General features: G+C 67.0%; 109 protein-coding genes, 2 tRNA genes and 1 pseudogene (1 of these 112 cut by a window edge). 60 read left to right on the top strand and 52 right to left on the bottom strand.

Annotation, left to right across the window (positions count from 1 at the left end; translation table 11 throughout):
- The 7 genes in view from ACIA12_RS31270 to ACIA12_RS31240 are tightly spaced (at most 53 nt apart) and all read left to right on the top strand, a layout consistent with a single transcriptional unit that may run on beyond the window.
- Positions 1–972 carry the 3' portion of a GspE/PulE family protein gene (locus ACIA12_RS31270; protein WP_396370780.1) on the top strand. It extends 354 nt beyond the left edge of the window, so the window shows 972 of its 1,326 coding nt (coding positions 355–1,326); its start codon lies off the left edge, out of view; it ends in the stop codon at positions 970–972.
- Positions 969–2,174: a type II secretion system F family protein gene (locus tag ACIA12_RS31265; RefSeq protein ID WP_396370779.1), complete on the top strand. Its 1,206-nt coding sequence runs from the start codon at positions 969–971 to the stop codon at positions 2,172–2,174. The genes ACIA12_RS31270 and ACIA12_RS31265 overlap by 4 nt, the downstream gene beginning before the upstream one ends.
- Positions 2,174–2,611 (top strand): type II secretion system protein, encoded by a 438-nt coding sequence (locus ACIA12_RS31260; RefSeq protein WP_396370778.1) that lies wholly within the window; start codon positions 2,174–2,176, stop codon positions 2,609–2,611. The genes ACIA12_RS31265 and ACIA12_RS31260 overlap by 1 nt, the downstream gene beginning before the upstream one ends.
- On the top strand, positions 2,602–3,234 hold the full coding sequence (locus ACIA12_RS31255; RefSeq protein ID WP_396370777.1) for a type II secretion system protein J: 633 nt from the start codon (positions 2,602–2,604) through the stop codon (positions 3,232–3,234). The genes ACIA12_RS31260 and ACIA12_RS31255 overlap by 10 nt, the downstream gene beginning before the upstream one ends.
- Positions 3,235–3,266: 32 nt before the next feature.
- Complete coding sequence (locus tag ACIA12_RS31250; RefSeq protein ID WP_396370776.1) at positions 3,267–5,216, top strand: hypothetical protein; 1,950 nt, start codon at positions 3,267–3,269, stop codon at positions 5,214–5,216.
- A 53-nt stretch (positions 5,217–5,269) separates the two neighbouring features.
- Complete coding sequence (locus ACIA12_RS31245) at positions 5,270–5,908, top strand: response regulator (protein ID WP_396370775.1); 639 nt, start codon at positions 5,270–5,272, stop codon at positions 5,906–5,908.
- A 23-nt stretch (positions 5,909–5,931) separates the two neighbouring features.
- Positions 5,932–6,543, top strand: a complete 612-nt coding sequence (locus ACIA12_RS31240; RefSeq protein WP_396370774.1) for a DUF2064 domain-containing protein — start codon at positions 5,932–5,934, stop codon at positions 6,541–6,543.
- Between the two features lie 164 nt (positions 6,544–6,707).
- Here the strand turns inward: ACIA12_RS31240 and ACIA12_RS31235 are convergent, their stop codons facing one another.
- Positions 6,708–7,241 carry an NUDIX hydrolase gene (locus tag ACIA12_RS31235; protein WP_396370773.1) on the bottom strand — a complete coding sequence of 178 codons (534 nt, stop codon included), beginning with the start codon at positions 7,239–7,241 and terminating at the stop codon, positions 6,708–6,710.
- Positions 7,238–8,545 (bottom strand): zinc-dependent metalloprotease, encoded by a 1,308-nt coding sequence (locus ACIA12_RS31230; protein WP_396370772.1) that lies wholly within the window; start codon positions 8,543–8,545, stop codon positions 7,238–7,240. The genes ACIA12_RS31235 and ACIA12_RS31230 overlap by 4 nt, the downstream gene beginning before the upstream one ends.
- Positions 8,546–8,704: 159 nt before the next feature.
- Between ACIA12_RS31230 and ACIA12_RS31225 the strand changes: the two genes are divergently transcribed.
- The 6 genes from ACIA12_RS31225 (at position 8,705) to ACIA12_RS31200 (ending at position 14,738) form a co-directional block, all read left to right on the top strand.
- A complete protein-coding gene (locus ACIA12_RS31225) occupies positions 8,705–9,130 on the top strand; it encodes a molybdenum cofactor biosynthesis protein MoaE (protein WP_396370771.1) in 426 nt (141 codons plus the stop codon).
- Between the two features lie 30 nt (positions 9,131–9,160).
- The gene (locus ACIA12_RS31220; protein WP_396370770.1) at positions 9,161–9,400 is read left to right on the top strand and encodes a hypothetical protein; all 240 of its coding nucleotides are present in this window, start codon (positions 9,161–9,163) and stop codon (positions 9,398–9,400) included.
- The gene (locus ACIA12_RS31215; RefSeq protein WP_396370769.1) at positions 9,397–10,434 is read left to right on the top strand and encodes a PDZ domain-containing protein; all 1,038 of its coding nucleotides are present in this window, start codon (positions 9,397–9,399) and stop codon (positions 10,432–10,434) included. Before ACIA12_RS31220 ends, ACIA12_RS31215 begins: the two co-directional genes overlap by 4 nt.
- A complete protein-coding gene (locus ACIA12_RS31210; protein ID WP_396370768.1) occupies positions 10,422–11,030 on the top strand; it encodes a PPA1309 family protein in 609 nt (202 codons plus the stop codon). Before ACIA12_RS31215 ends, ACIA12_RS31210 begins: the two co-directional genes overlap by 13 nt.
- Positions 11,027–13,996 carry a UPF0182 family protein gene (locus tag ACIA12_RS31205; protein WP_396370766.1) on the top strand — a complete coding sequence of 990 codons (2,970 nt, stop codon included), beginning with the start codon at positions 11,027–11,029 and terminating at the stop codon, positions 13,994–13,996. The genes ACIA12_RS31210 and ACIA12_RS31205 overlap by 4 nt, the downstream gene beginning before the upstream one ends.
- Before the next feature lie 160 nt (positions 13,997–14,156).
- Positions 14,157–14,738 carry a hypothetical protein gene (locus ACIA12_RS31200; RefSeq protein ID WP_396370765.1) on the top strand — a complete coding sequence of 194 codons (582 nt, stop codon included), beginning with the start codon at positions 14,157–14,159 and terminating at the stop codon, positions 14,736–14,738.
- A 77-nt stretch (positions 14,739–14,815) separates the two neighbouring features.
- Here ACIA12_RS31200 and ACIA12_RS31195 read toward each other — a convergent pair whose 3' ends face one another.
- The gene (locus ACIA12_RS31195) at positions 14,816–15,835 is read right to left on the bottom strand and encodes a hypothetical protein (RefSeq protein WP_396370764.1); all 1,020 of its coding nucleotides are present in this window, start codon (positions 15,833–15,835) and stop codon (positions 14,816–14,818) included.
- 199 nt (positions 15,836–16,034) lie between these two features.
- Positions 16,035–17,000, bottom strand: a complete 966-nt coding sequence (locus ACIA12_RS31190; protein WP_396370763.1) for a GNAT family N-acetyltransferase — start codon at positions 16,998–17,000, stop codon at positions 16,035–16,037.
- A gap of 101 nt (positions 17,001–17,101) precedes the next feature.
- Here ACIA12_RS31190 and ACIA12_RS31185 point away from each other — a divergent pair.
- From ACIA12_RS31185 to ACIA12_RS31165, 5 genes are all read left to right on the top strand, one after another.
- A tRNA-Met gene (locus ACIA12_RS31185) sits at positions 17,102–17,178 on the top strand.
- A gap of 138 nt (positions 17,179–17,316) precedes the next feature.
- Positions 17,317–18,372 carry an expansin EXLX1 family cellulose-binding protein gene (locus ACIA12_RS31180; RefSeq protein WP_396370762.1) on the top strand — a complete coding sequence of 352 codons (1,056 nt, stop codon included), beginning with the start codon at positions 17,317–17,319 and terminating at the stop codon, positions 18,370–18,372.
- 96 nt (positions 18,373–18,468) lie between these two features.
- Positions 18,469–18,999 (top strand): SigE family RNA polymerase sigma factor, encoded by a 531-nt coding sequence (locus ACIA12_RS31175; protein ID WP_396370761.1) that lies wholly within the window; start codon positions 18,469–18,471, stop codon positions 18,997–18,999.
- Positions 18,996–19,781 carry a hypothetical protein gene (locus ACIA12_RS31170; protein ID WP_396370760.1) on the top strand — a complete coding sequence of 262 codons (786 nt, stop codon included), beginning with the start codon at positions 18,996–18,998 and terminating at the stop codon, positions 19,779–19,781. Before ACIA12_RS31175 ends, ACIA12_RS31170 begins: the two co-directional genes overlap by 4 nt.
- Positions 19,782–19,879: 98 nt before the next feature.
- Positions 19,880–19,953 (top strand) — tRNA-Met (locus ACIA12_RS31165).
- A 77-nt stretch (positions 19,954–20,030) separates the two neighbouring features.
- Here the strand turns inward: ACIA12_RS31165 and ACIA12_RS31160 are convergent.
- On the bottom strand, positions 20,031–20,678 hold the full coding sequence (locus ACIA12_RS31160; protein WP_396370759.1) for a hypothetical protein: 648 nt from the start codon (positions 20,676–20,678) through the stop codon (positions 20,031–20,033).
- 183 nt (positions 20,679–20,861) lie between these two features.
- Here ACIA12_RS31160 and ACIA12_RS31155 point away from each other — a divergent pair, with 183 nt between their 5' ends.
- The 7 genes from ACIA12_RS31155 (at position 20,862) to ACIA12_RS31125 (ending at position 29,495) form a co-directional block, all read left to right on the top strand.
- A complete protein-coding gene (locus tag ACIA12_RS31155; RefSeq protein ID WP_396370758.1) occupies positions 20,862–21,809 on the top strand; it encodes an alpha/beta fold hydrolase in 948 nt (315 codons plus the stop codon).
- A 50-nt stretch (positions 21,810–21,859) separates the two neighbouring features.
- A complete protein-coding gene (locus ACIA12_RS31150) occupies positions 21,860–22,609 on the top strand; it encodes an amidohydrolase family protein (protein WP_396370757.1) in 750 nt (249 codons plus the stop codon).
- A gap of 88 nt (positions 22,610–22,697) precedes the next feature.
- The gene (locus tag ACIA12_RS31145) at positions 22,698–22,973 is read left to right on the top strand and encodes a YggT family protein (RefSeq protein WP_396370756.1); all 276 of its coding nucleotides are present in this window, start codon (positions 22,698–22,700) and stop codon (positions 22,971–22,973) included.
- A 170-nt stretch (positions 22,974–23,143) separates the two neighbouring features.
- The gene (locus tag ACIA12_RS31140) at positions 23,144–23,776 is read left to right on the top strand and encodes a hypothetical protein (RefSeq protein ID WP_396370755.1); all 633 of its coding nucleotides are present in this window, start codon (positions 23,144–23,146) and stop codon (positions 23,774–23,776) included.
- Between the two features lie 126 nt (positions 23,777–23,902).
- Positions 23,903–24,655, top strand: coding sequence for a cobalt transporter (locus tag ACIA12_RS31135; RefSeq protein WP_396370754.1), 753 nt, complete (start codon positions 23,903–23,905; stop codon positions 24,653–24,655).
- A 17-nt stretch (positions 24,656–24,672) separates the two neighbouring features.
- Entirely contained in the window at positions 24,673–28,989 is a 4,317-nt protein-coding gene (locus ACIA12_RS31130) for a hypothetical protein (RefSeq protein ID WP_396370753.1), read from the top strand.
- Positions 28,962–29,495, top strand: coding sequence for an Ig-like domain repeat protein (locus ACIA12_RS31125; RefSeq protein WP_396370752.1), 534 nt, complete (start codon positions 28,962–28,964; stop codon positions 29,493–29,495). Before ACIA12_RS31130 ends, ACIA12_RS31125 begins: the two co-directional genes overlap by 28 nt.
- Here ACIA12_RS31125 and ACIA12_RS31120 read toward each other — a convergent pair.
- Positions 29,467–30,228, bottom strand: a complete 762-nt coding sequence (locus tag ACIA12_RS31120; protein WP_396370751.1) for an endonuclease/exonuclease/phosphatase family protein — start codon at positions 30,226–30,228, stop codon at positions 29,467–29,469. The two genes, ACIA12_RS31125 and ACIA12_RS31120, sit on opposite strands and share 29 nt — an antisense overlap.
- A gap of 76 nt (positions 30,229–30,304) precedes the next feature.
- On the opposite strand from ACIA12_RS31120, the gene ACIA12_RS31115 reads away from it, so the two are divergent.
- Positions 30,305–30,475 carry a hypothetical protein gene (locus tag ACIA12_RS31115; protein ID WP_396370750.1) on the top strand — a complete coding sequence of 57 codons (171 nt, stop codon included), beginning with the start codon at positions 30,305–30,307 and terminating at the stop codon, positions 30,473–30,475.
- Between the two features lie 4 nt (positions 30,476–30,479).
- Here the strand turns inward: ACIA12_RS31115 and ACIA12_RS31110 are convergent, their stop codons facing one another.
- From ACIA12_RS31110 to ACIA12_RS31100, 3 genes are all read right to left on the bottom strand, one after another.
- A complete protein-coding gene (locus tag ACIA12_RS31110) occupies positions 30,480–30,857 on the bottom strand; it encodes a DUF1304 family protein (protein WP_396370749.1) in 378 nt (125 codons plus the stop codon).
- Between the two features lie 46 nt (positions 30,858–30,903).
- On the bottom strand, positions 30,904–33,153 hold the full coding sequence (locus tag ACIA12_RS31105) for an FUSC family protein (protein WP_396370748.1): 2,250 nt from the start codon (positions 33,151–33,153) through the stop codon (positions 30,904–30,906).
- Between the two features lie 117 nt (positions 33,154–33,270).
- Entirely contained in the window at positions 33,271–34,161 is an 891-nt protein-coding gene (locus ACIA12_RS31100; protein ID WP_396370747.1) for a LysR family transcriptional regulator, read from the bottom strand.
- 57 nt (positions 34,162–34,218) lie between these two features.
- Here ACIA12_RS31100 and ACIA12_RS31095 point away from each other — a divergent pair, with 57 nt between their 5' ends.
- Both ACIA12_RS31095 and ACIA12_RS31090 read left to right on the top strand, forming a co-directional pair.
- Complete coding sequence (locus ACIA12_RS31095) at positions 34,219–35,085, top strand: NAD(P)-dependent oxidoreductase (RefSeq protein ID WP_396370746.1); 867 nt, start codon at positions 34,219–34,221, stop codon at positions 35,083–35,085.
- A gap of 146 nt (positions 35,086–35,231) precedes the next feature.
- On the top strand, positions 35,232–35,663 hold the full coding sequence (locus tag ACIA12_RS31090) for an excalibur calcium-binding domain-containing protein (RefSeq protein ID WP_396370745.1): 432 nt from the start codon (positions 35,232–35,234) through the stop codon (positions 35,661–35,663).
- A gap of 95 nt (positions 35,664–35,758) precedes the next feature.
- Here the strand turns inward: ACIA12_RS31090 and ACIA12_RS31085 are convergent, their stop codons facing one another.
- Complete coding sequence (locus ACIA12_RS31085; protein WP_396370744.1) at positions 35,759–36,085, bottom strand: putative quinol monooxygenase; 327 nt, start codon at positions 36,083–36,085, stop codon at positions 35,759–35,761.
- Positions 36,086–36,283: 198 nt separating this feature from the next.
- Here ACIA12_RS31085 and ACIA12_RS31080 point away from each other — a divergent pair, with 198 nt between their 5' ends.
- Positions 36,284–36,736, top strand: a complete 453-nt coding sequence (locus ACIA12_RS31080; RefSeq protein WP_396370743.1) for a substrate-binding domain-containing protein — start codon at positions 36,284–36,286, stop codon at positions 36,734–36,736.
- 33 nt (positions 36,737–36,769) lie between these two features.
- Here the strand turns inward: ACIA12_RS31080 and ACIA12_RS31075 are convergent, their stop codons facing one another.
- The gene (locus ACIA12_RS31075) at positions 36,770–36,964 is read right to left on the bottom strand and encodes a hypothetical protein (RefSeq protein WP_396370742.1); all 195 of its coding nucleotides are present in this window, start codon (positions 36,962–36,964) and stop codon (positions 36,770–36,772) included.
- Between the two features lie 308 nt (positions 36,965–37,272).
- Here ACIA12_RS31075 and ACIA12_RS31070 point away from each other — a divergent pair, with 308 nt between their 5' ends.
- Complete coding sequence (locus tag ACIA12_RS31070) at positions 37,273–37,440, top strand: hypothetical protein (protein ID WP_396370741.1); 168 nt, start codon at positions 37,273–37,275, stop codon at positions 37,438–37,440.
- Here ACIA12_RS31070 and ACIA12_RS31065 read toward each other — a convergent pair.
- The 9 genes and pseudogenes from ACIA12_RS31065 to ACIA12_RS31025 all read right to left on the bottom strand — a co-directional run bounded on the left by ACIA12_RS31065 (position 37,424) and on the right by ACIA12_RS31025 (position 45,346).
- Positions 37,424–38,056 (bottom strand): nucleoside/nucleotide kinase family protein, encoded by a 633-nt coding sequence (locus ACIA12_RS31065; RefSeq protein ID WP_396370740.1) that lies wholly within the window; start codon positions 38,054–38,056, stop codon positions 37,424–37,426. The two genes, ACIA12_RS31070 and ACIA12_RS31065, sit on opposite strands and share 17 nt — an antisense overlap.
- A complete protein-coding gene (locus ACIA12_RS31060; protein WP_396370739.1) occupies positions 38,047–38,736 on the bottom strand; it encodes an urease accessory protein UreD in 690 nt (229 codons plus the stop codon). Before ACIA12_RS31060 ends, ACIA12_RS31065 begins: the two co-directional genes overlap by 10 nt.
- 175 nt (positions 38,737–38,911) lie before the next feature.
- Positions 38,912–39,628 (bottom strand): urease accessory protein UreG, encoded by a 717-nt coding sequence (gene ureG, locus ACIA12_RS31055; protein WP_396370738.1) that lies wholly within the window; start codon positions 39,626–39,628, stop codon positions 38,912–38,914.
- Positions 39,621–40,307, bottom strand: a complete 687-nt coding sequence (locus ACIA12_RS31050) for an urease accessory protein UreF (protein WP_396370737.1) — start codon at positions 40,305–40,307, stop codon at positions 39,621–39,623. The genes ureG and ACIA12_RS31050 overlap by 8 nt, the downstream gene beginning before the upstream one ends.
- A complete protein-coding gene (locus ACIA12_RS31045) occupies positions 40,307–42,010 on the bottom strand; it encodes an urease subunit alpha (RefSeq protein ID WP_396370736.1) in 1,704 nt (567 codons plus the stop codon). The genes ACIA12_RS31050 and ACIA12_RS31045 overlap by 1 nt, the downstream gene beginning before the upstream one ends.
- A 55-nt stretch (positions 42,011–42,065) precedes the next feature.
- Positions 42,066–42,419: pseudogene (ureB, locus tag ACIA12_RS31040) on the bottom strand (urease subunit beta); the annotation flags it as partial.
- Between the two features lie 11 nt (positions 42,420–42,430).
- The gene (locus ACIA12_RS31035) at positions 42,431–42,733 is read right to left on the bottom strand and encodes an urease subunit gamma (RefSeq protein WP_396370735.1); all 303 of its coding nucleotides are present in this window, start codon (positions 42,731–42,733) and stop codon (positions 42,431–42,433) included.
- Entirely contained in the window at positions 42,730–44,382 is a 1,653-nt protein-coding gene (locus tag ACIA12_RS31030; protein WP_396370734.1) for a purine-cytosine permease family protein, read from the bottom strand. Before ACIA12_RS31030 ends, ACIA12_RS31035 begins: the two co-directional genes overlap by 4 nt.
- Positions 44,383–44,935: 553 nt before the next feature.
- The gene (locus ACIA12_RS31025) at positions 44,936–45,346 is read right to left on the bottom strand and encodes a MarR family winged helix-turn-helix transcriptional regulator (RefSeq protein WP_396370733.1); all 411 of its coding nucleotides are present in this window, start codon (positions 45,344–45,346) and stop codon (positions 44,936–44,938) included.
- Between the two features lie 100 nt (positions 45,347–45,446).
- On the opposite strand from ACIA12_RS31025, the gene ACIA12_RS31020 reads away from it, so the two are divergent.
- Entirely contained in the window at positions 45,447–46,508 is a 1,062-nt protein-coding gene (locus ACIA12_RS31020) for a substrate-binding domain-containing protein (RefSeq protein WP_396370732.1), read from the top strand.
- 40 nt (positions 46,509–46,548) lie between these two features.
- Positions 46,549–46,923, top strand: a complete 375-nt coding sequence (locus ACIA12_RS31015) for a hypothetical protein (RefSeq protein WP_396370731.1) — start codon at positions 46,549–46,551, stop codon at positions 46,921–46,923.
- On the opposite strand, the gene ACIA12_RS31010 is transcribed toward ACIA12_RS31015, so the two are convergent.
- From ACIA12_RS31010 to ACIA12_RS31000, 3 genes are all read right to left on the bottom strand, one after another.
- Positions 46,920–48,215, bottom strand: a complete 1,296-nt coding sequence (locus ACIA12_RS31010; RefSeq protein WP_396370730.1) for a hypothetical protein — start codon at positions 48,213–48,215, stop codon at positions 46,920–46,922. The two genes, ACIA12_RS31015 and ACIA12_RS31010, sit on opposite strands and share 4 nt — an antisense overlap.
- A gap of 63 nt (positions 48,216–48,278) precedes the next feature.
- On the bottom strand, positions 48,279–49,505 hold the full coding sequence (locus ACIA12_RS31005) for a hypothetical protein (protein WP_396370728.1): 1,227 nt from the start codon (positions 49,503–49,505) through the stop codon (positions 48,279–48,281).
- A 101-nt stretch (positions 49,506–49,606) separates the two neighbouring features.
- Positions 49,607–50,980: an FAD-dependent monooxygenase gene (locus ACIA12_RS31000; RefSeq protein WP_396370726.1), complete on the bottom strand. Its 1,374-nt coding sequence runs from the start codon at positions 50,978–50,980 to the stop codon at positions 49,607–49,609.
- Between the two features lie 92 nt (positions 50,981–51,072).
- On the opposite strand from ACIA12_RS31000, the gene ACIA12_RS30995 reads away from it, so the two are divergent.
- Together ACIA12_RS30995 and ACIA12_RS30990 are read left to right on the top strand one after the other, a co-directional pair.
- On the top strand, positions 51,073–51,675 hold the full coding sequence (locus ACIA12_RS30995) for a TetR/AcrR family transcriptional regulator (protein ID WP_396370725.1): 603 nt from the start codon (positions 51,073–51,075) through the stop codon (positions 51,673–51,675).
- Positions 51,672–52,283 (top strand): hypothetical protein, encoded by a 612-nt coding sequence (locus tag ACIA12_RS30990; RefSeq protein ID WP_396370724.1) that lies wholly within the window; start codon positions 51,672–51,674, stop codon positions 52,281–52,283. The genes ACIA12_RS30995 and ACIA12_RS30990 overlap by 4 nt, the downstream gene beginning before the upstream one ends.
- A 60-nt stretch (positions 52,284–52,343) precedes the next feature.
- On the opposite strand, the gene ligD is transcribed toward ACIA12_RS30990, so the two are convergent.
- Positions 52,344–53,324: a non-homologous end-joining DNA ligase gene (gene ligD, locus ACIA12_RS30985; protein WP_396370723.1), complete on the bottom strand. Its 981-nt coding sequence runs from the start codon at positions 53,322–53,324 to the stop codon at positions 52,344–52,346.
- Between the two features lie 86 nt (positions 53,325–53,410).
- Here ligD and ACIA12_RS30980 point away from each other — a divergent pair, with 86 nt between their 5' ends.
- Positions 53,411–53,776 carry a hypothetical protein gene (locus ACIA12_RS30980; RefSeq protein WP_396370722.1) on the top strand — a complete coding sequence of 122 codons (366 nt, stop codon included), beginning with the start codon at positions 53,411–53,413 and terminating at the stop codon, positions 53,774–53,776.
- 28 nt (positions 53,777–53,804) lie between these two features.
- Here the strand turns inward: ACIA12_RS30980 and ACIA12_RS30975 are convergent, their stop codons facing one another.
- From ACIA12_RS30975 to ACIA12_RS30965, 3 genes are all read right to left on the bottom strand, one after another.
- The gene (locus ACIA12_RS30975; RefSeq protein ID WP_396370721.1) at positions 53,805–54,950 is read right to left on the bottom strand and encodes a branched-chain amino acid aminotransferase; all 1,146 of its coding nucleotides are present in this window, start codon (positions 54,948–54,950) and stop codon (positions 53,805–53,807) included.
- A gap of 1 nt (position 54,951) precedes the next feature.
- Positions 54,952–56,265, bottom strand: coding sequence for a helix-turn-helix domain-containing protein (locus ACIA12_RS30970; RefSeq protein ID WP_396370719.1), 1,314 nt, complete (start codon positions 56,263–56,265; stop codon positions 54,952–54,954).
- A gap of 200 nt (positions 56,266–56,465) precedes the next feature.
- Complete coding sequence (locus ACIA12_RS30965; RefSeq protein WP_396370718.1) at positions 56,466–56,912, bottom strand: hypothetical protein; 447 nt, start codon at positions 56,910–56,912, stop codon at positions 56,466–56,468.
- Between the two features lie 174 nt (positions 56,913–57,086).
- On the opposite strand from ACIA12_RS30965, the gene ACIA12_RS30960 reads away from it, so the two are divergent.
- A complete protein-coding gene (locus ACIA12_RS30960; RefSeq protein ID WP_396370717.1) occupies positions 57,087–57,881 on the top strand; it encodes a hypothetical protein in 795 nt (264 codons plus the stop codon).
- A gap of 4 nt (positions 57,882–57,885) precedes the next feature.
- Here the strand turns inward: ACIA12_RS30960 and ACIA12_RS30955 are convergent, their stop codons facing one another.
- The gene (locus ACIA12_RS30955; protein ID WP_396370716.1) at positions 57,886–60,885 is read right to left on the bottom strand and encodes a S8 family peptidase; all 3,000 of its coding nucleotides are present in this window, start codon (positions 60,883–60,885) and stop codon (positions 57,886–57,888) included.
- Between the two features lie 421 nt (positions 60,886–61,306).
- Here ACIA12_RS30955 and ACIA12_RS30950 point away from each other — a divergent pair, with 421 nt between their 5' ends.
- The 4 genes from ACIA12_RS30950 (at position 61,307) to ACIA12_RS30935 (ending at position 64,363) form a co-directional block, all read left to right on the top strand.
- Positions 61,307–61,921 carry a hypothetical protein gene (locus ACIA12_RS30950; RefSeq protein WP_396370715.1) on the top strand — a complete coding sequence of 205 codons (615 nt, stop codon included), beginning with the start codon at positions 61,307–61,309 and terminating at the stop codon, positions 61,919–61,921.
- A gap of 3 nt (positions 61,922–61,924) precedes the next feature.
- Complete coding sequence (locus ACIA12_RS30945; protein WP_396370714.1) at positions 61,925–62,518, top strand: SMI1/KNR4 family protein; 594 nt, start codon at positions 61,925–61,927, stop codon at positions 62,516–62,518.
- 991 nt (positions 62,519–63,509) lie between these two features.
- The gene (locus ACIA12_RS30940) at positions 63,510–63,857 is read left to right on the top strand and encodes a hypothetical protein (RefSeq protein ID WP_396370713.1); all 348 of its coding nucleotides are present in this window, start codon (positions 63,510–63,512) and stop codon (positions 63,855–63,857) included.
- A gap of 245 nt (positions 63,858–64,102) precedes the next feature.
- Positions 64,103–64,363 carry a hypothetical protein gene (locus ACIA12_RS30935; protein WP_396370712.1) on the top strand — a complete coding sequence of 87 codons (261 nt, stop codon included), beginning with the start codon at positions 64,103–64,105 and terminating at the stop codon, positions 64,361–64,363.
- Positions 64,364–64,870: 507 nt separating this feature from the next.
- Here the strand turns inward: ACIA12_RS30935 and ACIA12_RS30930 are convergent.
- Positions 64,871–66,874, bottom strand: coding sequence for a N,N-dimethylformamidase beta subunit family domain-containing protein (locus ACIA12_RS30930; protein ID WP_396370711.1), 2,004 nt, complete (start codon positions 66,872–66,874; stop codon positions 64,871–64,873).
- A gap of 36 nt (positions 66,875–66,910) precedes the next feature.
- Here ACIA12_RS30930 and ACIA12_RS30925 point away from each other — a divergent pair, with 36 nt between their 5' ends.
- The 4 genes from ACIA12_RS30925 (at position 66,911) to ACIA12_RS30910 (ending at position 72,410) form a co-directional block, all read left to right on the top strand.
- Entirely contained in the window at positions 66,911–67,186 is a 276-nt protein-coding gene (locus ACIA12_RS30925; RefSeq protein ID WP_396370710.1) for a hypothetical protein, read from the top strand.
- A gap of 211 nt (positions 67,187–67,397) precedes the next feature.
- Positions 67,398–69,179: a chitinase gene (locus tag ACIA12_RS30920; protein ID WP_396370709.1), complete on the top strand. Its 1,782-nt coding sequence runs from the start codon at positions 67,398–67,400 to the stop codon at positions 69,177–69,179.
- 55 nt (positions 69,180–69,234) lie between these two features.
- Positions 69,235–70,896 (top strand): FAD-dependent oxidoreductase, encoded by a 1,662-nt coding sequence (locus ACIA12_RS30915; protein WP_396370708.1) that lies wholly within the window; start codon positions 69,235–69,237, stop codon positions 70,894–70,896.
- Positions 70,896–72,410, top strand: coding sequence for an ATP-binding protein (locus ACIA12_RS30910; RefSeq protein WP_396370707.1), 1,515 nt, complete (start codon positions 70,896–70,898; stop codon positions 72,408–72,410). The genes ACIA12_RS30915 and ACIA12_RS30910 overlap by 1 nt, the downstream gene beginning before the upstream one ends.
- Here the strand turns inward: ACIA12_RS30910 and ACIA12_RS30905 are convergent.
- On the bottom strand, positions 72,407–72,826 hold the full coding sequence (locus ACIA12_RS30905) for a hypothetical protein (RefSeq protein ID WP_396370706.1): 420 nt from the start codon (positions 72,824–72,826) through the stop codon (positions 72,407–72,409). The two genes, ACIA12_RS30910 and ACIA12_RS30905, sit on opposite strands and share 4 nt — an antisense overlap.
- Positions 72,827–72,955: 129 nt before the next feature.
- On the opposite strand from ACIA12_RS30905, the gene ACIA12_RS30900 reads away from it, so the two are divergent.
- Positions 72,956–73,414 carry a hypothetical protein gene (locus tag ACIA12_RS30900; protein WP_396370705.1) on the top strand — a complete coding sequence of 153 codons (459 nt, stop codon included), beginning with the start codon at positions 72,956–72,958 and terminating at the stop codon, positions 73,412–73,414.
- Positions 73,415–73,507: 93 nt separating this feature from the next.
- On the opposite strand, the gene ACIA12_RS30895 is transcribed toward ACIA12_RS30900, so the two are convergent.
- The 10 genes from ACIA12_RS30895 to ACIA12_RS30850 form a co-directional block, all read right to left on the bottom strand.
- Positions 73,508–73,819 carry a hypothetical protein gene (locus ACIA12_RS30895; RefSeq protein WP_396370704.1) on the bottom strand — a complete coding sequence of 104 codons (312 nt, stop codon included), beginning with the start codon at positions 73,817–73,819 and terminating at the stop codon, positions 73,508–73,510.
- Between the two features lie 7 nt (positions 73,820–73,826).
- Positions 73,827–74,138 (bottom strand): hypothetical protein, encoded by a 312-nt coding sequence (locus ACIA12_RS30890; RefSeq protein ID WP_396370703.1) that lies wholly within the window; start codon positions 74,136–74,138, stop codon positions 73,827–73,829.
- Positions 74,135–74,542, bottom strand: a complete 408-nt coding sequence (locus ACIA12_RS30885) for a hypothetical protein (RefSeq protein ID WP_396370702.1) — start codon at positions 74,540–74,542, stop codon at positions 74,135–74,137. Before ACIA12_RS30885 ends, ACIA12_RS30890 begins: the two co-directional genes overlap by 4 nt.
- A gap of 27 nt (positions 74,543–74,569) precedes the next feature.
- Positions 74,570–74,806 carry a hypothetical protein gene (locus ACIA12_RS30880; protein ID WP_396370701.1) on the bottom strand — a complete coding sequence of 79 codons (237 nt, stop codon included), beginning with the start codon at positions 74,804–74,806 and terminating at the stop codon, positions 74,570–74,572.
- A gap of 67 nt (positions 74,807–74,873) precedes the next feature.
- On the bottom strand, positions 74,874–75,830 hold the full coding sequence (locus ACIA12_RS30875) for a sugar kinase (protein WP_396370700.1): 957 nt from the start codon (positions 75,828–75,830) through the stop codon (positions 74,874–74,876).
- Positions 75,823–76,452 (bottom strand): bifunctional 4-hydroxy-2-oxoglutarate aldolase/2-dehydro-3-deoxy-phosphogluconate aldolase, encoded by a 630-nt coding sequence (locus ACIA12_RS30870; RefSeq protein ID WP_396370699.1) that lies wholly within the window; start codon positions 76,450–76,452, stop codon positions 75,823–75,825. Before ACIA12_RS30870 ends, ACIA12_RS30875 begins: the two co-directional genes overlap by 8 nt.
- A 5-nt stretch (positions 76,453–76,457) precedes the next feature.
- Positions 76,458–77,291: a hypothetical protein gene (locus tag ACIA12_RS30865; RefSeq protein ID WP_396370697.1), complete on the bottom strand. Its 834-nt coding sequence runs from the start codon at positions 77,289–77,291 to the stop codon at positions 76,458–76,460.
- Positions 77,285–78,430 carry a galactonate dehydratase gene (dgoD, locus tag ACIA12_RS30860; RefSeq protein WP_396370696.1) on the bottom strand — a complete coding sequence of 382 codons (1,146 nt, stop codon included), beginning with the start codon at positions 78,428–78,430 and terminating at the stop codon, positions 77,285–77,287. The genes ACIA12_RS30865 and dgoD overlap by 7 nt, the downstream gene beginning before the upstream one ends.
- Positions 78,427–79,152: a FadR/GntR family transcriptional regulator gene (locus tag ACIA12_RS30855; protein ID WP_396370695.1), complete on the bottom strand. Its 726-nt coding sequence runs from the start codon at positions 79,150–79,152 to the stop codon at positions 78,427–78,429. Before ACIA12_RS30855 ends, dgoD begins: the two co-directional genes overlap by 4 nt.
- Positions 79,153–79,252: 100 nt before the next feature.
- The gene (locus ACIA12_RS30850) at positions 79,253–80,011 is read right to left on the bottom strand and encodes an SDR family NAD(P)-dependent oxidoreductase (protein ID WP_396370694.1); all 759 of its coding nucleotides are present in this window, start codon (positions 80,009–80,011) and stop codon (positions 79,253–79,255) included.
- Between the two features lie 127 nt (positions 80,012–80,138).
- Here ACIA12_RS30850 and ACIA12_RS30845 point away from each other — a divergent pair, with 127 nt between their 5' ends.
- The 5 genes from ACIA12_RS30845 (at position 80,139) to ACIA12_RS30825 (ending at position 87,382) form a co-directional block, all read left to right on the top strand.
- Entirely contained in the window at positions 80,139–81,428 is a 1,290-nt protein-coding gene (locus ACIA12_RS30845; protein WP_396370693.1) for an extracellular solute-binding protein, read from the top strand.
- Positions 81,429–81,517: 89 nt separating this feature from the next.
- Positions 81,518–82,372 carry a carbohydrate ABC transporter permease gene (locus ACIA12_RS30840; RefSeq protein ID WP_396370691.1) on the top strand — a complete coding sequence of 285 codons (855 nt, stop codon included), beginning with the start codon at positions 81,518–81,520 and terminating at the stop codon, positions 82,370–82,372.
- Complete coding sequence (locus ACIA12_RS30835) at positions 82,369–83,193, top strand: carbohydrate ABC transporter permease (RefSeq protein ID WP_328327524.1); 825 nt, start codon at positions 82,369–82,371, stop codon at positions 83,191–83,193. Before ACIA12_RS30840 ends, ACIA12_RS30835 begins: the two co-directional genes overlap by 4 nt.
- On the top strand, positions 83,190–85,283 hold the full coding sequence (locus tag ACIA12_RS30830) for an alpha-galactosidase (RefSeq protein ID WP_396370690.1): 2,094 nt from the start codon (positions 83,190–83,192) through the stop codon (positions 85,281–85,283). Before ACIA12_RS30835 ends, ACIA12_RS30830 begins: the two co-directional genes overlap by 4 nt.
- 11 nt (positions 85,284–85,294) lie before the next feature.
- Positions 85,295–87,382: an NPCBM/NEW2 domain-containing protein gene (locus ACIA12_RS30825; protein WP_396370689.1), complete on the top strand. Its 2,088-nt coding sequence runs from the start codon at positions 85,295–85,297 to the stop codon at positions 87,380–87,382.
- 170 nt (positions 87,383–87,552) lie between these two features.
- On the opposite strand, the gene ACIA12_RS30820 is transcribed toward ACIA12_RS30825, so the two are convergent.
- Complete coding sequence (locus ACIA12_RS30820) at positions 87,553–87,924, bottom strand: VOC family protein (RefSeq protein ID WP_396370688.1); 372 nt, start codon at positions 87,922–87,924, stop codon at positions 87,553–87,555.
- Between the two features lie 53 nt (positions 87,925–87,977).
- Between ACIA12_RS30820 and ACIA12_RS30815 the strand changes: the two genes are divergently transcribed.
- Entirely contained in the window at positions 87,978–88,934 is a 957-nt protein-coding gene (locus ACIA12_RS30815; protein ID WP_396370687.1) for a helix-turn-helix transcriptional regulator, read from the top strand.
- A gap of 14 nt (positions 88,935–88,948) precedes the next feature.
- On the opposite strand, the gene ACIA12_RS30810 is transcribed toward ACIA12_RS30815, so the two are convergent.
- Complete coding sequence (locus ACIA12_RS30810) at positions 88,949–89,518, bottom strand: TetR/AcrR family transcriptional regulator (RefSeq protein ID WP_396370686.1); 570 nt, start codon at positions 89,516–89,518, stop codon at positions 88,949–88,951.
- A gap of 69 nt (positions 89,519–89,587) precedes the next feature.
- On the opposite strand from ACIA12_RS30810, the gene ACIA12_RS30805 reads away from it, so the two are divergent.
- Positions 89,588–90,388, top strand: a complete 801-nt coding sequence (locus ACIA12_RS30805) for an SDR family NAD(P)-dependent oxidoreductase (RefSeq protein WP_396370684.1) — start codon at positions 89,588–89,590, stop codon at positions 90,386–90,388.
- A gap of 12 nt (positions 90,389–90,400) precedes the next feature.
- Here ACIA12_RS30805 and ACIA12_RS30800 read toward each other — a convergent pair whose 3' ends face one another.
- Positions 90,401–91,174, bottom strand: coding sequence for an alpha/beta fold hydrolase (locus ACIA12_RS30800; RefSeq protein WP_396370683.1), 774 nt, complete (start codon positions 91,172–91,174; stop codon positions 90,401–90,403).
- A gap of 86 nt (positions 91,175–91,260) precedes the next feature.
- Between ACIA12_RS30800 and ACIA12_RS30795 the strand changes: the two genes are divergently transcribed.
- Positions 91,261–92,862 carry a beta-N-acetylhexosaminidase gene (locus ACIA12_RS30795; RefSeq protein WP_396370682.1) on the top strand — a complete coding sequence of 534 codons (1,602 nt, stop codon included), beginning with the start codon at positions 91,261–91,263 and terminating at the stop codon, positions 92,860–92,862.
- Positions 92,863–92,912: 50 nt separating this feature from the next.
- On the opposite strand, the gene ACIA12_RS30790 is transcribed toward ACIA12_RS30795, so the two are convergent.
- The 7 genes from ACIA12_RS30790 to ACIA12_RS30760 form a co-directional block, all read right to left on the bottom strand.
- Positions 92,913–94,337, bottom strand: a complete 1,425-nt coding sequence (locus ACIA12_RS30790; protein WP_396370681.1) for a GH1 family beta-glucosidase — start codon at positions 94,335–94,337, stop codon at positions 92,913–92,915.
- Between the two features lie 68 nt (positions 94,338–94,405).
- On the bottom strand, positions 94,406–95,410 hold the full coding sequence (locus tag ACIA12_RS30785) for an ABC transporter ATP-binding protein (protein ID WP_396370680.1): 1,005 nt from the start codon (positions 95,408–95,410) through the stop codon (positions 94,406–94,408).
- Positions 95,407–96,453 carry an ABC transporter permease gene (locus ACIA12_RS30780; protein WP_343964468.1) on the bottom strand — a complete coding sequence of 349 codons (1,047 nt, stop codon included), beginning with the start codon at positions 96,451–96,453 and terminating at the stop codon, positions 95,407–95,409. The genes ACIA12_RS30785 and ACIA12_RS30780 overlap by 4 nt, the downstream gene beginning before the upstream one ends.
- Positions 96,454–96,456: 3 nt before the next feature.
- The gene (locus tag ACIA12_RS30775; RefSeq protein WP_396370679.1) at positions 96,457–97,437 is read right to left on the bottom strand and encodes an ABC transporter permease; all 981 of its coding nucleotides are present in this window, start codon (positions 97,435–97,437) and stop codon (positions 96,457–96,459) included.
- The gene (locus ACIA12_RS30770) at positions 97,434–98,501 is read right to left on the bottom strand and encodes an ABC transporter ATP-binding protein (RefSeq protein ID WP_396370678.1); all 1,068 of its coding nucleotides are present in this window, start codon (positions 98,499–98,501) and stop codon (positions 97,434–97,436) included. The genes ACIA12_RS30775 and ACIA12_RS30770 overlap by 4 nt, the downstream gene beginning before the upstream one ends.
- Positions 98,502–98,579: 78 nt before the next feature.
- Positions 98,580–100,262, bottom strand: a complete 1,683-nt coding sequence (locus ACIA12_RS30765) for an ABC transporter substrate-binding protein (RefSeq protein ID WP_396370677.1) — start codon at positions 100,260–100,262, stop codon at positions 98,580–98,582.
- Positions 100,263–100,475: 213 nt separating this feature from the next.
- Positions 100,476–101,501, bottom strand: a complete 1,026-nt coding sequence (locus ACIA12_RS30760) for a LacI family DNA-binding transcriptional regulator (protein ID WP_396370676.1) — start codon at positions 101,499–101,501, stop codon at positions 100,476–100,478.
- A gap of 289 nt (positions 101,502–101,790) precedes the next feature.
- On the opposite strand from ACIA12_RS30760, the gene ACIA12_RS30755 reads away from it, so the two are divergent.
- Positions 101,791–103,026 (top strand): ROK family transcriptional regulator, encoded by a 1,236-nt coding sequence (locus tag ACIA12_RS30755; protein ID WP_396370675.1) that lies wholly within the window; start codon positions 101,791–101,793, stop codon positions 103,024–103,026.
- Between the two features lie 107 nt (positions 103,027–103,133).
- Positions 103,134–104,477: a GH1 family beta-glucosidase gene (locus ACIA12_RS30750; protein WP_396370674.1), complete on the top strand. Its 1,344-nt coding sequence runs from the start codon at positions 103,134–103,136 to the stop codon at positions 104,475–104,477.
- 445 nt (positions 104,478–104,922) lie between these two features.
- On the opposite strand, the gene ACIA12_RS30745 is transcribed toward ACIA12_RS30750, so the two are convergent.
- A complete protein-coding gene (locus ACIA12_RS30745; RefSeq protein WP_396370673.1) occupies positions 104,923–106,194 on the bottom strand; it encodes a family 16 glycosylhydrolase in 1,272 nt (423 codons plus the stop codon).
- A 285-nt stretch (positions 106,195–106,479) separates the two neighbouring features.
- On the opposite strand from ACIA12_RS30745, the gene ACIA12_RS30740 reads away from it, so the two are divergent.
- From ACIA12_RS30740 to ACIA12_RS30730, 3 genes are all read left to right on the top strand, one after another.
- Positions 106,480–108,378 (top strand): ricin-type beta-trefoil lectin domain protein, encoded by a 1,899-nt coding sequence (locus ACIA12_RS30740; protein ID WP_396370672.1) that lies wholly within the window; start codon positions 106,480–106,482, stop codon positions 108,376–108,378.
- A 203-nt stretch (positions 108,379–108,581) separates the two neighbouring features.
- Positions 108,582–109,403, top strand: coding sequence for a MerR family transcriptional regulator (locus tag ACIA12_RS30735; protein WP_396370671.1), 822 nt, complete (start codon positions 108,582–108,584; stop codon positions 109,401–109,403).
- Positions 109,404–109,409: 6 nt separating this feature from the next.
- A complete protein-coding gene (locus tag ACIA12_RS30730) occupies positions 109,410–109,760 on the top strand; it encodes a VOC family protein (protein ID WP_396370669.1) in 351 nt (116 codons plus the stop codon).
- A gap of 36 nt (positions 109,761–109,796) precedes the next feature.
- On the opposite strand, the gene ACIA12_RS30725 is transcribed toward ACIA12_RS30730, so the two are convergent.
- Positions 109,797–110,591, bottom strand: a complete 795-nt coding sequence (locus ACIA12_RS30725; protein ID WP_396370668.1) for a hypothetical protein — start codon at positions 110,589–110,591, stop codon at positions 109,797–109,799.
- 164 nt (positions 110,592–110,755) lie between these two features.
- Between ACIA12_RS30725 and ACIA12_RS30720 the strand changes: the two genes are divergently transcribed.
- Positions 110,756–111,352: a putative quinol monooxygenase gene (locus tag ACIA12_RS30720; protein WP_396371175.1), complete on the top strand. Its 597-nt coding sequence runs from the start codon at positions 110,756–110,758 to the stop codon at positions 111,350–111,352.
- A 132-nt stretch (positions 111,353–111,484) separates the two neighbouring features.
- Positions 111,485–112,780 carry an extracellular solute-binding protein gene (locus ACIA12_RS30715; protein ID WP_396370667.1) on the top strand — a complete coding sequence of 432 codons (1,296 nt, stop codon included), beginning with the start codon at positions 111,485–111,487 and terminating at the stop codon, positions 112,778–112,780.
- Positions 112,781–112,922 lie beyond the last annotated feature (142 nt).

Genomic DNA, 112,922 nt, shown 5'->3' with positions numbered 1-112,922 from the left:
ATCATCGAGCGCCGCCGCTCACAGGACGGCCAGATCCGGATGCGGATCGAGGAGCGCGACGTCGACATCCGCGTCTCCACCACGGCCGTGGTCGGCGGCGAGAAGGTGGTACTGCGCTTGCTCGACAAGAGCCGGCCGCTGTTCCGGTTGGAGCAACTGGGGATGCCGCCGGAGTTGGCCGAGCGGTACTCGACGCTGCTGCGTACGCCGTACGGGATGGTCATCTGCGCCGGGCCGACCGGGAGCGGCAAGACGACCACGCTCTACGGCTCGCTGAGCGAGATCGACACCCCCGAGCGCAACATCATGACGATCGAGGATCCAGTCGAGTACTCGTACGCCTCGATCAACCAGATCCAGATCAATGAGGCCGCCGGGATCACCTTCGCCACCGGGTTGAAGTCGATCCTGCGGCAGGACCCCGACGTGATCCTGGTCGGCGAGATGCGCGACGCCGAGACGGCCCGGATCGCCGTACAGTCCGCGCTCACCGGGCATTTCGTGCTGTCGTCGGTGCACGCGACCGACACCGCGACGGCGCTGCATCGCCTGCTGGACATGGGAATCGAGACGTTCCTGGTCGCCTCGTCGGTGAGTGCGGTGATCTCGCAGCGGTTGATCCGGCGGATCTGCGTCAACTGCCGCTCGTACTACGAACCGCCCGCGCCGGAGGTCGCGTTTCTGCGAAGTACCGGCGTGGCCGTCCCGTTGGGTGGGCTGGTCCGTGGCGCCGGCTGCGAGCAATGTGCCGGGACCGGCTACCTGGAACGGACCGGCGTGTACGAGTTGATGCCGGTCACCGACGCAATCCGCGAGCTGGTGGTCGAACGTGCGCCGCTCGCCGAGATCCGCAAGACCGCAAGCTACGAAGGGATGCGGACCCTGCAGGAGGAAGGCGCGCGGCTGGTCCAGGCCGGCGTCACGACCGTCGCCGAAGTGGTCCGCTCGATCTACACGGTGGGGATGCAATGACGCGGTACTCGTATGTCGCGGTCGAACCCGGCGGCAGGACCAAGCACGGTACGACGCGCGCCGACACCCGCGAGGACGCCGAACTGGCCCTCTACGAGCGCGAACTGCGCAACATCCGGCTGACCGAGAAGCCTGGGCTGCTGAAGATCGAGCTCACCGCCAAGCGGGTCAAACGCGAGGAGGTGATGCACCTGACCAGGCAGCTCGGCGCGTTCGTGTCGGCCGGGATGCCGTTGACCGAGTCGGTGCACAGCCTTGGGCGCGAGTCGGACAACCTGACCGTGCGGCGGATGATGTACGAGGTCGAGGACGGGCTGCGCGACGGGGAGAAGCTGTCGGACTGTTTCGACCGGCATCCGCGGATCTTTCCGGAGTACTACCGCGGGATCCTGCGGTCGGCCGAGCTGAGTGGCCGGCTCGACACCGTGCTGGCGCAGCTCGCGCGGTATCTGGAGCGCGATCTGGAGGCGCGCCGGCGGATCAAACAGGCGTTGATCTATCCGTCGGTGGTTGCCGGGATGTCGCTGGTGACGATGGTGGTGCTGGCCGGGTTCGTGCTGCCCCGGTTCAAGGAGTTCTTCAACAGCCTGGGCGCCGAGTTGCCGCTGCCGACGCGGATCCTGATGGGGATCACGGACTTCCTCACCCAGTACTGGTGGTTGCTGATGATCGGCGCGGGGCTGGTGATCCTGACCTTGGTTTATGTGCTGAGCACACCGCCTGGCCGTTACCTGCGGGATCGGGTGTTCCTGGCGTTGCCCGTGATCGGGGCGACGGTTCGCTTCGCTTTGGTGGAGCGGTTCTGCCGGATCCTTTCGTCGATGGTGGCTGCGGGGGTGCAGCTGCCGCAGGCTTTGCGGATCGCTACCGGGTCGTTGCCGAACCGGGTGTTTCGGCGGGCGCTGGCCGGGGTGATGGCGTCGATGCTTGCTGGGGAGGGGTTGGCACGGCCGTTGGCTTCGACGGGGTTGTTCCCTGGTACCGCTGCGCAGATGCTGCGGGTAGGGGAGGAGACGGGGACGCTGGATCGGCAGTTGGAGGTGACGGCGCAGTACTACGAAGGCGAGCTCGACCACAAGCTGAAGAAGCTCATCGGGCTGTTCGAGCCGGCGGTCATCATTGTGATGGGCGTCATCGTCGGCTTCGTCGCGATCGCGTTGGTATCGGCGATGTACGGCGTCTTCCGGCAGGTGCAGGGCTGATGCGCGGACAACGGGGCGAGAGTCTGCTCGAGTTGGTGGTGGCGATCGCGCTGATGGGGGTGGCGATCGTGGCGGTGATGTCCGGGCTGACGACGACGGTGTTGCTGTCCGACGTCCAGCGCAAGGAGGCGACGGCGGCTTCGACGGTGCGCAACTACGCCGAGGCGCTTCAGCAATATGTTGCTGACGGCCACTATGTTGCCTGTGCCGGGACCTACGCAGTACCGGGCTTCGTGCCGCCCACCGGCTTCACCGCCCGGATCGTCCCCGGCTCCGTCCTGTACTGGACGGGCGCGCTGTGGCTGCCGCTCTGTCTCCCCGACCGTGGCGTCCAGAAGTTGCGGGTCAGGGTGGACAGTACGGACGGCCGGGCATCGGAGTACCTGGATGTCGTACTCCGGAAGCCTTGTGGGGTGGATGATCCGCCGTGCGCCTGAGGCATGATGAGCAGGGCTTCACCTTGATCGAGTTGTTGATCACGATCGCGTTGATGGGTGTGGTCGGACTCGCCCTGTCCGACCTGGTCATCAGTGCGCTCAAGGAGATGAGCGCGACCTCCGATCGGCTCGACGTGTCGCAGGACGAGCAACTGGGCGCTGTCTACTTCGCGCGAGACGTTGCGGCGTTCGGGGTGCGGGACTACGGCGCGGCGATCGGTGGGGGATCCCTGCCGTTCAAGCCGTCGCTCCAGCTGGAGGCGGCCGATGACGCCGGCGGCACGACCTGCGGCCCGGTACCCGTCTCGGCCCTTCGCCTGCTCTCGGATAGCTGGGATTTGTCAGTTGTCCCACCTGTACGCCGTACCGCCGTGGTCGCGTACTACCTCAAGCCCGTCGACGGGTTGCTCGAGCTGCATCGAGCGAGGTGTGTCGGTTCAAGCACTCCGTCGTCAGATGTCCGGCTGTCCGGCAGCGTCAAACCCGGGAGCGTGTCCGTGAGCTGCTCGACACCGTGTACCGCGGTAATCGCGCCTCTGTCGGTGACACTGCGGTACACCGCGACCAAACCGTCCAGCGGCGACCAGGTCGTTGTCCTGAGCGGCCTGCGGAGACAGTCATGAGGCGCCGCGACGAGCGCGGGTCCTCTCTGCTCATGGTGCTCGTAGTGATCACTGTGGTGGCTCTGGCGTTGTCTGCACTCCTGACGAGGTCCGACGCGGCGCAGAAGGTGACAGCGAGCCTGCGGAAGGACGCAGCCTCGTCGTACACGGCAGACGGCGCCATGCAGGCGGCGATCAACAACCTCCGGAACAGCACCTACAACGGTAACCCCGGCCAGCACTGCTTCGGTCTCTCGGACACCCTGTCGCTACTGGCCTTCGACGGCCTCAATCCGGTCGCAGTGAAGTGCCAACCGGATCCCAAGCAGGCCGTAGTCCAGTGCCAGACCACCTCCGACTGCAACCGCCCGGACAACGCCATCCTCGCCCTCAGCACCATCCCCGGCGAGACAGCGATCTCCGTAGCTCAGCCGGCAGCCTCCACCTTCCGCATCCACGGCAAGGTCTTCTCCAACTCCAGCATCGACGTCACCGCCGGCACCCTGTCAGCCAGCGGCACCCTCTCAGCCCGAGGCCTCTGCTCCACCGGCGTCCTAGCCCCCCTCTGCGGCCTAGGCGGCACCACCCAGTCGGCCCCTGCCTACGACCCCGCAGTGGTGGCTGTCCCCGCCCACCGCTCCCCACCGCCCTGCACCACCCCCGACTCCTTGGTCACCTTCACCCCCGGCTACTACGACGACGCAAACGCCCTAACCCAGATGATGGCCACCACTAGCCCCTGCCACCACAGCACCTGGTGGTTCAAACCAGGCACCTACTACTTCGACTTCCACAACACCACCAACCCGCTGCTAACCGGCACCAACACCTGGACCATGGCAGCAGGAACCCTCGTAGCCGGCACCCCTGTGAACCCGGCCGGAGCCGCCCTCCCCGCCCCGCCGGTGCCAGCCTCAATCCCCGGCGCCTGCGCGTCCCCCACTTCCTCCGGCGGCGCAGCCGCCGGAGTGCAGTTCATCTTCGGTGGGAATAGCCGACTGGCTGTTGACGGTGGGAAGGCCGAGCTCTGCGGCACCTACTCCGCCAGCGAGCCGCCTATCGCGGTCTACGGGCTCACCAGTGGGTCGGAGGCTGTCAGCAGCGATGTCCTCAAGCCGACTGCGGTCAGCTTGCTCAGCAACTTCGGGTTGTCGGCGACACCGGGGCGCCTAGGTGTGGCGGATGGAGTTGCGGCTACCTGGAAGAGCACGGTGGTGAGTGAGAGCGCCGGACTCACCTTGAGCGGCTACAACCCGGCCGGGGCGATCCCAATCGGCTCCGTGCTCGAATCTGCCGACTTGAAGATCACCCACCGGCACAGCGACCCGCTGACGACCGACAAGCTCGACCTCTCGGTCGACGTCGGCCCGGGCACCCCGATCACCGCATCGGCGACCGGCCGGCCAGGCGGATCGGCGTACGGAGTGACAACGATTCCACTCGACGCCTCGCGAACCGGCCAACTGGCCCGCGCGATCTACGGCGGCACGTTCACCAACGCCTCGATCGCGCTCACCGCCGGCCTCACCGCCAAGGACGACACCGAAGACATCGATGCAATCCAGATCGAGCTCAGCTACCGGGAACCCTCGTTCCGCAAGGGAAACGGCTGCGTGACCGACGGCCCGTATCCGACGACCGGCTGCGCGCTGATCTCCGGCAACGTTGCCGTCAACGGCACGATCTACGCCCCCGAGGCCGCGCTCGACCTCACCTCGACCGGCGGAAATCACCCGCTGGTCGAAGCCGGTGTGGTGATTCGTGCTTTGCGGGTTTCGATAACGGGAAGTCTCACTGGTGTGGCGATCGATTTGCCGGACGTTTCACCCGGGTTCACCTTCGGGCTGCACCTGTCCGTCTATCTGTGCCCGGGCGCGCTGCTCTGCGTGCCGAGCGGGCGACCGGCACTGCAAGCCAAGATCGGGCTCGTCGACGCCGATCCCTCGTCGCCCGATGCCGGGCGGCGGAAGGTGACCGTGCTCGGCTGGTGGCGGCCCGGCTGATGGGGGTTCTGACGAAGTCGTGGGCGCATTCGGTGGCCGGGGGAGAAGAAGCAATGAGTGAGCAGGTCAAGGTCGTCGTCGTGGACGGCCACACGCTGGTCAGGTTCGGCCTGACCGGACTGGCCGGGCAGGAGCCGGACCTGGAGATCGTCGGCGCGACCGGCCTCGGCGCGGAGGCGATGGCGATCGTGGCGACCACCAGGCCCGACGTACTGGTCCTCGACTCCGTACTGCCGGACGTCGACGGCCTCAAGGTCGCCCGCGAGATCCGTGACCAGTACTCCGAGCTCGGCATCGTCCTGCTCGCCTCCGACGGTCAGGACGCCGTCCTCTTCCAAGCGCTCGAGTCAGGAGTCTCCGCCTTCGTCACCAACACGGCACCCATCGAGGAAGTGCTCGCAGCAATCCGCCACGCAGCAGTGGCCGCCACCAGCTTCACCGCGACCGGGCTTGCTCCAGCGATGGCCAGGCGCGACCAACCCCAGGCCCCGCCTCTCCTGAGCCCCCGAGAGGCCGAGGTGCTCACGCTGCTCGGCCAGGGGCTCTCAGTACGGGCGATCGCAGCCTCGCTCTGCGTCAGCCTCTCGACGGCGAAGACCTACGTAGCGCGGCTCTACGAGAAGCTCGGCGCCTCCAACCGGGCGCAGGCGATCATGAACGCCCTCAAGCGCGGCCTGCTCGAGTCGTCCTAGCCCCGGAGAGCTACTCTCAGCCGGTGGATGACCGGCGCGTAGTCGTACTAGTCGTTCCGGCAGCCGGTACCTGGGCACCGCCGGGGCGCACGGCCGACGCTTGGCGGTTGGCGCTGGCGGAGGACACGTACGAAGTACTGGCCTCCCTCGATCGCGTAGACGTCGCAGTAGCCGTGGTGGGCGGAGATGACGCTGCACTAGCTGGGGTAGCAGCGCTCACTTGGCCTGGTACTCCCGTGTACTCCGTCGACCCCACGCGGCCCGTGCTGGACGCAGTGGAGCAGGCCGGCCCCGCAGCGGCGGTGGTAGCGGTCAGTTTCGACGTACCGGATCTCCCCGGGCTCCTGATCGGCAAGCTGTTCCGCGCGCTCGGCTCGGCCGACCTGGCCGTGACTCCTGCAGAGGATGGCTCGCTCGCCGCGATCGGAGTCAAGCTCCCGACGGCCTCCTGGGTCATGGACGCCGCACCGACCTTCGACACTCCGCTGGCTGAGCTGGAGAGCCTCAAGCCCCGCCGCCACGCGATCGGCATCGGCCCGGGTTGGCACCGTCTGCGGTCGAATGCTGACCTAGCGCGACTGGATCCGGGCCTCGAAGGCTGGGACGCCACCAGATCTCTACTCCGAGGTGCTTGAGCCGTCACCTTCTGGCGGTTGGCTCGTTTCTCCAAGCAGCGGGGACATGGGGGATTTCCACGGGGACCTAGTGGCCGTCGTCGCAACCGACTGTCGGTGCCGTTCAGGGGCGGTGCTACCGGCAGCCGGGGGAGGGGGGAGCGACGACGGCCCACGCCCTGAACTCAGGCGTGGGCCCGGCGCACCAGGTCGGAAACAGCCTGGTCGAGGTCCGCGGGGAGCTCCTCGACACCGAACCACGCCAGATCGTGCGACTCCTCACTCACCACGTAGGTCGTTCCCGCCGCAGCCGTCACCCGGAACTGGACATCAAGGTGGAAGGTGCCCTTGCAACCACCCGCCGTGATCTCATGCCGGGACAGCTGCAGCGGCACCGGATCGATCCGCAACCCGGTCAGTCCCGACTCCTCGGTCGCCTCCCGTAGCGCGGCACCCGACAATGTCGTGTCACCCGGTTCGCAGTGCCCACCGAGCTGCAGCCAGCGGTTGACCACCCCGTGCAGGGTCAGCAACACCCTCGGCGCGGACGGATCCACCACCAAGGCGCTGGCTGTCAGATGTTCCGGACGCGAGGACCGCCACATCCCGTCCTCATGCCCGGCCAGGTACTTCAGATAGTGCTCCCGCAGCTCCGCCTGCTCGGCATCCGGTGGATCCCAGCCGGTCAGTACTGCGGTCGCATCAGCATGCAAGCTCACTTGTCGTCGGGACCCGAGCCGCCCTTGTCCGGGGAAGCTCCGCCGTCGTCCTCACCCAGGAAGTCGGAGATGTCGATGTCGGCCAGCTCGCCCGCGTGCTGGGCGAACCCGATCGGGTCGTCCAGGTCGGACGCGCTCGGCAGCAGATCCGGGTGCGACCACAGCTCGTCGCGCCCATCGACCCCACGGGCATCGCGTACTGCGGCCCACAGGTTCGCCGCGTCCCGCAGTCGCCGGGGCCGGAGCTGCAGCCCGACCAGGGTGGCGAAGGTCTGCTCCGCCGGACCCCCAGCCGCGCGACGCCGGCGTACGGTCTCAGCAAGCTGTACTGCGGAAGGCATCCGGTCCTTCGTCGCCTCGCGGACGACATCGTCGACCCAGCCCTCGACCAGCGCCAGTGCCGTCTCGAGCCGGACCAGTGCCGCCTTCTGCGCCTCGGAGTCCTCTGGCTCGAACAGGCCGCCCTGCAGAGCTTCCTGGATCGCCTCAGGGTTCTGCGGGTCGATCTCGGACATCGCGCGCTCGATCTTGCCGCTGTCGACCTCGATCCCCGACGCGTAGTCGGCCACCGCGGCGAACAGGTGCTGGCGCAGCCACGGCACCCCGGCGAACAGCCGCTGGTGCGCACACTCGCGCAGGGCCAGGTACAGGCGGACGTCCTCGTCCGTGAGGCCCAGACCCTCGGCGAACTTCGCCACGTTGTCCGGAATCAGCACTGCCTGTCCGGCCGGGCCGAGCGGCAGACCGATGTCGGAGGAGCTGACCACCTCGCCGGCGAGCTCGCCCAGGGCCTGTCCGACCTGGGCGCCGAAGATCGAGCCACCCAGTTGCCGGAGCATGCCGCCCATCGGCCCGGCCAACTGCGCAGCCTCGGCTGGTAGAGCGCCACCCATCGCACCGGCGACGTGCTCGGCGACTGGGTCGACGACCGTCTGCCAGACCGGCAGGGTGTTCTCGACCCACTCAGCCCGGCTCCAGGCCGCTGACGTGGCCGATGCCTCGGGCAGCGTGGTCGCGGGGTCGAGCCAGTGCTCGGCCAGCCGGACCGCGTCGGCGACCCGCTCGCTGTCGCTGGGCGTGATGGACCGGTCCCCGGCCGCGGAGACGGTCTTGCGGGCGATGTCCTTGGCCAGGTCCCAGTTCACCGGCTTGCCGTCGCCCGAACCGCTGAGCAACTGCTGGACCTGCGCGAAGATCGCGTTCAGGTCCATGCCAGCGCCACCCGGGCCGGCCGCGCCGGAGAACTGCTGGAACATGGCCTCGAACGGAGTTCCCTTGAACGGGTTGTCCGGTTCGTCGCTCATCGGAGTGGGCCTTCCTGTGCAGGTGGGGCGTACTACTCCAACGTACTGGTTCCCCGGTTCCGTTCCTCCAGAGGCGAACGGATTACCGTAGTTACACACTGCACGCGCTGGGTGCGACCGTGTAGACAGTATGGTGCGCGCAGAGAGTGAGGACCGATCATGACCGAGACCATCAGGCTGCTGGACATCCGCGAGACGCCCTTGTCCAGCGACGAGGTGCTGGCCGCGATCGCCGACCCCACCGCCGGCGGTACGGCGCTGTTCCTCGGTACCGTCCGCAACCACGACCACGACCTCGCGGTCGACGAGCTGACCTACGAGGCCCACCCGGACGCGCTCAAACATCTTCGCGTGGTCGCCGACCGGGTCTGCGAGAACCCGGCTGTGACCGCGCTGGCGGCCGTGCACCGTACCGGCCGGCTGGCCGTCGGAGACATCGCCGTCATCGTCGCGGTGGCCGCCGCGCACCGCGATGTCGCCTTCGCCGCCTGCCGTCAGCTGATCGACGAGCTGAAGGCGGAGGTCCCGATTTGGAAACAGCAACGCTTCGCCGACGGTGCGAGCGAGTGGGTCGGCGCTTGCTGACCCGTACGCTGGGCGCATGAAGGTGGCCGGATGAAGGTCTTGGCGTGGCTGGCGTTCCCGCTGGTCGCCACCGCGCTGGCGATGTGCTGGGCGGCTTGGCGCGGACGGAGTCGCGGTCCCCGCCGGTCTGCGGGCGCCTTCGCGTCCGTGGAGGACTTCCGCCGCTTCACCGAGGCGGTGGCCGCACCGAGTCCTCGATCCACCCCAGAGCCGCGCCGCGGGCTGCGCGGTCTCTTCCGGAAACTCAAGATCGCAGGGCAGGGTTCGTGACACGTCGTACCGCCACGCTGGTCACCTCGATCGTCGTGCTCCTCCTCACGCTCGGACTGGTCACCGTCTTCCCGGTGCCGTTCGTCTCCTTCAGCCCCGGGCCGGTGAAGAACACGCTGGGCGAGGCGAAGGGCAAGCCGGTGATCGAGATCACCGGCCACGAGACCTTCCCGACCACCGGCGAGCTGGACCTCACCACCGTGAGCGTCACCTCGCCGGACCGTGAGCTGACCCTGCCGCAGGCGATGCGCAACTGGCTCGACCCGCACCACGACCTGTTCCCGCGCGACATCATCTATCCGCCGGAGCAGAGCGCCGACGAGGTCGAGCAGCAGAACACCGCCGAGATGACCGGCTCGCAGGACAGCGCCGTCGCGGCCGCGCTGCAAGAGGCCGGCGTGCCGTTCAAGCCGAAGGTCTCGACGGTCTCGGACAAGAGCCCGGCCGACGGCAAGCTGAAGCCCGGCGACATCGTGCTGAAGGTCGACGGCACCACGCCGACACAGGTCCCGCAGGTCGGCGAGCTGGTCCGCAAGCACAAGGTCGGCCAGGACGTCAGCTTCCTGATCAGCCGCGGCGGCAAGGAGCAGACCGTCGTGGTGAAGACTGCCGCCACCCCGGGCGAGAAGACCCGGCCGATGGTCGGCATCACGATCGGTGTCGACTCGCCGGTCAAGGTGACGGTGAACCTCGGCCAGGACATCGGCGGACCCAGCGCCGGTACGGCGTTCGCGCTGGCCATCTACGACAAGCTGACCGACGGGGACCTGCTGGCCGGCAAGCACATCGCCGGTACCGGCACCATCGACGCACTCGGCCAGGTCGGCGCGATCGGCGGCATCCAGCAGAAGATCGCCGGCGCCAAGAACGACGGCGCGACCGTCTTCCTGGTCCCGGAACCGAACTGCGAAGCCGCCCTGCACGCCGATGTGGACGGCATCCGCCTGGTGAAGATCACCACCCTGCACGAGGCGATCGGCGCATTGAAAGCACTGGCCAGTGGAACTGGAGACGTCCCGGCATGCACGAAGTAGGTCCTGACAGCACCATCCCCTCGGACGCGCTCGGCCGGGCGGTGATCGAGATCGAGCGGCATGTCAGCAGCGGGGGCTGGGATCAGCCGGCGCAGCTGTTCGCGCTGGTCCCGACCGCTGAGCTGCTCGCCGCTGAGCCGCAGCTGGCTGCCGAGCTGGGCGCCGACGACGCGTCCCAGCCGTTCACTCCGGTCGCTCAGGGCGAGCTGCCGGGTGGGGACGACGAGCACCTGGCCGACGCGCTGGCCCGGATCGAATGGCCGGACGGCGTGAGCGGTTGTGCCGTCGCAGTCGAGCGGATTGTGTTGCCGGCGTCGACCGAGTCGGGCGCTGACTCCGATGCCGAACTGGCCCGCCTGGCGGGGTCTGATCCGCGGCGTCACGAAGTACGGATGGTGGCCGCGGTCCTGCGGGACGGGGACCGGTTCGGCGCCGTCCGGTTGCGCACCCACGACGAGGACAGCGCGGTACTCACCGGCGTCGACTTGGTCCCTACGCTTTGCCAAGTACTGTCATTGACATTCGAGCCGACGACCGCGGGTAGTCCTGGCTCTGTGCTCGGCGGTACGAGTGACAACGAGGAGAAGCTGCCATGAGTGACGGCGTCTACGACATGCCGGAGGAGCCGAGGCGGCGGCGCGCGCCCGGCCAGCGCCCGCGGGCTCTGCTGCCCACGATCGCCACCCTGATCGTGCTGCTCATCCTGTTCAGCGTCTTCACCGACGTCTGGACCCAGCGACTCTGGTTCCGCTCCCTCGACCTCGGCTCGGTGTTCAGCACCGTCCTCGGTACCAGGGTGCTGCTGTTCTTCGTGGTCGGCCTGCTGATGGCCGGCGCCGTCGTGGCGAACGTGATCGTCGCCTTCCGGACCCGGCCACGGGTCGCCCTCGCGCCCTCGCCCAGCCCGGGCTTCGAGCGGTACGGCGACCTGCTGCAGCAGCGCGGCAAGATCGCCATCGGCGTGCTCGCCACGCTGATGCTGGTCTTCGGCGGCTCGGCCGCGTCGGGGGAGTGGAAGGTCTTCCTGGCCTGGCGGAACCGGACCTCGTTCGGTGTCACCGACAAGCACTTCGGCAAGGACATCTCGTTCTTCGTCTTCGACTACCCGTGGCTGCGCGTCCTGCTCGGCTTCGGCTACTCGATCGTCCTGCTCTCGCTCGTCGCCGCGATCATCACGCACTACCTGTACGGCGGCTTCCGCCCGTCGGCGAAGGGGCAGAAGGCCTCCGGTGCTGCGCAGGTGCAGTTCTCGGTCCTGCTCGGCCTGCTGGTGCTGCTGAAGGCGTTCAGCTACTGGCTCGACCGCTTCGGGCTGGCCACCTCCGACAGCAGGCTCTTCACCGGTATCTCCTACACAGGTGACAACGCGGTCCTGCCCAGCAAAGAGATCCTGGCCGTCATCGCGGTGCTCTGTGCCGGGCTCTTCTTCGCGAACGTGGTGCGCAAGACCTGGCTGCTGCCGGGCGTCGGCACCGTAGTACTGGTCCTGTCGGCGATCCTGCTCGGCGCCCTGTGGCCGGCTGCACTGCAGCAGTTGCGGGTCCGCCCGAGCGAGCCGGTGAAGGAAGCTTCGTACATCACCAAGAACATCGAGGCGACCCGCCAGGCCTATGGCCTGGAGAAGACCAAGATCATCAACTACGAGGCGAAGACGCAGGCCACGTCCGAGCAGCTCGTCGCCGACGCCGGTGTCCTGCCGGGCATCCGGCTGATCGACCCGAGCGTCGTCGGGCCGACCTTCGAGCAACTGCAGCAGGTCCGCGGCTTCTACGCCTTCCCGACGGACCTGGACGTCGACCGGTACAAGATCGGCAAGGAGACCCGCGACACCGTGATCGCGGTCCGCGAGGTCGAGATCGACCGGCTGCCGGCCGGCCAGCGCAACTGGAACAACGACCACACCGTCTACACCCACGGCTACGGCGTCGTCGCCGCGAACGGCAACCAGCGCAAGTCGGACGGTACGCCGGTCTGGTCGGAGCAGGACCTGCCCCCGGTGGGGTCGCTGGGTGACTACGAGCCGCGGATCTACTTCGGCGAGCAGTCCCCAAACTACTCGATCGTCGGTGGCGCCAAGGGCTCCTCGGCGGTCGAGCTGGACACTCCGGAGGGCAAGGACGGCGGCCCGCCCACCCTGAACACGTACGAGGGCAAGGGCGGCGTCTCGCTCGGCTCATTCGGCAACAAGTTGCTCTACGCCACCAAGTTCCGGGACGCGAACATCCTGCTGTCCAGCCGGGTGAACAGCGACTCCAAGATCCTGTACGACCGCAGCCCGCGCGAGCGGGTCCAGAAGGCCGCACCGTGGCTGACCCTGGACGGTGACCCGTACCCGGCCATCGTCGACGGCCAGGTGGTATGGATCGTCGACGGCTACACGACGTCGGGCAACTACCCGTACTCGCAGAAGGTCGCGCTGGACGACAGCACCCGCGACACCACCACGGGCCGCGGCACGGTCGCCTCGCAGCCGAGCGAGGAGATCAATTACATCCGCAACTCGGTCAAGGCCGTCGTGAACGCGTACGACGGTTCGGTCGACCTGTACGCCTGGGACGAGAGCGACCCGCTGCTGAAGACCTGGATGAAGGCCTTCCCGAACACGGTCAAGCCGCGCTCGGACATCTCGCCCGCGCTGATGTCGCACCTGCGCTACCCCGAGGACATGTTCAAGGTGCAGCGCGACCTGCTCGCGAAGTACCACGTCACGGACTCCACCACCTGGTACCAGAACAGCGACCTGTGGCGGGTGCCGGCCGACCCGACCGTCAGCCCCAGCGGTTCGGACTCGCCGACGCCGGACCAGCCGCCGTTCTACCTGTCGCTGCGGATGCCGGACCAGACCGAGACGAAGTTCTCGCTGACCTCGGTCTACGTGCCGAACGCCAACCGGGAGAACCTGACCGGCTTCCTGGCTGTCGACGCGGAGGCATCCTCACCGGACTACGGCCAGTTCCGGATCCTCAAACTGCCCGGCAACGTGCAGATCCCGGGCCCGGGTCAGGTCGCGAACAAGTTCCAGACCGACGAAACGATCAGACAGGCGTTGCTGCCGTTCACCCAGGGCACCAGCGGGGCCAGAGCCCAGTTCGGCAACCTGCTGACCCTGCCACTGGGTGGTGGTCTGCTCTATGTGCAGCCGGTCTACTCGACCCGGACCAGCGGTCAGGGCAGCTATCCGGTACTGCGGTACGTGCTGGTCGGATTCGGGGATCGCGTTGCCTTCGGCACGACTCTGAAGGAAGCCCTGGACAAGGTCTTCAACGCCGACGTCGACACCGGCGAGCAGCCACCGGGTGAGAACCCGACGACCCCACCGGCCAACCAGACGCTGAAGCAGGCCCTGGCAGAGGCGCAGACCGCCTGGGCCGCGGCCCAGACAGCCCTCAAGGCCGGAAACCTGGGCGAGTACCAGAAGCAGCTCGACCTCGTGAAGACAGCCCTCGACCGAGCAGTAGCAGCCGGCAACGCCGCCCCGACCACCCCACCGACGACCAAGCCCTCCGGCACACCGTCCACCCCAACAACTCCAACCAGCCCCCCAACCTCCCCAACAGGCTGACAAAGCACTTCTGATCCGGGCGGCGACACCTCAGGTGTCGCCGCCCGGATCTGCTTTGTCCACAGGCAACCAACTCACTCCGGGATCCGCGCAAACCTGCGGCACCTTCTCTGACAAGGAACCCCGCACCCGCACGGGTGCTTCGTCTGAGGAGGCAGCAATGTCGTTTTCGTCGTCCTGGTCCGCCGTCCGCCCCGCCACCCGCCGTATCGTGATCGGCGGCGCCACCGCATTGGGTGTTCTGCTACCGACCGCCGCAGTGGCCAACGCGGTGGAACCAGCGTCATCGTCCGGACAGCACCGGACGTCCCCATCGACCCAGCAGAGGGCGTGCATCTTGGACGGATTCGCCATCGACCACCTGCCCGGCGGCATCGGCACGTCGAGCGACTTCGAGTACGAGTGGGAGGACGTCACCTTCCACAGCCGGGTCTGGGAGACCGGCCCCGACCCCGAGGGCGCGACCAAGGTCGACCTCACTGTGAAGACCATCCGCGGCGAGAAGGTCATCGACCTCGAGGCACTGCGCACCTTCCTGGCCGAGTACCACGAGCACGACCCGGCGACCTGGGAGCTGACCGCCATCGACGTCGCCGGCTACGGCGGCTACCGAGCCGACGACCAGATCTTCTTCTTCATCTCACCGGGAGTCGCCGCCGAGGTCTCGATCGACCGCACTCGTTTCACCGACGACGACCTGCTCAGCACAGCAATGGGCTTCCACCCGGAGGACACCGCCTGACCGAATGCGCCGTGGGCCCCACACCGAGCAATGTCGGTGTAGGGCCCCCGGCTCTCGCGTCAGCAGCTCTTGTCAGCTCAGAGGATCGAGTTCGCGCTGACCGTGAAGCCGGTGTTGACCAGCGCGCCGGCGTTGGTGAAGCAGTTGACATCGCGCACGATCAGATCCGGACCCGAACTGCTGTTGGTCCAGAACGTGTTGAGCCCGCAGAAGTGCGAGTTCGATCCGTGCGCGGTCACCTGGACCGTGTTCTGGGTGAAGGCGATCCGCGGGAAGGTCACCATCGACAACCCCACACCGGCCGGCAGGATCGTGTTCGCTCCGAGCCCGAGCACCGAGTTCATGTTGGTGCTCGGCGGTCCGGCCGGCGGCTGGTTCAGGAAGAAGCCGAAATACTTCGGCGGGAAGGCAGCTCCGTACAGGGAGGCCTTGTACTGGTAGGTGAGCGTGAAACGCGTGTTCAGCAAGGCGCCGCCCGCGTCGAAGCAGAGCACCCTCACGTCCTGGCCGGCACCGCTCGAGCTCCAGACGCGAACCTTGCAGCGCGCTCCTTGCTGTGGGTTGACGGCCGTGGCTTGCAGACTGCCGTCAAGAGTCCCGCCAGCCACCAACCCGGGGAACTTCACCTGCCACTGCCCGACACCGAGCGGCGTGGAGGTGTTCGGAGCGCCGGACGAGTTGTACTGGCTGACCAGCAGGCCGTTCGGCTGCGAATCGACATACCCGAACAGACCTGGCGCCGGACCGCCGGACGCACTGACGAAGAACGCGCTGAAGCTCGTCACGTCGAGCGCACCGCCGGCGCGGTAGCAGCGAATGTTGACGATCTCGTCCGGCCCGGACTGGAACCAGTTCTCGGCCTGGCACCAGTGCGGCGCGTTGTTGATGGCCGTGACGTGTACGACCCCACCGGACGCACCCTGTCCGGGGAACTTGAGCTGGTACCGGCCGGGCGCCAGCGGGATGACGCTGCTCGGCGCCGGCCAGGTGCCGGTCGGGATGATGGTGCCCGCGGTCTGGTTCCACAGCACCCAGGCCTTGTGGTCCGGGACGGCGGCATCAGCGGGCTGGATGATCGTGAGGGCCCCCGCCAGCATCAACACACATGCTAGGAGGCGGGCAAGCAAAGACGGACGTGGCATCGGATTCCCCCCTTTAAGGAAATGATCCTTAGGAACGATTACTGAGGGAATGCAAGCATGCGCATTGTGCGCATGGCAATAGCTCACCGTGATGCCTTGTATACAGAGCGTTTGATTGATGAGCTGTCGTTGCGCGATGCAAACGATGGCTTGATCAGTGGCCGATCATCCGGTGCAGACGATGGAATGTCTGCACGAATCCGAGCCGCGGCCAGGCTCTTGAAGACAGCAGATTCGTCACCCGCCAGTCCGTCACCACGGAGGTGTATCCGACTCCCGCTGCCCAGTTCAGCACCGCCTCACCGAGCGCGCGCCCGGCTCCTGCGCCACGCGCCTCGGGAAACACCGCCGCATAAGCAAGGAAGCCGGCATTGTCAGGCTGCGCCAACCCGCTGTGTGCACTCGACTTCTCCAGCGAGCACCCGATCGCCGAGCCGATCACCTTTCCGTTGCGCTCAGCAACAAAGGTGGCATAGTCCTGGTCGTCGATCGACTCCTCCCAGTCCGCGAGCGCCTCCTCGATCGTCGGCAGCTCCCCGGAGCTGAACGTCGGCGCCAATGCCTGGTGCTGCGGCAGTACGAGATCGAGCTCGGCCAGCGCCTGGATGTCCGCACGCCCAGCTCGACGTACCGTCAACCCCGGTCGCGACGGCAACGGCTCGGCGGGAGCCGGCATCACCGCATGTGCATGCTGCCCCCCGAATCCCAACCGGAACCAGGCATCCAGCAACTCCGGATCATCAGGCACCAACGCGTACTGTGCCGTCTTCCCGTCCGCCACCCACTTCGTTGCCGCGACAGCATAAAGATCCCGGATCGTCTCCGGCTCCCGCACCGCATGCCCTGCCCGCTCCACCCAGACGTTCTCGCCCCACACCGGCGAACTCTTAGGGGCCCCCAGCAAGTATCCGGTGACCTCCCCGCCCTCCACCAGCACAGCCCCCGACGCTCCCTCGGTCTCCCAGGCGGCAGTCACCTCGACCAGCGCAACCTTCGGATCCTCATACTCTGCAGGCAACAACGGATGCCTACCCCGATGCCGCTCCTGCCGCTCCGCCAGCAACCGCGCGGCCGCCCACAGATCCCCACCCCGGAACTCCCGAACCACCCCATCGCCCATACCCAGAAGCTACGCCGCCCGCCCCACCCGCGAAACGTCTTTTCTTCCCGGCGGCCAATTTGGACTCCAGCCCGACATCCCCTAAGCTGAACACACAACGACGCGGGGTGGAGCAGCTCGGTAGCTCGCTGGGCTCATAACCCAGAGGTCATAGGTTCAAATCCTATCCCCGCTACCACGGAAGACCCCCGACCAGGCAACAGCTTGGTCGGGGGTCTTCGTCGTTCGTGCTGTTCTTCGGCTGGCTGGCGGCAACCTTTTCCTCTTCGGTGGCAACTGCGGGGTGGACGTCGACTCGGTCAACCGAAGGATGGGCATGAGGACAACGAAGCACGGTACGGCGCAGCCACCGAAGAAGCACCGGCGGACCGCCGGCATTCCGCTGGCACTGCTGGCCGCCGGCGGGGTGGTCTGTCTGGCCGCCGCGCTCGTCACCAGGGGTGGCGCTGATCCCCGCCGTACCGCCGACGTGTCCGCCCCGGCTGCCCAGGCGAGCGTCTCTCCCGATTCCGCTCCTCCGGGCGGGACGGCCGACGCCACGACCGCACCGACGCAGCCGCCGGTCACGAGCCCGCCCTCACCCCGTACTCCGAAGTCCTCGGCCGTCGGCCGTGCGCGGGCAGCTTCCAGGACCCCGCGCGTCGCGTCCGCGGGGACTGCGAAGCCCACGGCGACGAAGCCTGCGGAGACCGCGAAGCCCGAGGCGACCGCGAAGCCCGCGGGTACTGCAGAGAGCGCGGGTACCGCAGGGTCCTTGGCGGGACGGATCAAGCCTGCTGTCCGGTACCGCGGCGTCGCCACCGCCTACGAGGCAGGTGACGGCAACGGTGCCTGCCTCTACGGTCCGTCCGGCGACCTGATGGTCGCGGCGATGAACCACACCGACTACGAGTCGGCCAAGGCATGCGGGGCGTACGTGCTGGTCCGCGCCGCCAACGGCGCCTCCATCACGGTACGGATCGTCAACGACTGCCCTTTGCCCTGCGCACCCGGGCAGCTCGACCTCAGCCAACAAGCCTTCGCCAAGCTCGCCAAACTCTCCGTCGGCAGGCTGCCGATCACCTGGACGCTGCTGAGCCCCGCTGCGGCCGGCACGATCTCCATCCGCTACAAGGATGGGTCGAGTCAGTACTGGTGTGGCATTCAGGCGATAGGTCACCGCAACCCGTTGGCCGCCCTCGAAGTCCAGACCGCCAGAGGCTGGCGAAAGCTGGAGCGCACCGGCTACAACTACTTCCTCTCCACCGATGGCAGCGGATGCGGCAAGGCGATCAGGATCACCGACATCTACGGTGAGCGCCTGACCATCAAGGGGATCGCACTCAAACCGGACGTCGCGCAGGCGACCCGGGTCCAGTTCGCCCGGCATTGACCGTGCCACCCGGCCATCCGGCAGCAGGTGAGGGGCGCTGTTACCCTCAGGCCGATTGTTAGCGCGCACATCACAGGGAGAGGGCGACCGCGGGAGATGCTTCTCGACGACACGTCCGCGGAGTTCCACGACTTCTTCGAACGCCATTACGGCGAACTGGCTCGTCTCGCCCACCTCCTGACCGGCGAGAAGGACGCGGCCGACGACCTCGCCGCCGACGCGCTGGTCGCGCTGTGGCAGCGATGGGACCGGTTGCGGGCAGCGCAACATCCGGTCGCCTACGCTCGGGGCGTAGTGGCCAATCTGGCGCGGGAACGGATCCGCAGTACGGTCCGCGAGCGACGGCGAGTAGCGCTGTTCTGGTCGCGCGATACGGCGGTGGTGGACGGGCCGGACGTCGCGGGCGTGCTGGATGTCCGGGCCGCACTCGGACGGCTGCCGTTCCGCAAGCGGGCTTGCGTGATCCTGCGCCACGCCTTCGACCTGTCGGAGAAGGACACCGCAGCCGCGTTGGGCATATCGGTCGGTACGGTGAAAAGCCAGACCTCGAAGGGGATGGCCGAGCTGGAACGGCTGCTCGGCGCGGCAGCAGTCGGCAAGCTGGCAGTAGGAAGGAGGAACCGGTGAACGAGGAGATCAGCCGACAGCTGCGAGAGGCCGCCGAGGCGCACGAGCCCAACCGGGCAAGGATTCTGGCGCGGGTCGAGCGCGGCATGGCCGACCCTACTGTCCGGCGTCGAACACCTGCCATCGTGAGGTCAGGGCACCGGGCAGCGATCGCCGCTCTCATCGCCGCCGCCACTCTGGCGACCGGTGGTCTTGCCGTCGCCGCCATCGGCGGAGTCCCGTCGATGCCGTCCACCGGCCCCGCACCTGCCGTCTCATCCCCAGTCGTCACTTCCACGCCGACGCCGTCGGTCCGCGCCACCAGCACCCCCACCAGGTCGGCCCCGGCCACCACTCCAGCCACCACCCCGGCCAGTCCGCGCCCAACTCCGACGGCGAGCAGCCGGTTCCAGAACGGGCCGTTGTGGTCCCAAGGCTCGCTGGACCCGGACAGCAGCATCTACTGGGCCCAGAGCAACCTGATCCTCAAAACCACCCAGCCGCTCACCTCGCTCACCGTGGAACTGCGCATCGTCCAGACCGGCGGCGTGCGGACGACCGGCAACTGGCGGACCCTGCCGCCGGAGGACTTCACCGTCACCGTTCACGAGTCCGGCGGTTCGCTGCTCTACCGCTGGGTCCTCAAGCCCGGCCGCACCGTGCCGGCCGGACAGCACGAGTTCGCCGCCCAGTACAACCACGCCACCGGCAACCGCAAGACCGGGCGAGACAAGTACTACGCCCACGCCCAGACCCCCACCGGCCCCACCACAGTCTGGGGAGGATTCCCCCCACCCCGGTGATGCTCCCGCGCCAGCGCCAGCGCCAGGATCTTCCCCTTGCCAGCCCCGATTTGGATGCTCACCGGCCATCACCTAGACTGAACCTCGTAAGAAAGCGGCGCGGGGTGGAGCAGCTCGGTAGCTCGCTGGGCTCATAACCCAGAGGTCGCAGGTTCAAATCCTGCCCCCGCTACTTCAGAAGGCCCGGACCATCGGTCCGGGCCTTCGTCTTTCCCCAGGCAGCACGCCCGCTCCTCCGTCGCGCTCTGGTCAGCTGCGGGTGATTCCGAATGGCACGACGGCGATGACCAGGATGAAGCCGGCGACTGGCCACAGCCACTGAGGGTTGTGGGGCCAGGCCAGGAGCAGGGCTGGAATGGTGAGGGCGATGGCGAGGCCGGCGGCGGCCACGATGTCGGCAACGCGCCGCCTGGTCAGGCTCTCCCGGGTCGCCGGGTAAGAACTCTCGGGGGGACTAACCGATGGCGGGGTCTGCGCCCAGTAGGTGATCAGGCCGGCCGCGCGTTCCTCGGCGATGATGGGCTTCCGCAAGGCCAGCGCGGTGCAAGGGCGGCCATCTCGCCGAATGATGGAAACTCCGAAGGAGCCGGGCTTGGCCGAGACGACGGTGTCTCTGGGGATTCGGTGAGTCCCCAGCGGATTGCGCACAACCAGCTCGTCGGGTGAGAGCCAGACCGCGGGTCGTACCAAGGCAAACCACCACAGCGCCGCGTAGATCGCGATCGCCGTGAGCGGGTCGCTGATCGGAAGGTCTGTCGTCGCGGTGGAGATCAGGCCGATCGTGCCGGTAGCGAGGAGCGCCGCGCCCGTGCCGAGCCGAACGGCCAGCGCTACCCGCCAACAGCGACCGGCCGCGCCGTCCGCCAATCGCGATTCCACCCGACGGTCTGTACTCACTCACGAAGCATGACAGGCACCCACCCGGAGCGGAACCGTCACTCGCATGTGGGGGTGAAGCAGGGGGCTGGGCTGGTGGAGGAGTTGCCGGTGCGTGGGGAAGCAGGCAACTGCGTGGCTGTCGGTCAATCGGCGGCGGGTGCGTGGGGGTTTTGTTGCCCTGTTGGCGGTTAGAGTCGCCGGGTGGCTGAGCGAGTGGAGTTTCGGGGGCGGGTGGTGCTCGGTGGGTTTGGGCAGGAGGTTTCTGTACGGGGGGACGACGCGGGCAATCCGCTGTTGCTCGTCTTGCATGGTGGGCCTGGGTTGGCCGAGATGCCGTTGTTCGCGGCGTACAACTCCGAGCTTGAGCAGCACTTTCTGGTGGCGCACTGGGATCAACGGGGTGCCGGGCGGTCGTACGATGCCGGGATCCCGGCTGAGTCGATGACGTTGCGGCAGTTCGTCGCCGACGCGGTCGAGTTGATCGACGTTCTGACCGAACAGTTCGCGCAGAAGAAGGTCTACCTGGTCGCGCACTCGTGGGGCACCATGCTCGGCGCGATGATCGCGAGCGAGTACCCGGAGCGGCTGCACGCGTACGTCGGAGCCGGCCAGCTCGTCTCCGGACGGCGGGCCGCGCGGACGGCGTACGAGTTCGCCCTGCGGAAGGCGACCGAGCAGCAGCACGACGAAGCGATCGCCGCTCTCCGCCGGATGCAGCAGTCGGCCGCCGACGGAGGACCGACGTTCGCCGACGCGTTGGTCCATCGTGCCTGGGTCCAGTACTTCGGCGGCACGGTCAACGGCAGCCAAGAGGCGTTGTTCGCGCGGATGGATCCTGCCCTGCTGCGAGAGTACTTCGGCGAGCTGCGGCAGGTCACCCAGGAGTTCTCGTTCCGGTACCTGATGCCGGAGACCCTCGAGACGGACCTGCTGCACACCGCCCGCCGGTTCGAGATCCCCATCCACCTCTTCGTCGGCCGGTACGACCAGGTCACTCCAGCCGAGCAGGCGGCGGAGTACTTCGAGGCGATCGAAGCGCCGTCCAAACAGCTGCACTGGTTCGAGAACTCGGCCCACTTCATGCCGTTCGAAGAAGCCGGGAAGTTCAACACCCTGCTGACCACCATCGCGCTGGAGAATAGACCGTGATCATCGACGCTTGGGCTCAGCATTCGACCACAAGGCATCTGGCTGATCCGATGCTTGATTCGCTGCGGCGGTGGCAGCCGGAGATTCCGCGCGAGGAGCAGCCGGTTGCCAAGACGGTCGAGGCGATGGACGAGGCGGGTGTGGACAAGTCGCTGATCTCGGCCTGGGTCGCGCCGGGAAACGTGATGATCTCCAACGATGAGGTCGCCGGATTCGTGGAGCAGGCGGCCGATCGGTTGGTGGGGGTCGGATCGGTCGACATCAGGAAGCCGATGGACGCGGTGCGCGAGGTGAGGCGATGCGTCGACGAGCTTGGTTTCAAGGGGATCCGGGTGCTGCCCTGGCTATGGGAGGTGCCGCCGACGGATCGCAGGTTCTATCCGGTGTACGTCGCTTGCTGCGAAGCTGATGTCCCGTTCTGTACCCAGATCGGCCACACCGGTCCGCTGATGCCGTCCGAGGTCGGGCGGCCGATCTATCTCGACCAGGTGGCACTCGACTTCCCGGAGCTCAAGATCGTCGGCGGCCATATCGGCTACCCGTGGACGGACGAGGCGATCGCCGTCGCGACCAAGCACGAGAACGTCTACATCGACACCTCGGCGTACACCACTAAGCGCTACCCGCCCGCCCTGGTCGAGTACCTGCGCGCCCATGGCCGCCGCAAGATCCTCTTCGGCTCGAACTACCCGATGATCACGCCGGCCAAGGCGCTGCGGGATCTCCAGAGCCTCGACCTCGACGAAGAGGCGACCGGTCTGTTCCTCGGCGGCAACGCCCAGCGGGTCTTCGGGCTGTAACTGATAGTCAGCTAAGAAGTCGGGTTGGGGGACATTTCAGGGTTGGTTGCCTCGTTGTTCCTGGCAAGATGGAACAAAGGAGTTGGTCATGAGCTTGCTTGGAGCGCTTGTCGGGTACGCGTTGTCGGCGTTCCTGTTGGTACTGATCGCCCGGATGGTGCTGGACTGGGGCGGCGTGGTCGGACGCGGACCGGCCTGGGCCGTGAAGGCGCGGACGCTGACGCATACCTGGACCGAGCCAGTGCTCGAGCCGGTACGCCGCCGGGTGAGGCCGGTCCGTGCTGGTGGGATCGCCTTCGATCTGGCATTCACGATTGTGTTCGTGGCAGCGCTGATCGTCCGCTCGATCGCCTTCAGCCTCTAGCGTCGTCACCCTGCGGGGTTTGTTGCTCACCAGTCCTTAAAGGCTGCCGTTAACCGTTCACCAATGCGTCTCTTGGGGATTACCAAGAGGCGCATTGGTGTTCTCGGGGCGGCGGGAAAGTCCGGGAGTTGCGTTGATCGACGCGCTCGGGGCTGAGGGGTGGGGCGTTGGTGCTTGATTCGCTGCGCCCGGTGTCGCTGTCGATGCGGGGCGTCCGGCCGGTACTACGTATGCTCGCCGTCGTCGGCGCGCTCACCGCGATCGGCCTGGGCGCGCTCGTCACGGCTGAGCCGGCTGAGGCGCATCCGTTCGGGGATCCGCAGACTGTCGCCATCCGGCTCGATCCGGCGCGGGCGGACGTGGTGCGGGTGCGCTGGAAGGTCGGTGGGCTTGACGATCTGACGCTGCTCGGCGTCGCGCTCGGAGTACTGCCGCAGAGCCGGGTCATGCTCGACGGCGCCGCCTTCTTCGAGCCGGCGGATGCGTCGGCGATCGGTCCGTCGGCGAAGTTCAGCGCCTACTTGTTGCAGCAGATCAAAGTACGTACCAACGGGCGAGGGTGCGCCGGGATCGTCGAGCCGCCGAAGCAACTGGCCAAGACCGGCGTCGAGATCGCCTTCACCTGCCCGGAGCCGGTCGCGAAGGCCGACATCACCGTCCGCACGCTGACCGACCTCAACCCCGCGTACCGAACCCTCGCCACCGGCCCGAACGGCGAGCGCACTGTCTACTCGACCGAGAAGGACACCTATGGCTGGTCCCTCGGCAGCCCAACAAGCCGGCAGCGCAACGGCCGTAGCTGAAGCCGATGCCAGTCGGAGCGCGGCGATCCAGCTCTCGGCGGTGGCCGGGGGAGTAGTGCTCGTCGTGGCACTAATACTGCTGGCGGTAAGGCGACTACGCCAGACGCGCCGTCAGCAGGTGGCCGCATGATCACCCTCGCGCTCTCCGATCAGTTGCAGAACTTCGTCACCTCGCCTGGTGTGCCGACGGTTGCGTTTGGGCTCGCGTTTCTTGCAGGGGCAGGGCATGCGGTGATGCCGGGGCATGGGAAGAGTCTCGCCGCGGCCTATCTCGTTGGCTCCCAGGGGAAAGTCAAAGACGCAGCCTGGCTGGGTGGGTCTGTCGCAGTCATGCACACCATCTCGGTGCTGGTCATTGCGCTCGCCTGGACCTTCTTGTCGCTCGCCGATGTGATCCGGATGCAGCAGCTCACCACAGCTCTGCAGTTGATCGCCGGCCTCCTGGTAGCGGCCACTGGGCTGTACCTGGCCCGACGCCATCTCCAAACAGGCTCCCACGGCCATGGGCACGGCCATGGGCACGGACACGGGCACGGCCATGAGGAAGCGAAGCGGCCGGGGCTGTTGATGTTGGGGATCTCCGGTGGGCTCACCCCTTCTCCGGCGGCGTTCCTGGTGTTGGTGGCCGGGCTGTTCATCGGCCGGGCCGGCTTCGCGCTGCTGCTGGTGATCACCTTCGGCGCCGGTATGGCCGTAGTCCTCTTCGCCGTCGGCCTCCTGGCCATCGCAGGCAGCTCCGTCGTCGTCCGAGGCGCCCAGACCCAGTCAGTACTACGCCTAGCCACCCGCATAGCCCCCGTACTAGCCGCTGTCGGCCTAACGATCGCCGGGCTCGGCATGACCGTCCTAGCTGCTCTCCACCTCACCGCTGTTCTCTGAAGGAGACACCGAACCAGATGACACTCCGACTGCGCCCAGGACGACGTACCCGCGTCCTCTCCGCACTAGCAGCCACAGCGCTGATAGCCGGTTCCGGTGCCGCGATCGTCCCAACCACTGCAGGTGCCGAGGACGCCCCACCGAACGCCAGCGCCCCGACCCTCAACCTGCGCGCCGGCCAAACACTGGAAGGCACGGTCAAGGTCCAGGCCGAGCCTGCCACCGAGAACGACTCCGTCGACTCGATCACCGTCGATGGCACGAAGCTCGACGCCGCCAAGACGGCCGGCACGGCGCACCTCAGCTTCGACATGGGCGGCAACGGCACCGAGGCTCGATACCACAACTACATCACCGTCAACGGTCACACGGCCGCGGCCGAGCGCATCTTCTTCCCTGACATCCCCGGCGGCCGGGCGGGCACCCTTGACCTGGACGGCGACTGGCTGAAGACCGGCGTCAACACGGTCACCGTCCACGCCGGCGCGAACTGGGTCGACACGACCAACACCGCCGCGGTCGGGTACGAAGTACTGCCGAACGGTGAAGGCGCGCGCTGCCCCAACTACGACGACTTCCCGTTGACGAGCCTCAGCCTGAGCCTGCTCGGCGTGGTCATCGACGGCGAGCAGAACGCGTTCAGCTACAGCTTCGGTGACGGTACCTGCGGCAGCTCGAAGCACCTGCTCACCCAGGATCTGACCTTCGTGCTCTCCGGGGAACCGGGTAGCACAGCGGGCCTGAGCAAGGACCTCGACACCACAACGCTTGCCAACGGCACCCATACCGTGACTGCCACCAGCAAGTCGGGCAAGGTGCAGAGCGTCACCGTCGACGTCAACAACTCCCCGGCCGGCGCCGCCAAGCTGACCCCGGCCGACGGCGCGCTGCTCAAGAGCACCCAGCCGATCATCGCGGCCCTCCCGAACGGCAGCCACGACCAGGTCGAGTCGCTCGCGATCGACGACCAGCCGGCCCAGAACGCGGAAACCCTGGCTCAAGGCACCGCAACCCTCAACCTCACGATCGAGGCCGGCAACTCCGCCGAAGCGAAGTACCACAACTATTTGCTGGTCAACGGCAGCCGTGTCGACCTCGGTGGCGACTACGGGGTCAATGGCGCGGAAGCGATCAGCCTCAAGCTCCCGCAGCGATTCCTCAAGCCCGGTGACAACACGGTCCAGCTCAAGACCGGCGACTACAACGGCACGGCGAGCGGCGCGACCTGCGCGAACCACGACGACTTCAAGCTCACCCGTACCTCCGCAGCGCTCGCGCTGAGCACCGCGGGCACGGTCACCGCCGGTACGACGTATCTGGTGACCACCACCGGATCCGCGGTCACCAAGACGCCGACCACGGACGCATCGCTCGCGCTGGGCGATGGCACTTGTGGCCCCAACAAGGAGGCCGAGTTCCACTTCACCATCGCCGATGCTCCGACCACCCGCACGATCGAGACGCTGGGCAGTGGCGGCGACGCGCACCTGAAGCTGTTCATCGGCGGCAACGGTTCCGACAACGGCTACGACAACCTCGTGCTGATCAACGGCATCCCGCTCAAGCTCGGCATCTGGGAGAAGGAGACCGCTGACCTCACCTTCCCGAACGAATGGCTCGTGCCGGGCGTCAACACGATCGAGTTCGTCGCGGGCAACGACCACGGCAGCGCCAACGCCGGCGGCTGCGACAACTACGACGACTTCACGATCAGAGATCTCGAGCTGCAACCAGCGCAGGCCAAGGCGACCCAGCTGACCAAGCTCATCGCCGGTACCACCGTCACGATCGGTTCTGCGAGCTACCCGGCCGGCACGCCGGTCACCACCTACATCGGCGACGGCACCTGCGGCAACAGCTTCAACTCCGTACTGGACAAGGCGATCCTCTTCGACGTCACCGCCGCCGATGGCACGCCCGCACCGGCCCTGGGCCTGCGCGCCGACGTCGACACCAAGACGATCGCGGACGGCGCGCACACGCTCGAGGCCGTCGTCGGCGACAAGACCTCGACCCGCCGCTTCTCCGTCGACAACACGGCGCCGGAGATCGAGAGCAGCGTCCCGGCCGAGGGCCAGAAGCTGACGTCGACGGTCGCGCTCACCGTCAAGGTCAAGGACGCTTCAGCAATCGCCGGTACGCCGGCCATCACGCTCGACGGCAAGGCAGTCAAGCAAGGCGACCAGATCGGCCATGGCCTGCCGGCCGGTGCGCACACGATCGCGGTCACCGCGACCGACTCGCTCGGCAACACGGCCACGAGGCAGGTGCACTTCACCAGCGCGAGCATTCCGGACGTACCGACCGAGCTGAAGGCAACGGTCGCCGGTCGCAACGCCCCGTCGGCCACGCTCGCCGCCAAGATCCCCGGCGAGGACGGCGTACCGCTCAAGGCGACGTTCACCAAGGCGGACGTCGTGCTGCCGTCGAGCGGCTACCAGGGCATCGCGAGCGCGGTACCGACCACGCTCGACATCACGCATGACGGCTCGGTGCAGGTCGACTCGTTGCGGCCGCTCGACGGCAAGACGATCGACACGCAGTCAGCGCGGGACGTGGTCTTCCAGCGATACGACCTCAACCTCGGGACGACCGCGAAGACTCCGACTCTGCGCTGGGAAGGCACGATCGACCCGGCCCGTGTCGTGGCTTTCAGAGTTTGGGACAAGGCGGCACAGAAGTGGGTCGCGCTGACCAGCGCCCGCGGCCGAACCGGCCAGAGCACGGTACTGACTGCCCAGCTGGATGCTCAGTACCGCGATGGCGGGATCGCACACGTGCTGGTCACCGGTGAGGATCCTTTCGCCGACGATCTGGAACCGCGCGACGCCTCGGCGCAGAACACCAAGGACCACTTCGAGGACCCTGGCACGTACGACTTCTCGATCGCGCACTTCACCGACACGCAGTACCTGACCGAGGGCGCCGCCGGTGGAACGTACGACGACTGGGACGGCCAGAGCGAGGCGTCGGATGTCGAGACCGCCGAGGAGCAGGCGATCTGGGCGGCGGCGTACCGCAACGAGACGCAGTGGATCGCCGACAACGCGGCCGGCCGCAAGATCGCGTACGCCGCGCACACCGGCGACATCATCGAGAACGACTGCTACGACCCGCTGGCCAAGAACCCGGACGGCTCGCTGCAGCGTCCCGGCCTGAACGCGGAAGTCGACAAAGAGCTAGCGGCCGCGTCGAGCTACCAGAAGATCCTGGACGACAACGGCGTGGTCAACCAGGTCATCGCCGGCAACCACGACAACCAGCTGGGCGCCGAGACCGGACCGGACTCGCGGTTCAGCAAGATGTTCAGCGCCGATCGGTACAACGCACTGGCCAAGACCTGGCCGGCCGGCACCGAGTACCACGCGTGGGACGAGAAGACGAACCCCGACGGCAGCATCACGCCGGGCAAGGACAACCAGAACAACTACGTCCTGTACTCCGCCGGCGGACTCGACTTCGTCGCCGTCGGCCTCTCGTACGGCGTGACGCCCGACGAGGCCAGGTGGGCCGACTCGATCTTCAAGCGGTACAAGGACCGCAACGGGATCCTGTTGTCCCACGACTACCTCAAGCCGTCGCCCAACCCCGACGGCCGCGGCGCCGACTTCTCCTCGCCGGACGGCTCGCCGCTCTACAAGCAGGTCGTCGAGAGCAACCCGAACGTCTTCCTGGTGCTGGCTGGTCACGAGCACGGCGTCGGCACCAACCTGAAGACGAAGGTCGGCGTGACGGTCGCGCACGATGTCGTCGAGCTGCTGGCGGACTACCAGTTCTACACGGTCCCGGCCAGTGAGTTGTGGCCGAAGCTGGTCGATGCCGCAGGCAACATCGATGTCAACGGTGATGGCAAGCCGGACCACAAGGCGACGGACCGGCTGCAGTTCGGCGCGAGCTTCCTGCGGCTGCTGCAGTTCGACGTCAAGCGGGCTGAGCTGCACATCGACACGTACTCGCCGTTCCTCGGCAACTTCGGGGCGACCGAGTACGACGTACGCCAGGACGGTAGCCAGACCAAGCCGCGCTACAACGGCGCCGAGGACAACCTGACGCTGCCGGTCGACCTGACGACGCGCAAGACGTCCTTCTCGACGGACTCGCTCGCGGCGTACGTACCGACCACCGAGATCGGGTCGGACGACGTGGTGGCCAACGGCACGGCCTCGGTGACCTGGACGGGGCTCGCGCCGGCGACGTCGTACGGGTGGATCGTCTCGGCAGTCAGTGCAGACGCCGGTACTGCGGTAGCGCAGCCTGCGGTGTTCCGGACCGTCAAAGGCGAGGCGACTGTGCGACGTCTGCTCCGGTGGACTGGGGCACTGCGGCCAAGGTGACGGTCAAGGTGACCGCTGACGACCTACCGGTGACTGGCACGGTCGAACTGCGCGAGGGCGACAAGGTACGTGGCACTGGCACTCTCAATGCCGGTACTGCGAGCTTCCCGCTGCCAGTGGGTCTCGCATCCGGCACGCACCCGCTAACGGTCTCGTACTCCGGCAGCGACTCACTCGACGCAGCTACCGGCGTTGCCACGGTGACGGTGAACCTACCGCCGGCCTGGAGCCCCGCTGCCTCCTACAAGGCCGGGACAAGGGTCAGCCTCGACGGCAAGGTCTACCTGGCGTCCTGGGCGAGCCAGAACCAGAAGCCGGGCGCGCCCTATGGCGCCTGGGAAGAGCTGGCGATGACCGAGGACGGCACGACGATCTGGACGGCCTCGCGAGTGTTCCGGACCGGCGACCGGGCCTTGTACGAGGGCCGCCTGTACGAAGCCAAGTGGTTCAACAACAACCAGCCGCCGAGCACCGCGCCTAGCGGTCCTTGGAAGCCGATCGGCTGAGCCGAGCCTGGAGGCCGAGATGGTCGGAGAGGTAGCCGAGGGTTGGCGACTCCTCCTCGAAGACCACCTCGGCCGACTCGGTCGTCAGCCCGGCGGTCAGGATGAAGTCGATGCACTGGGACCGCATCCCGGCCGGCAGATAGGCCTGCTGGAACGTCGGCGCGCACTCGCCGCCGAATGCGTCGGTCAGCTTGGTGGTGCTCAGAAACTCTTGTACCAAAGGCTTTTGCAGTGGGATGTTGAAGTCGCCGGTCACGATGCAGGGCGATGAGAGTTCCGCGACCACCTGCGCGAGTGCGGTCAGTTGCGCCCGATGGATCGGGTGAAATCTGTTCGACGCCGACCAGGTGCCGTCGGTGTTGGCGAGCAGGTGCACGTTCACGATCGACACCCCGGCGACCCGGGTCACCAATGCGCCCTTCAGGAATCCCCGCCAGCGCAACGATCGCTCCGCACTCCGGGGCGCCGGCAGCCGCTGATATCGCGTGGACTCCAGCGGCAGTCGTGAGAACGTCACCACACCGCCGGCTGGCCCGGCGAGCGACGGGCGGTAGGCAGCCCGGAACGACGGCATGCCCATCGCGAGTCGGCGTAGATGGTAGTAGGTCAAGACCTCCTGGACGTTGACGACCTGCGCCGGCGACGCCTCGAAGGCGCGCGCGATCTCGGCGTACCGGACCGTGAGGTTCGAGCCCTTGACCGGCATCCCGCGGGTGTTGAGAGTGGCGACCACCAGCTGTCCGTTAGCTGAACGCCCACACCGGGTACCTGAGCGCTTCCCCGCCCGGAATCTCGACAGGAGAAACACCATGTTCGCCATTATCGCCGCAGTGATCTTCGGACTCGCGCTCATTCTCGACTGGGCGAACGCTTCCGTCAGTGACGCCTTCACGCCGCAGACCCTGCTGATGGCCGGCCTGCTCTGCATCGCCCTGCACCTGGCCGGCATCGGCACCACCCGCTGGGGCCGCCGCCGCTGATGCGCTAGGTCGTCGCCGCGACGACGAGGAGGACGAGGTTCGGCACGGCTTCCATCACGGAGTTGAGCCAGAGCCTCGGCTGCGTGACCAGCATGACGACCGCGAGGAAGACATGCTGGCACGCGGTGAACAGGATCAACGCCTGACCGGCGTCCGGATGGCTCGTGTGCAGCAGGTACGTCCCGATGAACAGCGCCGCAGCCGTCGTGAGGTTGTAGTACGCGATACAGATCCGCCAGAGCCGGACGGCATCGTAGTCGGCCGGCTTGATCAGGAACATGAAGTAGAGCCGGCGGTTCTTGTAGAACCACAGCTCCATCGCCCAGACCGACACCAGGATCACGCCGATCACGACGGCGAGGACCTGCACCGCAGTACTCATCAGAGACACCCCCTGAGCACCAATATGGTACGAGTCTCTGACTAAATCAAGGCTGGACCTCGAGCGCGCGTTGCAGGCGGCGTAGTCCGTCGAGGTGGTCGGCGGTCCAGAGCATCCGTACTGCCGTCGCGGTCCACCGTCCGTCGTCTGCGGTGAGGTCAGTGCGTACTGCGTTGACCAGGCGTTCCTCTGCGTCGCCGTCCCGCTCGATCGGGGTCGGTACCTCGCCTGCTCCGGCCAGCGCGAGGGCGGTCTCCTGGTACCAGTCCACGAGCACACCGGTGGCGTCGATGAGCTCCATCCGGGCAGCTGTCCGGTCGCCCGTCGGGGAGTCGCCACGACTCCACAGCTCGAGGATGGCGTCCACAGTGATGCGCAGTACCGCGACGCCCGACACCAGCGTCGCCACGTTGGCCAGGGGGAGTTGCTTGCCGCCCCGCTCGGCCAGGTAGGTCCGGAAGGCGTCGTCGAGTCGGCGTGCAGCGGCAGCAGCCTTCCTCGAGGCTTCATCCGGTACTGCGGCCGGCCCGGCTCGACCGTCGCAGCGGCTCACCGCATAGGCGATCGCCTGGCGCAGGTAGTGGGCGCTGTCGGAGTACCCCTCGGCTAGCGCCTGCTGCAGAGCGGCTGTTGCCCCACGCGGCCACAGGAGCAGTCCGACGAGCAGACTCACCGCAGAGCCGATCGCTACGTCTTCGATGCGTACTAGCCCGATCTCCCAGCCTGCTGGCGAGATGATGTCGAACAGGATCAGCAGTACGCCGGTGAACGCGGCCTGCCCTGCCGCGAACGAGAACGCCGCAGGGGCCAGTCCTGCGAGTAGTACGGCGATCGGCAGCAGGAACCAGGCGACAGTGGTGTTGGAGCCGATGGCCAGTACTACGGCGCCGCCGATGATGATGCCGGCCACTGTGCCGGCTAGTCCGCGGAGGGCGTTCTGGCCGGTGCTCAAGGCGTTGGAGCGCAGTACGGCGAGGGTGCCGAAGACGACCCAGAACGAGTGCTGCACGCCGGTGAGGTCCGCGATCAAGACGGCCAGGGCGAGGCCGACCGCGCCCCGGATGCTGTTGTGGAGCCAGACCGAGTGGAGCTCCAGATGCGCGCCTGCACGCTCCTTGACAGACGACAGGGGTGAGCCGGGGCCGGTGGGGCCGCGGCCGAGGAGGTGACCCCACCAGCTGCGGCCGCGGGCTGCTACTGCGAGTTCGATGTTCTCCGCGATGGCGGCGACGGCGAAGCTCATCTCCTGGGCTCGGAAGGTCGGTTCGAGTGCGCTGACGAAGGCTTTGACCATGCTGTCGTCGCTCGCTGGTGATGCCGGCAGTTCGGTGACGGCTTGTTCCAGGGCGAGACGTGCCTCGTGAAGTCGGCTGAGGGTCTCCTCGAAGCCGGTGAGGTTGCTGTTGTCGTCGTCGAGGACGTAGGCGGCTCGGTCGAGGAGATCAGCGGATGCCTCGTAGACGGCGATCAGATAGGGGGCGGCTGGGCCGCGGTTCGGCATGCGGGGGTGGGGTTCGAGGACGGAGTTGAGCCAGATGACTTCGTCGACCACCCGGACCAGGGTTCGGGCGGAGGTTGAGAGGCCGGTGGGGCGGTACGGCGTACCGAAGAAGGTTTTGCGGAGTTCGGCTACTGCTGCGGAGGCTTCGCCGGCTTGGTAGATCAGGGCGGCTTTGTTCTCGGTGTCGGCTGGGTTGCGGAGGCAGTCGAGGCCGGCTCGGAGGCGCCTGGCGAGCAGAGTGCAGGCGTGGGCGGTGGGGCCGCGGAGAGGCTCGCGGGTCGGGGCCGGCCAGAGGAGGGTGATGGCGATGAGGGAGGCGGCGCCTGCCAGTAGCCAGCCGATGAGGCGGTCGGGGAGCGTGGTCATGCCGCCGGGGAGGCTGACGGGGAGGATGAAGCTGGCCAGCAGGGCGATTGTCGCGCTGGCGAGTACTGAGCTGATGACGCCGACGAACAAGATGATGAAGGCAACGATCAGGGTCGCGGCGGCGGCCGTCCAGACGGAGCCGGAGGCAACGGTACCGATCGAGATCAGGATCAGGCCGGCGGCGATCAGGCTCAGCTGGGCCTGGATCCGCTCGAGCTTGCTACCGCTGAAGTCGACGAACAGCACCGTCGACATCGACCCGAACGACGCGAAGATCGCGATCACCGGATTGTCGAGCACCAGATAGGCGAAGGCGAACGCCGCCGGCATCACGACTGCGGCGCGTCCCGCGCGACGGGTCGCGGACAACCCGGCGTCTTTGGCGCGGAGCCATTGGAACAGCTTCACCGGACTCCACGGACCAGACACGGCTCCGAGCGTACGCCGCCAGGCCCGCAGTCAGCTAGCAAGTGCGGGCAGATCGCCGCTCGCTCGCCATGCCCGCGGGCGCCGGCCCCGGCCTCCGCCTTGGGCCAGTTGCAGTCGTCAGGTGTGGAGGATCTCGAGGAAGGCGCGCGTTGCGGGGGAGGGGGTGAGGCCGCTGATGGTGGCGGTGTAGATCTGGCGGGGCGGCATGTCGTCGGGGTGGATGCGGACGAGCTTGATGTCGGGGCGGACGGCTTCGGCGGCCAGCGACGGGACCAGGGTGATTCCGGTGCCTGCGGCAACGAAACCTTGTTTGGCCATCCAGTCGCGGGCGACGAATCCGATCTTGGGCTGGAAGCCGGTGCGGAGGCAGGCGCTGATCAGAGTGTCCTCAGGGCGGGAGCTGCCTGCGATCCACTGCTCGTCCTGCAGGTCGGTGAGGCGGACCTGGCGGCGGCGGGCGAGGCGGTGGGTCGGTGGCAGAGCGACGTACATGAAATCGTCCCGGAGCTTGCGGAGATCGAAGCCGTCGAGGTGCTGGACGGCCGGGTAGCTGACGACGGCGACGTCTGCTTCGCCGGCGCCGAGTAGTTCGAGCAGGCCGGAGGTGAAGCCTTCACGGAGGCTGATCCGCACGTCGGGGTAGCGGCGCTGGAAGGTGGCGATGGCTTGCGGGATCAGCGCGGCGTCGGCGGTGGCGAAGGCGGCGACCCGGAGGCGGCCGGTGGCCAGTTCGCTGAGGTCGGTGAGTTCCTGGCGGGCCGCGTCGAGGCGGTCGAGGACGGCCTGGGCGTGCGAAAGCAGACGGCGGCCGGGCTCCGTGAGTCGGACGCCTCTTGGGAGGCGGTCGAACAGCGCAGTACCGGCTTCGTCTTCAAGGGTTGAGATCTGCCGGGAGACCGCGGACTGGGTGTAGCCGAGGACCGGGGCGGCAGCGGTGAACGAGCCGCGGGCGGCGACCGCGACGAAAACGCGGAGGAGCGGCGTCGAGAAATCATGCGGCTGCGGCATGGGTTCCATGCTAGACATTCGCTACTCACATTGCTCGGCGATGGCTAGCGTTGGGGCATGGACAAGAACACGAAGATCGCTTTCCTCGGCCTCGGCTCGATGGGCGCTCCGATGGCCCGCCGCGTTCTGGCCGCCGGCTACCCGCTGACCGTCTGGAATCGCACCACCACCCGCGCGCTCGCCTTCGCCGGAGCAGCAGTCGGCTCCGGTACGGGCTCCGAGACGGTCAAGGTTGTGGACTCGCCTGCTGACGCGGTACGGGATGCCGATGTGGTGATCACGATGCTGGCGGATCCGGCAGCGGTTCGCGAGGTCGTGGGAGCCTTCGCGAGCTCGCTCAAGCCGGGCGCCGTGCTGATCGACGCATCCACCATCGGCCCGGAGGTCGTCGCCGAACTCGCCGGTCTGCTGCCCGCGACCGTCAATCTGATCGACGCCCCGGTGATGGGCAGCGTGGATCGCGCGGCGAGCGGCGAACTCCTCCTGATGGTCGGCGGCGAAGCAGACCCGGTACTTCCGCTGCTCGAGCTCTTCGGCACGGTCAACCGCACCGGCCCCGTCGGCACCGGCGCCGCCCTGAAACTCGTCTTGATCAACGCCGTGATCAATGGGGTGGCCGTAGTAGCCGAAGCAATGGCGCTGGCCGACGCCCTCGGCATCCCCGAAGCGCACGTCAAAGCAGCCCTCTCCTCTTCAGCCCTGGCAGGCCTGGCCGGACGCGCCTTCGCCACCGACGCCTACTTCCCCGTCCGCCTGGCCGCCAAGGACGTCGCCCTCGCCACCGCGTCCACCGACCTCCCGATCGCCCACGCAGTACACACCCGCCTGACCGCCTATCCCGAGATCGCCGACGAAGACCTCGGCCAGATCGTCAAGTCCTTCAGAACGCTTTCCGTAGTACCGAGGGTTGATCGCGCTAGGTAACGAAAGAGGGACGACTCGCGAGTAATGGCCGTTCACCCGTCGCGGGGTGTGATGAACGACTGGTAGGCATGGGGTCGCTCGGACCGTGGGGGCCCGGGCGACAACGATCCCGTCCCGGGGGGAACCGGGGACGGGTTGGGGGAGTAATGATCAGATTCCAGCCTGCCCTGAAAGCCTTCGCAGGCCTCATCGCCGCTACCGCGCTAGCCACCGCTTGCGGCGCCACCACCACCGAAAACCGGGCCGCGTCCCAGACCACAGTCACCACCACGGTCACCAGTACGCCGGCCGCCAAGCCGGCCCCACTGGTATCGATCCCACCGAAAAAGCCGGCCACCGTCGTACCGACCGTCAAGCCACCGAAGAGGATCTCCGCCCCGAAGCCGACCAGAAAGCCGACCACCCACCGAACCACCACCAAGCCGAAGCCGAAGCCCACGGCCACCAAGACCACCGCCAGCGCGTACTACGCCAACTGCACCGAGGTCCGAGCCGCCGGCGCCGCCCCCATCCACCGAGGCGAACCCGGCTACTCCAGCAAGCTGGACCGAGACGGCGACGGGGTGGCTTGCGAGTAGCGGGACGGCCAGTACATCAATACCCGGCACAAAGGCCCGGCTTGCGCCGGTAAGCGTTTGTCTGCGGGGTATTGATGTGGTGGAGATCCGCTGGGTCAGCGGTCGACTGCCAGTTCGCCCAGTTCGGACCAGTTGGACTGGTCGAGTTTGAAGTTGACGATTCTGGGAGTCTCGGCCAGGTGGGGTGGGAGGTCGGATTGGGCCGCTTTGAAGTGGTCGGAGTTGACGTGGGCGCCGGCCGCTTCGTCGTCGGCGAAGGCCTCGACGAGGACGTACTCGGTGGGGTCGTCGAGGCTTCGGGACCAGTCGAACCAGAGGTTGCCGGGTTCGGCGCGGGTGGCCGCGGTGAAGTCGGCGGTGATTGACGGCCAGTTGTCGGCGTCCTCGGGCAGGACCTTGAACTTTGCGGTGATGAAGATCATTCGCCGATCGTATCGGCGGGTGGCTTGGCTGAGCGTGTCAAAACGAGACAGCCCTCCCCGAGGGCGGCGGGGCGGGCGCGGGGGTTACCAGCCGAGAGGGGTCAGCTCCGTGGCTGAGGTCCAGGGGCCTCGGGTGCCTGCTTCGGTGAGCGCGCGGAGGCGGAGGTAGCGGGCGGTGGTGGGGAGCACGTCGCCGCTGTGGTCGAGCTGCCGACGCATGAACTACGGCTGGCCGGCCTCCGGGGTGCATTTGCGCACGACAAGTTGAGCGACGACCACGTGTTCGTGCCGACTGAGCCGACGCCGGCCGGTGGGTTCGCGGCGGCTCAGGCTGCGTTGGCGGCCGACCCGGAGCTGACGGCGATCTTCGCGTCGCACGATCTGCTCGCGCTGGGGGTGCTCGAAGCGGTGAAGGAGTCGGGGCGGTCGGTACCGGCCGACGTGTCGGTGATCGGGTTCGACGACACGGCGCCGGTGGGGCTGACGCATCCGGCGCTCACCGCGGTCGCGATCCCCAGTCGGGAGATGGCCCGGCAGGCGACCGCATTGCTCTTGCGTGCCATCGATGACGGCGCGCAGCCGGTCAACTCGGCGCAATTGTTGCGCACCTCGCTCGTTATCCGCGACAGCACCGGACCGGCTCCTCGGTAGTACAGGCTGGCTCTTTTGGTAAGGCTGCGGGGCTCAGGCGGCGAGTTGCTGGGCGTTCTTGCGGGCCCAGACCGCGCGGCGGAGCTTGGCCTTGTCGGGGTAGCCGGCGGCGCGGCCGATCAGGTACACGTCGTGGCTGCGCATGTTGACCATCCCGGCGACGTACCAGACCGGGTTCCCCTCGGCCAGCATGGTGACGATCATCTGCAGTGCGCTGTTCTCGGACATCCTGACCCTCTCCTCGATCCGTGGTTCCTGCTCTTACTGATACGTCGGATCCAGATCGCTGATTTCGACATCCGGGCCAGAACTTTTTCGCCGGAGTAAAGGCCGGGCAAAACGAATGCCTCGATCGATGATCGAGGCATTCGTCCGTGCGGGTCCCGGGGGGAGTGGGACCTCCACACGTGGGGGGGACTTCGAATTTATCCCCGATCGGGGGTCAGGGTCGCACCTTCGCGGCGATTCCCGAATCACCAAAAGCCGAGCGGTTCCAATCGTGCGCCCAACGGTCGGGTCAAAGGTTTGTTCGGTGAGTGCTCATCGAGTGGTCCGACGGCGGCAGAGCACGGTCGCGAGAGGGTCAGCCGGCCGGTCGGGTCGAGCCCGCTGGTCGGCTCGGCGAGGTGACTGAGGAGGCCGACTTCGACTTCGGCCTGCAGCTCTACCTGAATGGTGTGGAGGGCTTCATCGATCGAGCGTGAGGATCGCGTCGGCGTTGGGTTTGGTGGCGGCGATGAGTTTGGCGTTGGCCTCGTCGGAGCCGTAGGTACGGTCGTGGGCCTCCTGGGGGGAGCGGCCGAATCTCTGGTGGCGGGCTTCCAGCCGGTCGTGTCTGAGGTCGTCGTCGAGGTCGATGTACCAGCACTCGTCGAGGAGCCGGCGGCCTGTTGCCCAGGGTTCCTGATCGAACAGCAGGTAGTTGCCTTCTGTCACCACCAGGGTCGTCTCCGGTGGTACCGGAATGGTGGCGGCGATGGAGTCCTCGATGGAGCGGTCGAATCTGGGCGCCCAGATCGTCTCGGTGGGAGAGTCTTTGAGGCGCTGGAGGAGGGCGACGAAGCCGTAGCCGTCGAAGGTTTGCGGCGCGCCTTTGACGGCGGCCAGTCCGAGGTCTTCGAGGGCCGACTGGGCCAGGTGGTAGCCGTCCATCGGGACGAGCGCCACCTTGTGGCCGTTGGCAACCAAGTCTGCGGTGAGCTGTTCGGCGTACGTCGACTTGCCGGCGGCGGGCGCTCCGGTGATGCCGAGGATCGCCCGGTGGCCTCGGGTCGCGAGTGCGACGGCTCGGTCGAACGCGGTCTCTCGGTTCAGCTGCACTCGGAGATCTTGTCAGGCTTGCTCAGAGCTGCCCAGCTTTGCGCAAGATCGCTTTCGTGTTGGTCCTGCACCAGGCGGCGGGCCATCGAGCCGTTGCCTTCCAGTTGCAGGGTGGCGGGGTCTTCCGGGAGGCGGTGGCCGAGGGTGGTGATGGAGTCGAGGCAGCGGGCTTCGCCGAGGATCGCCCAGCCGCTTCGGGCCGTTGGTGAGAGGTCGAGGTCCTCGGCCAGTAGGAGTTCGCCGTCGAGGTGTGCGCGTTGGGACGAGTGCAGGGTGCCGCCGGTTTCGCCGTGGCGGCCGAAGACGAGTGACTCGCGGAAGGCGAGCATGCATCCGGACTCGAGGTGGACCGTCATCGATCGGGAGACGTCGGCTCCTTCCGACACGACAAACGGCTCGCCGTGCCAGGCGAGGTTGGCGCCGTCGGTGAGATGGATGGTGACGTCCCAGCGCGCGGATCCACCGCGCATGGCGTAGGCGACGGTGCCCGCCGTCTCAACGATCTCCACTCGTACCGGACCTTTGACCACGACTTGAATCTCGACCTGGTCCCCAGCAAGCAACAACGCCGACGCAGCCACCAACGCGACGCGGACCATTCCGTCGTCCGCCCGCAGCCGACGCGGCGACAGCAACCCGGCGGTGAGCAAACACCGATCACGAACCGGATCGGCAACCACCTCGACCCGCGTAACCGGGCGAAGGCCAGCAGCCGCCAACCCCGGGGGCGCTGCGAGCGCCCCGGCATCACCGTGGATCGGCGAAGCTGCGGGTGCCGCCTGGCTCCCGCTGGCGGGGGCAGGCGCGAGTGCTCCGCGCGTCTCCGCCGGGACGGAGGGCAGGTGTTGGGGGTGGTCAGTGGGAGTGGGCATGGGTGTGGGAGATGAGTTGGCCGTTTTCGTCGGTGTGGGAGTGGGGGGCCATCGGGCCGGGGTCGATGGGGGTGTGGGTGCCGGTGCGGACGAGTTGGGTCATGGCGAGGACCCATTCCTTCAGGCGGCGTACTGAGTCTGGGTCGGTGCGGGACAGGGCTAGTACTGGTTTGCCGGCTCGGGCGGCCTCCGCGTCGGCGACCATCTGGGGGACGTCGACTCCGACGTACGGGGCGAGGTCGGTCTTGTTGACGATCAGCAGGTCGGCGCGGGCGATGCCGGGGCCGCCTTTGCGGGCGACGTCGCCACCGCCGGCGACGTCCAGTACGAAGATCTGTGCGTCGACCAGCGCGGGGGAGAAGGTGGCGGTGAGATTGTCGCCGCCGGACTCGACGAGCACGACGTCGAGCGGGGCGAAGTCGCGTTCGAGGTCCTCGACTGCGATCAGGTTCGGGGTGACGTCGTCGCGGATCGCCGTGTGCGGGCAGGCGCCGGTTTCGACGGCGCGAATGCGTTCGGGGTCGAGTACGCCGGCCGCGCGCAGCAACCGGGCGTCCTCGTCGGTGTAGATGTCGTTGGTGATCACGCCGAGCTGGAGTTCGGCGGCGAGCTCGCGGCAGACCATCGCGATCAGCGAGCTCTTGCCGGTACCGACCGGGCCGGCGACGCCGAGACGGAACGAACGGTTGGTACTAGGCATGAAATAACCTCATTCTCTCGACAGCATGAGCTTGCGCGAACACATCGACCAGCGGCGCCCCGTACGCCGGAATCTCGGCGGCCGTCGTCGTCCGGCTGACCGCGCTGACCAGTTCCTCGATGGCGGGATGGAGCCTGAGCAACCAGCTCGCCGCATCCGCCGGATCCACCGGCAACAACTTGAGCGAAGCAGCCACGACGGTCTGCGCATCGTCGTACCCGATCAACCGCGCGGTCTGCTCCGCCGACAACCCCGTCACCGCCGCGACCACACCAACCACGACCGGTCGCGCGATCTCCGCATCAGCCTTCAAGTACTCGGTAGTCCTCGGCCAAACCCTCGCAGCCAACCGCAGATACGCACGCCCCTGCCGCCGCGAAGCGGCCCGCAACGCCTGGCTAGGTGTCCTCGCAGCCCAGGCCGCCTCAGCCTGCTCCACCAACTCCCCGTCGAGCGCCAGCCGCCGCGCCACCACGGCCGTCGCAGCCTCGACGCGAACGATCGTCCGCAACCGATCCGCCGCATAGCTCGCGACATCGCCCAGCCGCGCGCCGTCTGCTCCGAGCCCCGCCCGCACAGCAGCCTCCAACCCACCCGACTGCGTATGCCCGCCGGTAGGCAACCGCGCGTCCGCAAGCATCAACGCAACCAACTCAGGTGATCCGGTAGAAGCGTTCATCAGAAGAGGTTGTAGAGCTGGGCCAGGGGGAGTTCGGTGGCGGGCGAGGGCTCGATCAGGTCGCCGTCCACCTTGATGGCGAAGGTTTCTGGGTCGATGTCGATGGTGGGGAGGGCGTCGTTGTTCTTCATCTGGGCCTTGCCGACCTCGCGGGTGGGGCGGACGCCTTCTAGGCGTCGTCTGAGCTGCAGGGCGTCGGCGAGTCCGTTCTCGAGGGCGGCGGGGGAGACGAACGTGATGGACAGGTCGGCGCCGATCGCGTCGCCGAATGCGGGCCGCATGAGGACCGGCTGGGGCGTCGGGATGGAGGCGTTCGGGTCGCCGAGTGCGGCCCAGGCGATTGCTCCTCCTTTGATGACCAGGCGAGGGCGCACGCCGAAGTACGCGGGATCCCAGAGGGCAAGGTCGGCCAGCTTGCCGACCTCGACCGACCCGACCAGGTGATCGATGCCATGGGCAACGGCCGGGTTGATCGTGTACTTCGCGACGTACCGGCGAGCGCGTTCGTTGTCGGCCGGGAGGCTGGTACCGAGCGTTCCACGGCGGGCCTTCATCACATGGGCGACCTGCCAGGTACGGGTGATGACCTCGCCGATCCGGCCCATCGCCTGTGCGTCCGACGAGGTGACCGACAACGCGCCGAGGTCGTGGAGGATGTCCTCGGCGGCGATCGTGGTGGCCCGGATCCGCGACTCGGCGAACGCCAGATCCTCCGGTACGTCGGGGCTGAGGTGATGGCAGACCATCAGCATGTCGAGGTGCTCGGCGACCGTGTTGACCGTGTGCGGCAAGGTCGGGTTGGTGGAGCCGGGGATGACGTGCGGATGGCTCGCGATCGACAGGATGTCCGGCGCGTGCCCGCCGCCGGCGCCCTCGACGTGGAACGCGTGGATCGACCGGCCGTCGATCGCGTTGAGGGTCGACTCGACGAAGCCGGCCTCGTTCAGGCTGTCGGCGTGCAGCGCGACCTGCAGTCCCCACGCATCCGCAGCCTTCAACGCCGCATCGATCGCTGCCGGCGTCGAGCCCCAGTCCTCGTGCACCTTGTATCCGGCAGCGCCCGCGAGCGCTTGCTCGGCCAGCCCTTCGGCGCTGACCGTATTTCCCTTGCCCAGCAGCAGAATGTTGAGGGGCAGCGCATCCAGAGCCCGATGCATCTTCGCCAGATGCCAAGCTCCAGGCGTCACCGTCGTCGCCTTCGAGCCCTCGCTCGGTCCCGTCCCACCACCCACGATCGTGGTGATGCCGGTGGCTGAGGCTTCGTGCAGTTGCGAGGGGGACAGCAGGTGTACGTGGGAGTCGATCGCGCCCGCGGTGAGGATGCGGCCCTCGCCGGCGATGACGTCGGTGGACGGACCGATCCGCAGGTCCGGGTGGACGCCGTCGGCGATGTCGGGGTTGCCCGCCTTGCCGAGCGCGACGATCAGACCGTCCCGGATCCCAACATCAGCCCGGACCACACCCCACCAGTCGAGCACCAGCACGTTGGTGATGACGGTGTCCGGCGCTCCCTCGCCCCGAGTCGTCGTCCCCTGAGCCATAGACTCGCGGATGGATTTCCCACCCCCGAAGATCGCCTCCTCGCCCCCGACGGTCCGATCCTCTTCCACCTCGATCCACAGATCCGTATCCCCCAACCGAACCTGATCCCCAACCGTCGGCCCGTAGAGCGCGGCATACGCAGCCCGCGAAATCTCAACCATGGTCCGCCGTCCGTGGGGTTGCGCCGTCCGGGCTCGCGGTCGAGGTCGGCTGAGCGTCGGCCGATCGTGTCGGCTTGAGCTGGATGCCAGGTACGAGACGGTTGCCGGCCAACGCGACGGCGACGACCTCGCGGGAGGCGCCGGGCTCGAAGCGTTGGGACGTACCGGAGGGGATGTCGAGGCGGAAGCCTTGGGCTGCTTCGCGGTCGAAAGCCAAGGCGGTGTTGGCGTCGGGGAGGTGCAGATGGGAGCCGATCTGGACGGGGCGGTCGCCGGTGTTGACGATCACCAGCGTCAACTTCTCGCGGCCGACGTTCAGTTCGATCGTCCCGGGGGCGACTCGTACTGCGCCGGGGCCCCAGTTGCCCGCCCCCTGTCCTTCATTGCTAAGTCTAATCTTGTTGCTCATCGGATCCCCGATCAGATTATGGGGCTGTGGATAGTGACCAGTTTTCGGCCGTCGGGGAAGGTTGCTTCGACCTGGACGTCCGTGAGGAGTTCGGCGACGCCGTCCATGACCTGGTCTCGGGTGAGGACTGTGCGGCCTTGTTCCATCAGGTCGGCGACGAGGGCGCCTTCTCTGGCTCGTTCGATCACCCAGGTGCTGAGGAGGGCTACCGATTCGGGGTGGTTGAGCAGGACTCCGCGGGCCAGGCGGTCGCGGGCGACCATCCCGGCCACGGAGAGCAGCAGTTTTTCGATCTCGGACGGGGTGAAGTTCACGCCTGCGCCGCCAGTACGTGGTCGGCGACCTTGTCCGTGGACAGGCACAGCGAGCAGACATAGGCGTTGTGGGTTTCGCAAGCAGTCATGTCGGGGCGCTCGTAGTCCTGCCGGCAGACATGGCAGGTCAGTACCGCGCCTGACGGGTTCCCGTGGTCGTCGAACATCGGCAGCTCAATCCCATCACTCGTGCGCCGGAGGTAGTACTTCCCACGAGTGACGATAGCCAGCACGGGCGGCAAAACCAGTGCAAGCACAATGGCTACCAGCGGCGAGTACGGCTTGATCCCGTCGCCGAGGCCGCCGAAGAACACCAGGATCGAGACGCCCGCCGCGACCGCCATCGACACGAAGCCGACCGGGTTGATCGCATAGAGCATGCCGCGACGGAACTCGGGCACCTTCGGCGAGAGCTTCAGCAAGTACTTGTTGAAGACGATGTCCGAGGCGACCACCACGATCCACGCCATCCCGCAGTTCGCGTAGAAGCCGAGAATGGTGTTGAGGAAGTCGAACATGTTGGCTTCCATCAGCACCAGCGCGATCACCAGGTTGAAGCCGAGGAAGACGAGCCGCCCGGGGTAGTGCTTGGTCAGCCGGGTGTACGAGTTGGTCCACGCGAGCGAACCGGAGTACGCGTTCGTCACGTTGATCTTCACCTGACTGATCACCACCAGTACTACGGCCAGTGTCATCGCGAGCCACCCCGGCAGGAAGCCACGGTAGATCTCGAGGAACTGGTGCACTGGCTCGTTCGCGACCGTAGCCCCGTCAGTCACGGAGGCGATGATGTAGACGGCCAGGAACAGCCCGATCACCTGCTTGATCGCTCCGAAGATCACCCAGCCGGGACCGGCGAGCAGCATGTGCGTCCACCAGCGCCGCGAGTTCTCGGGCGTCTTCGGCGGCATGAATCGCAGGTAGTCGATCTGCTCGGCGATCTGTGCGATCAGCGAGAGGCAGACGCCGGCCGCGAGCAGCATCGAGCCGGCATCCGTCGCGCCCTTGCCGTTCTCGCCCTGGTAGTCGAAGAACGATCCCACCGACTCGGGGTGCGAGACGACCAGGTAGACGAAGGGCAGCACCATCAGCAGCAACCACAGCGGCGTCGTCCACACCTGCAGCGTGGACAGCACTTTCATGCCGTAGATCACCAGCGGGAAGATCACCAGCGTTGAGACGGCATACCCGAGCGCCAGCGGTATGTGCAGGCCTAATTTCAAGCCTTGGGCCATGATCGAGCCCTCGAGGGCGAAGAAGATGAACGTGAACGACGCGAAGATCACGTTCGTCACCACCGACCCGTAGTACCCGAAGCCGCTGCCGCGGGTGATCAGGTCGAGGTCGATGTTGTAGCGCGCGGCGTAGTACGCGAGTGGCAGACCGGTCGCGAAGATGACGACGGCGAAGATCCCGATGCCCCAGAGGGCGTTCGTGGTGCCGTACGAGATGCCGATGTTCGCGCCGATCGCGAAGTCGGCCAGGTAGGCGATGCCGCCGAGCGCCGAGACGGCGACGACGCCGGTCGACCACTTGCGGTACGACCGCGGCGCGAACCGCAGCGTGTAGTCCTCAAGCGTCTCGCGGGTGGCGGCGGTCGGCTCCGACGGGGGAGTGGTGCGGTGGTCGATGGAGGGTTCAACGGTCATGGCGAACTCCTGCGGCACCTTCGGGCGGGGACGGTGCAGGGCGGCCGGCGACGCTGCCGGACTGATGCACCCGAATGGAAGGAACCTAGGAACGGCGCGTTACGCCGGTGTTTCCAAACCGCTAAGGTCGTGTATTTCCATCTGGAAACATCAAGCTTCGTACTCCCGCCACCATCCATTTCGCGTCCCGCCCCCGACCCCACCGACCCGATAATCCGCTCCAGCGCCCACTTTGAGCACCCACCAGTCATCAAATCGTCGTGCCGGTGACTGCCCGGTGCTCAAAGTCGCGGGCTTGCGGTGGTGGGGTCGGCGGGTGTCGTGGGGGAGCGGCGCCAGCACTCTGGGCAGGGTGGCCACGGGCACGGCGGCCCAGCACCTTGGGTAGGGCGGCCAAGCACCTTGGGTAGGGCGGCCAAGCACCTTGGGTAGGGCGGGCGGCACTTTGGGCATGGGGCAGTCGCCGGTGCGTGGGATTGGTGACTGGGGCGTGCTCAAAGTCGACGCGGTGCGGGAGGCGGGAGGGGGTGGCGTGGGGGGTGAGTGGTTGGGGTTAGAGGGAGCGTTGGAGCTGGCGGAGGCCGACCGCGAGGTGCTGCAGCCGGTCGTCGCCGAGTTCGGTCGCGATGGCGGATTCGACCCGGCGTTCCTCGGCCCGCAGCCGCTCGGCGACCGTAGTACCGACCGGGGAGAGTGCGGTGACGACGCGGCGACGGTCATCGGGGTGGATTCGGCGTACGACGAGGCCGCGCTCGACCAGCTTGTCGACGTGACGGGTGAGGCTGGCGTTCGGAAGTACCGCCTGGGCCGCGAGGGTGGACATCGGCTGACCCGGCTCGTCGGCCAGTGCCGACATCACCCGCCACTGCTCCAGGGACAGGTCGAAGTCGGCCAGGATCGGCCGCAGCTGGTGCTCGATCCGGCGTTCGGCCTGCTTGAGCAGCAGGAGCAGACTGGCGGTCATCGTCCCTCCCCGTGTCTCACGTTCTGGTGAATATAGCTCAGAGCTCGGAGTACCGAGCAGGACTGAGCCACACTGTCCGAAAGGCTGAAGGAGGTCCGGCGTGCGCGAGCTGCTGTCGATCGCCTTCGTCGTGCCCATGCAAGGACCGACCGGCATCTACGGCCCGTCCTGCCTGGCCTGCGGCCAGCTCGCGGTCGAGCAACTCAACGCCGGTCGCGGGATCGCCGGCCGCCAGGTCGAGCTGGTCCAGGTCGACGCCGGCCGGCAACCGGCAGTGGTGGCCGAGGAGGTCGGCCGGCTGGTGGACAGTGGCCGCGTCGACGCGGTCGCGGGCTGGCACATCTCGGCCGTACGGGTCGCCCTCACCCGGCGGATCGGCGGCAAGGTCGTCTACGCGTTCGCGGCGATGCATGAAGGCGGCGACGACACGCCTGGCGTGTTCATGCTCGGCGAGCGGCCGGTGAATCAGTTGCTTCCGGCAACACATTGGATCGGTGCGCAGCACGGCGTACGGCGCTGGGCAGTGGTCGGAAACGACTACATCTACCCTCGGGTGACGGCTTCGACGGCCACGAAAGCTTTACAGGGTTCAGCTTCCTCGATCGTGCAGTCAGACTTCGTTCCACTCGGAACCTCCGACTTCAGCAGCGTGATCAGAGGCCTGGAACAAGCCGATGTCGAAGGCGTGATCATGCTGCTGATGGGTCAGGACGCGGTCCACTTCAACCGTCAGTTCGCCAAGGCCGGCTTGAGCGAACGCTTGCTCCGGCTCAGCCCGGCCATCGAGGAGAACACCCTGCTCGCCGCCGGACCCACGGCAAACAAGGGCTTGTATGCCGCCGCCGCGTACTTCGACGGCCTCGCCACCACCGAGAGCGGCGAGTTCGCCCGCGACTACTACGCCCGATTCGGTACCTGGGCGCCCGCCCTCAACGCAGTAGGCGAATCCTGCTACGAGGCCGTCCGCTTCCTTGCCCGCCTGGGCGAGATGGCTGGTTCGATCAGCATCGACGCGGTGTCCGCGCTGCCGACCGGCCACTTCTACGACAGCCCGCGCGGGCTGCTGCGGCTTGATGGAAACCTTGTCGATCAAGACGTGTACCTGGCCTCGGCTAACGGTCTCGAGTTCACCGTCGAAGACCAGATCGCCAGGACCGGCTGAACCATCCACAACTGAAGAGATCTCGGCTACTGTCGATCGGATGTTGCAAGAACTCGCCAACTTGCTCATCCCCGCGCCGGAGTTCTCGATCCGTTCGAACAAGGTGCACGGAGACGAGATCGTCCTGCGCGGACAGCCGTTCACCGAGGAAGACGGGGAGTGGCTCGACCGCTCCGTCGTCGAGGGGTTGCTCCGCGATCCCGACGTACAGCCGGTCCTGATCGGCCGGTTCGAGGACCGGGGCGTCGGCGCCCACCGGTTCGACGGCCGGAGCCGGGTGTGGCGGCCGTTCGTACTGGCCAACTACATCCGCGACGACGGCTATCCGCCGGCCGGCTCGGACGAGTGCCTGGTCGCGTACCGATGGACCTCGCCGACCGGCAAAGCCCTGCTGGTGTTCGAGTTCGACTGCTAACGACTCTTCAGATCTCTGAAGATCTGGGCCTCGGTGCGGCCGAGCTGGGCGGTGAAGATCAGGTCGCGCTGGTTCTGGCTGAACCCCTGTCGGGCCAGCTCCTTGTAGACCTTGGCGAGCTTGGTCGTCCCGTACTTCTCCGCGATGTAATCGACGACGTACCAGCCGATCGGGTAGGAGCTCTTCACAGTCGTGTAGAACTCGTCGTCCGTCGGCAGCGCCTTGAGTTTGCTGAAGTACTTCGAGCGGACCATCGTGCGGAAGCGGTCCAGGTCGAGGTCACGCTCACCCTGCATCGGCAACTGCTCGATGTACTCGGCCGTGCCCTCGACCAGCCAGACAGGCGCGTCAACCCCGTACTGCGCGGTCGCGACGTGCGTGAACTCGTGCGCCAGCACCCGCGCGTCCAGCTCGTCGCGGTAGCGCGGATTCACCACCACATAGGCGCCACCGAACGTGCCTTCGCTCTGCACCTCGCCCGGCAGCGTCCGGTACACGTACGTCGCGGTCGCCAGGAAGTCCTCGGCATCCTTCGGCTTGGTGTAGTCGGCGACCCGGACCTTGCGGTCGTCCAGCGCGATCACCAGCCCGCCGCCGCGCCAGTTGGCCGACCACAGCTTGTTCACGGCGCGCACGGCGGATTCGGCGTCGGTCAGGATCGATTCGGCCAGCTGTGCTTTGCCTCGTTCGACAACCACGAGGGCGCGGGCTGATCGGCGTACCAGCACCGGACCGACGTCCCAGGCCTCCTTGTGCGCCCCGAACGGCAGGGATTTGTCCAAGTAGGTGTCGTTGATCAGCAGGTACCGCCCGCCGCGCTGGACGAACATGTACCCCAGCGGCGCCTTCACCGGTTGATCGTCGATGCCGCCGATCTGGTACGACATCACCACGCTGACCAGGTAGGTCGTCGGACCGTACCTGTCGATCAGCTTCTGCTCGAACTGCGGCCGATCCTGCAGATAACTCAGCTTCACGAACCCGAACTGCACCAGATTCGCGAACAACACCTTCTGCGTCGCCAGCAACTTCTTGTTCCGCGGATCGACATCAGCCAGGAACTGCGCTTCGTTCTTGCTGAGCACCGCGGCCGCCCGCCGCTTCAGAATCGCATCCACAGCGGCACTCTGAGCAGTCACATCAACCTGTACTGCGGTAGGCCGCGGCACACTCACCACCGCGACCGGCTCAGCCGTCCCGTGCCCCCGAGAGTGCAAAGCCACCCCACCCGCAGCCCCGCCGCTCAAGGCGATCACCGCCCCGGCGGCAGCCAGCCACGCACGCCGACCCATGATTTCCCCTCCCCAGGCCCCCCGGCCACGCTAAAAGCAAGCGCTTATCTGTATCACGAACCGCTAGCCGCGCTTGAGGTCGGCGAAGATCTGGGCCTCCGTGCGGCCCAGCTGGGCGGTCATGACCGTGTCGCGCCTGCCCTGCGAATTCACCTGCCAGGCCATTTCCTGGTGGAGCCCGACGACCTGGTTCAGGCCGTACTTGCGGACCAGATAGTCGACGGCGAGCCAGCCGATCGCGTACGAGCTGTCTTGCGTCGGACCGAAGAACTGCTTGTCGGTCGGCAGCGCCTTCGCCTTGTTCAGGTACTTCGAGCGGACGTGATCTCGATACTTGGCGAGATCGACGGCGCGCTCACTCCCCATCGGTAGGTGCTCGACATACTCGGCCATGCCCTCGACCAGCCACAGCGGGGCCGAAGGACCGTCGGCCGCGGTGGCGACATGGGTGAACTCGTGCGCCAGCAGGCGGGCATCCAACTGGTCGCGATCGCGTGGATTCACGACGACATACGCACTGCCGAACGCAGTGTCGGCTCGTTGGACGGGCGTGGCCACCGCCGAGTTGTCCTTCCACAGCGGCCCGTTGAAGTCGGCCGATCGCACCGAGGTGTCGTCGAGTGCGATCACCAGAGCGCCGCCCTGCCAGCTGGGCAACCACCACCGATTCACAGCCTTCACGGCGACTTGCGCGTCGGCCAGGATCGACTTGGCGAGCTCCACCTGGCTTTGCTCGACAACCGCCATCGTCCGCGGCCCGCGCTGGACCAGCACCGGACCGGCGTCCCAGGCCTCCCGGTTCGGACTGCCCGGCCGGGCGGTGTCCAGAGCGGTGTCATCCACCAGCACGTACTGCTTGTCACGCTTCACGAACGTGTACCCGAGCGGTGTCCGCATCGGCTGCTCGTCGATCCCCTCGATCTGGTACTCCATCGCCGCGCTCACCAGGTACGCCGTCGGGCCGTACTTGTCGAGCAGCGTCTGATCGAACTGTGGATCGCCCTGCCGATAGGTCAACTTCCCGAACCCGAACTGCACCAGGTTCTCGAACAACACCTTCTGCGACGCTCGCAGCTCCTCGTTGTACGGATCGACGTCGGCCAGGAACTGGTCCTCGTCGTGCTGCAGCACCGCGGTCGCCCGCCGCTGCAGGATCGCGTCCACAGCAGCAGCCTGCGCCGCCGGATCGACCTGTACCTCGGCAGGCCTGCTCGCGGCCGCTCCATCCGCGGCGCCGCCGGCCACGATGACCAACACCCCGGCCGCCGTCAGCCACCCACGCCAACCCATCACTGCCTCCGTCTGTCCCGCCCCTGAAGCAAACGTCCATGCATACCACGGAACCTGCGCTGGTAAGCCCGTGACTGCAGCTTGTTGCAATCGGCCCCTTGTCAGCCGAGGTAGCCGTCCGGGCGGATCAGGATCTCGGTGCCGTCCTCCGCGTGGTAGAAGGCGAAGGCCTCGGGGGAGGCGTAGGTGCCGGGGGCTGGGGTGCTGGTGATGGTGACGGCGTGGGGGTGGGTGGTCGGGGTGGTGGGGTTGAAGCGGAGCAGGGTTTCGTGGGGGCCGCGGAAGAGTTCGAACAGGCGGGTCTTGTTGCCGTTGGCATCGGTTAGCGGGGAGTCGGGGGCGCGATCGCCGGTGGTTAGCGGGGCGGTGGCGTCGGGGGAGCGGTAGCTGATGTCGAGTTGGCGGACGTCCTCGCCGCGGTCCAGGGCGGTCTCGTCGCCGTCGATGTGTTTCTGCATCAGGTCCTCGCTGATCCCCAGCACCCGCATGGCGTTGGTGCGCCGCTCGGTCTCGTACGTCGCCAGGACCTCTTCACGCCCGTCAGCGAGCTTCCAGCCGAGGTTGTACGCGTCCTGTACTCCGGTGTTGAGCCCCTGACCGCCCGTCGGCGGGTGCACGTGCGCCGCGTCTCCTGCGATGAACACGCGACCGACGCGGAAGCGCTCGGCGAGCCGGATGTTCGGGCGCCAGACCGTGGACCAGGTGAGGTCGCGCAGCTTGGCCGTGCCCTCGCCGGCGTACTTGTCGACCAGACCCTGCAGGCCATCCAGCGTCGTGTCGGCGTCGTTGGACACGAGTGGGGCGCCGAACTGGAACTGGTCGCCACCCGACAGCGGCGTCATCACGATGCCTTCCATCGGGTTGTCGGGGCCGGCGAACCAGTACCCGTACTCGTGGTCCAGCCCGTCGGCGGAGACGTCGCCGAGCAGCATCCGGATCGAGTCGTCGGTGGTGCCCTGGAAGGCGATCCCCAGTTGCTTGCGGACGATGCTCTTGCCGCCGTCGGCGCCGATCAGATATTCGGCCTCAACCGTCTCGCTGGTGGAGAGTTCGGCCACCACGCGGTCGTCGTACTGGGTGAAGCCGACCAGCGCCGTGCTTAGTTCAACGCTTACGCCGAAGTCTTGCAGCCGCTCGCGGAGGATCGCCTCGGTGCGGGACTGGCCGAGCATGTAGCCGTTCGGGTAGGGCCGGTCGGGCGTGGGGTCGACCAGCTCGCCCATCCGTCGCTCACCGGCCGGCTTGCCGCCGATGAAGATCTTCAGCAGGGGTGCGGGGATTCCCTGCGCCAGTACCTGGTCGAGTACGCCCAGATCCTCGAAGACCTCGAGTGTCCGCGGCTGAAGCCCGTCGCCGCGGGAGCCCTGGAAGTACTCGTCGGCCTTGTCGATCACCCGGACGGGGATCTCGCGGCGGGCGAGCTCGATGGCGAGGGTGAGGCCGGTCGGTCCGGCGCCGGCGATCAGAACGGTCATGATGGTTCCTCGTTTCACTGAATTATGATTCACTGAATATTGATTCAGCATGAACCTGACTAGGGTGCGTTGTCAAGGAGGAGGTGTCGCGGGTGACGAGCACACGCAAGGAACAAGCGGCCGGGACCGAGGCGGCGCTGAAGCAGGCGGCCCGGGAGGTGTTCGCCGAGCGCGGCTACCTGAACACCAAGATCACCGACATCACCGCGGCGGCCGGGCGGGCGACGGGCTCCTTCTACAACCACTTCGCCGGCAAGGAGGAGTTGCTCGAGGCGCTGCTGGTCGACATGCTCGCGGCGGTCGACGACGCCGTACTGAGCGACCGGACGCACGACGAGGACTTCAGCAAGATTTCATCGATCCGCTGGCACGTGACCTCGTTCTGGACCTTCTACAAGGCGCATCTGCCGGAGATGATCGCCATCAAACACGCGTCGATGGCCGACCCGGAGCTCGGCCGGCGGCTGCAGCGGATCATGTCGGACGACGACGCGCACATGATCCGGCACCTGTCCCACCTGCCCGGTCCACAACCCGACCCGCTGCTCCAGATCTCCGCGATCAACAGCCTCCTGGAGGGCTTCGCCTACACCTGGCTGGTCGTCAACCCACCCACCGGCCACACCATCCCCGACGACGAAGCCATCACCCTCCTCACCAACCTCCTCCACCACGGCCTCGCGGGCCGCGCATGACCGAGCTTCCGCCCGTCACCACCCATGAGTGGACGCATGTGCCGGATGCCGAGCACATCGCGGCAATCCGCGCGGGCTCTGCGCGGTACTCCCGCGGAGGCCTCGCTCATCTCGTCCTCGAAGTCGTCGCCTACCCGGTCGACGAAGCAGAAGCCGGTACGACCGACCGCGTGCTCGTCACCCTGCACTCCGACGGCTCGATCTCGGTCGAGGACAACGGCCGTGGCACCAACGTGTTCTTCGATCAGCACGGCAAACCGATGGTCAAGCCGATCATGGCAACCCGCGACGTCCGCTTCTTCGACAACCCCGCGGCCGAGTCGCTCCCCGACGGCCTGCCCCGCACCGGCATCTCGGTCGTGGCAGCTTTGAGCAGCTGGCTCATCCACGAGAATCGCCGCATGGACGGCGCCTGGACCCGCCGCTACGACCACGGCCTCCCCGAAACTGCCCTGACCGAGGTTGAAGCAGGCCGGCACACCGGTACGGTGGTCCGCTTCCGCCCCGACCTGGAGGTCTTCGGTGATCAACCGCTGACGGCGGATGAGCTCCGCCCGCTCCTGGCCGGCTTCGCCACCGAAGCACGGCTCGAAGTCCGATCCGACTGACCCCGCAATCGCTCCGACCGACCTTGCGATCGCTCGGCCCACGCTCCGTACGGGGTGGTTCTACTCGTCTGGCGGTGGCGGCTCTTCGGCGCCTTCAGCCTCGTCGCGAGCGGCCCATTCGAGGAGGGTGTCGAGGGAGTAGGCGGAGTCGTCGATGGTGGCGTGCAGGTCGCCGAGCTCGGCGAAGCGGGCGGGGACGGTGGCGATGGTGAAGGCCTTGGGGTCGACGTCGTCGATCTCGTCCCAGTGGATCGGGGTGGAGACGGTGCCTTCGGGGTTGCCGCGGACCGAGTACGCGCTGGCGATCGTGTGGTCGCGGGCGTTCTGGTTGTAGTCGACGAAGAGCTTCTTCGGATCGCGGTCCTTGCGCCACCAGGTCGTCGTCACATCGTCGGGGGCGCGGCGCTCCACCTCGCGGGCGAAGGCGAGCGCGGCCCGGCGCACATCCGAGAAGCCGTGCTCGGGCTTGATCCGGACGTAGATGTGGATGCCGGAGCCGCCGGACGTCTTGGGATAACCGGTCGCGCCCAGATCATCGAGTACTTCGCGGGCGACGTGCGCCACCCGGCGGACCCGGTCGAACGGGCAGTCGGGCATCGGGTCGAGGTCGATCCGCCACTCGTCGGGCTTCTCGGTGTCGGCGCGACGGGAGTTCCACGGGTGGAACTCGACCGTCGACATCTGCACCGCCCAGGCGACATGGGCGAGCTCGGTGACGCAGAGCTCGTCGGCGGTCCGGTTGTACCGTGGGAACTTGACCTGGACGGTCTCCATCCACGGCGGGGCACCGTGCGGCAGCCGCTTCTGGTGCACCTTCTCACCGGCCACCCCCGACGGGAACCGGTGCATCATGCACGGGCGCTCCCGCAGCGCGCGCACGATCCCGTCGCCGACCGACAGGTAGTACTTGACCAGGTCGAGCTTGGTCTCCCCGCGGGCCGGGAAGTAGACGCGGTCCGGATTCGAGATCCGCACCGTCCGCTCGCCGACCTCCAACTCGACCGCCGGGGTCTTCGCTTTCGCCGCCTTGGACTCCGCCATACCGCCCAACCTAACGGCCGCCGCGGACATACAGCATCATCATCGTCAGAAGTATTCGTTCCCGATCCGTCCAGGAGCCCACCGCCATGGCCCAAGTCGTCGTCGAGATACACCTCCCACTGGTCGAGACCCGCGTCCGGTTGCTCGACGATCCCGGGGCCGAGGTAGCTCCCGAGCCCGGATTGGAGGTCGAGTTCGGCTGGATCGCCGTCGTCGAGGACTACCTCGCGAAGCGGGAGGAATCCGGGGAGTTCGAGCTGTACAGCGACGGCGAGGAGATCGGCGGCGACTACCTGTTCTTCCTGACCGGCGCCGACGAGCAGACCCTGCTTGCGATCGCAGCCGACGTCGCCCGCCTCCCCGGCATCCCACCCGGCGCCCACGCCATCGTCACCGACGACGAATCCGACGAGACAGGCACAGGCCGACACGAACCCCTCCCACAACGCTAGGCCGCCGCAGGCCTGGGCCCAGCCGGGGTCAGGCCAGGCGGGTCAGCCAGTTGTGGGGGTCGGGGGAGCTGCCGTGCTGGAGGTCCAGGAGGGACTTGCGGAGGGTGGCGGTGACCGGGCCCACGCCGTGGTCGACGGAGTGGTCGCCGATCGTCACCTCGCCGCCTTCCCAGGCCAGCCGGCCGATGGGGGTGATGACAGCGGCAGTACCGGAGGCGAAGACCTCAGTGATCTCGCCACTGCGTACGCCGTCCCGCCAGTCGTCGGCGGAGATGCGACGCTCCTCCACCTTGTGACCCAGGTCTGCCGCCATCTGCAGCACGGAGGCCCGGGTGACGCCCTCGAGGATCGACCCCGACAGCTCCGGCGTGGCGATGCGCCCATCGGAGTACACGAAGAAGAGGTTCATGCTGCCGCTCTCCTCGATCCAGCGGCGCTCCACTGCGTCGAGATACGCAACCTGGTCGCAGCCGTTGGCCACTGCCTCAGCCAGTGCTGCCAGGCTGGCCGCATAGTTGCCCCCGCACTTGGCCGCGCCCGTCCCACCCGGGGTAGCCCGGATAGAGGTGCTCGACAGCCAGATAGAGACCGGCTTGGGCCCAGTGTCGAAGTACGCGCCGGCAGGTGAGGCGATGACTCCGAACATGACCTCCCGCGCGGGCCGCACGCTCAACGCGGCCTCGGTGGCGATCATGTACGGCCGCAAGTACAGGCTGGTCTCACCAGTGCCCGCCGGCGGCACCCACGCCTCATCCACAGTCACCAGCGCCCGCAGCGCCCCAAGGAACGCCTCCTCCGGTACTACCGGCAGCGCCAGCCGCTGCGCACTCCGCTTGAACCGAGCCGCGTTGACCTCCGGCCGAAACGCCCACACCGAGCCATCCTCATGCCGGTACGCCTTCAGCCCCTCGAAGATCTCCTGCGCATAGTGCAGCACCGCAGCCGCCGGACTGACCGAGATCGGCGCATACCCCGTCACCTTCGAGCCATGCCACCCAAGCTCACTGGTCCAGGACGCGACCACCATGTGATCGGTGAACGACTGCCCGAAACCAGGCTTGGCCAACACCGCGGCCCGAGCCTCCGCCGTCGCCGGGTCGGCCCGCAGCTCGACCTTGAAGTCCCACGCGTCTGTCAATGTCGCTGCCCGACTCTCACCTGTCACTTTGCGCACGCTACCCCTGCAGCCCACCGGAACTCGACCCGATGCCCACACTGCGGCTGTCATACGGCCTCCGCCTCAACAGCTCCCGGTAGTCCCGCACCGCGCCCCGTGCCAGATCACTGCCCCGTACTGCGCTCAGCACCTGCCCCGCCGTCTCGTACAGATGATGTGTATGCCACTGATCCGGCAACTCCACCAGCACCCGCATCGCCACCGCCAACCCGGCCGCGGTATCCCCATCCATCACCAGACACCAGGCAACCACCAACTCCAACTCAGCCCGCTCGGTCACCCCGAACGCCCCCGACCCCAACGCCCGGTCAAGAGCCAAATAGCCCCCAACCGTGTCCCCAACCACCGCACACACCCGCCCCTCAACGGCAAAACCCTCAATCCCACTCCACCCAAACGGCGACCTGCCCACCGCCGAGCCGCCGGGCAGGTCGGCTGTCACTGCGTGCAGCTCGCGTACCGCCTGCCGTGCTTCGGCTGACTCACCCAGCGCTGCCAGCACCCCCGCGCGCGCAGCCAGAGCACGTGCGACCTCCTCTGGTCGGTCGGCCAGCGTCAACGCGTCATCGGCAAGCTCAAGGAGTCCGGCCAGGGAGCGATGCTCGGCCAATCCGCTGGTCGCCTCCCAACTGCGCGCAAGACTGGCGATCCGCCGCTCGGTTGAGCCGTCCGCAGTAGCCCGAGCAGTGCGCCACCACCGCTCGGCTGACCGGAGCCTGCCTAGCTCCGCAACAGTCAGAGCAATCAGCACCGCCAACTCAGCCGCTGGCACCGCGAGCGCCGCAGAACCTGTCGCGGCACCGGACCGCAGCAACTGGAGATCCGCGGTGAGCTCAGGCAACCGCTCGGCCGGGGGAGTGGTAGCGAACCCACGTCCATGCCCGCCCGCCACCGCCCGCCACTCAGCCACCTCCCGTCCCGGCCCGAACGCCCCAGCCAACTCATGCCGAACCGCCTCCAACAACTCCACTCCAGCACCCGCGCCCACCCGCACACCCGCCCCGTCGCTACTGCCCACCCGTAGGCTCGACCCGGTGGTCTCGGGAGGAACCGGCCCGGAGTTGCCGGTCGGCCAGGTGGTTGGTCCGGGGTCGGCGGTCGTGCGGGAGCACTGCTCATAGGCGGTTGAGAGGACCGGGGTGGTGCCTAGCTCTCGGTCGCAGAGGGTGGCTAGGTGGGCCGAGCCGGGGCGGCGGCCGCGCTCGACCTGGGACAGGTAGCTGTGGTCGTAGCCGACTCGGGTGGCAAGTTGCCGCAGGCTCAGGGCGGCCGCCTGGCGGGACTGCCTCAACTGCACGCCGAAATCAGCCACAGGATCCTCCCCTGGTCGGGCTGCCGGTCTGGACGGCCCATTGGTCACGCCTGGTGGTTGCGGTGCGTAGCGCGAATCTACAAGGGCCTACCGACAGAATCCGCGGCGATGCCTCCAGAAGCCCAACTCTGCAAGGCGTTGCGAGTCCCGTGGGGCTGCGGCGGCGGTGGTGACTGTGGGCTGTTTGGAGAGCCCACAGCTCACACCTGGTGACCACACCCCCTCACCAGCAAATCTTGGACCATGAACAGCCCGCAGCCAGAGCCAAGGCTCTTCCACCTGGTCCGGGCGTCCGGCGCCGCGCCGATGGCAGGGACCGTGGTCGGAGCATCGACTGGTGCGGCGGGCCTGGTCACCGTCGCCGAGGGAGTCGAGTGGTCCGACGGCACGGTGACGCTGCGCTGGTGGGGACGCTGGCCGGCGACATCAGCCTGGGAGGGCGGAATCGCCGCGGTCCTCGCAGTCCACGGCCGCAACGGCACCACCAAACTCCGTTGGCTCCCGGCCGCGCCGACCAGCAGTGCAAACTCCTCCACCTCACCAGCCGGTACTGCGAACGCCCCCACCCCACCACCCGGTATCAGGAACGATCCCGTCCTGGCACCCGGTACCACGGGCTCTGTCCCGGCGCCCGAGTCGATGCTCACAGGGTTGAGTGGGTTGCGGTTGGCGGCGCCTGGGGTAGATGGGAGGTGTGTCAGTTGTGGGGGTGTTTGGCCTTGTCTCAGTTGTGGGCCGTGACGAGACAACGCTGTCAACCAGGTGGAGCCCGGTCTACTCTGTGGTCCATCGATGTAATGGAACGTTCGAAGAGGTCGCAGTTGGCAGATGAAGTCGAGGACCAAAGCGGGCCGTCCCCCGCCCACCAGGCCATCCTCACCGATCCGCTGGACGAGCTGGATGCTCAGCTCAACCGGCTGCGCAGCGTCGCCGACGAGCTGCGCGGGTCGCGGGGGAAGCCGGTGCTGGCGGGGGACCAGGTCGAGTTGATCGAGGACGGGCCGACACTGCTCCGTACCTACGAGCGGCTGCAGGAGGACGCGCAGCACGAGGTACGGGTGCTGGATCGGCCACCGTACGTGACTCCGCCGTCGTCACAGCAGCAGTTGGAGCTGGACCGGCTGCACGCGGGCGTGAGGTACCGGGCGATCTACGGCACCGAGGTGTTCGAGAGCCAGGACATCATGGGGGTGCTGCCGGAGCTGCAGTCGGCCGGTGAGATCAGCCGGGTGCTTGCACAGGTGCCGATGAAGATGGCGATCGCTGACGACGACACCGCGTTGATCGGGCTGACCAAGCGGGCGGCGGGCGACTACCACCTGCTGATCCGCTCGTCCGGACTACTGGACGGCCTGATCGCCACCTTCGAGATGCTGTGGGCCCTGGCCATCCCCATGCCGGCCCTACCCTTCAACGGCGACATCGCCGGACTACGACCGGCCGACCGCGACATCCTGCTCCTTCTGGCCGGTGGAGCAACTGACGACAAGATCAGCCGCCACCTCCGGATCAGCCCCCGTACCACGCAGCGCCGGGTCCGCGCGCTGATGGAGTCCCTCGGCGCGCAGACCCGGTTCCAGGCCGGCGTACAAGCTGCACGCCGGCGCTGGATCTAGGCGACTAGTTGACAGTTACTACAGTCCCCGCGCGGTTGGGGAACTCGACGAAGCCGGTGGAGCGCTGACCAGTCGGTAGGCCGGACCAGGAAGCTGTTACCTGGAACGGCTTGCCGGCGGCCGGTGCTGCGGTCGGGGTGACCTTCAGTGAGCTGCCACCGGTCACCACGTTCGTCTGCATCGTGTACTTCGTGGTGTCGGCGCCAGGCGGGTTGGACAGCGTGATCGCGAGTACGCCCCACACACCCGGCGAAGGCGCGGCCACGGTCGCCGAGGCCTCGTTGGCGCCGGTGCCCTCGAAGGAGAGGAGCTGCATCTGGCCGTTGACCACCTTGTAGAGGACCATCCAGATGCTGCCCGCCGGGTCGACCGTCTTGATGTTCCACTGGACGGCCTTGGTGGCTGTAGTCACGGTGACCGGGTAGTTCGGCAGATCGGCGTCAGCTGCACCTGCCGGTACCTCACCCGGCACCTGCGGCGCAGAGGTGAACCCGTACGCCCGGATCGGCACACCAGCCTTGCCGACCGTGGCGTCGAAGGAGACCGAGCCGGATGCACCCGAACCGGTGACGTTGGTCGGAGCGATCACCGAGGTCGGGACGACGACGATCGGGCTGCGTACCGAAGTACCGGCGCCCTGCCAGGTCAGCCAGCCGCTGGTCGTCTCATGCGATGGTGCGGTGTCCTGGGTGAGCTTGACCGTGAAGGACCTCGTCTGGCCGGCCTGCAGGTTCAAGATCGACGGGGTGACGACCGCCTTCATGCCGGGCACGGACACGGTTGCCCGGTAGAGCCCGCCGGTCACAGCGGTCACGCGGCGGGTGATGGTCTGGGTGCCGACCAGTTCTCCGACAGCGATCGAGGGCGCGTTGTAGTCGCTGGGGTCGATCGCCTTGACGCCGGTACCGGTGTTGACGCCGCTGCCCTCGAGGTACCCGAGCCAGTCAGCGTCTCCCGAGTCGTACACGAGGCCCGGGTCGAGCATGCGCGACGGCTGGACCTCGCCGGCGCCACGAGCGAACGGGTCGTTGTCCACAGCACCAGTGGAGGTCTTCACGTCACTAGTGGTCGTCATGAGCGCCGACTTGACCATCATGGGCGTCCAGTCGGGGTGCTTGGCCAGGTAGAGGGCGGCCAGGCCGGCAATGTGCGGCGCGGCCATCGACGTACCGGAGTAGAAGGCGTAGCTGTGTCCGCCGTTGCTGGGCGGGGCTACCGCGGCCAGGACGTTCACACCGGGCGCAGCGAGGTCGGGCTTGAGCAGGTCGCCGTGGCTCGACAGTGACGGGCCACGCGACGAGAAGTCAGCCATCTGCGGGTACGGCGTGACGGTGGAGGTCAGGTTGCCGGGTACCAGCTGTGCCGTGGCGCCCGCAGTACCGGCGTAGGCCTTCACCGACAGGGATCCGGGGGTGTTGAGGTGCACCGTGGGTACTGCGTGAGAGTCGGCCACCATGTCCTGGTCAGTCAGGTTGAGCAGCACCATGCCAACGCCACCGGCTCGCTTGACCTCAGCCGACTTGTCGACACGCGCACCGACGCCCCGGTCGCACACCACGATCTTGCCGGCCACCTGCGCCGAGTCGAGCGTGTTGGGCAGGCACTGCGATCCGTCGTACTCCGTAGCGCTGGCCACCCGGGCAGCAGCCCCGGTGACGAGTGCCTTCGGGCCTACCGTGGCGGCGATCGACGTGGTCAGCCCGGCGTACTTCTCGCCATTACCCAGGACCACGGTGCCCTCGTACGGCGCCACCGTGCTCGCGCCGACCGTGGTCACCCACGGCGAGGTGTTGTCGAGTGACGACGGGTCTGGGCCCGAGTTGCCACCAGCTGCCGAGACGAAGATGCCTGCGGACGCAGCGGACAGGAACGCGAGCTGCACCGGGTCCGTGTGTGCGGACTCGAAGATGGAGCCGACCGAGTAGTTGATGACGTCGACGCCGTCGGCGACAGCCTGGTCGATCGCGGCGAGGATGTCGGACGTGTAGCCGCCTGAGCCGACTCCGTCCTTGCCGGTCCACAGCGCCTTGTAGACGGCGATCTTGGCGGCCGGGGCGACACCGGAGATGGTGCCGAAGTTGATGCCGCTTTCCGAGACGTCCACGCCTGCACGGCCGGCCGCAGTGGTCGCGGTGTGCGTGCCGTGGCCTTCACCGTCGCGCGGGGAGGCGTAGTCAGCGCGGGCCTCGGGCGGGGTCGCTCCGAGCCAGGCGTCGCCGAAGTACTTGGCACTGATGAGCTTGGTGTTGCACAGGTCGGCGGTGAAGTCCTCACCTGCCTGGCAGGAGCCGGTGAAGTCGTCGCCGTCCGCCTTGTGCATGACGATGCTGTCACCGACCCGGTAAGGCGTAGTAGCCGACGGCGTGGTCCCCAGCTTGGGGCCTGACAGGGATGCGCTCTCCGGCCAGATGCCCGTATCGACTACACCGACCACCACGCCCTTGCCTGCCTCGGCGTTGCCACCCAGTGCCTTCCAGACACCGGTGTTGCCGGACAGCTTGAGGAAGTCAGTGGGCTTCTTGTCGTCCAGCGCCTGGTGCAACTGGTCCGGGGTCACGGCGACCACACCTGGCGTCTTGCTCAGGGCGGCGACCTGCTGGCCGGTCAGCGAGGCAGCGAAGGCATTGATGGCCGTCGAGTAGTGCCGGGTCGCCTTGGCACCAACCTGAGCCGCGACCGTGTTCTGACGACTACCGAGCCAGTTGCTGTAGCGCTTCGAGTCCGGGGCCGTGGTGTCGACCTTCTTACCCTTAGCCGGCTTGGTGGCCTTCAACCCGGCCACACCACCCTGGTAGGTAGCCACCGGCTTGTCAGCCAGCGTCACGACATACCGACCAGCCGCGAAGTGCGGAAGCTGCAGTGCCCCGGCCAGGTTGTCCGGCCGTGGCGAGCCGACTGACGGCTCAGTGAGTGCCGCATTGCCCGCGGACGCGGTGAAAGCGGCGGTAGTGAGCACAGCGGCCGCGATCAACGCGGTCCGCCGGCGCAAGGACAGATGATTCACGCGATTCCTCCAGGACGGTGGGGGCTGGCGACGACGACAGTGCCAAACAAGTCACCAACAGTTCACCGTTTTGGCTTCAACTAGCCGCTGGCGAAAAACTGCCACGGGTGCTGTCAAGCAGGTGGGCCTGCAACAAGCTGCAACCAGGTTGCCGCGGAAGGTATTTGAACGATATAAATCTTCCGACTTCACCGGTGTTGCTCGGGGCGCGCGGAACCCGCCCAGTTCTGGAGTGCCGATGCGCCGCGCCCGCTTGTTGCTGACGTCTGTCCTAGCTCTGTCACTACCCGTGTCCGCGGGCGTGCCCTCCGAAGCACTTGCAAGGCCGGTGACTGCGAAAGCGGCTACCTCAGAGCGGGTAGCCAGTGCTGCCCCGCTGGTTGCGCCAGCTCCTGCTCGGCTGGACAAGGCCTCGTCTTCGGTGGTCATACCCGGGGCCAAGCCGACCCGTGTCCGTGAGCTGGACTCGAAGCGGACTGCGTCGTCGAAGAGCTTCGTGATGTCGGACGGCACCACCCAGACGGTGCTGTCCACAGAGCCGGTGCACTACCGCGACGGCAAGGGCCACTGGCAAGACATCGACACCAAGGTCACCGGCGGTACGGGTGAGGACTCATTCCAGAACGACAAGAACAGCTTCCGCTCGAACTTCGGCAAATCGACCGACCGCCTGATCAGCTTCGAGGCGGATGGAGCGTCGATCAGCCTCGGCGCGGCAGGCGACAAGCGCAAGCTGGCGCCGACGGTCAAGGACTCGACGGTGGTCTTCCCGGACGTGTTCGGCACGGCCGACGTCCGGTACCGCGTGTCTCGAACCGGCGTGAAGGAAGACGTCGTACTGGCCGGCGCGGCAGACGCGGCCGCCGAGTACACCTTCGAGCTGCAGACCAGCGGCCTCACCGTCAAGGAGCAGGCCGACGGGTCGATCGGGTTCTTCAAGAAGAACGACGACAACCTTCCCAAATACGTCATCCCGGCGCCGAACATGTCGGACGCCTCAGCGCAGAACCTGGTGTGGGGGATCCCTTCAACGTGATGTTTGGACCGTGATCTCGTGATTGACGATATTCCAGCGGTTCTGTCCCAGATCGAGGCCGCCCTGAAGCGACTCAATCGGCAGGTCCTGCTCCGCGCCCTTCGGCCTGGCCTTCCGGCGGGTGATGTACGGGAGTCCCTTGGCTCGGTTGCTTTGGGAGCCAGTGCCGAATTGGAGGCGCTCTACGGCTGGCGGGACGGAACGGCAACCACCGCCATTGGCTCGGTGGACGACATCCATCTGTTCCCGGGTTTCTACCTGCTGTCCATCGAAGACTCGATCCTGAACTACCGGGCCTTCGTGAACGACCCGCGGTGGAAGCCTGGATGGCTGCCCGTCTTCACCAATGGCGGCGGCGACTTCTTCGTCGTTGACTTCCATACAGATACCGACGGCCCTGTGCGCCACTTCCGGATTGATGAGGCCGAGCACCCGATTGAGTTCTCGTCACTTGGGTCGATGCTGGCGACCCTTGCTGAGGCTTTCGAGCGAGGGATCTTCTTCGTGGACACGAACGGCTATCTCGAGATGGACGATCTCGTCTTCGGGTCGCTGGCCGCCGAATTGAACCAGCAGATCGAATGGTGGACCGACTAAAAGCGCAGCCAGCTGCCGTCAGTCCGCGTCGTTCAGGGCTGCTTGGATGCGGCGATTGGTGAGGAATCCGTCGAGGACCTGGAGGAGAGCGGTGCAGTCGGTGTCGGTGGACTTGGTCGAGGTCACTCAGCCGGATAGGGGCCTCGTTGGCCTGCTTGAACGGTAGCCGGGCGCGTCCTCGATGAGGAGGAAGTCGGTGGAACGTCGAAGGGTTTGGCGAATTTCACGATTGGCTTCGACGGAGGGCGTGATCTTGCCGTCCTCGCAAGCGACTGATCTGGCTGGCGTCGCCGTTGACCTTGTGGCCGCCGAGCTACCGAGGTATGGAGTTCCGAAGACATTTTTCGTGCCAGACCCGGCTCAGCACGGATACCCGACAAACCTGGACTACTTCAATGCTCAATGACCAGCTCAAATGCCGTATTTGCGGCCTTGTTCAGGATGAGCCGCCGTGGGGTGAGGATTCTTGTACTGCATCCTTCGATATATGCGATTGCTGCGGTGTGGAGTTTGGGTACGAAGACTCGACGCGTGAATCAGTGATCCGATATCGGAGATCTTGGTTGGGGGCTGGCGCGATATGGCATACCCGCCAGGCTCGGCCATCTCGCATGGAATGTCGTCCCGTCGGTGTGGAAGGTGTCGCGCATGACCTATCTGGTGTTTGCAGGCGACGAGAATTCGGACTGGGTCATCGACGAGGAATTCATTGTCCAGTCTGCCCTCAGAGACTGGCTGACCTGGAGGAGTTGAGGGTCACTTATCAAGGTCAGGTGGCTGGAGTTGAGTAGTCCAGAGGCGTCGGCCTGTTCGGCGCTCCTCAAATCGAATCAGTATTGCCGGACCCCGCTGCGCTATGCTGGACTCAGCATGGCTACCCGGAAAACTTGGATTACTTAAATGATCTATGAGCGGCACCCCGGCGGTGTCGATGTCGATGCCTTCAAGCAAATGTTCGACTACAACGACATCATCGACTTCGGATTCTGAAATGGCTGATTCGATCAGAGACTTTCTGCCAACGCTTCGACGTCAGTTAGGCATGTACGTTCCACGGGCGTCGTTCATTACAACTTGTGCCTTCCTCGCCGGCTATCGATGGGGAAGTGACGACGAAATGCTTGCCAACTTCCACCCGTGGCTGGTCGCTCGAGGCCGCGGGCGGTCAGAGCTGGGCTGGCCCTGGCTCGTGCTGTGTGAGATCTATCCGCAGGATCAGCTCCCAGAGCCGCTGCTGTTCAATGACGAACAGGACGCTGTAGCGGTCGATTTGCTCTTCAATCTGCTCGATGACTATTTCGCGGCCGAGGCTCTCGCGAATGACGCTGGAGAGCGGTGATCGTGTCGATCTCGCTCTTTGGCGTGAACTTGTCGGGCTTCTGTGTATGGGCGTTGTTGCGGACAACGCGGCACACCCGAGCTCACTAGGAGAGTGGCGAGCATCATCCGTATCAAGAAGCCGGTGACGTCACGGAAGAACCAGTCCCCACCGGCTAGGCGGTCTACATGAACGGCTCGGGCCAACCCGCTGACGGGCCAGACCATCGGGAACTCCGACCCGTTCGCTCACATCCCGTTGCCGCGATGAAGATCAACGAACTGCTGCTGTCAGATCCCGCTCACCGGTTGCACGCTTCGCTGCCGGAGATGGACCCGTTGACCGAGGAAGATGCGCTGCAAGAGGCGCAAGTGTTGGACGTTCGCTATGACGCACTGGCTGGCGTCGTAGGCATCATCTTCGAGCTTCGGCAAGCGCTGCAGCTTCAGGAGGCGAACACAGGCGTCCTGGTTGCGTGTGGCGTCCATACGCTGACTTGGGAGGGTCTTGCCCGGGCACGACGCTGACGGCGTGGTCTGTCGGCAGCTCTGTTCCTCGTGCGCGGAATCGTCTCTTCGAGTTGAGCCTGGTGCCGTGGCCCCATCCCGGTGCTCGTCTGGCATTGACCGCTGAGGAAGCCCATGTCGTAGGTGCCGGTCGCAAAGCGCGCCGGCATACATGTCCCTGGTGAGGAAGCGGTTGAGGCCTCGGTTGTAGCCGAGGCCGGCGTAGTACCCCAACCCATCCGGGATGCGTACCGATCTGGGACCAGCCCCGCTACATCTTCGTCGGCCTGGCCGTCTGGTACGCCAGCAGAAGTTCGACTCAGCTGGCAGAGGCCGGGCTCCGGATCCGGTAGCCGTAAGGGTAGGCAGTCGAGAGGTGTCTCCGGAGGACTCGAGTGTCCATGAGCCGGCGTATGAGGCTGTCGATGGCCGCCATCGACAGCCGCCCATGCTGCTGTCGATGGCGGCCGACCTGCCGCGGCCCCCGCCGCTGCGGGGCGGTGGCGCGGAGGATGGCTGACTGGGCGGTCAGGGTTGGGTGTTGGTTTGGAGGGTGTGCTTGGGTACGGCTACTCGGACCTGGGCGGCTGTGGTGTCGGATGGGACCTGGATGGTGCCCTGGGAGATCCATTCGGTGATGTTGGCGACGATTGTGGCGACCGCCTGTTGGGAGGGCTGGTCGGGGGTGGGGACTGTCCAGTTGGTGGGGCAGCGGCGGACCAGGAAGCAGCCGTAGGCGAAGGTTGAGCCGTTGAGGACTCGGGCGCCTGACGGGGCCGTGTAGGTGGTGATGTGCATTGGTGTGGTCTGGGCGCCTGAGCGGCAGTTGGCGGTAGCGCTGGCGAGGGTGGTGAGGCCGGGGTGCGTGTACAGGCCTGGCCAGACGTAGTCGACCTCGCCGGCGATGAAGCCGGGCAAGGTGGTGCCCGCCGGGACGCCGTCGAACATCCAGCTCGTTCCGGTGGTGAGGGTGTTGCCGAGCACGGGGCAGAAGTAGTCCGCGCCGAGCAGCGCCTGGGAGGAGTAGGCGTCGCCCTGGTATCGCCAGGTCGTCGAGGTGTAGCCGTCGGTGTAGCGGTCGATGTCCCAGGCCCGGCGGCTGTCGTCGGTGAAGGTGATCAGGCGGTACGCCGTGTTGGCACCGAGATTGGCCACGTTCACCTTCTTGGCGATCGCGTTGCTCACAGCAGCACGCATCCCGAGCGAGTAGTACTCGTCATGCCCCGGCAGGAAGATCGTCCCGGCCCGCGACGCCAGTTGGCCGCCGAACTCGTCGAGGTCGTTGTCGGTCCAGTAGGTGACGTCCAGCCCCTTGGACTCCGACCAGAACACCAGTCCCTGCTCTAGCGACAGGTACTGCCCGGAGCCTTGGCCCTCCTTGTAAGGGCGGTCGAACGTCAGCCGGCCCGAACCGGTCGCCAGGCTGGTGTAGAAGCTCACGCCGCCATAGCTGTTGTACGCCTGCCAGGTCGCCGTGGCCTGCTGGATCAGCAGGTCGTGCTTGGTACCAGTGTCGTCCCGGACGGTCAGTGGCGCGTACGACGCAGCCTGTCCGTCGCTGACCTTGATGAGGTACGTACCAGGCACCCAGTCCTTGTCCACCGGGATGCTCAGCGTCTTGGACCAGTGTGCGGCCGACGTCATCCGCAGGTCCTTGCCGTCGGCGGACGTACCACCGGTGACCGGCGCGTCCTGAACGACAGTCGGTACGTCCTCCTGGCGCCAGACCTCACGCGCGCCGAGGCCGGCGTAGTACCCCATCCGGTAGGCGGTGACGGTGACGGGGTTGCCGGACGTGACCTTGAGGTCGACCGTGTCGCCGCAGGTCGCTGAGACCTTCGTCAGGTACGCCGCCAGCGAACCGTTCATCGTGTCCGGGATGACCCAGTCGCCGGTACCTGTCTTCGCGTTCTCGGCAGTCGTGCTCGGCCAGGACGTGGGGCAGCCGGCCGGTACTGCCGCGAAACCGGCCGCCAGGACCTCGGGCATCGTCGCCGGCGGTGCGATGAGCGAGAGGCTCGTCGTGCCGGAACTCAGCACAGTGCCCGTTGACGTCGTGGTGGACATGGACAACGTCAGGACGCCGCCATACCTCGACAGCTGTACGCCGTTCACCGGGATCGACAGCCGCGCGCCCACCGCGACCGAGAGCGCGGCCTTGGGCTTCCAGGTCGCGTAGCCGCCCGAGACCGTCAGCGTCCCGTTGATGGTCGTCATCGTGCCGGTGGAGCCCGCGGGCAACTGCATGCGAACGGCGGCCAGCGTCCCGGCGCGGGTGACCGTGCTCTGGTACGCGAGATTTGTCAGCTGCGCGGGGATCGGGTTGGTGGCCTTGACCGCCACGGACGCCGTGTAGGTCTTGAGCGGTTGCAGCACGCCAGATCCGGTGGTCAGGACCTGCCCGGCTGTTCCGGTCGACTTGACGCCGAGCGTCCAGGGACCGCCCGCCGGAAGTTTCAGGCCGTAGAAGGGGAGGGTCAGGCGGGCGCCGGCGGCGACGGTGGTGGCTCGGGTCGGCTGCCAGCGCAACACCGTGCGCGACAGCGAACTGACCTTCCCGTTGACCGAGTGATCTGCCCGGTCGTCCCGGCCGGGATCGCGACGGTGATGTCCCGGATCGCGCCGGCCCGGAGGACGGTCGCCCGGTACGTCACTGTCGTCGTCCCGTTCGAGGCGGCGGTTGCCGTGATGGCGACGTCGGCGCCTGCCGCATCGGCCGACCGGACGACGAGCACGACAACGGTCGCCGCGACAGCAAGCGCGACCAATGAGGCAAGAAGCCTCCGGACCATGATTCCCCCACAGATCGGTGCAATGAATCCCCCGTGGGAGGTTACGGCGTGAACCGCCATTGCGGTGAAAATGTTGCAGACCAGTGATCGAATTGGCCTAGATCAGAACATTCAGTAGCCAGTCGACTGCGTCTGGTCGCCGCGGGCGCCCTGCTGACCGGAGGCGGGTTTCCCACAAGGGCGGTTTCCCGACAGCGCGATGCCTTGACGGTGAGTTTTGAAGGCTCTCTACTTAATGCACTCTCACCGCTGGAGGTTCGCCCATGCGTTCACGGTGCTCTGCTGCGTTGCTTGGCTTGCTGCTCGTCGTCGGTGGTCTCGTCGGCTTCGCCCCGACGGCGCAGGCGGCGAATCTGTTGAGCAATCCCGGGTTCGAGGCGGGGTCGTTGAGTGGATGGTCGTGCTCGAGTGGTTCGGTGATCAGCAGCCCGACGCACAGCGGTGGGTTTGCCCTCAACGGGGCGGTGTCGGGGTCTGACTTCGCGCAGTGCAGTCAGACGGTGGCTGTGCAGCCCAGTACGGCGTACACGCTGTCTGCTTGGGTGCGCGGGTCGTACGTCTACCTGGGCGTCACGGGCGGTGCCTCCACCTGGACACCGCAAGCGAGTGGGTACACGCAGCTGACGGTGGCGTTTACGAGTGGTGCGAGCCAGACGTCGGCGCAGATCTACCTGCATGGGTGGTACGGGCAGCCGGCGTACCAGGCGGATGACGTGAACCTCGATGGCCCTGGTGGCACTCCACCGACCGGTGGCGCTCCCGGAGTACCGGGGACTCCTTCTGTGACCGGTACTACGAGCAGCGCGATCTCCCTGAGCTGGGGAGCCGCCACCGGGACAGTGACCGGCTACCGCGTCTATGAGGGGGCTACCCCGGTCAAGACAGTCACCGGCACCTCTACCAGCGTTGACGGACTACCGGCGTGCACTAGCCACAGCTACACAGTGGCGGCGTACAACAGCAACGGTGAGTCGGCCAAAAGCGCAGCAGCCTCCGGTACTACGGCAGGCTGCACCAGTACCAGCCTGCCGAAGCACGCGCTGATCGGCTACCTGCATGCGAGCTTCGCCAACGGCTCCGGCTACGTCCGGATGGCCGACATCCCTTCGCAGTGGAACATCATCAACCTGTCCTTCGGTGAGCCGACCTCTGTCACGTCAGGCGACATCCGCTTCAACCGCTGCCCAGCCAGCGAGTGCGCGAACGTGGAGAGCGACGCGGACTTCCTCGCCGCGATCAAGGCCAAGCAGGCCCAAGGCAAGAAGGTGCTGCTGTCCATCGGCGGCCAGAACGGACAGGTGCAGCTCACCACGGCCGCTGCCCGCGACACCTTCGTCAACTCGGTCAGCGCGATCATCGACCGCTGGGGCCTGGATGGCCTCGACGTCGACTTCGAGGGCCACTCGCTCTACCTCAACCCCGGCGACACGGACTTCCGCAACCCGACCACGCCGGTGGTCGTCAACCTGATCAGCGCGCTCAAGACGCTCAAGGCGAAGTACGGGACGAAGTTCGTGCTGACGATGGCGCCCGAGACGTTCTTCGTGCAGATCGGCTACCAGTTCTACGGCGACGGCGGCAACGGTGGCGACAACCGCCGCGGCTCGTACCTGCCGGTGATCCACGCGCTGCGCGATTCGCTGACCGTGCTGCATGTGCAGGACTACAACTCCGGGCCCGTGATGGGGCTCGACAACCAGTACCACACGATGGGCGGCGCCGATTTCCACATCGCGATGACCGACATGATCAAGGCCGGCTTCCCGGTCGGCACCACCGGCCAGACCTTCCCAGGGCTGCGCGAGGACCAGATCGCCTTCGGCCTCCCGGCCGCCAGTAGTGCAGGCAACGGCTACACCGCCCCAGCAGCCGTTCACACCGCGCTCGACTGTCTCGTGAAAGGCCAGAACTGCGGCGGGTACAGCCTTCGTGGCGGATCCTCCCCGTCGTTCCGCGGCCTGATGACCTGGTCGATCAACTGGGACCGGTACTACAACTGGGAGTTCCAGAACGCGCACGCCCCGTACCTCGCCGCCCTCCCGTAGTAAGCCTGTGGATGAACAGCGCCCGGAATTGGCCGGGCGCTGGTATTACTGAGGCATGCCAACGTCAACAACCCGCCCGGTGATCCTGACCGTGGACGACGACCCGGGGGTCTCCCGGTCGATCGCCCGCGACCTGCGCCGCCGGTACGCCGAGGAGAACCGGATCGTCCGGGCGGAGTCGCCGGACCAGGCCCTTGACGCGCTCAAGGAGCTCAAGCTGCGGGGCGAGCCGGTCGCGCTGCTGCTCGCGGACTACCGCATGCCCGGGATGTCCGGTATCGACTTCCTGGAAGCGGCGATGGACCTGTTCCCGCTCGCTCGCCGGGTCCTGCTGACCGCGTACGCCGACACCGACGCCGCCATCCAGGCGATCAACGTGGTCGACCTCGACCACTACCTGCTCAAGCCGTGGAATCCGCCGGAGGAGAAGCTCTACCCGGTCGTCGACTCGATGCTCGACCTGTGGAAGTCCACCCCGGAGGCGCCCAGCGACGAGACCCGGGTGATCGGCCACCGCTGGTCGGCCCCGTCCTTCGCCGCGCGGGACTTCCTCGCCCGCAACGCCGTGCCGTACCGCTGGATGGGTGTGGACGACGAGGAGAGTCAACGGCTGCTCGCGGCCGCCGAGATCGACGGTACGACGCTGCCGGTCATCATCACCCCGGACGGCACGGTCATGGTCGCGCCGTCGGAGGCCGACCTGGCCGACAAGGTCGGGCTGTCCACCCACCCGGCCGAGGAGTTCTACGACCTCGTGGTGGTCGGTGGTGGGCCGGCAGGGCTCGGTGCTGCCGTGTATGGCGCTAGTGAGGGCCTGAGGACAGTACTGGTCGAGCAGGTGGCGACTGGTGGGCAAGCGGGTCAGTCGAGCCGGATCGAGAACTACCTGGGCTTTCCTGACGGGGTGTCAGGGGCACAGTTGACCGACCGGGCCCGGCGACAGGCGATCCGCTTCGGCGCCGAGCTGCTGACTGCCCGCGAGGTGGTCAAGCTGGAGTCGAACGGGTCGGCCCGGCGGCTGCAGTTCTCCGACGGCAGCGAAATCGCCGCGCACTCGGTGATCCTGGCGACCGGCGTCTCGTACCGGACGCTCCAAGCGCCCGGTGTGGACGACCTCAGCGGCCGCGGGATCTACTACGGCTCCGCGACCACGGAGGGCCCGGCCTGCGCCGGCCAGGACGTCTACATCATCGGCGGGGCGAACTCCGCCGGTCAGGCCGCGGTCTATTTCTCCCGGCATGCCAAACGCGTGCATATGCTGGTAAGAGGTCCCTCACTCGAGGCGACCATGTCGTCGTACCTGATCGATCAGATCGGCGGCATCGACAACATCGAGGTGCACACCTGTACGCAGGTGGTGTCCTGCAAGGGTTCGGATCACTTGGAGTGCGTGACGCTCACCAACAGCGCGACCGGGGAGAGCTGGGAGGTGGACACGGAATGGATGTTCGTGTTCATCGGCGCGGCGCCGCGGACCGACTGGCTGCCGGGTGACCTGTTGCGTGACGAGAGAGGGTTCGTACTGACCGGACCGGACCTGCGCGGGCGGCCGCCGGGCTGGGCGCTGGACCGGGACCCGTACCACCTGGAGACGAGCATGCCGGGCGTCTTCGCGGCGGGCGACGTCCGGGCCGAGTCGGTCAAGCGGGTCGCCTCGGCAGTCGGTGACGGCGCGATGGCCGTCACCTTGGTGCACCGATACCTGGAGATGCTCTGATGACCGAGTCTGTTTCTGACACCGCTGCCGGGTCTGTTGCCGACGCCGCGTCCGAGGCCGGTTCGGGGACCGGCGAGCCGCGCCAGATCACCCGCGACGAGCTGCGCACGCTGTTCCTGTTCGAGTCGCTGACCGACGAGCAGCTCGACTGGCTGGTCCGGGCCGGGCACGTCGAGTCGGTCGAGGAGGGCCGTGTCTTCGCCGAGGGCGACGAGGCGACCTGCTGCTACGTGCTGATGTCCGGCGGGCTGCGGATGTGCAAGCTGCTCCAGGGCGAAGAGGTGGAGATCAACCGGTCCACCCAGCGCGGTGTCTACGCGGGTGCGTTCAACGCCTTCTTCGGCGCCGACGACCGCAAGGGCTACACCGCGTCGATGTACGTGCTGGAGCCGTCGGAGTTCTTCGTCGTCGACGCGGCCGCGATGGCCGAGATGATGAACACCTGGTTCCCGATGGCGGTGCACCTGATCGAGGGCTTCGTGATGGGCATGCAGCGGACCAACGAGACGATGGGCCAGCGCGAGCGGCTGCTTGCCCTGGGCTCCTTGTCGGCCGGCCTCACGCACGAGCTCAACAACCCCGCGGCAGCAGCGGTCCGGGCTGCGGCGACGTTGCGGCAGCGGGTCGCCGGGATGCGGTCCAAGCTCGCGATGCTTGCCGACGGCACCCTTGACACGACCAAGCTGCACAAGATCGTCGCGATCCAGGAGGACGCCGTCGAGCGGGTGGCGAAGGCGCGCGAGCTGTCGCCGATGGAGTTGTCCGACGCCGAGGACACGCTGTCGGACTGGCTCGACGACCACGACGTACGCAACAGCTGGGATGTCGCGCCGGTGCTGGCCGCGGTCGGCCTGGACGTGCCCTGGATGGAGGGGGTGCTGGCGGCCGTCGGCCCGGAGTACCTGGAAGGTGCTGTTCGCTGGCTGATGTACACGATCGACACCGAGTCGCTGATGAACGAGATCGACGACTCGGTCACCCGCATCTCGACGCTGGTCGGGGCCGCCAAGCAGTACTCGCAGATCGACCGGGCGCCGTACCAGGTGGTCGATCTGCGCGAGCTGCTGAAGTCGACGATGGTGATGATGTCGGGCAAGTTCGAGGGCCTGACCGTGGTGAAGGATCTCGATCCGGACCTGCCGCCGATCCCGGCGTACGCCGCCGAGCTGAACCAGGTCTGGACCAACATCATCGACAACGCCGTCTCCGCGATGAACGGCTCCGGCACGCTGACGATCCGGACCAAGCGCGACGGCGCCTACGCCGTGGTGATGATCGGCGACACCGGTCCGGGCATCCCGAACGAGATCAAGAACCGGATCTTCGAGCCGTTCTTCACCACCAAGCCGATCGGCGAGGGCACGGGCCTCGGCCTGGACATCTCCTGGCGAATCGTGGTCAAGAAGCACCACGGCGATCTACGAGTCGACTCCAAGCCCGGCGAGACCTGGTTCAAGATCGTGCTCCCGATCAACCCCGAGGCCGAGATCCAAGCCCAGGCCGACCTGATCTAACGGTCGCCTTGTTTTTCGGTGAAGGCGAGGAGGTCTTCGTAGCTCTGGTCGCTCGGCCGGTAGAACTCGTCGGCGTCGCGCCTCTGGCCCATCGGGCTCTCACCGAGCAGCCGCGACACGGTCAGGGCCGCCGAGAGCGGGCGGTGGTTGACGACGATTTGGTCGACCTGGCCGGCGTCGTTGACGTGCACGATCCCGGTACCACGGACCGGCCGCCCGTCGACGGTCGCCGTGTACTCCGTCACCCGCCGCCCCTCCGCCTCGAACTCGTAGACCGGCGTGTAGCCCACGTAGAGCCCGACGACAGTCCTGATCTGCTCAGTGACCGCGTCGGCGCCTTGCAGCCGGCCGTTCATCACGACGCCCTCAAGAACGACATCCGGCGCCAAAATCTTCAGAAACCACGGATCAGCCATGGTGCTCGCCTCTTTCCAGTACTTCGATGACTATCGAACGAAAGAAGCGTAGCACTAACGGCTCTATCCAATGTCAGAAGCTGCAATCGGACCGGAGCGAGTGGCCGGCTGCTCTACTCTCGAACTCCCATGAAGCCGTCAATCGCCGCCCGCTCGGCTGTCGCAGCGACGATCCTCTGCACTGTCTCGGGGTGCTTCCTCCCCGCCCACCCCGAAGGAGTGAGCATCGGGCTGAGGGTCGACGACGGGGTGGTGACCTTGTACATCCCGTTGTGCGCCGGGCAGAAGATTGCCTGGGCGTATCTCGACGACCCGCTGGGCGACGGCAAGCAGCTCTGGCGCGGGGACGGACCGACTGATCCTGCGGCGAAGGTGGTCCGCCTTGGGGGATCTGGCTGGAAGAGCCAGACCGGTTCCTACCGCTACGACGGCCACGAGATCGGCGTCGGTGTCGAACTCGCCGACGTGGACTTCGGCTATGGGGCCGGGGTCACGCGCAAACTGCGCTCGGATCTCCCGAAGGGCACCTACGAGAGCAACGGCAAGCAGATGACCCCCGCACAACTCGACGCCCAGGATCACTGCTGACGTCGTACCGGGTCGAAGACATGGTCGGAGATCCAGCGCCGCAACCAGTCCCGACGGCCACCTCTGCCGACGAGGCGGACCTTCGCCCGCAGGTCAGTAGCTAAGCCCGGCGACGGCTGCGAACACGTCGGCGGGGGTTAACGGCCGTGGGTCGGATCGCCACTTCATCAGGGCGTCGGCCTGGGTGGTTTCGTCGGCTTGGCCGATGCCTTCGGCGATCAGGGCCCTGGCGCGGGGGATGTCGATCGCTTCGTACTGGAACCGGTTGTCGATGTAGAAGTCGTTGCGCAGGGCATTGTTGTCGTGGAAGTAGCCGGTGTTCTGCACGTAGCCGTACATGTTTTCGTGCGCCAGCGCCGCAACCCACAGCCGCCGCCCGTCCTTGCTGACGAGGTAGAGCTTCATCTGCTGGTCATGGAGTGAGGCCGGCGACGGCCGCGAACACGTCGTTCGGGGGGAGTGGGCGGGGATCAGCTCGCCACTTTGCCAGAGCGTCGGCTCTCGTCGTCTCGTCGAGCAGGCCGACTCCGGCGGCGATCAAGGCCTTTGCGCGGATGACGTCGATCTCTTCGTAGTCGTAGTCGAAGTCCATGTAGAAGTCGTTGCGCAGGGCGTTGTTGTCGTGGAAGAACCCCGTGTTGGCCACATAGCTGTACATGTGCTCGTTCGCCAACGCGGCAACCCAAACCTCGCGCTGCCCGTCCTTGACCAGATACAGCTTCATCTACCCGTCCCGTCGATCTGGCGCCCTGTGGCCTGCTGTCGTTGACTATGTCGATCGATTGTCGTGCTGCTGGGATGCCCTTCGAATGGCGCACGCCGGTTACGAGAATCACTGTAGTTGTTGACCTCGACGGGAACGCCGCCAAGTGTTCGCAGGTCGTCGAGACCGGGTGGTGTGGCGAGCGTGTCGGAGAGTTCGACGCAGAGGGCCCGAGCGGCAGCGCGCTCGGAGTGGATGGCGGATTGCACTGCCCACCCGCTGGCCTGCAGCTTGTCCACCGTGGATCTCGCGGCGGCGGCCAGGTCTCCCGGAGTGGGGCAGAGAACGGTAAACCGCAGTACGTCGCTCGGCTCGCCTTCTGCGTCCCGCTCCAGTCGGTTCTGGAACTGTTTGGCCAGGGACATCGGTGACTTCACCCGGGAGTCGAGGTTCTAGGCGGTGGCGTCGTCCGGTACGGCGGCCAGAAAGTCCCGGGTCGTCAGTTGTTCGGTTCGGAGCCTTCGTTGCAAGGTGGTCAGGCTGAGGCGTGCGGCGTCCGATCCGTACTCGGCAGCGAGCTGGGCGGCGGTCGGCAACTCGTCACCCCAGTTCACCGCGTGGTGTTCCGCGTATGCCGCGTGCAGGTCGGTCGGCTCTGGTAGCCGGTCGGACTTGCCAGTCGCGCTCATTCGTCAACGGTAAGTAGTACTGGGCGGGCTGTGGGGTGGTTTGTCGGGGTTGTGGATAAGTCCCTGGCTAGCGGAGGGCTGTGCCGTGGGATTGGGTTATCAGGGGGAGGTCGTGGCGGGTGGGGAGGGATTCCCAGTCGCCGTGGGTGCCTACGCAGAAGGCGCCGGAGGTGGTGGCTCGGGACAGGCGGGCGTCTGTTGGCAAGTTGTCGAGGGTGGCGGAGAGGTAGCCGGAGACGAAGGCGTCGCCGGCGCCGATGGAGTCGACGACTGTGACTGGCAGGGCTGGGTGGTGGATGGTGCCGGAGGAGGTGTGGGTCCAGGCGCCTTTGGAGCCAGCGGTGGTTACTACTTCGGTGATGCCGGTGGAGAGTAGGGCGGCGGTGGGGTCGGGGGCGTCGGTGAGGATGTCCAGTTCGTCGTCGGAGGCGAAGATGGTGGTTACGTGGGGGAGTAGGGCGCGTAGGGCGGTGGCGGCTTCGGGGCGGGACCAGAGGCGGGCTCGGTAATTCACGTCCAGGGAGACCTGGATGCCAGCAGCAGAAGCAGTTTGTACTGCGGCCAGGGTCGCCTCGCGAGCTGTCTCGGACAGGGCCGGGGTGATGCCGGTGACGTGCAGGATGCGTGGGGTGGAGCTCCCCGGCGTGCCGGTTGAAGCGGTGAGGGCCGCGACGCATTCGGCCGAGGTGAGGGTGGAGCCGGCTGAGCCGCGGCGGTGGTAGCTGACTCGGGTGATGTCGTGGGCCGGCTGGTCGAAGGCGATGAAGCCGGTGAAGGAGTCGTCGGTGAAGCGTAGGTGGCGAGTGTCGACGTTCTCGGCGCGGAGGGTGCGCTGGATCAGGCGGCCCGGCTCGTCGTTGCCTACGGCACCCAACCAGGCGACGTCGTGGCCGAGCCTGGCCAGCCCGATCGCCACGTTGCTCTCGGACCCGGCGATCGACAGGTGCACCTCGCCGCCCAGGCGGAGGGCCCTGGACGAGCGCAGGGAGACCATTGCCTCGCCGATGGTCAGTACGTCAGGCATCGGTACTCCGCACAGCGGCGAGGAAGGTGGCGGCGCGGTCGGCCAGATCGGCTAGGGAGCCACCGGTACCTGCGTCGCCGAGTAGAGGGGAGCCCAGGCCTACCGCTAGGGCGCCGGCCGCGAGGTACTGCGGGGTGGTGGTTGCGTCGACGCCGCCGACTGCGATGAGAGGGGCGTCGGGGAGGGGTGCTCGGAGCTCGCGGAAGTAACCCGGTCCGTGGAGTTTGGCGGGGAAGACCTTCACGGCAAGAGCGCCCAGGTCGAGGGCGGTGACGATCTCGGTGGGGGTGAGGGCGCCGCACAGCAGTGGCAGGTTCAGCGCGACGCTGCGGTGGGCGCCTTGGGTGATGGCTGGGGTGACGACGAAGCCGGCTCCGGCCGCGGCGACCTCGTCGGCCTGGTCGGAGGTGATCACGGTGCCGGCGCCGATCAGGACCGAGGGGTCGAACTCGGAGCGCGCCTTGGCGATCGCCTCGGCGCCGCCGGGGGTGGTGAGCGAGACCTCGAGGATGGTGATTCCGGCCGTCACCAGCGTGCGGATGCACTCGAGCGCCCGGTCGGGACCGTCGGCCCGGATGATCGCCAGCACCTTGCGCTGGGTGAGTTCTGCAAGCAGGTCCACGTGTCTCACTCCTTCGAAGGAACGCTCGCCGCGGAGACGACGAGCCGCCAGGACAACTGCCCTGACTCCGGTACTACGGCCGCGTCACCCGGCCCGGCTTCGGCCAACCCGAAAACCCTGCCCAGCATCGGCTCCACCCCCAGGCTCCGGTACGGCGCCTCCGCCGGATACCCACCCAGATTCCGCCACACTGCCGTCGATACTGGCTGCTCAGGGCAACTCAGGCTGAAGGTCAACGCGGTCGAGCCGTCGACAACCGAAGCCGTCGGGCAGTCGACCAGCACGGCGCCGACCGCAGTACCGTCGGTCGGTGCGTAGGTGGCGAGGTCGAGATCGGCCCAACTGCTGCTCTCCACCCAATCCGAACCATCCTGTGGATAAAGGCGGCAGACGGTGTCGGGCGGGACATCGAGCTTGGCGCCGACGGCGCAGTCGAGGAGGGCGTGGGCTGCCCAGATGAAGCGATAGCCCGCGGGGGCGATCAGGCGATAGTCGACCCAGATGGCGCCGGTTTCGTCCAGCTCCACAGGTGGTTCGCCGCCGTTGAAGCGGCGGAGGAGGACTGCTTCGCCGTACTGGACCGCGTCCCAGTCCTCGTCCTCATCCAATGAGCCCCAGAGTTGGTTCCAGAGGCCGCCGTGGTCGGGGGTGCCGCGGACGGTGGGAAAGCACTCGTCGAGGCCGCCGACGTCGACGTACGTCGTCAGGTCTGAGCGTGGACCCGAGATCAGGCCGGGGCCGGACCAGAGCCACTCGCGTCCACCGAGGACGAGCGACGTCCAGCGGCCGCCGTCGTCCAGGTCGACCACGACCTCGTTGGTGGGAAGATCCGTCACCATTCCGCGAATGATCCGTCCTCTTGGGTCCAGATCGGGTTCCGCCAGGCGTGACCCTTTTTGTCGGCGGCGCGGACCGCGTCCTCGTCGACCGTGATTCCCAAGCCAGGCAGGGGATTCCACTCCGCGTGACCGTCCACCCACGTGAACGGCGTCGGGTCGGTCACGTACGACGTCAGGTCGCTGTCGAGGTTGTAGTGGATCCCGCGACTCTGCTCCTGGATCAAGAAGTTCGGCGTCGCAAAGGACACCTGCAACGAAGCAGCCAACGAGATCGGCCCCAGCGGACAGTGCGGCGCCAGCAAAGCACCGTGCGCCTCAGCCAGTACTGCGATCCGCCGCAACTCCGAGATCCCACCGGCATGCGAAACGTCGGGCTGGACCACCGCCACCCCCGCCTCCAGCGCAGGCATGAACTCCGACCGACCGTACAGCCGCTCGCCCAAAGCCACCGGCACGGTAGACGCCTCGACCACCGACGCCAAGTGGTGCAGGTGCTCCGGCAGCACCGGCTCCTCCACAAACAAAGGATGCAAGGGCTCAACCGCATGCAGGATCCGCCGTGCCCCAGCAACCCCAACCCGACCATGCAGATCGATCGCCACATCCCGCGAGTCACCCAGCACCGATCGAGCCGCCTCGAGCCGCGCGACAATCGACCGCACCTCGGCCAACGAGGGCGACGGCTGGATCCGCCCGCTGGCGTTCATCTTCACCGCGGTCATCCCGGCCTCGACCTGCGCCGCCACCTGATCCGCGATCTCGGCCGGCTCATCCCCGCCGACCCAGGCATAAACCCGAGCCCGATCCCGCACCCGCCCGCCAAGCAGCGAGGCAACCGGCGCCCCATAAACCTTGCCGGCGATGTCCCACAACGCATGATCGATGCCGGCCAGCGCGCTGCTCAGCACCGGTCCGCCGCGATAGAACCCGCCCTTGGCCAAGATCTGCCAATGCCGCTCGATCTGCAACGGATCCTGGCCGATCAGGTACTCCGACAACACCTCGATCGCCGTCCGCACCACCTCGGCGCGCCCTTCGACGACCGGCTCGCCCCATCCGACGACACCGTCGCTGGTCTCGATCCGGCAGAACAGCCAGCGCGGCGCGACGAGGAAGGTCTCGATCCGCTCGATCTTCACTTGCGGCCCCGACCGGTCGACTTGCGTACGGCGGACAGGTCCTCGGCAGCCTTCGCCAGCAACTCGCGCATCGCCAGCTCGGCGCCCTCGGGGTCGTGCGCCCGGACCGCGTCGACCACGCGCGCGTGGCTCGGTACGGGATCGTCGGACGACTTGACCTTGTGCACCAGCCGATCGCGGCCGGCCAGACCGGTCTCGATGACGACCTCCATCTTGGTGAGCAACTCGTTGCCGGTGGCAGCGAGCAAAGCCTTGTGGAACGCGACATCCGCCTCGGCGGCGTCGAGATCGTTGGTTGCCGACGACATCGCCGCCAGCGCCTTGTCGAGCAGGTCGATCTGCGCGTCGGAGGCGCGTACCGCAGCCAGCCGGGCGGCCGCCGGTTCGACGATGCCGCGTACTTCGTGCAGTTCCTCGAGCAGCTCGGGCCGGACGTCTTCGTCGTCGAAGTGCCAGCGGATCATGTCCGCGTCGAGCAGGTTCCAGTCCGAACGCGGGCGGACGAAGGTGCCGCGCTTCTGCCGCGCGTCGACCAGGCCTTTGGCGGTCAGCACCTTGAGTGCCTCGCGGACCGCGGTCAGGCTGACGCCGAGGTCGGCCTGCAGATCGGGCACGTTGATCGTCGACCCCTCGGGGATCTGTCCCGACAGGATGCGCTGCGCCATCACCTCCACGATCTGCCCGTGCAGTCCTCGCGAAACCCCGCGCTGAATCCCCGTCACGCCGCTCTCCCCACTCCGCTGCTCGCGCCCATCGCGCCGGACCTCACTGCCATCCCGGTTCCCGGCCCCACCACGCCGTACCCCGGTACCGCTGTCTTCGTCATGCCGAGTCCTTGGCTGCGGCCCAGCCGCCGTCGACCAGGAGCTCGGCGGCGGTGATGAACGACGCCTGCTCGGACAACAGGAACGCCACCGCCTGGGCGACCTCGTCAGGACGACCCAGCCGCCCGATCGCCGTGGCCTTCGCGCTCTGTGCCTTGCCCTTCGCGGTCACACGGTCCCACGCGGCGGTGTCGATCGGACCCGGAAGAACCGTGTTGACCCGGATCGAACCGCCGTACTCGACAGCGAGCTGCCGGCTGAGCGCGAGCAGAGCGCCTTTGGAGGCCGCGTACGCCGGATGGCCGGGGATGCCCGCGACCGCGTGCACCGACGAGACGAGCACCACCGATCCGCCGCGCGCCGCAAGGTCGGAGTACAGGATCTGGAAGCCGAGGAAGGCCGCGGTCAGGTTGACGTCGAGCTGGCGTTGCCACGAGGCCGGTGGCAGCTCGTGCGCCGGCCGGACGTCGACCGTGTACGCGTTGCTGACGAATCCGTCGATCGGACCGAGCGCGTCCCGGCCGCGGGACCGGGCCTCGTGCCAGGTATCGGGAGAGGAGACATCGCCGACGACCGCCAGCGCGCGGCCCGGGATCTCCTTGCACGGTTGGAGATCGACCTGGATGACACCAGCGCCTTCGTCGAGCAGCCGCTGCACGCAGGCAGCGCCGATCCCCGTCGCGGCACCGGTCACCACGATCACCCGCTCAGCCAGCCGCACCAGAAGCCTCCCGATCTCCAACGATGAACGAGTCACTAGTTGACCGTGAGCGGTTGACCACGTCAAGCGATTTCATCGTAATTTACGAATTAATATTGACACGTCCGACGGACCGGCTGCAAGATCCTCGGCAGAACGAACCACTCAATCGACTGGAGTAGTCATGGCGGGTCTGGCAGCTGATCGGCGGACGTTCCTCAAGGGGCTCGGAGTACTCGGGGCGGCCACCCTGATCCCGGGTTGCGCCACCTCGACCTCGTCACCGGGCTCGGGTTCCACTACCGGGGCGACCGGCAATCTCTCGCTGCAGTCCAACCTCTCCGCGGAGCAGGCGAAGGCCGCGATGGAGAAGCTGGTCGAGGCGTACAACAAGACCGGCGGCGCCACGGTCAAGCTCAACACCGTCGCGTCGGAGATCTACCGCACCCAGCTCCCGACGTACCTCACCTCGGCGAACCCGCCGGACGTCTACACCTGGTACGCCGGATCGGTCGCGGACTCGTACGCGAAGAAGGATCTGCTGCTCGACATCACCAGCGTCTGGGACGCGATGGGCAACTACCCCGAATCGATGAAGACGCTGTCCACCAGCAGCAACGGGCAGAAGATCTTCGTGCCGACCAGCTACTACTGGTGGGGCATGTTCTACCGCAAGTCGAACTTCGCCAAGTGGGGCGTGACGCCGCCGAAGACCTGGGACGAGTTCATCGCGGTCTGCAAGACGATCCAGTCCAAGGGCGTCCCGCCGATCGGCATCGGCCTGGGCGACACCCCGTGGGTCGCGTCGGCGTGGTTCGACTACCTGAACATCCGGATCAACGGCGCGCCGTTCCACCGCGACCTGCTGGCCGGCCGCGGCCGTTTCGACGACCCGAAGGTCAAGGCCGTCTTCACCAAGTGGCAGGAGGCGCTGCCGTACTTCGACCCGAAGGGCAAGTCGTTCCCCTTCCAGGAGGCGACCTCCGCGCTGCTCGGCGGCAAGACCGGCATGTTCCTGATCGGCACCTTCTTCGCCGACTCGGCCCCGAAGGACGCCCTCGACGACATCGACTTCTTCCAGTTCCCGATCATCGACCCGTCCGTACCGGTCGCCGAAGAGGCGCCGACCGACGGGTACTTCGCCTCGAAGAAGGCCAAGGACCCCGAGGGCGTGAAGAAGTTCCTCACCTGGCTGGCGACGCCCGAAGCGCAGAACATCTACGTGCAGAGCTCTTCCGGTACCGCGATCCCGGCGAACCCCGAGGGCAAGTCGGCCGACACCGCGCTGGTGAAGAAGGGCAAGGCGATGATCGAGGGCGCGAAGGAGCTGACCCAGTTCTTCAACCGTGACTCGAGTGACGCCCTGCAGCCGACCGCTGATGCCGCGCTGACCAAGTTCCTGGACAAGCCCGACCAGATCGACAAGATCCTCAAGGACTGGCAGGCGGCGGCCGAGAAAGTGTTCAAGGCGTGACCGCAACCACCGTGGAACCTGAATCGCCGCCTGGTACACCGCCTGGTTCAAGGCTTGGATCAAGGTCTGGAGAGCGGCGCCCCTGGCGAGTGTCGCCGTTGATCCTGGCGTTCGTCTTCGTGCCGTTCGCGATCGAGGCAGTGTGGGTGTTCTGGCCCGCGCTGCAAGGGTTCTGGCTGTCGTTGACGGACTGGGACGGGTTGTCGGCGCCGAAGTTCGTCGGCCTCGGCAACTTCGGGGACATGTTCTCCGACCCGATCTTCAAGACCGCGTTGAAGAACACGGCGATCTGGCTCGTGCTGTTCGGTGGGCTCAGTGTCATCGGCGGATTCGGCATGGCGATGCTCCTGCAGAAGGAGCGTCGCGGTGTCGGCATCTACCGGGCGGCGCTGTTCACTCCGGTGGTCTTCTCGCTGGTGGTGACCGCGCTGATCTGGCGGGTCTTCTACCAGCCGGACGGCCTGGTCGATTCGGTACTTCGCGGCATCGGCCTGGAGAGCTGGATCCATCCCTGGCTGGCCGATCCGGACACCGCCCTGTACGCCGTGATCCTGCCGGCCCTCTGGAGGCAGATCGGGTACGTGATGGTGCTCTACCTGGCCGGGCTGAAAGCAGTCGACCCTGCTCTCTACGAAGCGGCTCGGGTGGACGGCGCGTCGGCTTGGCAACGGACCCGGTACGTGACGATCCCGCAGCTCAAGGGCGTGAACTCGGTCGTGCTGTCGGTGATCGTGATCGACTCGCTTCGTTCCTTCGACATCGTCTGGTCGATGACGAGGGGCGGGCCGTACCACTCCTCGGAGCTGCTCAGCACGTACATGTACTCGACCGCGTTCCAGTCCACCCAGCTGGGCTACGCGTCGGCGATCGCCGTGGTGATCTTCATCCTCGCGCTCGCGGTCATCCTCGGCTACCTGATCCGCGCCTTCCGGGAGGAGACATGACGAACCGCTTCAAGACCGGTGGGTACCACGTGGCGATGAGCATCGTCTCGTTCCTGTGGATCGCGCCGATCCTGTGGGTGGTGGTGATCTCGCTGCGCAGCTTCGACGACGTCGCGGCCAACGGGCTCGGGTCGCTGCCGCACTCGTTCACGTTCTCGACGTACAAGTCGGCGTGGGAGGACGCGGACGAGTTCCGGGCGCTGATCAACTCGCTGGCGGTGACGATCCCGGCCGTGATCCTGAGCCTCGGGCTGGCGTCGATCGCGGCGTACGGGCTGGCGCGGTACAACATTCCGTTCCGGCGGACTGTGTTGCTGCTGATGCTGATGGGGAACCTGCTGCCGCCGCAGATCCTGCTGATCCCGATCTCGCGGTTCGTCGAACTGACCGGGTACTACGACACGTTGTACGCGCTGATCGCGGTGCATGTCGGGTTCGGGCTCGGCTTCTACACGTTCGTGCTGCACGGGTTCATGCGGGATCTGCCGCGGGAGATCCAGGAAGCGGCGACGATCGACGGCGCGGGGCCGGGCAAGATCTACGCCAGCGTCATCCTGCCGCTCACCCGGCCGGCGATGGCGGCTCTCGGCGCGCTTTCGTTCACCTGGATCTTCAACGACCTGCTGTGGTCGATCACGGTGATCCGCTCCGGCGAGAAGATGCCGGTCACGCCGGCGCTGCTGGGTCTTCAGGGTCTGTTCGTCTCATCGTGGAACGTGATTGCCGCAGGCACCGTCATTGCGGCCGTCCCCACTCTTGCGGTGTTCTTGAAGTTCCAGAAGCACTTCGTCTCGGGACTCGCGATCGGAGCCGTCAAGTGACCCGATGGACGTTGCGCGGAGCAACCACGTCGTACGTCGTGGAGGTTGCGTCGCATGGGCAGTGGGCACAGCTTGTTGCCTGGGGCCCGCATGCGGTGGCGGACGGCCCGTCGCTGCTCGCCCCGGTCGGCACCGAGCATTTCATCCCGCGAGTTGACATAGAGCCGCTCGAGTACGGGGTGAAGGGCGTTCGGTACACCACTGCGCCTGAGCTGGTGGTAATAGGAGACGACGGCTCGGACGAGCTCCGCCCGCTCTTCGTGAGCGCCAGCGGCTCCGCCACACGCCGGTCGGCGGCGGCACCCGCCACCGCGGCCGCACCTCTCGGCTCAGCGGATACCCCTGTCGCCGCCGGAGGCGGGGACGGGCTGGAGTTGGGGTTTGTCGACGACCTGCGTGGGGTGCGCATCGTGTTGCACTACCGGGTGCCGGCTGGGCTGGATGTTGTTGAGCGGTGGGTTTCCGTGCACAACGACGGGGGCGAGGAGCTCCGGCTTCGGCAGCATGCGTCGGCGGGGTTTGTGGTGCCTACCAGCGACGGCGCGGTGGTGAATTACCTCTGGGGTGAATGGAACAGCGAGTTCCAGCGCGGGAGTGTCGAGCTGCGGCGCGGTCGGTTCTCGATCGACAGCAGGCAAGGGATCACCGGTCACTCGTACTCGCCGTTCCTGTCAGTAGGAGAGCAGAGCGGCCCCGCGTGGGGTGTGCAGTTGGCGTGGTCCGGCTCCTGGGAGATGAGTGCGGAGGTCGACACCACCGGGCAGACGCGGATCCAGGCAGGACGGTTGGCATCGAGCCTCGGGCTGACGCTCGGACCGGGCGAGAGTTGGGTTTCGCCGAACGCGGTGGGTGCGTTCAGCAACGATGGGCTGGACGGACTGGCTCGCGTCTTCCACGCGTACCAGCGGACCTTCTCGCGAGGGCTGCCGCAGAAGGTGTTGTACAACTCCTGGTTCGCGACCGAGTTCGACGTACGAGCCGCTCATCAGCTCGAGCTGGCCAAGCGGGCGGTGCGTGCCGGAGTCGAGACGTTCGTGGTCGACGACGGCTGGTTCGTCGGGCGGTCGGATGACACCGGTGGGCTGGGGGATTGGGATGTTGATCAAGAAGCCTTCCCCGACGGGCTCGGGAGCTTCATCGCGGACCTGAAGGAGATCGGTCTCGGCTTCGGCCTGTGGGTGGAGCCCGAGTCCGTCAGCCCGTCATCGGAACTGGCGGCCAAGCATCCCGAGTGGATCCTGCAGACGCCCGGTCGCGAGCCGCTGCTGGTTCGCAATCAGTTGCTCCTCGATCTGAGTCGTGACGATGTCGCCGAGTGGATCTGGGCGACGCTCGACCGGCTGCTTTCGTCGTACGAGATCAGCTACCTGAAGTGGGACGCGAACCGGCCGCGGCTCGACGCCGGCGATCAGCGCCGTGATCTCGACGGCCGAGTCGTCGAGAACCTGTACAAGATCCTCGACCGGCTGCGCGCCGAGCACCCGCAGGTTGTCGTCGAAGGGTGCGCCGGCGGTGGCGCGAGGGTCGATCTCGGCATGGCTGCTCGCGTCGACACGCTCTGGCCGAGTGACAACACGGCGCCGCTCGATCGGCTGAGCATCCAGCGCGGGTTCCTGACCGGGTACTCGCCGCACTTGATGAGCTCGTGGGTGACAGATGCCGAGGGGACCCACGACGGGCGTGAGCGGTCGCTCGACTTCCGGTTCCATGTCGCGATGGCCGGCGGGCTCGGGATCGGCGCCGACCTGTCGCGCTGGACCGACGAACAGCTGGCGACGGCGGCGCGGCACATCGCGCAGTACAAGGAAATCCGAGATGTGGTTGCCAATGGCAAGGTATACCAGCTTGCCGAGGGCACTCAGTACGTAGCAGAAGACCGGAGCGTCGTGTTCTTGTGGAACACGGGCGACGGCAACGTCCGCGGCACTCTGCCGACGCGACCCCGTGGGATCCCGCTGGTTCAGCTGGATCCCGCCCAGAACTACCGGGTGGGAACTGAGGTCTACCCGGGCAGCTACCTGCTGCAGGTCGGCGTCCCCTGGGATGACTCGACCGACTCGCAATGCCTGGTCATCACCCCGTCCAACTGAAGGATGAAGACGTGAAACGACTATCCGCCCTGCTCGGCGGCGCGCTCTCGGCGGTCCTGGTGACCGCCGCGCTCGCGACCACCGCGGCAGCCACGACCACCGGCGCCACGACCCAAGCAGCCACCACGACAACCCCGGTGCTCAGCCCCACGCCGTACATGGGCTGGAACACGTACTACGGCCTCGGCGGTGACTTCACCGAGGCAACCATCCGCTCGGTCGCCGACTCCATGGTCAGTCGCGGCCTGAAGAAGGCCGGCTACGACATCGTCTGGCTCGACGGTGGCTGGCAGGCCGACGAGTCGCGCAGCGCGGCCGGCGATCTGGTCCCCAACCCGGCCAAGTTCCCGAACGGGCTCAAGCCGCTGGTCGACTACATCCACAGCAAGGGCCTGAAGGCGGGCATCTACACCGACGCCGGCCCGTACATCCCGGGCAAGTGTGGCCTCGGCAGCGGCGGCTACTACCAGCACGACGCGGACACCTTCGCTGCTTGGGGTTTCGACGCCGTCAAGGTCGACTACCTCTGCGGTATCGCGGCCAACCTCGACCCGAAGACGGTCTTCACCGAGTTCGCCAACGCGCTGCACAACAACGCGAGCCACCGGCCGCTGATCTTCAACCTGTGCAACCCGGTCACCTCGCCGGACTGGGGCAACTACCCCGAGTCGCAGCAGTCGATCAACTCCTGGTCGTACGCGCCGGCGATCGCGCAGTCGTGGCGGACGTACACCGATGTCGGCTTCCAGGGCGACATCAAGTTCAAGGATGTTCTGCGCAACTACGACGCGAACGCTCGGCACCCCGAGGTCGTCAAGCCCGGCGCGTTCGGTGACCCGGACTACCTGGCGCCTGAGCTCGGCATGTCCGACGAGGAGTTCCGCACCCAGTTGACGCTGTGGTCGGTCGCCGCCGCCCCGCTTGTCGTGGGCAGTGACATCCGCAAGCTGAGCGCGACCACGATCGGCATGCTGACCGACCCCGACGTCATCGCGATCAACCAGGACAAGGCGGCAGTACAGGCCGTGCGCGTCGGTGCAGCCGGTACTACGGAAACGTGGGTGAAGCGTCTCGCCGACGGCAGCCGCGCGGTCGTACTCCTCAACCGCGGCGACACCGCGAAGACCCTCACCACCACGGCCTCGGCCGTCGGTCTGCAGGGTGGCCGCTTCACGCTGAAGAACGCCTGGACCAACGCGGTCACCGAGAGCGCCGGCACCATCAGCGCCGCCGTACCGGCCCACGGTACTGCGCTGTTCCGGGTCGGTCCGGCGGTTGGTCTGCCGGGTATCCCGCACGTCACCGCCGGCATCCCGCAGGTCACCCAGGTCGGCACGCAGGTACTTCCTGAGGGCAGCGCCCCGGTCGTTGCCGGTGGCGACGAACTGCGCGCTGAGGTTGCCGTCCGCAACGATGGTGTACTCCCGGTCTTCAAGCCGACGGTCAGCTTGACCGCTGCTGCTAGTTGGACGATTACTCCGGTCGGCAAGGCTCCGGTGCTCTTGGCTCCCGGCCAGAAGGTCACCTTGGCCTTCGAGGTGAAGCTGCCGGCGACGACTGAGGCGGGCAATGCGTCGCTGACGGCGACTACGCAGTACGAGGCTCTTGGTTACGGCATCCAGAAGCAGGTGACGGTGTCGCCGCTGGTCATCGCGCCGGTACCGCCGGACGGGGTCGCGGCGCTCTCGCACCACCCGTGGATCAGCGCGACCAGCGGCTGGATGTCGCCGACCGTGGACGAGAGTGTCGGCGGCGGTTCGCCGATCAGCCTGGTCAGCCAGACGTATCCGACCGGCATCGGCGTTGCTTCGCCGTCGCTGGTCCGGTACTACCTCGGCCAGCAGTGCACCAAGCTCACCGGGACGGTCGGCATCGACGACGCGGTGCGCAACGTCGGCCCGGAGGGTGGTACCTCGACCTTCCAGGTGATCGGTGACGGCAAGGTCCTGTTCGACTCCGGTGTCGTCGACCGCGACCACCCGAAGCCGGTCGATGTCGACCTCACCGGGGTGCGCGTCCTCGACCTGGTGGTCGGCGATGCAGGCGACGGCGGCTACAACGACCGCGCCGACTGGGCAGCCCCGACTGCCACCTGCTGACAAATCGCTGCTGGAGGGCGGACCGGGCTGACCCGGTCCGCCCTCTGTCATGCGTGGGACTGTGGTTCCCCCACGCGGCCCACTACGCAGGCTCCTCCGTCGCCCACTCCACGGACCGCTCCCACCCACCCCGGTTGCGCGTGCTGTGCCCGCGTGGGGTGGGGCCTGTGTCAGTTGGGTGGGGTGAAGAGGTTGACCAGGTTGCCGTCGGGGTCGCGGAGGAGGGCGGAGCGGTTGCCCCAGGGCATGGTGGTCGGGTTCTGGATGAACTCGAGGTCTTGCAGGCGGTCAAACTCCGCGTCGACATCAGGGACCTGGAACTCCAGGAACGCCGAGTGGTTGGCGGCGGGGCGGACGACGTCTTCGCCGTACAGCTTCGTGGTGAGATCGCTGCTGGAGATGGCCAAGGTGCCTGCAGTGGTGGCGATCTGTGCGAAGACCGGGGCGGGACGGCTCGCGGTGAGGCCGGTGAGGTGTTCGTAGAAGGCGGTCAGGCGGTCGACGTCGGTCGTCACGACGCGGACGGAAGCGAAAGTGGTCATGTCTTCGACGGTAGAACTGATACCGGACAGGATCCGCCCGGTATTCTGAAGATGTGACGAGGCCGACTTCGCGGGTGCTGGCGTTGCTGGAGCTGCTCCAGGGCGGCGGCACTCGGCGGGTCGGAGACCTGGCCGAGCGGCTCGGCGTCGATGAGCGGACGGTACGCCGGTACGCGGAGCATCTCGTCGAGCTGGACATCCCGGTCCGCTCGGTCCGTGGACGGTACGGCGGCTACCGGCTCGCACCCGGCTACCGAATGCCACCTCTCATGCTCACCGACGACGAAGCAGTCGCGATGGCGATCGGTCTCGTCGTCGGTCGCCGAGCCGGTCTGGTACCTGAGTCAAGCGCCTCGGAAAGTGCCCTGGCGAAGCTCCGCCGCGTCCTCCCCACCCGCTTGGCCGATCGCCTAGGCGCCCTGCTCGCCACCACGTCCTTCACCGCCCCGCCACGCTCCACTACCCCGACGGACTCCGACCTCCTGCTGACCATCGCCGAGGCAGCCCGGGACCGACGAGCAGTCGAGATCTCGTACACAGACCGAAGCGGATGCCGCAGCACCCGCATCATCACCCCCGACGGCGTAGTCGGCCACGCCGGCCACTGGTACGTAGCCACCTCTACCCGGACGTTCCGCCTGGACCGCATCGCCACCGCCTCGTTGCTAACAGCAACCACAGACCAGCCGACGACCTCCGACCCGGCCCAGCACGTACTCGAGTCCCTGGCCGCCACACCCTGGACCCACAAGATCTCCGTACGAGTCCCAGGCTCACCCGACGACGTACAACGCCGCCTCCCGCTCGGCCTGGCTGTCATCACCGCGCTCGAAGGCAGCACATCCGACGACGGCGAGATCGTTCGAGTCGAGTTCCGCGCCGAGCGCCTCGACTGGGTCCCCGCGCTGCTCGCCGGCCTCGACCGCCCGTTCGTCATCGAAGAGCCGGCCGAGTTGCGCCGCCTGGTCACCGACCTGGCCACTCGGCTCGCCGCGTGGGCCGGCAACTGAGGCCCGGTCCCCGGTCACGGATCGACGACGACCGAGAGCATCGCAGCCAAGCGGTCGGTCAGTACAGGTGTCTGGGAGTCCCGCAAGGCGGGAGTGCCGATCACGGTCCGCATCAGCCAGACGCCGGCCAGGAGGGCGAGTCCGACCTCGGCTCGTTCCTGCGCGTCCGGGCCCTCCAGGCCGGCGGCGAACCGGGCGCCGACATGGCGTTCGATCCCGGCCCGGATGATGTCGGCCGCGCGGGGATTGGCCGCCGACCGGAGCATGAGCTCGAACGGACCGAGATGCTCAGCGCCGGGAGCGGTCCTGGCGACCAGCGCCTCGGCCGTCGCTCGTGCGAGTCGGACCGGCACTTCCGGATTGTCCGGAATCATCGTTGGCGGCGCGAAGGCCGTGTCGACGACCTCGGTGAACAGGCCTTCCTTCGACCCGAAGTACCGGTTGACCAGCATGGCCGTGACGCCGGCGTCGGCAGCGATCTCGCGCACCCCGACCCCGTCGTACCCGCGCTTGGTGAACGCCGTCACCGCCGACTCCAGGATCGCCTGACGAGTGGCGGCCGCGTTCCGGGATCTCTTCTCCATGCGGGAAGTCTACGTGTGTATACTGAAATCGTAAGTCTACGAGCGTATACATATTGGAAGGTCAGCACGATGGATCTGCAGTTGAGGCAACGACGCGCCCTGGTCACCGGTTCGACCTCCGGACTCGGGGAAGCGACGGTCCGGATGCTCGCGGCGGAGGGCGCCGCCGTCATCGTCCACGGGCGCAACGCGGAAAAAGCACGAGCGATCGCGGACGAGATCGTCGCCGCCGGTGGCCGGGCCGTGGTGGCGGTGGGAGATCTGACCACCGACGAGGGAGCCGACGCGGTCGCCGAGGCGGCGCTGGCCGGCGGGCCGGTCGACATCCTGGTCAACAACGCCGGCGCCTATGAGCACCTGAGCTGGGCGGAGGCGTCACCGGATGCCTGGGCCGTCACCTACGACCAGAACGTGATCTCCGGGGTCCGGATGATCCAGCGGCTGGTTCCGGCGATGCGTGACCGCGGCTGGGGTCGGGTGATCACCATCGGTGGCGGGCTCGGCGGACAGCCGATGAACACCCACCCGCAGTACAACGCCACCCTCGCGGCCCGGCACAATCTGGCCGTCTCGTTGGCCCGTGAGCTGAAAGGCACCGGTGTCACCTCGAACATCGTTGCTCCTGGCGCCATTCTCGTCCCGGCCGTCCAGGAACTGCTGACCGGAATCGCGGATGAGCGCGGTTGGGGCACCACCTGGTCGGAGATCGAGGAGAACTCCGTCCGCGAACTCGTCCCGAACGACGCCAACCGATTCGGTCGCCCCGACGAGATTGCCGGCGCCGTCGCCTACCTGTGCGGTCCCCTCGCCGACTACATCAGTGGGGCGTCGCTCCGCGTCGACGGCGGAACCGTCCGCGGCGTCCAGTAGCCACAGGCATCACTACTCGGCGGCCGGGGCGCGGCGGATGGCGGCGATCGTGGGGACCGGGTCGTTGGTGAGGAAGTCGAGGACCAGCGTGTTGACCAGGTGAGGCTTCTCCTGGGTGAGGAAGTGGGAGGTGCCGGGGACGACGGCGAACTCGGCGTTGGGGATGTTGTCGTACATCTCGACCGCGTGTGCCAGCGTCACCAGGTCGTCGTCGGAGAACATCACCAGTGTCCGCGCGGTGATCACGTTCAGCTCGGACGCCTGCAGGTCGGGTTCCTTGGCCGCCATCTCGCCGATCTTGGTGGCCACGACCGGGAAGTGCTCCTCGCCGTCGGGGGAGACCTCGCCGTACGCCGGGCCGAGGAACTGGGTGATTGCCGGGACGTCCCACTCCATCTCCGGACCCGCCTCGCCGGACTTGTTGAAGCCGCCGCTGATCAGCACCAGCCGCTTCACCAGCTCCGGCCGCTGCATCGCGACGAGCATCGCGGTGAACGCGCCGTCGCTGTGCCCGACCAGATCGGCCGGCTGCCCGACCACGGTCTCCAGGAACGCGATCGTGTCGTCGGCCATGATCTGGTAGCTGATCGGGCCCTCGACATCCGGCGTATGCCCGTGCCCGCGCCGCTCCGGCGTGTAGACGTGGAAGTGCTCGGCCAGCGCGGGCGTGTTGGCCTCGAAGAACCGCGCATCCACGAGCCCACCGTGCATCAGTACGAGCGGCTCACCCGATCCCTGTTCGTCGTACCAGGTCTTCACGGCCCCCAACTGCACGTACTCACCCATAGCGTTCCCCAATGTCCGGTTGCCCGAAAAGCTACCCCACGGACCGGGCCTTGACTCGCCCGGTGAGGGGCCGAACACTCACCGTTATGACACGACTCGCCCGCCGCCCAGGACGGGTCTCGCTAGCAGGCATCCTCACCGCCGCTCTGCTCGCGACACCCCTCTTCGCATCTCCGACGACTGCCCTGGCCAAGCCACAGGCAGCTCCCGCACCGAGCCTCATCCCCAAGCCGGTCAGCCAAACCGCCCTCACCGGCCAGACCTTCAGCATGACTTCATCGAGCGCGATCAGCATCGCCACCGACGCCGCTGAAAGCCAAGCAGCCGGCAACGTCGCAGAACAGTTCGCCGCCAGACTGCGCGTCTCAACCGGCTACCCGCTGGCGATCGTGCCAGGCGCAGCCAGCATCAAACTCTCCACGAACGGCCCAGCCTCGCTCGGCGCGGAGGGCTATCAGTTGCGCGTCGACAGCAGCGCGCTGAGCGTTACCGCAGCAACTCCGGAAGGCCTGTACCGCGGCCTCACCACCGTGAGGCAACTCCTGCCCGCCAAGTCCGAGGCAACCGCCCAACAGGCTGGCCCGTGGACAGTCGCCGGTACGACGATCGACGACTCACCGCGCTACTCCTACCGCGGCACCATGCTCGACGTGTCCCGCCACTTCTTCTCCGTGGCCGAGGTGAAGCGCTACATCGACCTCGCCACGCTATACAAGCTCAACAAGCTCCACCTGCACCTCTCGGACGACCAGGGCTGGCGGATCCAGGTCGACTCGTGGCCACGGCTCACGACGTACGGAGGAAGTCTCGAGGTCGGCGGCACGCCAGGCGGCTTCTACAGCAAGGCGGACTACGCAGAGATCGTCCGGTACGCCGGTGAGCGCTACCTGCAGGTCATCCCCGAGATCGACACCCCCGGCCACACCAACGCCGCACTGGCGTCCTATGCCCAGCTCAACTGCAACGGGGTCGCTCCGCCGCTCTACACCGGCACCGACGTCGGGTTCAGCTCGCTCTGCGTCGCGAAGCCGGTCACGTACACCTTCCTCGACGACGTGTTCCGTGAGGTGGCTCAGCAGACCCCCGGTGACATCGTCCACCTCGGCGGGGACGAGGCGCGCTCGACGCCGCACTCCGACTACCTGACCTTCGTACCGAAGGCGTCCGCTCTGGTCACCAAGCAGAACAAGCGGGTGATGGGCTGGCAGGAGATCGCCGAGACCACGCTGCCCGCCAACAGCATCGCGCAGTACTGGGGTACCGACGACACGCGTTCCCGCGACCTGGCCCGGATGGCCGCAGCCCAAGGCAGCAAGGTCGTCCTGTCACCAGCCAACCGGGCGTACCTGGACATGAAGTACAACTCCAGTACTCCGTACGGCCTGTCCTGGGCCGGCTACGTCAGCATCCAGAAGTCCTACAGCTGGAACCCGTCCACGTTGATCCCCAACCTGCCCGCCACCGCGGTAGCCGGCGTAGAGGCGCCCATCTGGTCCGAGACCCTCGACAACCTGGACAAGCTCGAGTACATGGCCTTCCCCCGCCTGCCAGGCATCGCCGAACTCGGGTGGTCCCCGTCCTCGGCCCTCGACTGGACCACCTACAAAACCCGCCTAGGCGGCCAAGGCTCCCGCTGGGACGTCCTCAGCATCAACTTCTACCGGGCTCCCGAAATCACCTGGCGCTGAGCAGTGCGCGAACGGCCCGGACGAGGGCGTCCGGGCCGTTCAGTGCCTATCTACTTCGAGCGGTGCTGTTGAGCTACTTCCTTCAGGTACAGGGCGCTTTGCTTCGGGATGCGGGCCTGGGTGTCGTAGTCGACCCGGACGATTCCGAAGCGCTTGTCGTAGCCGTAGGCCCATTCGAAGTTGTCGAGTAGGGACCAGGCGAGGTAGCCGCGGATGTCGGCGCCTTGCTGGATGGCGGAGGCTACGGCGGCCAGGTGGGAGGCGAAGTAGGCGGTGCGACCCTCGTCGGCTACGTAGCCGGTTTCGTCCGCGGTGTCGTCGAAGGCGGAGCCGTTCTCGGTGATGACCATCGGGACGCCGGGGTAGTCCTTGCTGATCCGGACGAGGAGGTCGGTGAAGCCTTCGGGAACGATCTCCCAGTCCATGGCGGTGCGCGGACGGTTCAGGGGGAGAGTGCGGGTGATCGGCAGGCCGTCCTCGCCGACCGCCTCGCCGTTCTCGCCGAAGCCGGTGAACTTCTGGCTGAAGTAGTAGTTGATGCCCAGGACATCGAACGGCGCGGAGATGGTCGCCAGATCTCCTTCCTGGACAGGGATCTCGACGCCCTCGGCCGCGAGGTCGGCAATGACATCGGCCGGGTAGTGGCCGTGGATCAGCGGGTCGAGGTAGAGCCGCGCGCCCATCCCGTCAGCGCGACGGGCTGCCTCGAGGTCCGGCTCCAGGTCGCTGGCCGGGTACGCCGTTGCCGCGTTCAGCGTGATCCCGATGTCGAGCTTGCGCGGAGCAGCCTCGCGCATCCGCTCGGTCGCGAGCCCGTGCCCGAGCAGCAGGTGGTGCACCGCGGCAACAGCGGCCGGGTACTCCTTCCGCCCGGGCGCGTGAGCGCCGTACGCATATCCGAGCATCGCCGAGCACCACGGCTCGTTCAGCGTCGTCCAGGTGTCCACCCGGTCGCTCAGCGCGTCGAACACCAGCATCGAGTAGTCCGCGAACCGGTACGCCGTATCGCGTACCGGCCAGCCGCCCGCGTCCTCGAGTTCCTGCGGCAGATCCCAGTGGTACAGGGTCACCCAAGGGTCGATGCCCTGGGCAAGCAGTTCGTCGACGAGCCGGTCGTAGAACGCGATACCGGCCGGGTTGACGCCACCGCGACCACCCGGCTGCACCCGTGGCCAGGAGACCGAGAACCGGTACGTGTCCAGCCCGAGGTCCTTGATCAGGGCAACGTCGGCCGGCATCCGGGTGTAGTGCTCGCAGGCGATGTCGCCGGTGTCACCGTTGTCGATCGCGCCGGGGACCTTGCAGAAGGTGTCCCAGATCGACGGCGTCCGTCCGTCGACGTCGACGGCGCCTTCGATCTGGTACGCCGAGGTCGCGACGCCCCAGCGGAAGCCCGGCGGCAGACTGTCGATCAGGGTCTGCTCGGCCGCCGGCGCGGTGAACACTGCGGAGGTGGGAACAGCGGTGGTGTTCATAGGCGTGTGTACGGCGCCCGCCGGTGGGCGAGCGCCGTACTGGCTCCCTTCGAAGTAGTTGTGAGAGATCAGCCGACCGGAACGCGACCGGGCAGCCAGCAGGCCACCTCGCGGTTCGGGTCGTTCCTGGCCTCGGGTACGCCGAGGACGGGGATCTCCGTCGAGCAGCGGTCGAACGCGTGCGGGCACCGCGGGTGGAACGCGCAACCGGTGGGCATGCCGCGCAGATCGGGCGGCGACCCGGGGATCCCGGCCAGCTCCCGGCGCGGACCACGCAGCGCCGGGAAGGACTTGAGCAGTCCTTCGCTGTACGGGTGGAGGGAGTCCTTGTAGAGGTCGGCCGACTTCGCCTGCTCGACGATGCGGCCGCCGTACATGATCGCGATCCGGTCGGAGAACTCGACCAGCAGCGACAGGTCGTGGGTGATGAACAGCACCGAGAAGTCGAGCCGCTCGCGCAACTCGACCAGCTGGGCGAGGATCTGGCGCTGCATGACCACGTCGAGGGCCGTGGTCGGCTCGTCCATGATGACGACCTGCGGCTCGAGGACCAGGGCCATACCGATCATCACCCGCTGCCGCATACCGCCGGACAGCTGGTGCGGGTAGGCATCCATCCGGTCGGCGGAGATGCCGACCAGCTTGAGCATCTCCTTGGCGCGGGCAACCCGGGCCTCATGGCTGAGCTGCGGTTCGTGCGCCTGGATCACGTCGAGCATCTGGGTGGAGACCTTGTGCACCGGGTTGAGCGAGTTCATCGCGCCCTGGAACACGATCGAGGTCTCGGCCCAGCGGAACGCCCGCAGTTCGGAGTTGCTGAGCGACATCACGTCGTACGGTTCGCCGCCCGGCGGGTGGTAGATGACCGAGCCGCCGCTGATCACGCCGGGCGGCGGGAGCAGCCGGGTGACGCCGTACGCGAGCGTCGACTTACCACTGCCGCTCTCGCCGGCCAGCCCGAGCACCTCACCGCGGTGCAGCGTCAGCGTGACGTCCCGGACGGCCTGGACGGCCTGTTCGCCGAGACCGTAGTCGACGTTGAAGTTCTTGATCTCCAGCACTGGCGGCTTCATGCGGCGCCCTTCGCTTCGTCAGTGGCCTTCCGCACCACGGGCGTGACCGGGTCCTTCTTGCCGTTCTGGGACAGGACGGGGGTGAAGCCGACCCGCATCTTGACCGTGTGGCCGTCCGCGGTCTTCACCTTGGTGTGGCCGCTGCTGCGCAACCGCGGGCTGACGAACTCGTCGATGCCGAAGTTGATCAGCGACAGCGCGGTACCGAGGATCGCGATCGCGAGACCGGCCGGGACGAACCACCACCACGCGCCCTGTGCGAGGGCCTGCTGGCTCTGCGCCCAGAACAGGATGGTGCCCCAGTTCCACTCGGAGATGGTCGAGATGCCGATGAAGGCCAGGGTGATCTCGGACATCACCGCGAAGATCACGGTACCGACGAAGCCCGACGCGATGATCGCGGTCAGGTTCGGCAGGATCTCGACCGTGATGATCCGCCAGGTGCTCTCACCGGTGGCTCGGGCCGCCTCGACGTAGTCACGCCGTCGCAGTGAGAGGGTCTGCGCACGGAGTACCCGGGCTCCCCACGCCCACGAGGTCAAACCGATGACCAAGGCAACCATCAGGTCGCCCGCGCCGGGGATGGTCGAGGCGACGATGATGATGAGCGGCAGGGCCGGGATGACCAGGAAGACGTTCGACAGCGCGGACAGGGTCTCGTCCGCGGCGCCGCCGAGGAAGCCGGAGCTGACTCCGATCAGGACCGACAGCGCGGTGGCGATGATGCCGGCCAGCAGGCCGACGAACATGACGCCGCGGGTGCCGACCAGGATCTGGCTGAAGATGTCCTGGCCGAGGTGCGTGGTCCCGAACCAGTGCTTGCCGGACGGGCTCTGCAGGATGTCGCTGCTGCGCTTGGACGGATCGAACGGCGCGATCCACGGGCCGATGATCGCGATCAGGCAGAAGAAGGCGAGCGTGACCAGGCCGGTCGCCGCCTTGCCGTTGGCAACGAACCGCAGCCGCTGACGCTTGGCCGGGGCGGTCGCCGCGGCCGGCCCACCAGGGGTGACCGCTGTGATGGTGCTGGCTGGTGCGGACATCGGTCAGCCCTCCTTGCGGGTGCGGGGATCGAGCAGCAGGTACGCGACGTCCGCGAGCAGGTTGGCGACCAGCACCGACAGCGTGATGATCAAGAAGATGCCCTGCAGCAGCGGATAGTCCTTGGAGCCGACGGCCTGGAACAGGTTGTAGCCGATGCCGGGATAGGAGAAGACGATCTCCACCAGCAGCGTTCCACCGACGATGAAGCCGAGCGAGAGCGCGAAGCCGGACACGTTCGGCAGCAGCGCGTTGCGGGCGGCGTAGCTGACCATCACCCGCCGCTCGGACAGGCCCTTGGCGTGCGCGACGGTGATGTAGTCCTCCGAGGCGACGGTGACCATCATGTTGCGCATGCTGAGGATCCAGCCACTGACCGAGGAGATCAGGATCGTCATCGCCGGCAGCAGGCTGTGCTGGATCGCGCTGCCGATGAACGCGCCGTCCCAGGACGGCACCAGGCCGGGCTCGTAGCCGCCCGAGGACGGGAAGAAGCTGCCCGCGCCGGCCAGCAGGGTGATCGCCAGCAGGCCGAGCCAGAAGTACGGGATCGACGAGATGAACGTCGTCACCGGCAACAGGCCGTCCATCCAGGAGCCGCGCCGCCAGCCGGCCAGCACGCCGAGCCCGGTGCCGAGGGCGAAGCTGACGATGGTGGTGATGCCGACCAGCAGGATGGTCCACGGCAGCGACTGGGTCAGGATCTGCGACACCGGCGCCGGGAAGAAGGTGAACGACGTCCCGAGGTCACCGTGGAAGATCTGGATCCAGTAGTCCTTGTACTGCGACAGCATGCTGGCGTTCTTGTCCAGGCCGAACAGCACGTAGAGCGAGTGGATCGCCTCGGTGCTGATGTTGCCCTGCTGCTTGTTGATCAGCGACTGGACCGGGTCGCCCGGGATCAGCCGGGGGATGAAGAAGTTGATGGTGACGGCTGCCCACGCGGTGAACAGGTAGAACGCGATCCGCTGCAGAAGGAACTTCACTTCGCGGCCCCTTCCTCGTAGAGCCAGCACGCGGCCCAGTGTTCGCCTTCGCCGGAGACGACCGGCAGCTCGAACCGGGGCGGCAGTTCGGTGGAGCACTTCGGCATCGCGTGGATGCAGCGCGGGTGGAACCGGCAACCGGTCGGCGGTGCGATCAGGCTCGGCGGCTCACCGCCCGCGTTGTCCTCGGGAGCGTCCTTCGGGTCGCCGACCCGGTCGAGCCGGTCGGGGTCGGGCGCGCTCTCGATCAGCAGCCGGGTGTACGGGTGCGCCGGGTTCTGGGTGAGGGTCTCGGAGTCGCCGCCCTCGACCATCCGGCCGGCGTACATCACCAGGGTCTCGTCGGCGAAGTACCGGGCCGAGGCGATGTCGTGGGTGATGTAGAGGATGGCCAAGTTCAAGCGTTCTTTCAGGTCTCGAAGCAAGTTGAGAACCCCGAGGCGGATCGAGACGTCGAGCATCGAGACCGGCTCGTCGGCGAGCAGTACCTCGGGATTGGCGCCGAGCGCGCGGGCGATCGACACCCGCTGGCGCTGGCCGCCGGACAGTTCGTGCGGGAACTTGTCCAGGTAGCGCTCGGGCGGGGTCAGCTGGACCCGCAGCAGCAGCGCGTTCAGGTTCTGCTCGAGCTCGGCGGCGCCCTTGCCCGCGCGGCCGTGGATCTTCAGCGCGCGGGTGAGGTGGTACCGCACGGTGTGGACCGGGTTCAGCGAGGCGAACGGGTCCTGGAAGATCATCTGCACCTGGCGGCAGTACGCGCGGAAGCCGCGCCCGCCCCGGACGGTGATCGTCTCGCCGTGCAGCCGGATGTCGCCGGCGGTACGGCCGTACAGCTGGGCCATCAGCCGGGCCACGGTCGACTTGCCCGAGCCGGATTCGCCGACGAGCGCGGTGACCCGGCCCCGGCGAAGCGTCAGCTGGATGTCGTCCACCGCGTGCACTGCCTTGCGCTCCTTGGTGAACAGGTCGCGCAACCCCCGGCGGACGGGGAAGTGTTTGGTGAGGCCGTCGGCCTCAAGGACCACGTCGCCCGTGGTCACCGGTTCTGTCTCGGTCGCCGTCATGACGTTTCGCACTCCTAGCTAGATCGTGGCACCGCGGCCGGGATCCCCAGGTGGTGGGATCCCGGCCGCGGCGTGTCCTTAGGCTCCTGCGGGCTTCAGGTTGAGGACGATCTGGAGTGCGTTCTGCTGGGTGGGCTGACCCGGCGCGTACGGGTTCGCGTCGTCCGGCCAGCCGGTCCAGTTCTTGGTGCTGTACAGGCCGCCGACGTTGGACGCCGAGGTCGGGATGATCGGCATCTGCTCGACCATGATCTTCTGCAGCGTGTTCAGCGCGGTGGTGCGGGCAGCCTCGTCGGCGGCGTTCGCGTACTCGTCGAGTGCCTTGGTGGCCTCCGGCGAGTTGAACCGGCCGTAGTTGCCGCTGACGCCGCCCTTGCCGACCGGCTTGAGGATCTTGCCGTCCATGATGTTCTGGTAGATGTCGAACGGCGTCGCGCCACCGTTGGTCCAGTGCATCGCGGCGTCGAAGTCACCCTCGTCGATCTTCTTGAACCAGGCGTCCTGGTTCGCCTTGTCGACGGTCGCCTTGATCCCGATCGTGGACAGGTTGTCCTTGATGATCTCGAGGTCGGTGATGTAGTCGGACCAGCCGGCCGGGTCGGTCAGCGTGATCGTGACCGGCTTGCCGGTCTTGTCCTTCAGGACATCGCCCTCGAGCTTGTACCCGGCCGCGGCCAGGTCGGCCTTGGCGCCGTCGACGTCGACAACGTGCTTCTTGTCCTTGTACTCCGGGGCGATGAAGGACTCACCGGCCGGCGTCGGGATGCCGGTGATGGACTCGACCTTCGGGTAGAAGTACCCGGCCTCGCCCTGCTGGAAGATGTCGTCGCGGTTGATCACCTTGTCCATCGCCCGGCGCAGCGCCGGGTCGTCGAACGGCTTGCGGGTGGTGTTGATCCACAGGCCGTGGATGCCCAGGTTGGCCGGGAAGAACAGCTTGTGGTTCTTCTCGTCCTTCGACTGGTAGACCGCCTTCACGTTCGGGACGAAGACGAAGCTCCACTCCGAGGCGCCGTTGGCCAGCGCGGTGGTCTGCGCGTTGTTGTCGTTGTACGAGGTGTAGCGCAGTTCCTTGATCTTCGGCAGGTCCTGCCAGTACGAGTCGCGGACCGTCAGCGTGGTGGTCTGCGGGGTGAACGACTTGATCGTGTACGGCCCGGTGCCGACCGGGCTCTTCAGGATGTCCTTGCTCGGGTCCTTGATCGCCGACCACTGCTTCTTCGACACCACGAAGACGGTCAGCACCTTGTTCTGGTTGGTGAACTGCGACCGGGTGAAGGTCAGGTCCACCTTGTTGCCCGACGCGGTGATCGTCCCGTACGGGATCGCGTCGGTGTTCAGGCCCTCGTTGTCCTTGCGGAGCTGGAACGAGTACGCGACGTCGTCGGCGGTCATCGGCGTACCGTCGGAGAACTTGACCCCGTCGCGGATGGTCAGCGAGAGCTTGGTGAAGTTGGCGTCCCACTTCCACTCGGTGGCCAGCCACGGCTTGCCCGGCTCGGCGGGCTTGATGCCGTTGATCATCACCAGCGGCTCGAAGATCATCCAGCGGTAACCCAGCGACGCACCGGCCGACGAGCCGAGGAACGGGTTGTGGTTCTCGGTCTGCGGGCCGTTCGGCATTCCCACGTTGAGCACGGTGGTGGTGCTGCCGCCCGTGCCGGCCGTGTTCTTGCTGTCGTCCCCGTTACTGCAGGCAGCCATCAGGGCTGCCGCGAGCACGCCCGTGAGGGCTAGCGCGACTGAGCGTCGAGCTCGCATCGTTCCTCCTGTGTTTCGTCCAACTGGTTGGCGGATGACAGCCGATGACTGTCGGGTGGTGCGTGGTGCCTGGGGGTCTTCGCATCGTGCCGTGAAAGCGCTCTCATGGGAATATCGGCGGCGCTAACAGATCGGTATCGGTGCTGATCGGTGACGAATGCTTTTCACCGGCGGCGGAGCGGGGGCAGCCACTCCGCCGCCGGGGTCTGGTGACTAGCGGTTCACCGTGTGGCGGGCGGTCACGGGGGCAGTTGAACTGCGGACGATGAGGGTCGTCGGCAGCACTTGGGGCTCTTCGGGCATCGGACTGCCGCCGAAGTAGCCCATCAGCATCCGGGCCGCCGCCTGACCCATCTGGCGCATCGGCTGATGCACCGTGGTCAGCGGCGGTTCGGTGTGCTGGGCGTAGGGGATGTCGTCGAAGCCGACCACCGACACGTCGTTCGGCACGTTCCGCCCGGTCTCCCGGACGGCCTGGATGGCGCCGCCGGCGGACAGGTCGTTGTGGGCGAAGATCGAGTCGAACTTCAGTCCGGCATCGAGGGCCTGCTGGACGCCTTTGCGGCCGCAGTCGTGGGTGAAGTCGCCTTCGAAGACGAGTCTCGGGTCGAGCTCGATCCCGGCCGCCGCGTAGGTGTCGCGGAAACCGTCCAGGCGTTCCTGGGTACAGCCGAACCAGTCCACGCCGGTGATCACCAGCGGGTGGTGCCGGCCGAGCTCCAGCAGGTGCTGGGCAGCGGCCGCGCCACCGGCGCGGTTGGTGGTGGCGACGGACGGGAAAACAGGTTGCTTGGCCCGGTCGTCGATCAGGACGACGGGCAAGCCGCGGGAGTGCAGTTGCTCGATGTACGCGAGCGTGCCTTCCGGCTCGATCACCAGCAGGCCGTCGAAGGACTGGGCCGAGACCTGGGAGGCGAACTGCTGCATGGATTCCTCACCCCGGTTGCAGGTGAACAGCAGCAGGCCGTAGCCCTCGGATTCGACCACGTCCACGGCGCCCTGCAGCACCTCGCCCATCCAGGGCCAGGTCAGCGAGGGGACCAGCATGCCGACGATCCGGGTCCGGCCGCGGGCCAGCCCGACGGCGCGGGCGCTCGGCACGTAGCCGAGCTCCGCGATCACCTGACGGACCCGCTCGGCGGTGCGCAGGTCGAGCTCGCCCTTGCCGTTCAGGACACGGGAGACGGTGGTCTTGCTCACGCCGGCACGGGCGGCGACGTCGGCGATGGTGATCGACACTTCAGCTCCCCTCGGGCGGTTGGGGTCATGTTGCCGCGACGTGTCCGGAATGTTCGGAACCGGTTTCGGAAGCGGTTCCGTAGAGTGAAGCGGAGTGAGTCAGCTCACGTCAATCACGGTGCGATAACGAATCACGACTAAGTTCACGATTTGTAAGAAGTCCTACGTTGTCCACCCGCTCTGTTCCGTTCCAGCCCTTCCGGACCGGCTCTGGTGCATGATGGACTTCTGGGCGAGGGATCGATTTCAGCGGTCCGCAGCCGGCAATTCCGAGGGTGGACCGCAGAACATGGATGTACGCCGGACGACTGTGCGCGACATGCGCCGGTCCAACCGATCGGTGCTGCTCACCAGCATCTACCGCGACGGGCCGCTGAGCCGGTTCGAGCTGGGCCACGAGACCTCGCTGAGCGCGGCCAGCGTCAGCAACCTGGTCGGCGAGATGCTCGAGGAGGGGCTGGTCGAGGAGGCCGGCTCGGTCGAGTCCGACGGCGGCCGGCCACGGGTGCTGCTGCGGGTGCGGCCGGCCTTCGGGTACGTCGTCGGCGCCGAGGTAGGCGAAACGCGGGTCCGGGTCGAGCTGTTCGACCTGGCGATGAACGTGCTGGCCACAAAGGTCTACCCGATCGAGACGCCGAAACCAGATCCGGCGCTGGCCGTGAAGTACGTGCTGGCGGGTCTGCGGGCCGTTCTCGACGAGGCCGCGATCGCGCCCGATCGGGTGCTCGGGCTGGGAGTCGCGGTGGCCGGTGTGGTCGAAGGACCCGCCGATGCGGTCGTACACGCGCAGACGCTCGGCTGGGACGGGGTTCCGCTGGGCGCCCTGCTGGCCGCCGGAACCGAGATCCCGATCCAGGTCGACAACGGCGCCAACACGCTCGGGCAGGCCGAGATGTGGTTCGGCGCCGGCCGGGGCGCGACCGATGCGGTGGTCGCGCTGGTCGGCTCGGGCGTCGGGGCGGCGCTCGTCACGGGTGGCACCAGCTATCGCGGGACCCGCAGCAGTGCGGGCGAGTGGGGCCACACCACGATCATGTACGGCGGTCGTCGGTGCCGCTGCGGATCCGACGGCTGTCTCGAGGCGTACGTCGGCGCCGAAGGTGTGCTCGATCGGCATCGACTGGCCGGTGGCAGCGAGGTGTCCTTCGGGGCCGATGAGGAAGCCGCTTTCATCGCGCTGCTCGACTCGGTCGACTCGTCCGAGGCCGCGGCGAAGGTGGTCGAGGACACGATCGGCTACCTGGGCGCGGGTTTCGCCAACCTGGTCAACCTGTTCAATCCCGAGCGGATCGTGCTCGGCGGCTGGTCCGGGCTGTTGCTGGGTGAGCGCTATCTGCCCGAGCTGCGCGCGGCCACTGCTCGCCACGCGTTGCGTCAGCCCTACGCGCAGGTGTCCATCGAGCTGTGCGAGCTCGGTCGCGACGCGGTCGCCATGGGGGCCGCGACGCTGCCGATTCTCCGGTTGCTCCGGGACGGCGGCACCACGTCGCGCGCTCCGCGCAATCTCACCGCGCGCGTTCGCTGACGTCGGTCTTTCGGCCCGCACGGTTCCGGAACCCCGTTCGCTATTCCGGGTTCAGGACTTCAACTATGCTTTGAAAAAACCCGCCTACTACCCCTTGGGGGTCACCGATGGTCGAGCTCTCCCCGCTCCGGCAGGACTTCGTCTGGGGTACCGCAACGTCGGCGTACCAGATCGAAGGCGCGATCGACGCCGATGGCCGGCTGCCGTCGATCTGGGACACGTTCTGTCGTGTGCCCGGCGCCATCGACAACGGTGACACCGGTGACATCGCGTGCGACTCGTACCACCGCTGGCCCGAGGATCTGGAGCTGATCAAGCAGCTCGGCGTCGACGCGTACCGGTTCTCGATCGCCTGGCCGCGGATCTTCCCGACCGGCTCCGGCGAGGTCAACGAGGCCGGTCTGGCGTACTACGACCGGGTCGTCGACGATTTGCTTGCCAATGGCATCAAACCCTTCATCACCTTGTACCACTGGGATCTGCCGCAGGCGCTGCAGGATCTCGGCGGCTGGGAGAACCGCGACACGGCGTACCGGTTCGCGGAGTACGCGGCTGTCGTCGGCGCCCGGCTCGGTGATCGGGTGACCGACTGGGTCACGCTGAACGAGCCGCTGTGCTCGGCCTGGATCGGTCACTGGGAAGGGCGGATGGCGCCCGGCATCACGGACCCGACGATCGCGGTGCGCGCGTCGTACAACCTGATGCTCGCCCACGGACTCGGTGTCGCGGCGCTGCGCGAGTCGGTCCCGCAGCCGCCGTCGATCGGCCTGGTTGTCAACCTCAGTGGGATCGAGCCGGCCAGCACGGCCGCTGCCGACATCCGCGCCGCGCAGGTTGCCGACGGCCACATCAACCGCTGGTGGCTCGACCCGCTGTTCGGTCGCGGCTTCCCCGCGGACATGGTCGAGGTGTACGGCGTCGAGCTGCCCGAGCAGCCCGGCGACGCCGAGATCATCGCAGCGCCGACGGACTTCGTCGGGCTGAACTACTACTTCCGGCAGATCGTGAAGGCCGACGAATCCGTTCCGGTGCTGGGATTCAGCCAGGTGCCGGGTCCGAACGCAACGCACACCATGCTCGACTGGGAGGTCCACCCGGCGGGTCTGGAGGAGCTGATCCTGCGGCTGGCCAAGGAGTACGGCGCCGAGAAGATCTACATCACCGAGAACGGCTCGGCCTGGGTCGACCAACCTGATGCGGACTTCAACGTCGACGACACCGACCGAACCGCTTACCTGGAAGGCCATCTGGCCGCCTGCGTCCGAGCGGTCGAGCAGGGCGCCCCACTGGCCGGCTACTTCGCCTGGTCCCTGATGGACAACTTCGAATGGGCCTACGGCTACGCACCCCGCTTCGGCCTCGCCTACGTCGACTACCCCACCGGCAAACGAGTCATGAAAACCAGCGGCAAAACCTACACCAACCTGATCAAGACCCACCGCAAGCCGTAACAAGAACAAGAAGTTATAGAAGTATAAGACTCGGTGGGGCGCCGCAGGTTGCGATCAGCTTGCGGCGCCCCTTCGGTATGTCCGCAATCCGACCCCTGGGTTGAGTCGCTAACCAGAACTCGCCATGTTCGCTGACATGACGAGGTCTGTACAGCTCCGGCGCCCGCCGACGACCGCACTAACCGCATCTAGTCCTGCACTGTCCTGCGGCTGCGTGTCGGGTTTGAGCGGATGGATCCCAGCCACGATGGCGCTCGTTGCCGGTGTTTGCCTCGGCAGTACTGCGCGACACCTGACAGCAAAGCAAGGTGCCATGGAGATCCATGGCACCTTGTGTTGCTGTTCCGTCATTTCTGTTGTATTTGTTCTTGGTTGTTTCTTTGTGGTTCGGTTCTTGTTTTGGGTGGGGGCAGGCGGTGTGCGCCTGTCCCCGGGGTGTTGGGTCTTAGATGGTCCACTTCTGGGCTGCGGTGCCGTTGCAGGTCCAGATTTGGAGGCGGTTGCCGTTGGCTGTGTTGGCTGACGGGATGTCTACGCACTTGTTGGCTTGCGGGTTGACCAGGTCCTGGGCGCCGCTGTAGGTGAACTGTTGGGCGGGGTTGCCGCTGCAGGTGGCTATCTGGAGTTTGGTGCCGTCAGCGGTACCACCGCCGGCGACGTCCAGGCACTTGCCGAGGGCGCGGATCGTGCCGTCGCCCGGACGGGTCCACTGCTGGGCAGCCGAGCCGTTGCAGTCGTACAGCTGTACGGCCGTACCGTCGGCCGAGTTGGCGCCGGCGACGTCCATGCACTTGCCCAGCGCCTTGATCGCGCCGCCGCCACCGCCGCCACCGGAGGTGAGCTGGTTGACGCGGACGTAGTCGATCGTCATGGTCTGCGGCATCACCGTGCTGCCGTCGGGGTAGCCCGGCCAGTAGCCGCCGACCGCGACGTTCATGATCAGGAAGAACGGGTGGTTGAAGACCCAGGTGTCGCCGCCGAGGTCGGCGGGCGTACGGCGCTGGTACTGGACGCCGTCGACGTACCAGGTGATCGCGCCGGGCTCCCAGTCGACCGTGTAGGTGTGGAAGCCGTTGCGGAAGGCCTGGCCGTTGGGGGAGTTGTACGCCGCGCCGATGCCCTCGGCGCCGGAGTAGCCCGGGCCGTGGATGGTGCCGTGCACGGTGTTCGGCTCGCGGCCGATGTTCTCCATGATGTCGATCTCACCGTTGTTCGGCCAGCCGCCACCTTGGGCGCCGAGCATCCAGAACGCGGGCCAGACCCCTTGGGTGCCAGGGATCTTGATCCGCGCCTCGAACCGCCCGTACGTCTGGGTGAAGGTCTGTGCGGTGAGCAGCCGGGCCGACGTGTACTGGCACGGGCCGTAGTGGCACTGGAAGCCGCCGTTCTCCTGGCGCGCCGTGATCACCAGGTTCCCGGCGCCGTCCTTGGCGGAGTTGCGGGTGCTGTTGGTGTAGTACTGCCGCTCGTCGTTGCCCCAGCCGGAGCCGCCGATGTCGTAGCGCCACTTGCTGGAGTCGGGGGCCTGGCCGGCCGGGCCGTCGAAGTTGTCCTCCCAGATGACCGGGCCGACCGCGTTCGCCGCCATCGGCGAGGCGGCCGCGTCGACTGCGGAGGTGCCGGCTGTCGCGGGGGATTGGAGCAGAGCGGTGCCGACCAGGGCGGCGCCTGCGGCGAGCAGGGCGGCTGACCGGAACCGGGTACGCGTGAGCCTCATGCGTGCCTCATTTCTCGCGCGGCCGGAGCGTGTGTCCGGCCGTTGGGGGGCGGGGGCGGACTGTCGCGAGACAGGGAATCGCTGGGTGGCAGCTTGCTGTGAGAACGCTCTCAGGTCAAGACCACATATAAATATAAGACGTGAAAAAAGTTCAGCCCTGACGTTGACACGGTCATTCACGGATGGTTATCTCAAGCTGACCACCAGTTGCGGCGCGGGCAGACGCCGGTACCTCGGGGTCCTACCCCACTCTGAGAACCCCTTGAGCAAAAGGGAGATCCGCCCATGTCTCCGAACTGGACCCTCCGTCTCGGCGGCCGGCGCCGGCGTGTGCTGCCGGCGCTTGCCGGGCTCGCGGCCCTGTCCGTGATCGCGACCGGAATCGGCATCAGCAATCCCGAGCCCGCCCACGCCGCCGGCGAGCAGGTCAACATCTACCTGACCACCACGAACGACTCGGCCGGCCAGAACGTGACGCGCGGCCTGCAGCAGCAGACGCCGGTCAACTTCGGCCCGGCCGGTGGCTCGGCCAACCAGACGATCACGGTCAACGAGAACACGACGTACCAGTCCTTCGAGGGAGGTGGGGCGTCGTTCGCCGACAGCTCCGCCTGGCTGCTGAACAGCAGCAACGTGATCTCGGCGACGACCCGCAACCAGGTGATGAAGGACCTGTTCGACCCGGTCAACGGGATCGGCCTGGCGTTCGTCCGCAACCCGATGGGCGCCTCGGACCTGGCCCGGTTCAACTACTCCTACGACGACACCTGCTGCAACCTGAACGACTTCACCATCAACCACGACCTGGCCGACGTGGTGCCGCTGACCAAGCAGGCCAAGCAGCTCAACCCGGCGCTCAAGGTGATGGGTTCGCCGTGGAGCGCGCCGGCCTGGATGAAGGACAACAACGACTTCGTCCACCGCGGCTGGCTGAAGGCCGAGTACTACCCGATGTACGCCCAGTACTTCATCAAGTACATCCAGCAGAACGAGGCCCAGGGCAACCACATCGACTACGTCACGGTGCAGAACGAGCCGACCTGCTGCGGCAGCGACAGCACCGGCTACGCGTCGATGAACTGGAACGGCTCGGGCCTGCTCGAGTTCACCAAGAACCACCTGTTCCCGGCGCTGCACGCGGCCGGGCTGGCCACCAAGGTGATGGTGCTCGACTACAACTGGGGCAACTACAACGACCTCGGCTCGGTCCCGCTGGCCGACGCGACGCTGCGCAACGACCCGAACTTCGGCGGGATCGCCTGGCACGGGTACGGCGGTGACGTGAACCTGCAGACGCAGATCCACAACCAGTACCCGAACGTGCCCGCCTACATGACCGAGCACTCGGGTGGTACCTGGATCCCGAACCAGCAGGTCGAGGACATGAACAACCTGATCGACTACACCCGCAACTGGGACAAGTCGTGGGTGAAGTGGGGCCTAGCGCTGGACGAGAACCACCTGCCGTTCGTCGGCTCCGGCTGCAACGTCTGCACCGGCCTCGTCACCGTGCACCGCAACGACGGCCAGGCCGGCCAGGTCACCAAGACGGTCGAGTACTACACGATGGGGCACCTGACCAAGTTCGTGAAGCCGGGCGCGCTGCGGATCGACTCGACCGCGAACGCCTCGGTCAAGAACGTCGCCTGGAAGAACCCCGACGGCTCGAAGTCGCTGATCGCCTTCAACACCACCGGCGGCAGCCAGTCGGTCCGGGTGAACTGGGGCAGCCAGTCCTTCACCTACACTCTGCCGACCAAGACCTCGGCGACCTTCACCTGGTCCGGCACCCAGGGTGGTGGCGGTACGGGTGGCCAGATCACCGGCCTGGCCGGCAAGTGCATCGACGTGGCCGGCGCGAACAGCGCGGACGGTACTGCGGTCAACCTGTACGACTGCAACGGCAGCGCTGCCCAGCAGTGGAGCCGGCCTGGTGACGGCACCCTCCGTGCGCTCGGCAAGTGCCTCGACGTCTCGGGTGGGTCGGTCGCCAACGGCGCGCAGACACAGCTGTGGACCTGCAACGGCAGTGGGGCACAGCAATGGAACTACGCGAACAACGACCTGACGAATCCACAGGCGAACAAGTGCCTGGATGTCACCGGCAACAACTCGGCCAACGGGACCCGATTGCAGATCTGGTCCTGTACCGGGGCCGCAAACCAGAAGTGGACCATCTCCTGACGGGGAGCGACTGATTCGGATCACCTGACCCGGATCGCCAGACCCGGTGTCCGCACGGGGACACCTGCAGTCCGACCGCCATCGCGCCCCCGGTGGCGGTCGAGCTGCGTTCGAGCTCCGCGACTCGTCCGGCCGGCCGCCCCGCAGCCGGACGAGGCGCCGGGCTTGACCCTCCGGTAGGCGGAGGGTGGAGAGTTGCCTGCATGACGGCGTCGGTGACGATCGGTGAGTTCTCCAGACTCACGCATCTGAGCGTGAAGACCTTGCATCACTACCACGAGATCGGCCTGCTGGCTCCGGCGCGGATCGACGCCTCGTCGGGCTACCGCCGGTACGAGACGGCGCAGGTCCCGGTGGCCCAGCTGATCCGGCGGCTGCGCGATCTGCAGATGCCGCTGGCTCAGGTGCGAGCCGTGGTCGAGGCGCCCGATGTCCAGACCCGCGACCAGACGTTGAGGTTGCATCTGGATCAGATGGAGCGCGAGCTGGCCCAGACGCGAGACGTGGTCGCGTCGCTGCGGTCGATGCTGACGCTGCCGGTCGGCGAGTTGGCGGTCGAGTACCGGTTCGTACCGGCTTTCCGGGCGTACGCGATCACCGACCGCGTCGATCGCGACTCGATCGACGCGTGGTGCGGGTCGACCTTCGGCGTGCTGGGGGAGATCGCCGGGCGGTACGGGATCGACGCGACCGCGGGAGCGACGTACGGGGACGAGTTCTTCACCGAGGATGCCGGTGAGGTGGTCGGGTTCCTGCCGGTCGCGCCGGATCAGCCGGCGATCGATCGGGTCTCGCTGGTCGATCTGCCGGCCGGCTATTTCGCGATCACCCGGCACGACGGTCCGTTCACGGACTTCGACCGGACGTACGGCGCGCTCGGCAGCCATGTCGCCGAGCACTGCGAGGTCGCTGCCGGGCCGATTCGCGAGCTGTACCTCGTCGGGCCGGGTGACGGCGTCGACGAGACCGAGTTCCGTACCGAGATCTGCTGGCCGATCCAGCGGATCCCTTCTCCGAAAGGCTGAACCACCATGTCCATCACTCTCGAACACGTCGTCTTCGACTGCCGCAACGCCGCCGAACTGGCCGGCTTCTGGGCCGGCGTGCTCAACACCCAGGTCGATGCCGAGAGCAACGAGTTCTTCGCCACCGTCAACAAGGCGGCCGACGGCCCAGCGCTGATGTTCATCCAGGTCCCCGAGGACCGGGCCGGCAAGAACCGCCTGCACATCGACTTCTCCACCACCGGCTGGGCGGCCGAGGTCGACCGCATCGTCAGCCTGGGCGCCAAACGAGTCGGCGAGTTCGACGAGTACGGCGCCCACTGGGTCACCCTCGCCGACCCGGAGGGCAACGTCTTCGACCTGGCCGAAGCGCACTGAGTAGGTCTCCGGCTGCCTCTGCCGCCGGAGACGCCTTCACGACGGACCAGTGGGCTGGTACCTGCGGCCGTCCTTGGTGGTGGCTTGGTCGAGGTCGAGTAGTTCGTTGAGGAGGTCGCGGGCTTTGAGGGTTGGCCAGCGGAAGGCTCGGGCCAGGTCTGTGGGGGCGGCGTCGAGCATGGTGTCGAGGTATTGGCGGGCGGCCTCGCGGTGGTCGAGGCGGCCGCCGACGTCGAATTGTTCGCAGGTGAGGGTTAGGAGGGCGGCGGGCCAACCGTTGCTCTGTTCCTCGACGCCGGCGGTGGTGACGAGCAGGTTCTTCTGGAGTTCGCCGATGGCGCGCTGGTACTTGTTCTTGTCGCCGAGCAGGGCGCGGAGGGTGGCGCTGGAGAGCGGCTCGATGGCAAGCGCGGCGGCAAGTTCGTGCGCTGCGGGGGAGAGGTCGAGGTGCTCGTGGTCGTCTAGTTCGCCGTCGCCGGGGTAGAGGTTGGCGAGCAGGCTGGGGGAGAGGAAGGAGCCCCGGCCGCCGAGGAAGGCGCCGTACCAGGCGAGGCCGCGGCGGGGGAGTTCGTCCTTCCAGCCCCACACCTTCTGCTCGTTGTCGTTCATGCCGCCTGCGAAGGGCTCCTCGTCCTCGCCGGCGACCGCCTCCCACAGCGACGGGCCGATCGGTTTCGCGGCGGGGAAGAGCAGCGCGAAGCCGACGTCGTCGACGAACTTGGCCGCGCGATCGACCGAGCCCACCCGGCGACCGCGCACCCACCAGCGGCTGGCGCGATCCCGCGCCAGCTCGTCGGTCGGCTGTCCGTTTGTGGTACTCGTACGCCCCATCCGCACAGTCAATCACCGGCCGCCGACAGTTCGCAGTGAGAGACCGGTGAAGGGCATTGCCAGCCGACGGCGACCGGAGGAATGTGGAGGACGACCGGTGGCGCCACCGGGGTGCCACCCAGATCCGAAGGGGGTGGACCGTGTACGCGCGTTCCACCACGATCATGGCTAGGCCGGAGTCCGTCGACGCCGGCATAGCTGAAGTGTGCGACAGCGTGATGCCCATGGTCACGCAGATGGAAGGCTGTATCGGCCTGTCCATGCTGGTCGACCGAACCTCCGGGCGGTGCATCGTCACCAGCGCCTGGCGGTCCGAGGAGGCGATGCGTGCCACCGACGAAGAGCTCCAGCCGACCCGTGAACGCGTCGGGCAGATGCTCGGTGGCAGCCCCCAGGTCGACGAGTGGGAGATCGCCGTCCTGCACCGCGACCACCAGTCCACCGACGGTGCCTGCGTCCGCGTCACTTGGATGCAGGTGGACTCCGCGGACCTGGACCGGGCGATCGATGTCTACCGGATGGCATCCCTGCCGAAGGCCGAGGAGCTGGCCGGCTTCTGCAGCGCCAGTCTGCTGGTCGACCGCAGCTCCGGTCGTGCCGTCTCCTCGGTGACGTACGACAGTATGCAGGCGATGGAGAGCAACCGGGAGGCGGCCGCAGCGCTGCGATCGGCTGGTTCGAAGGACTCGGGGGCCGAGTTGCTGGATGTGGGTGAATTCGAACTCGCGCTGGCCCACTTGCGGGTACCCGAACTGACCTGACGCTCTGACCCGCCCCTCCAGTATCGATTTGGGAACGCTCCCACTGAGCTCTTGACAGTGACTCAGGTCACCCCGATGCTCTTGGGAGCGCTCCCAGATGGAGCGCCCTGAGTAACTAGGAGGGGTCAGGCGATGAGCCAGACGAAGCGGTTCCTGGCGGTCACGGTGGCTGCCGTGACGGCCATCGGCATGGTCGGGGCATGCAGCAAGAACACGGACACCAAGCCGGCGGCGGACGGCCAGGTCAATCTCGTGGTCGACACGTTCGGTGATTTCGGCTACAAGGCGCTGGTCGCGCAGTACCAGACCGCGCATCCGAACGTGAAGGTCGAGCTGCGCAGCGTGCAGAAGCTCGACGACTACAAGCCCAAGCTCACCCAGTACCTCGCGGCCGGAACCGGCGCCGGTGACGTGGTGGCGCTCGAGGAGGGCATTCTCAACGAGTTCAAGACCCAGCCGCAGAACTTCGTCAACCTGCTCGACCAGGGCGCGGCCGACCAGCAGGCGAACTTCCTGCCGTGGAAATGGGAGCTGGGCCGGGTCGGCGCCGACGGTCCGCTGATCGGCCTCGGCACCGATGTCGGTGGCCTGGCGGTCTGCTACCGCAAGGACCTGTTCGCGAAGGCGAAGCTGCCGACCGACCGGGAGGCGGTCTCGAAGCTGTGGCCGACCTGGGACGAGTTCATCACCACCGGCAAGAAGTTCACCGCCGCGAACACCGGTGCCAAGGGCTTCGTCGACTCGGTCACCACCAGCTTCAGCGCGATGCTGTCGCAGGCCGGCGAGACCAACTTCTACGACCGTGACAACAAGCTGATCGCCGACTCCAACCCGGTCGTGCGGCAGGCCTGGGACACCTCGATGAAGATGGTGTCGGAGGGCGTCAGCGCCAAGATCGCCACCTGGTCGAAGGACTGGGAGGCCGGCTTCAAGAACGGCAGCTTCGCGGTCACCATGTGCCCGTCGTGGATGCTCGGCATCATCAAGACCAACTCCGGCGCCGCGAACGCCGGCAAGTGGGACGTGGCCGCGGTACCTGGTGGAGGCGGCAACTGGGGCGGCTCGTGGCTGGCCGTGCCCACCCAGAGCAAGCACCCGAAGGAGGCCTACGAGCTGGCCAAGTTCCTGACCAGCCCCGAGGGTCAGGTCGCAGCCTTCAAGGAGGCGGGTCCGCTGCCGTCATCGCCGAAGGCGCTGGACGACCCCGCGTTCCTGGCGCTGACGAACGACTACTTCTCCAAGGCGCCGGTCGGCAAGATCTTCGGCGAAGGCGCCAAGTCGCTGAAGCCGGTCGTCCTCGGCCCGAAGCACCAGGCCGTCAAGGAGCGTGCCTTCGAGCCCGCCATGCAGGCGGTCGAACAGGGCAAGCTCACCCCCGACAAGGCTTGGCAGCAAGCGCTGAAGAGCGCTGTCAAAGAGGCGAAGTGACCTCTTCCAGCGTCATCCGGTCGTGGGGGGGGGGGGGGGGGGGCCGCCCCCCGGGGGGGGGGGGGGGGGGGGGGGGGCGCGCGGCCCGGGGGGGGGGGGGGGGGGGGATGGGGGGGGGGGGGGGGGCGGGGTTGTTGGTGTT

It is taken from the genome of Kribbella sp. NPDC051620 (assembly GCF_044453825.1).
Taxonomy (GTDB): domain Bacteria; phylum Actinomycetota; class Actinomycetes; order Propionibacteriales; family Kribbellaceae; genus Kribbella.
Note: the sequence above shows the minus strand (reverse complement) of the source record. Positions and strands in the feature narration are given on the sequence as shown.

What these genes read in the sequence shown, in the direction of transcription:
- ACIA12_RS31265 (WP_396370779.1), top strand. Translation starts at nt 969, where the DNA reads ATGACGCGGTACTCGTATGTCGCGGTCGAACCCGGCGGCAGGACCAAG.
- ACIA12_RS31260 (WP_396370778.1), top strand. Translation starts at nt 2,174, where the DNA reads ATGCGCGGACAACGGGGCGAGAGTCTGCTCGAGTTGGTGGTGGCGATC.
- ACIA12_RS31250 (WP_396370776.1), top strand. Translation starts at nt 3,267, where the DNA reads ATGGTGCTCGTAGTGATCACTGTGGTGGCTCTGGCGTTGTCTGCACTC.
- ACIA12_RS31245 (WP_396370775.1), top strand. Translation starts at nt 5,270, where the DNA reads ATGAGTGAGCAGGTCAAGGTCGTCGTCGTGGACGGCCACACGCTGGTC.
- ACIA12_RS31230 (WP_396370772.1), bottom strand. Translation starts at nt 8,545, where the DNA reads ATGAGCGACGAACCGGACAACCCGTTCAAGGGAACTCCGTTCGAGGCC.
- ACIA12_RS31225 (WP_396370771.1), top strand. Translation starts at nt 8,705, where the DNA reads ATGACCGAGACCATCAGGCTGCTGGACATCCGCGAGACGCCCTTGTCC.
- ACIA12_RS31220 (WP_396370770.1), top strand. Translation starts at nt 9,161, where the DNA reads ATGAAGGTCTTGGCGTGGCTGGCGTTCCCGCTGGTCGCCACCGCGCTG.
- ACIA12_RS31210 (WP_396370768.1), top strand. Translation starts at nt 10,422, where the DNA reads ATGCACGAAGTAGGTCCTGACAGCACCATCCCCTCGGACGCGCTCGGC.
- ACIA12_RS31205 (WP_396370766.1), top strand. Translation starts at nt 11,027, where the DNA reads ATGAGTGACGGCGTCTACGACATGCCGGAGGAGCCGAGGCGGCGGCGC.
- ACIA12_RS31200 (WP_396370765.1), top strand. Translation starts at nt 14,157, where the DNA reads ATGTCGTTTTCGTCGTCCTGGTCCGCCGTCCGCCCCGCCACCCGCCGT.
- ACIA12_RS31195 (WP_396370764.1), bottom strand. Translation starts at nt 15,835, where the DNA reads ATGCTGGCGGGGGCCCTCACGATCATCCAGCCCGCTGATGCCGCCGTC.
- ACIA12_RS31190 (WP_396370763.1), bottom strand. Translation starts at nt 17,000, where the DNA reads ATGGGCGATGGGGTGGTTCGGGAGTTCCGGGGTGGGGATCTGTGGGCG.
- ACIA12_RS31180 (WP_396370762.1), top strand. Translation starts at nt 17,317, where the DNA reads ATGAGGACAACGAAGCACGGTACGGCGCAGCCACCGAAGAAGCACCGG.
- ACIA12_RS31175 (WP_396370761.1), top strand. Translation starts at nt 18,469, where the DNA reads ATGCTTCTCGACGACACGTCCGCGGAGTTCCACGACTTCTTCGAACGC.
- ACIA12_RS31150 (WP_396370757.1), top strand. Translation starts at nt 21,860, where the DNA reads ATGCTTGATTCGCTGCGGCGGTGGCAGCCGGAGATTCCGCGCGAGGAG.
- ACIA12_RS31145 (WP_396370756.1), top strand. Translation starts at nt 22,698, where the DNA reads ATGAGCTTGCTTGGAGCGCTTGTCGGGTACGCGTTGTCGGCGTTCCTG.
- ACIA12_RS31135 (WP_396370754.1), top strand. Translation starts at nt 23,903, where the DNA reads ATGATCACCCTCGCGCTCTCCGATCAGTTGCAGAACTTCGTCACCTCG.
- ACIA12_RS31130 (WP_396370753.1), top strand. Translation starts at nt 24,673, where the DNA reads ATGACACTCCGACTGCGCCCAGGACGACGTACCCGCGTCCTCTCCGCA.
- ACIA12_RS31115 (WP_396370750.1), top strand. Translation starts at nt 30,305, where the DNA reads ATGTTCGCCATTATCGCCGCAGTGATCTTCGGACTCGCGCTCATTCTC.
- ACIA12_RS31110 (WP_396370749.1), bottom strand. Translation starts at nt 30,857, where the DNA reads ATGAGTACTGCGGTGCAGGTCCTCGCCGTCGTGATCGGCGTGATCCTG.
- ACIA12_RS31100 (WP_396370747.1), bottom strand. Translation starts at nt 34,161, where the DNA reads ATGCCGCAGCCGCATGATTTCTCGACGCCGCTCCTCCGCGTTTTCGTC.
- ACIA12_RS31095 (WP_396370746.1), top strand. Translation starts at nt 34,219, where the DNA reads ATGGACAAGAACACGAAGATCGCTTTCCTCGGCCTCGGCTCGATGGGC.
- ACIA12_RS31090 (WP_396370745.1), top strand. Translation starts at nt 35,232, where the DNA reads ATGATCAGATTCCAGCCTGCCCTGAAAGCCTTCGCAGGCCTCATCGCC.
- ACIA12_RS31085 (WP_396370744.1), bottom strand. Translation starts at nt 36,085, where the DNA reads ATGATCTTCATCACCGCAAAGTTCAAGGTCCTGCCCGAGGACGCCGAC.
- ACIA12_RS31075 (WP_396370742.1), bottom strand. Translation starts at nt 36,964, where the DNA reads ATGTCCGAGAACAGCGCACTGCAGATGATCGTCACCATGCTGGCCGAG.
- ureG (WP_396370738.1), bottom strand. Translation starts at nt 39,628, where the DNA reads ATGCCTAGTACCAACCGTTCGTTCCGTCTCGGCGTCGCCGGCCCGGTC.
- ACIA12_RS31050 (WP_396370737.1), bottom strand. Translation starts at nt 40,307, where the DNA reads ATGAACGCTTCTACCGGATCACCTGAGTTGGTTGCGTTGATGCTTGCG.
- ACIA12_RS31045 (WP_396370736.1), bottom strand. Translation starts at nt 42,010, where the DNA reads ATGGTTGAGATTTCGCGGGCTGCGTATGCCGCGCTCTACGGGCCGACG.
- ACIA12_RS31030 (WP_396370734.1), bottom strand. Translation starts at nt 44,382, where the DNA reads ATGACCGTTGAACCCTCCATCGACCACCGCACCACTCCCCCGTCGGAG.
- ACIA12_RS31025 (WP_396370733.1), bottom strand. Translation starts at nt 45,346, where the DNA reads ATGACCGCCAGTCTGCTCCTGCTGCTCAAGCAGGCCGAACGCCGGATC.
- ACIA12_RS31015 (WP_396370731.1), top strand. Translation starts at nt 46,549, where the DNA reads ATGTTGCAAGAACTCGCCAACTTGCTCATCCCCGCGCCGGAGTTCTCG.
- ACIA12_RS31010 (WP_396370730.1), bottom strand. Translation starts at nt 48,215, where the DNA reads ATGGGTCGGCGTGCGTGGCTGGCTGCCGCCGGGGCGGTGATCGCCTTG.
- ACIA12_RS31005 (WP_396370728.1), bottom strand. Translation starts at nt 49,505, where the DNA reads ATGGGTTGGCGTGGGTGGCTGACGGCGGCCGGGGTGTTGGTCATCGTG.
- ACIA12_RS31000 (WP_396370726.1), bottom strand. Translation starts at nt 50,980, where the DNA reads ATGACCGTTCTGATCGCCGGCGCCGGACCGACCGGCCTCACCCTCGCC.
- ACIA12_RS30990 (WP_396370724.1), top strand. Translation starts at nt 51,672, where the DNA reads ATGACCGAGCTTCCGCCCGTCACCACCCATGAGTGGACGCATGTGCCG.
- ligD (WP_396370723.1), bottom strand. Translation starts at nt 53,324, where the DNA reads ATGGCGGAGTCCAAGGCGGCGAAAGCGAAGACCCCGGCGGTCGAGTTG.
- ACIA12_RS30980 (WP_396370722.1), top strand. Translation starts at nt 53,411, where the DNA reads ATGGCCCAAGTCGTCGTCGAGATACACCTCCCACTGGTCGAGACCCGC.
- ACIA12_RS30940 (WP_396370713.1), top strand. Translation starts at nt 63,510, where the DNA reads ATGGCTGATTCGATCAGAGACTTTCTGCCAACGCTTCGACGTCAGTTA.
- ACIA12_RS30935 (WP_396370712.1), top strand. Translation starts at nt 64,103, where the DNA reads ATGAAGATCAACGAACTGCTGCTGTCAGATCCCGCTCACCGGTTGCAC.
- ACIA12_RS30920 (WP_396370709.1), top strand. Translation starts at nt 67,398, where the DNA reads ATGCGTTCACGGTGCTCTGCTGCGTTGCTTGGCTTGCTGCTCGTCGTC.
- ACIA12_RS30915 (WP_396370708.1), top strand. Translation starts at nt 69,235, where the DNA reads ATGCCAACGTCAACAACCCGCCCGGTGATCCTGACCGTGGACGACGAC.
- ACIA12_RS30910 (WP_396370707.1), top strand. Translation starts at nt 70,896, where the DNA reads ATGACCGAGTCTGTTTCTGACACCGCTGCCGGGTCTGTTGCCGACGCC.
- ACIA12_RS30905 (WP_396370706.1), bottom strand. Translation starts at nt 72,826, where the DNA reads ATGGCTGATCCGTGGTTTCTGAAGATTTTGGCGCCGGATGTCGTTCTT.
- ACIA12_RS30900 (WP_396370705.1), top strand. Translation starts at nt 72,956, where the DNA reads ATGAAGCCGTCAATCGCCGCCCGCTCGGCTGTCGCAGCGACGATCCTC.
- ACIA12_RS30895 (WP_396370704.1), bottom strand. Translation starts at nt 73,819, where the DNA reads ATGAAGCTCTACCTCGTCAGCAAGGACGGGCGGCGGCTGTGGGTTGCG.
- ACIA12_RS30890 (WP_396370703.1), bottom strand. Translation starts at nt 74,138, where the DNA reads ATGAAGCTGTATCTGGTCAAGGACGGGCAGCGCGAGGTTTGGGTTGCC.
- ACIA12_RS30885 (WP_396370702.1), bottom strand. Translation starts at nt 74,542, where the DNA reads ATGTCCCTGGCCAAACAGTTCCAGAACCGACTGGAGCGGGACGCAGAA.
- ACIA12_RS30880 (WP_396370701.1), bottom strand. Translation starts at nt 74,806, where the DNA reads ATGAGCGCGACTGGCAAGTCCGACCGGCTACCAGAGCCGACCGACCTG.
- ACIA12_RS30875 (WP_396370700.1), bottom strand. Translation starts at nt 75,830, where the DNA reads ATGCCTGACGTACTGACCATCGGCGAGGCAATGGTCTCCCTGCGCTCG.
- ACIA12_RS30865 (WP_396370697.1), bottom strand. Translation starts at nt 77,291, where the DNA reads ATGGTGACGGATCTTCCCACCAACGAGGTCGTGGTCGACCTGGACGAC.
- ACIA12_RS30845 (WP_396370693.1), top strand. Translation starts at nt 80,139, where the DNA reads ATGGCGGGTCTGGCAGCTGATCGGCGGACGTTCCTCAAGGGGCTCGGA.
- ACIA12_RS30835 (WP_328327524.1), top strand. Translation starts at nt 82,369, where the DNA reads ATGACGAACCGCTTCAAGACCGGTGGGTACCACGTGGCGATGAGCATC.
- ACIA12_RS30820 (WP_396370688.1), bottom strand. Translation starts at nt 87,924, where the DNA reads ATGACCACTTTCGCTTCCGTCCGCGTCGTGACGACCGACGTCGACCGC.
- ACIA12_RS30810 (WP_396370686.1), bottom strand. Translation starts at nt 89,518, where the DNA reads ATGGAGAAGAGATCCCGGAACGCGGCCGCCACTCGTCAGGCGATCCTG.
- ACIA12_RS30805 (WP_396370684.1), top strand. Translation starts at nt 89,588, where the DNA reads ATGGATCTGCAGTTGAGGCAACGACGCGCCCTGGTCACCGGTTCGACC.
- ACIA12_RS30800 (WP_396370683.1), bottom strand. Translation starts at nt 91,174, where the DNA reads ATGGGTGAGTACGTGCAGTTGGGGGCCGTGAAGACCTGGTACGACGAA.
- ACIA12_RS30795 (WP_396370682.1), top strand. Translation starts at nt 91,261, where the DNA reads ATGACACGACTCGCCCGCCGCCCAGGACGGGTCTCGCTAGCAGGCATC.
- ACIA12_RS30790 (WP_396370681.1), bottom strand. Translation starts at nt 94,337, where the DNA reads ATGAACACCACCGCTGTTCCCACCTCCGCAGTGTTCACCGCGCCGGCG.
- ACIA12_RS30785 (WP_396370680.1), bottom strand. Translation starts at nt 95,410, where the DNA reads ATGAAGCCGCCAGTGCTGGAGATCAAGAACTTCAACGTCGACTACGGT.
- ACIA12_RS30780 (WP_343964468.1), bottom strand. Translation starts at nt 96,453, where the DNA reads ATGTCCGCACCAGCCAGCACCATCACAGCGGTCACCCCTGGTGGGCCG.
- ACIA12_RS30770 (WP_396370678.1), bottom strand. Translation starts at nt 98,501, where the DNA reads ATGACGGCGACCGAGACAGAACCGGTGACCACGGGCGACGTGGTCCTT.
- ACIA12_RS30765 (WP_396370677.1), bottom strand. Translation starts at nt 100,262, where the DNA reads ATGCGAGCTCGACGCTCAGTCGCGCTAGCCCTCACGGGCGTGCTCGCG.
- ACIA12_RS30755 (WP_396370675.1), top strand. Translation starts at nt 101,791, where the DNA reads ATGGATGTACGCCGGACGACTGTGCGCGACATGCGCCGGTCCAACCGA.
- ACIA12_RS30750 (WP_396370674.1), top strand. Translation starts at nt 103,134, where the DNA reads ATGGTCGAGCTCTCCCCGCTCCGGCAGGACTTCGTCTGGGGTACCGCA.
- ACIA12_RS30745 (WP_396370673.1), bottom strand. Translation starts at nt 106,194, where the DNA reads ATGAGGCTCACGCGTACCCGGTTCCGGTCAGCCGCCCTGCTCGCCGCA.
- ACIA12_RS30740 (WP_396370672.1), top strand. Translation starts at nt 106,480, where the DNA reads ATGTCTCCGAACTGGACCCTCCGTCTCGGCGGCCGGCGCCGGCGTGTG.
- ACIA12_RS30735 (WP_396370671.1), top strand. Translation starts at nt 108,582, where the DNA reads ATGACGGCGTCGGTGACGATCGGTGAGTTCTCCAGACTCACGCATCTG.
- ACIA12_RS30730 (WP_396370669.1), top strand. Translation starts at nt 109,410, where the DNA reads ATGTCCATCACTCTCGAACACGTCGTCTTCGACTGCCGCAACGCCGCC.
- ACIA12_RS30725 (WP_396370668.1), bottom strand. Translation starts at nt 110,591, where the DNA reads ATGGGGCGTACGAGTACCACAAACGGACAGCCGACCGACGAGCTGGCG.
- ACIA12_RS30720 (WP_396371175.1), top strand. Translation starts at nt 110,756, where the DNA reads ATGGCTAGGCCGGAGTCCGTCGACGCCGGCATAGCTGAAGTGTGCGAC.
- ACIA12_RS30715 (WP_396370667.1), top strand. Translation starts at nt 111,485, where the DNA reads ATGAGCCAGACGAAGCGGTTCCTGGCGGTCACGGTGGCTGCCGTGACG.